At 47.4% G+C, this 113,440-nt stretch carries 114 protein-coding genes, 1 riboswitch and 2 other annotated features (2 of these 117 cut by a window edge); of the genes, 25 read left to right on the top strand and 89 right to left on the bottom strand.

Features of this window, described 5'->3' with window-relative positions; translation table 11 throughout:
• From ACR6HW_RS02485 to aspS, 3 genes are all read right to left on the bottom strand, one after another.
• Nucleotides 1-117, bottom strand: partial view of a lysoplasmalogenase family protein gene (locus ACR6HW_RS02485; RefSeq protein WP_455729592.1) — the start only. 594 nt of this gene lie to the left of the window's left edge; only the first 117 of its 711 coding nucleotides appear in the window; its start codon is at nucleotides 115-117; its stop codon lies beyond the left edge, outside the window.
• A 9-nt stretch (nucleotides 118-126) separates the two neighbouring features.
• Nucleotides 127-1,044, bottom strand: coding sequence for an NAD(P)-dependent oxidoreductase (locus ACR6HW_RS02490; protein ID WP_455729593.1), 918 nt, complete (start codon nucleotides 1,042-1,044; stop codon nucleotides 127-129).
• An 84-nt stretch (nucleotides 1,045-1,128) separates the two neighbouring features.
• Nucleotides 1,129-2,406, bottom strand: a complete 1,278-nt coding sequence (gene aspS, locus ACR6HW_RS02495) for an aspartate--tRNA(Asn) ligase (protein ID WP_455729594.1) — start codon at nucleotides 2,404-2,406, stop codon at nucleotides 1,129-1,131.
• 262 nt (nucleotides 2,407-2,668) lie between these two features.
• Nucleotides 2,669-2,881: a binding site (T-box leader), on the bottom strand.
• Between the two features lie 189 nt (nucleotides 2,882-3,070).
• Between aspS and ACR6HW_RS02500 the strand changes: the two genes are divergently transcribed.
• Both ACR6HW_RS02500 and ACR6HW_RS02505 read left to right on the top strand, forming a co-directional pair.
• Nucleotides 3,071-4,486, top strand: coding sequence for an ISNCY family transposase (locus ACR6HW_RS02500; RefSeq protein WP_455730851.1), 1,416 nt, complete (start codon nucleotides 3,071-3,073; stop codon nucleotides 4,484-4,486).
• Between the two features lie 194 nt (nucleotides 4,487-4,680).
• Nucleotides 4,681-5,880 (top strand): MFS transporter, encoded by a 1,200-nt coding sequence (locus tag ACR6HW_RS02505; RefSeq protein ID WP_455729595.1) that lies wholly within the window; start codon nucleotides 4,681-4,683, stop codon nucleotides 5,878-5,880.
• A 95-nt stretch (nucleotides 5,881-5,975) separates the two neighbouring features.
• Here ACR6HW_RS02505 and ACR6HW_RS02510 read toward each other — a convergent pair whose 3' ends face one another.
• A complete protein-coding gene (locus tag ACR6HW_RS02510; protein WP_455729596.1) occupies nucleotides 5,976-6,743 on the bottom strand; it encodes a formate/nitrite transporter family protein in 768 nt (255 codons plus the stop codon).
• Between the two features lie 167 nt (nucleotides 6,744-6,910).
• Here ACR6HW_RS02510 and ACR6HW_RS02515 point away from each other — a divergent pair, with 167 nt between their 5' ends.
• A complete protein-coding gene (locus ACR6HW_RS02515) occupies nucleotides 6,911-8,101 on the top strand; it encodes a hypothetical protein (protein ID WP_455729597.1) in 1,191 nt (396 codons plus the stop codon).
• 119 nt (nucleotides 8,102-8,220) lie between these two features.
• Here ACR6HW_RS02515 and ACR6HW_RS02520 read toward each other — a convergent pair whose 3' ends face one another.
• Together ACR6HW_RS02520 and ACR6HW_RS02525 are read right to left on the bottom strand one after the other, a co-directional pair.
• Complete coding sequence (locus ACR6HW_RS02520; RefSeq protein WP_455729598.1) at nucleotides 8,221-8,436, bottom strand: hypothetical protein; 216 nt, start codon at nucleotides 8,434-8,436, stop codon at nucleotides 8,221-8,223.
• 489 nt (nucleotides 8,437-8,925) lie between these two features.
• On the bottom strand, nucleotides 8,926-10,152 hold the full coding sequence (locus ACR6HW_RS02525) for a transposase (RefSeq protein ID WP_455727774.1): 1,227 nt from the start codon (nucleotides 10,150-10,152) through the stop codon (nucleotides 8,926-8,928).
• Between the two features lie 249 nt (nucleotides 10,153-10,401).
• Here ACR6HW_RS02525 and ACR6HW_RS02530 point away from each other — a divergent pair, with 249 nt between their 5' ends.
• Complete coding sequence (locus ACR6HW_RS02530; protein ID WP_455729599.1) at nucleotides 10,402-10,800, top strand: hypothetical protein; 399 nt, start codon at nucleotides 10,402-10,404, stop codon at nucleotides 10,798-10,800.
• A 772-nt stretch (nucleotides 10,801-11,572) separates the two neighbouring features.
• On the opposite strand, the gene ACR6HW_RS02535 is transcribed toward ACR6HW_RS02530, so the two are convergent.
• From ACR6HW_RS02535 to ACR6HW_RS02565, 7 genes are all read right to left on the bottom strand, one after another.
• Complete coding sequence (locus tag ACR6HW_RS02535; RefSeq protein WP_455729600.1) at nucleotides 11,573-12,784, bottom strand: mechanosensitive ion channel family protein; 1,212 nt, start codon at nucleotides 12,782-12,784, stop codon at nucleotides 11,573-11,575.
• A gap of 125 nt (nucleotides 12,785-12,909) precedes the next feature.
• Nucleotides 12,910-14,913 carry an alpha/beta hydrolase family protein gene (locus ACR6HW_RS02540; RefSeq protein WP_455729601.1) on the bottom strand — a complete coding sequence of 668 codons (2,004 nt, stop codon included), beginning with the start codon at nucleotides 14,911-14,913 and terminating at the stop codon, nucleotides 12,910-12,912.
• A 511-nt stretch (nucleotides 14,914-15,424) separates the two neighbouring features.
• Nucleotides 15,425-16,621: a sodium/glutamate symporter gene (gltS, locus tag ACR6HW_RS02545; RefSeq protein WP_455729602.1), complete on the bottom strand. Its 1,197-nt coding sequence runs from the start codon at nucleotides 16,619-16,621 to the stop codon at nucleotides 15,425-15,427.
• A 105-nt stretch (nucleotides 16,622-16,726) separates the two neighbouring features.
• On the bottom strand, nucleotides 16,727-17,602 hold the full coding sequence (locus ACR6HW_RS02550; protein WP_455729603.1) for a DNA-binding domain-containing protein: 876 nt from the start codon (nucleotides 17,600-17,602) through the stop codon (nucleotides 16,727-16,729).
• Nucleotides 17,592-18,854, bottom strand: coding sequence for an ATP-binding protein (locus ACR6HW_RS02555; RefSeq protein ID WP_455729604.1), 1,263 nt, complete (start codon nucleotides 18,852-18,854; stop codon nucleotides 17,592-17,594). Before ACR6HW_RS02555 ends, ACR6HW_RS02550 begins: the two co-directional genes overlap by 11 nt.
• Before the next feature lies 1 nt (nucleotide 18,855).
• Nucleotides 18,856-19,557: a 5'-methylthioadenosine/adenosylhomocysteine nucleosidase gene (locus ACR6HW_RS02560; RefSeq protein ID WP_455729605.1), complete on the bottom strand. Its 702-nt coding sequence runs from the start codon at nucleotides 19,555-19,557 to the stop codon at nucleotides 18,856-18,858.
• Between the two features lie 9 nt (nucleotides 19,558-19,566).
• A complete protein-coding gene (locus tag ACR6HW_RS02565) occupies nucleotides 19,567-20,040 on the bottom strand; it encodes an S-ribosylhomocysteine lyase (protein WP_455729606.1) in 474 nt (157 codons plus the stop codon).
• A 285-nt stretch (nucleotides 20,041-20,325) separates the two neighbouring features.
• Between ACR6HW_RS02565 and ACR6HW_RS02570 the strand changes: the two genes are divergently transcribed.
• On the top strand, nucleotides 20,326-20,913 hold the full coding sequence (locus tag ACR6HW_RS02570; protein WP_455729607.1) for a methyl-accepting chemotaxis protein: 588 nt from the start codon (nucleotides 20,326-20,328) through the stop codon (nucleotides 20,911-20,913).
• Between the two features lie 145 nt (nucleotides 20,914-21,058).
• Here the strand turns inward: ACR6HW_RS02570 and ACR6HW_RS02575 are convergent, their stop codons facing one another.
• From ACR6HW_RS02575 to ACR6HW_RS02615, 9 genes are all read right to left on the bottom strand, one after another.
• Nucleotides 21,059-21,463, bottom strand: a complete 405-nt coding sequence (locus ACR6HW_RS02575; protein ID WP_455729608.1) for a bacteriohemerythrin — start codon at nucleotides 21,461-21,463, stop codon at nucleotides 21,059-21,061.
• Between the two features lie 179 nt (nucleotides 21,464-21,642).
• On the bottom strand, nucleotides 21,643-22,425 hold the full coding sequence (locus ACR6HW_RS02580; RefSeq protein ID WP_455729609.1) for an ABC transporter permease: 783 nt from the start codon (nucleotides 22,423-22,425) through the stop codon (nucleotides 21,643-21,645).
• A gap of 1 nt (nucleotide 22,426) precedes the next feature.
• Nucleotides 22,427-23,230, bottom strand: a complete 804-nt coding sequence (locus tag ACR6HW_RS02585; protein ID WP_455729610.1) for an ABC transporter permease — start codon at nucleotides 23,228-23,230, stop codon at nucleotides 22,427-22,429.
• A complete protein-coding gene (locus ACR6HW_RS02590; RefSeq protein ID WP_455729611.1) occupies nucleotides 23,227-24,192 on the bottom strand; it encodes an ABC transporter ATP-binding protein in 966 nt (321 codons plus the stop codon). The genes ACR6HW_RS02585 and ACR6HW_RS02590 overlap by 4 nt, the downstream gene beginning before the upstream one ends.
• A gap of 63 nt (nucleotides 24,193-24,255) precedes the next feature.
• Entirely contained in the window at nucleotides 24,256-25,416 is a 1,161-nt protein-coding gene (locus tag ACR6HW_RS02595) for an MFS transporter (protein WP_455729612.1), read from the bottom strand.
• Between the two features lie 293 nt (nucleotides 25,417-25,709).
• Nucleotides 25,710-26,072 (bottom strand): Na-translocating system protein MpsC family protein, encoded by a 363-nt coding sequence (locus tag ACR6HW_RS02600; RefSeq protein WP_455729613.1) that lies wholly within the window; start codon nucleotides 26,070-26,072, stop codon nucleotides 25,710-25,712.
• A gap of 353 nt (nucleotides 26,073-26,425) precedes the next feature.
• Complete coding sequence (locus ACR6HW_RS02605) at nucleotides 26,426-27,583, bottom strand: iron-containing alcohol dehydrogenase (RefSeq protein ID WP_455729614.1); 1,158 nt, start codon at nucleotides 27,581-27,583, stop codon at nucleotides 26,426-26,428.
• A gap of 11 nt (nucleotides 27,584-27,594) precedes the next feature.
• Nucleotides 27,595-29,007, bottom strand: a complete 1,413-nt coding sequence (gltA, locus tag ACR6HW_RS02610; protein ID WP_455729615.1) for an NADPH-dependent glutamate synthase — start codon at nucleotides 29,005-29,007, stop codon at nucleotides 27,595-27,597.
• Nucleotides 29,004-29,834, bottom strand: a complete 831-nt coding sequence (locus ACR6HW_RS02615; protein ID WP_455729616.1) for a sulfide/dihydroorotate dehydrogenase-like FAD/NAD-binding protein — start codon at nucleotides 29,832-29,834, stop codon at nucleotides 29,004-29,006. Before ACR6HW_RS02615 ends, gltA begins: the two co-directional genes overlap by 4 nt.
• 215 nt (nucleotides 29,835-30,049) lie before the next feature.
• On the opposite strand from ACR6HW_RS02615, the gene ACR6HW_RS02620 reads away from it, so the two are divergent.
• Nucleotides 30,050-30,916: a helix-turn-helix domain-containing protein gene (locus tag ACR6HW_RS02620; protein WP_455729617.1), complete on the top strand. Its 867-nt coding sequence runs from the start codon at nucleotides 30,050-30,052 to the stop codon at nucleotides 30,914-30,916.
• 60 nt (nucleotides 30,917-30,976) lie between these two features.
• Here ACR6HW_RS02620 and ACR6HW_RS02625 read toward each other — a convergent pair whose 3' ends face one another.
• Nucleotides 30,977-31,738: a GNAT family N-acetyltransferase gene (locus tag ACR6HW_RS02625; protein ID WP_455729618.1), complete on the bottom strand. Its 762-nt coding sequence runs from the start codon at nucleotides 31,736-31,738 to the stop codon at nucleotides 30,977-30,979.
• A 500-nt stretch (nucleotides 31,739-32,238) separates the two neighbouring features.
• On the opposite strand from ACR6HW_RS02625, the gene ACR6HW_RS02630 reads away from it, so the two are divergent.
• From ACR6HW_RS02630 to ACR6HW_RS02640, 3 genes are read left to right on the top strand one after another with little or no spacing between them, the layout of a single operon-like run.
• Entirely contained in the window at nucleotides 32,239-33,045 is an 807-nt protein-coding gene (locus ACR6HW_RS02630) for an amino acid ABC transporter substrate-binding protein (RefSeq protein ID WP_455729619.1), read from the top strand.
• Nucleotides 33,045-33,719 (top strand): amino acid ABC transporter permease, encoded by a 675-nt coding sequence (locus ACR6HW_RS02635; RefSeq protein ID WP_455729620.1) that lies wholly within the window; start codon nucleotides 33,045-33,047, stop codon nucleotides 33,717-33,719. The genes ACR6HW_RS02630 and ACR6HW_RS02635 overlap by 1 nt, the downstream gene beginning before the upstream one ends.
• Nucleotides 33,712-34,452, top strand: coding sequence for an amino acid ABC transporter ATP-binding protein (locus ACR6HW_RS02640; RefSeq protein ID WP_455729621.1), 741 nt, complete (start codon nucleotides 33,712-33,714; stop codon nucleotides 34,450-34,452). Before ACR6HW_RS02635 ends, ACR6HW_RS02640 begins: the two co-directional genes overlap by 8 nt.
• A gap of 8 nt (nucleotides 34,453-34,460) precedes the next feature.
• Here ACR6HW_RS02640 and ACR6HW_RS02645 read toward each other — a convergent pair whose 3' ends face one another.
• From ACR6HW_RS02645 to ACR6HW_RS02660, 4 genes are read right to left on the bottom strand one after another with little or no spacing between them, the layout of a single operon-like run.
• Entirely contained in the window at nucleotides 34,461-37,469 is a 3,009-nt protein-coding gene (locus ACR6HW_RS02645; RefSeq protein ID WP_455729622.1) for an alpha-mannosidase, read from the bottom strand.
• Entirely contained in the window at nucleotides 37,463-38,401 is a 939-nt protein-coding gene (locus ACR6HW_RS02650; RefSeq protein WP_455729623.1) for a carbohydrate kinase family protein, read from the bottom strand. The genes ACR6HW_RS02645 and ACR6HW_RS02650 overlap by 7 nt, the downstream gene beginning before the upstream one ends.
• Complete coding sequence (locus ACR6HW_RS02655) at nucleotides 38,401-39,084, bottom strand: D-lyxose/D-mannose family sugar isomerase (RefSeq protein WP_455729624.1); 684 nt, start codon at nucleotides 39,082-39,084, stop codon at nucleotides 38,401-38,403. Before ACR6HW_RS02655 ends, ACR6HW_RS02650 begins: the two co-directional genes overlap by 1 nt.
• Nucleotides 39,084-39,617, bottom strand: a complete 534-nt coding sequence (locus tag ACR6HW_RS02660) for a hypothetical protein (protein ID WP_455729625.1) — start codon at nucleotides 39,615-39,617, stop codon at nucleotides 39,084-39,086. Before ACR6HW_RS02660 ends, ACR6HW_RS02655 begins: the two co-directional genes overlap by 1 nt.
• Nucleotides 39,618-39,771: 154 nt before the next feature.
• Here ACR6HW_RS02660 and ACR6HW_RS02665 point away from each other — a divergent pair, with 154 nt between their 5' ends.
• Together ACR6HW_RS02665 and ACR6HW_RS02670 are read left to right on the top strand one after the other, a co-directional pair.
• Nucleotides 39,772-40,338, top strand: a complete 567-nt coding sequence (locus tag ACR6HW_RS02665; protein WP_455729626.1) for an ABC transporter transmembrane domain-containing protein — start codon at nucleotides 39,772-39,774, stop codon at nucleotides 40,336-40,338.
• Nucleotides 40,331-41,086: an ATP-binding cassette domain-containing protein gene (locus tag ACR6HW_RS02670; RefSeq protein ID WP_455729627.1), complete on the top strand. Its 756-nt coding sequence runs from the start codon at nucleotides 40,331-40,333 to the stop codon at nucleotides 41,084-41,086. Before ACR6HW_RS02665 ends, ACR6HW_RS02670 begins: the two co-directional genes overlap by 8 nt.
• A gap of 204 nt (nucleotides 41,087-41,290) precedes the next feature.
• Here the strand turns inward: ACR6HW_RS02670 and ACR6HW_RS02675 are convergent, their stop codons facing one another.
• Both ACR6HW_RS02675 and ACR6HW_RS02680 read right to left on the bottom strand, forming a co-directional pair.
• On the bottom strand, nucleotides 41,291-41,683 hold the full coding sequence (locus ACR6HW_RS02675) for a hypothetical protein (protein ID WP_455729628.1): 393 nt from the start codon (nucleotides 41,681-41,683) through the stop codon (nucleotides 41,291-41,293).
• Nucleotides 41,684-41,940: 257 nt separating this feature from the next.
• Complete coding sequence (locus tag ACR6HW_RS02680) at nucleotides 41,941-43,110, bottom strand: ROK family protein (protein WP_455729629.1); 1,170 nt, start codon at nucleotides 43,108-43,110, stop codon at nucleotides 41,941-41,943.
• Nucleotides 43,111-43,210: 100 nt separating this feature from the next.
• Here ACR6HW_RS02680 and ACR6HW_RS02685 point away from each other — a divergent pair, with 100 nt between their 5' ends.
• Nucleotides 43,211-44,323, top strand: coding sequence for an SEC-C metal-binding domain-containing protein (locus ACR6HW_RS02685; RefSeq protein WP_455729630.1), 1,113 nt, complete (start codon nucleotides 43,211-43,213; stop codon nucleotides 44,321-44,323).
• A 293-nt stretch (nucleotides 44,324-44,616) separates the two neighbouring features.
• Here the strand turns inward: ACR6HW_RS02685 and ACR6HW_RS02690 are convergent, their stop codons facing one another.
• From ACR6HW_RS02690 to ACR6HW_RS02700, 3 genes are all read right to left on the bottom strand, one after another.
• Complete coding sequence (locus ACR6HW_RS02690; RefSeq protein ID WP_455729631.1) at nucleotides 44,617-45,660, bottom strand: DMT family transporter; 1,044 nt, start codon at nucleotides 45,658-45,660, stop codon at nucleotides 44,617-44,619.
• 13 nt (nucleotides 45,661-45,673) lie between these two features.
• Nucleotides 45,674-46,324, bottom strand: a complete 651-nt coding sequence (locus ACR6HW_RS02695; protein WP_455729632.1) for a pentapeptide repeat-containing protein — start codon at nucleotides 46,322-46,324, stop codon at nucleotides 45,674-45,676.
• Between the two features lie 489 nt (nucleotides 46,325-46,813).
• The gene (locus tag ACR6HW_RS02700; protein WP_455729633.1) at nucleotides 46,814-48,520 is read right to left on the bottom strand and encodes a methyl-accepting chemotaxis protein; all 1,707 of its coding nucleotides are present in this window, start codon (nucleotides 48,518-48,520) and stop codon (nucleotides 46,814-46,816) included.
• A gap of 148 nt (nucleotides 48,521-48,668) precedes the next feature.
• On the opposite strand from ACR6HW_RS02700, the gene ACR6HW_RS02705 reads away from it, so the two are divergent.
• The 3 genes from ACR6HW_RS02705 to ACR6HW_RS02715 all read left to right on the top strand — a co-directional run bounded on the left by ACR6HW_RS02705 (nucleotide 48,669) and on the right by ACR6HW_RS02715 (nucleotide 50,498).
• The gene (locus tag ACR6HW_RS02705) at nucleotides 48,669-48,992 is read left to right on the top strand and encodes a CGGC domain-containing protein (protein WP_455729634.1); all 324 of its coding nucleotides are present in this window, start codon (nucleotides 48,669-48,671) and stop codon (nucleotides 48,990-48,992) included.
• A 10-nt stretch (nucleotides 48,993-49,002) separates the two neighbouring features.
• A complete protein-coding gene (locus ACR6HW_RS02710; RefSeq protein WP_455729635.1) occupies nucleotides 49,003-49,758 on the top strand; it encodes an SDR family NAD(P)-dependent oxidoreductase in 756 nt (251 codons plus the stop codon).
• A gap of 119 nt (nucleotides 49,759-49,877) precedes the next feature.
• A complete protein-coding gene (locus tag ACR6HW_RS02715; protein WP_455729636.1) occupies nucleotides 49,878-50,498 on the top strand; it encodes an HD-GYP domain-containing protein in 621 nt (206 codons plus the stop codon).
• Nucleotides 50,499-50,511: 13 nt separating this feature from the next.
• Here ACR6HW_RS02715 and ACR6HW_RS02720 read toward each other — a convergent pair whose 3' ends face one another.
• From ACR6HW_RS02720 to ACR6HW_RS02750, 7 genes are all read right to left on the bottom strand, one after another.
• On the bottom strand, nucleotides 50,512-51,357 hold the full coding sequence (locus ACR6HW_RS02720) for a PhzF family phenazine biosynthesis protein (RefSeq protein ID WP_455729637.1): 846 nt from the start codon (nucleotides 51,355-51,357) through the stop codon (nucleotides 50,512-50,514).
• Nucleotides 51,350-51,937: a hypothetical protein gene (locus tag ACR6HW_RS02725; protein ID WP_455729638.1), complete on the bottom strand. Its 588-nt coding sequence runs from the start codon at nucleotides 51,935-51,937 to the stop codon at nucleotides 51,350-51,352. Before ACR6HW_RS02725 ends, ACR6HW_RS02720 begins: the two co-directional genes overlap by 8 nt.
• A 9-nt stretch (nucleotides 51,938-51,946) precedes the next feature.
• On the bottom strand, nucleotides 51,947-52,606 hold the full coding sequence (locus ACR6HW_RS02730) for an SDR family NAD(P)-dependent oxidoreductase (RefSeq protein WP_455729639.1): 660 nt from the start codon (nucleotides 52,604-52,606) through the stop codon (nucleotides 51,947-51,949).
• Nucleotides 52,596-53,162: an NUDIX hydrolase gene (locus ACR6HW_RS02735; protein WP_455729640.1), complete on the bottom strand. Its 567-nt coding sequence runs from the start codon at nucleotides 53,160-53,162 to the stop codon at nucleotides 52,596-52,598. Before ACR6HW_RS02735 ends, ACR6HW_RS02730 begins: the two co-directional genes overlap by 11 nt.
• Entirely contained in the window at nucleotides 53,162-53,725 is a 564-nt protein-coding gene (locus ACR6HW_RS02740; RefSeq protein WP_455729641.1) for a DUF6144 family protein, read from the bottom strand. Before ACR6HW_RS02740 ends, ACR6HW_RS02735 begins: the two co-directional genes overlap by 1 nt.
• Before the next feature lie 88 nt (nucleotides 53,726-53,813).
• Complete coding sequence (locus ACR6HW_RS02745) at nucleotides 53,814-55,796, bottom strand: class I tRNA ligase family protein (RefSeq protein WP_455729642.1); 1,983 nt, start codon at nucleotides 55,794-55,796, stop codon at nucleotides 53,814-53,816.
• A gap of 216 nt (nucleotides 55,797-56,012) precedes the next feature.
• Nucleotides 56,013-56,227, bottom strand: a binding site (T-box leader).
• A 40-nt stretch (nucleotides 56,228-56,267) separates the two neighbouring features.
• On the bottom strand, nucleotides 56,268-56,696 hold the full coding sequence (locus ACR6HW_RS02750) for a VOC family protein (protein WP_455729643.1): 429 nt from the start codon (nucleotides 56,694-56,696) through the stop codon (nucleotides 56,268-56,270).
• Nucleotides 56,697-56,795: 99 nt separating this feature from the next.
• Between ACR6HW_RS02750 and ACR6HW_RS02755 the strand changes: the two genes are divergently transcribed.
• The gene (locus tag ACR6HW_RS02755) at nucleotides 56,796-57,542 is read left to right on the top strand and encodes a hypothetical protein (protein ID WP_455729644.1); all 747 of its coding nucleotides are present in this window, start codon (nucleotides 56,796-56,798) and stop codon (nucleotides 57,540-57,542) included.
• Here the strand turns inward: ACR6HW_RS02755 and ACR6HW_RS02760 are convergent.
• Both ACR6HW_RS02760 and bioB read right to left on the bottom strand, forming a co-directional pair.
• On the bottom strand, nucleotides 57,502-58,173 hold the full coding sequence (locus ACR6HW_RS02760) for a Crp/Fnr family transcriptional regulator (protein ID WP_455729645.1): 672 nt from the start codon (nucleotides 58,171-58,173) through the stop codon (nucleotides 57,502-57,504). The two genes, ACR6HW_RS02755 and ACR6HW_RS02760, sit on opposite strands and share 41 nt — an antisense overlap.
• A gap of 13 nt (nucleotides 58,174-58,186) precedes the next feature.
• Nucleotides 58,187-59,128 carry a biotin synthase BioB gene (gene bioB / locus ACR6HW_RS02765; RefSeq protein WP_455729646.1) on the bottom strand — a complete coding sequence of 314 codons (942 nt, stop codon included), beginning with the start codon at nucleotides 59,126-59,128 and terminating at the stop codon, nucleotides 58,187-58,189.
• A 145-nt stretch (nucleotides 59,129-59,273) separates the two neighbouring features.
• Between bioB and ACR6HW_RS02770 the strand changes: the two genes are divergently transcribed.
• Nucleotides 59,274-59,681: a DUF2871 family protein gene (locus tag ACR6HW_RS02770; RefSeq protein WP_455729647.1), complete on the top strand. Its 408-nt coding sequence runs from the start codon at nucleotides 59,274-59,276 to the stop codon at nucleotides 59,679-59,681.
• Between the two features lie 89 nt (nucleotides 59,682-59,770).
• Here the strand turns inward: ACR6HW_RS02770 and ACR6HW_RS02775 are convergent, their stop codons facing one another.
• The 5 genes from ACR6HW_RS02775 to codB all read right to left on the bottom strand — a co-directional run bounded on the left by ACR6HW_RS02775 (nucleotide 59,771) and on the right by codB (nucleotide 65,764).
• Nucleotides 59,771-60,568: an MBL fold metallo-hydrolase gene (locus ACR6HW_RS02775; RefSeq protein ID WP_455729648.1), complete on the bottom strand. Its 798-nt coding sequence runs from the start codon at nucleotides 60,566-60,568 to the stop codon at nucleotides 59,771-59,773.
• A 13-nt stretch (nucleotides 60,569-60,581) separates the two neighbouring features.
• Entirely contained in the window at nucleotides 60,582-61,040 is a 459-nt protein-coding gene (locus ACR6HW_RS02780) for a GNAT family N-acetyltransferase (RefSeq protein ID WP_455729649.1), read from the bottom strand.
• A gap of 121 nt (nucleotides 61,041-61,161) precedes the next feature.
• Nucleotides 61,162-62,949 (bottom strand): DUF885 domain-containing protein, encoded by a 1,788-nt coding sequence (locus tag ACR6HW_RS02785; protein ID WP_455729650.1) that lies wholly within the window; start codon nucleotides 62,947-62,949, stop codon nucleotides 61,162-61,164.
• Between the two features lie 298 nt (nucleotides 62,950-63,247).
• A complete protein-coding gene (codA, locus tag ACR6HW_RS02790) occupies nucleotides 63,248-64,501 on the bottom strand; it encodes a cytosine deaminase (protein WP_455729651.1) in 1,254 nt (417 codons plus the stop codon).
• 9 nt (nucleotides 64,502-64,510) lie between these two features.
• Nucleotides 64,511-65,764 carry a cytosine permease gene (gene codB, locus ACR6HW_RS02795; protein WP_455729652.1) on the bottom strand — a complete coding sequence of 418 codons (1,254 nt, stop codon included), beginning with the start codon at nucleotides 65,762-65,764 and terminating at the stop codon, nucleotides 64,511-64,513.
• Nucleotides 65,765-66,114: 350 nt separating this feature from the next.
• Here codB and ACR6HW_RS02800 point away from each other — a divergent pair, with 350 nt between their 5' ends.
• The gene (locus ACR6HW_RS02800) at nucleotides 66,115-67,530 is read left to right on the top strand and encodes an ISNCY family transposase (RefSeq protein WP_455730852.1); all 1,416 of its coding nucleotides are present in this window, start codon (nucleotides 66,115-66,117) and stop codon (nucleotides 67,528-67,530) included.
• A 209-nt stretch (nucleotides 67,531-67,739) separates the two neighbouring features.
• On the opposite strand, the gene ACR6HW_RS02805 is transcribed toward ACR6HW_RS02800, so the two are convergent.
• The 5 genes from ACR6HW_RS02805 to ACR6HW_RS02825 all read right to left on the bottom strand — a co-directional run bounded on the left by ACR6HW_RS02805 (nucleotide 67,740) and on the right by ACR6HW_RS02825 (nucleotide 71,247).
• Entirely contained in the window at nucleotides 67,740-68,237 is a 498-nt protein-coding gene (locus tag ACR6HW_RS02805; protein WP_455729653.1) for a GNAT family N-acetyltransferase, read from the bottom strand.
• Nucleotides 68,234-69,571: a sensor histidine kinase gene (locus tag ACR6HW_RS02810; RefSeq protein WP_455729654.1), complete on the bottom strand. Its 1,338-nt coding sequence runs from the start codon at nucleotides 69,569-69,571 to the stop codon at nucleotides 68,234-68,236. Before ACR6HW_RS02810 ends, ACR6HW_RS02805 begins: the two co-directional genes overlap by 4 nt.
• Nucleotides 69,561-70,250 (bottom strand): response regulator transcription factor, encoded by a 690-nt coding sequence (locus ACR6HW_RS02815; RefSeq protein ID WP_455729655.1) that lies wholly within the window; start codon nucleotides 70,248-70,250, stop codon nucleotides 69,561-69,563. The genes ACR6HW_RS02810 and ACR6HW_RS02815 overlap by 11 nt, the downstream gene beginning before the upstream one ends.
• A 145-nt stretch (nucleotides 70,251-70,395) precedes the next feature.
• Entirely contained in the window at nucleotides 70,396-70,593 is a 198-nt protein-coding gene (locus ACR6HW_RS02820) for a YuzB family protein (RefSeq protein WP_455729656.1), read from the bottom strand.
• A gap of 102 nt (nucleotides 70,594-70,695) precedes the next feature.
• Nucleotides 70,696-71,247, bottom strand: a complete 552-nt coding sequence (locus ACR6HW_RS02825) for a TetR/AcrR family transcriptional regulator (RefSeq protein WP_455729657.1) — start codon at nucleotides 71,245-71,247, stop codon at nucleotides 70,696-70,698.
• Between the two features lie 105 nt (nucleotides 71,248-71,352).
• On the opposite strand from ACR6HW_RS02825, the gene ACR6HW_RS02830 reads away from it, so the two are divergent.
• Nucleotides 71,353-72,018 carry a hypothetical protein gene (locus tag ACR6HW_RS02830; RefSeq protein ID WP_455729658.1) on the top strand — a complete coding sequence of 222 codons (666 nt, stop codon included), beginning with the start codon at nucleotides 71,353-71,355 and terminating at the stop codon, nucleotides 72,016-72,018.
• Between the two features lie 62 nt (nucleotides 72,019-72,080).
• Nucleotides 72,081-72,650, top strand: coding sequence for a flavodoxin domain-containing protein (locus ACR6HW_RS02835; RefSeq protein WP_455729659.1), 570 nt, complete (start codon nucleotides 72,081-72,083; stop codon nucleotides 72,648-72,650).
• Nucleotides 72,651-72,748: 98 nt separating this feature from the next.
• Here the strand turns inward: ACR6HW_RS02835 and rbsK are convergent, their stop codons facing one another.
• The 7 genes from rbsK to ACR6HW_RS02870 all read right to left on the bottom strand — a co-directional run bounded on the left by rbsK (nucleotide 72,749) and on the right by ACR6HW_RS02870 (nucleotide 79,025).
• Nucleotides 72,749-73,669, bottom strand: coding sequence for a ribokinase (rbsK, locus tag ACR6HW_RS02840; protein ID WP_455729660.1), 921 nt, complete (start codon nucleotides 73,667-73,669; stop codon nucleotides 72,749-72,751).
• Nucleotides 73,666-74,265, bottom strand: coding sequence for a KpsF/GutQ family sugar-phosphate isomerase (locus ACR6HW_RS02845; protein WP_455729661.1), 600 nt, complete (start codon nucleotides 74,263-74,265; stop codon nucleotides 73,666-73,668). The genes rbsK and ACR6HW_RS02845 overlap by 4 nt, the downstream gene beginning before the upstream one ends.
• A 70-nt stretch (nucleotides 74,266-74,335) precedes the next feature.
• Complete coding sequence (locus ACR6HW_RS02850; protein WP_455729662.1) at nucleotides 74,336-75,253, bottom strand: dihydrodipicolinate synthase family protein; 918 nt, start codon at nucleotides 75,251-75,253, stop codon at nucleotides 74,336-74,338.
• Between the two features lie 15 nt (nucleotides 75,254-75,268).
• Complete coding sequence (locus ACR6HW_RS02855) at nucleotides 75,269-76,558, bottom strand: TRAP transporter large permease (RefSeq protein ID WP_455729663.1); 1,290 nt, start codon at nucleotides 76,556-76,558, stop codon at nucleotides 75,269-75,271.
• Nucleotides 76,555-77,052, bottom strand: a complete 498-nt coding sequence (locus tag ACR6HW_RS02860) for a TRAP transporter small permease (protein WP_455729664.1) — start codon at nucleotides 77,050-77,052, stop codon at nucleotides 76,555-76,557. Before ACR6HW_RS02860 ends, ACR6HW_RS02855 begins: the two co-directional genes overlap by 4 nt.
• 119 nt (nucleotides 77,053-77,171) lie before the next feature.
• Complete coding sequence (locus tag ACR6HW_RS02865) at nucleotides 77,172-78,209, bottom strand: sialic acid TRAP transporter substrate-binding protein SiaP (protein WP_455729665.1); 1,038 nt, start codon at nucleotides 78,207-78,209, stop codon at nucleotides 77,172-77,174.
• A 51-nt stretch (nucleotides 78,210-78,260) separates the two neighbouring features.
• Nucleotides 78,261-79,025: an IclR family transcriptional regulator gene (locus tag ACR6HW_RS02870; RefSeq protein WP_455729666.1), complete on the bottom strand. Its 765-nt coding sequence runs from the start codon at nucleotides 79,023-79,025 to the stop codon at nucleotides 78,261-78,263.
• A gap of 359 nt (nucleotides 79,026-79,384) precedes the next feature.
• Between ACR6HW_RS02870 and ACR6HW_RS02875 the strand changes: the two genes are divergently transcribed.
• The gene (locus tag ACR6HW_RS02875) at nucleotides 79,385-80,272 is read left to right on the top strand and encodes an NAD(P)H-hydrate dehydratase (RefSeq protein WP_455729667.1); all 888 of its coding nucleotides are present in this window, start codon (nucleotides 79,385-79,387) and stop codon (nucleotides 80,270-80,272) included.
• Here the strand turns inward: ACR6HW_RS02875 and ACR6HW_RS02880 are convergent.
• The 3 genes from ACR6HW_RS02880 to ACR6HW_RS02890 are packed head-to-tail and all read right to left on the bottom strand — an operon-like array spanning nucleotide 80,228 to nucleotide 83,462.
• Nucleotides 80,228-81,394 (bottom strand): MalY/PatB family protein, encoded by a 1,167-nt coding sequence (locus ACR6HW_RS02880; RefSeq protein WP_455729668.1) that lies wholly within the window; start codon nucleotides 81,392-81,394, stop codon nucleotides 80,228-80,230. The genes ACR6HW_RS02875 and ACR6HW_RS02880 overlap by 45 nt on opposite strands.
• Before the next feature lie 18 nt (nucleotides 81,395-81,412).
• Complete coding sequence (locus tag ACR6HW_RS02885; protein ID WP_455729669.1) at nucleotides 81,413-82,780, bottom strand: sensor histidine kinase; 1,368 nt, start codon at nucleotides 82,778-82,780, stop codon at nucleotides 81,413-81,415.
• Entirely contained in the window at nucleotides 82,758-83,462 is a 705-nt protein-coding gene (locus ACR6HW_RS02890; protein ID WP_455729670.1) for a response regulator transcription factor, read from the bottom strand. Before ACR6HW_RS02890 ends, ACR6HW_RS02885 begins: the two co-directional genes overlap by 23 nt.
• A 163-nt stretch (nucleotides 83,463-83,625) precedes the next feature.
• Here ACR6HW_RS02890 and ACR6HW_RS02895 point away from each other — a divergent pair, with 163 nt between their 5' ends.
• Nucleotides 83,626-84,177 carry a hypothetical protein gene (locus ACR6HW_RS02895; protein ID WP_455729671.1) on the top strand — a complete coding sequence of 184 codons (552 nt, stop codon included), beginning with the start codon at nucleotides 83,626-83,628 and terminating at the stop codon, nucleotides 84,175-84,177.
• A gap of 121 nt (nucleotides 84,178-84,298) precedes the next feature.
• Here ACR6HW_RS02895 and ACR6HW_RS02900 read toward each other — a convergent pair whose 3' ends face one another.
• The 11 genes from ACR6HW_RS02900 to ACR6HW_RS02950 all read right to left on the bottom strand — a co-directional run bounded on the left by ACR6HW_RS02900 (nucleotide 84,299) and on the right by ACR6HW_RS02950 (nucleotide 93,446).
• Nucleotides 84,299-85,147 (bottom strand): DMT family transporter, encoded by an 849-nt coding sequence (locus ACR6HW_RS02900; RefSeq protein ID WP_455729672.1) that lies wholly within the window; start codon nucleotides 85,145-85,147, stop codon nucleotides 84,299-84,301.
• Nucleotides 85,148-85,152: 5 nt separating this feature from the next.
• The gene (locus tag ACR6HW_RS02905) at nucleotides 85,153-85,818 is read right to left on the bottom strand and encodes an MBL fold metallo-hydrolase (RefSeq protein WP_455729673.1); all 666 of its coding nucleotides are present in this window, start codon (nucleotides 85,816-85,818) and stop codon (nucleotides 85,153-85,155) included.
• Nucleotides 85,819-85,974: 156 nt separating this feature from the next.
• The gene (locus ACR6HW_RS02910; RefSeq protein ID WP_455729674.1) at nucleotides 85,975-86,436 is read right to left on the bottom strand and encodes a hypothetical protein; all 462 of its coding nucleotides are present in this window, start codon (nucleotides 86,434-86,436) and stop codon (nucleotides 85,975-85,977) included.
• Between the two features lie 60 nt (nucleotides 86,437-86,496).
• Entirely contained in the window at nucleotides 86,497-86,874 is a 378-nt protein-coding gene (locus ACR6HW_RS02915; protein WP_455729675.1) for a NifB/NifX family molybdenum-iron cluster-binding protein, read from the bottom strand.
• Nucleotides 86,852-87,691 (bottom strand): 4Fe-4S binding protein, encoded by an 840-nt coding sequence (locus ACR6HW_RS02920; RefSeq protein ID WP_455729676.1) that lies wholly within the window; start codon nucleotides 87,689-87,691, stop codon nucleotides 86,852-86,854. Before ACR6HW_RS02920 ends, ACR6HW_RS02915 begins: the two co-directional genes overlap by 23 nt.
• On the bottom strand, nucleotides 87,663-88,505 hold the full coding sequence (locus ACR6HW_RS02925) for a nucleotide-binding protein (RefSeq protein ID WP_455729677.1): 843 nt from the start codon (nucleotides 88,503-88,505) through the stop codon (nucleotides 87,663-87,665). The genes ACR6HW_RS02920 and ACR6HW_RS02925 overlap by 29 nt, the downstream gene beginning before the upstream one ends.
• A gap of 1 nt (nucleotide 88,506) precedes the next feature.
• The gene (locus ACR6HW_RS02930; protein WP_455729678.1) at nucleotides 88,507-88,842 is read right to left on the bottom strand and encodes a NifB/NifX family molybdenum-iron cluster-binding protein; all 336 of its coding nucleotides are present in this window, start codon (nucleotides 88,840-88,842) and stop codon (nucleotides 88,507-88,509) included.
• A gap of 108 nt (nucleotides 88,843-88,950) precedes the next feature.
• A complete protein-coding gene (locus tag ACR6HW_RS02935) occupies nucleotides 88,951-89,637 on the bottom strand; it encodes a DUF1266 domain-containing protein (protein ID WP_455729679.1) in 687 nt (228 codons plus the stop codon).
• Entirely contained in the window at nucleotides 89,634-90,818 is a 1,185-nt protein-coding gene (locus ACR6HW_RS02940) for a J domain-containing protein (protein WP_455729680.1), read from the bottom strand. Before ACR6HW_RS02940 ends, ACR6HW_RS02935 begins: the two co-directional genes overlap by 4 nt.
• A gap of 30 nt (nucleotides 90,819-90,848) precedes the next feature.
• Nucleotides 90,849-91,703 carry an HD-GYP domain-containing protein gene (locus tag ACR6HW_RS02945; protein WP_455729681.1) on the bottom strand — a complete coding sequence of 285 codons (855 nt, stop codon included), beginning with the start codon at nucleotides 91,701-91,703 and terminating at the stop codon, nucleotides 90,849-90,851.
• A 66-nt stretch (nucleotides 91,704-91,769) separates the two neighbouring features.
• Nucleotides 91,770-93,446 carry an Hsp70 family protein gene (locus ACR6HW_RS02950; RefSeq protein WP_455729682.1) on the bottom strand — a complete coding sequence of 559 codons (1,677 nt, stop codon included), beginning with the start codon at nucleotides 93,444-93,446 and terminating at the stop codon, nucleotides 91,770-91,772.
• Nucleotides 93,447-93,562: 116 nt separating this feature from the next.
• Between ACR6HW_RS02950 and ACR6HW_RS02955 the strand changes: the two genes are divergently transcribed.
• Nucleotides 93,563-93,751 carry a hypothetical protein gene (locus ACR6HW_RS02955; RefSeq protein ID WP_455729683.1) on the top strand — a complete coding sequence of 63 codons (189 nt, stop codon included), beginning with the start codon at nucleotides 93,563-93,565 and terminating at the stop codon, nucleotides 93,749-93,751.
• A 91-nt stretch (nucleotides 93,752-93,842) separates the two neighbouring features.
• Here ACR6HW_RS02955 and ACR6HW_RS02960 read toward each other — a convergent pair whose 3' ends face one another.
• From ACR6HW_RS02960 to ACR6HW_RS02985, 6 genes are read right to left on the bottom strand one after another with little or no spacing between them, the layout of a single operon-like run.
• A complete protein-coding gene (locus ACR6HW_RS02960) occupies nucleotides 93,843-94,376 on the bottom strand; it encodes a hypothetical protein (protein WP_455729684.1) in 534 nt (177 codons plus the stop codon).
• Nucleotides 94,377-94,427: 51 nt separating this feature from the next.
• The gene (locus tag ACR6HW_RS02965) at nucleotides 94,428-96,137 is read right to left on the bottom strand and encodes a sensor histidine kinase (RefSeq protein WP_455729685.1); all 1,710 of its coding nucleotides are present in this window, start codon (nucleotides 96,135-96,137) and stop codon (nucleotides 94,428-94,430) included.
• The gene (locus tag ACR6HW_RS02970; RefSeq protein ID WP_455729686.1) at nucleotides 96,121-96,903 is read right to left on the bottom strand and encodes a response regulator transcription factor; all 783 of its coding nucleotides are present in this window, start codon (nucleotides 96,901-96,903) and stop codon (nucleotides 96,121-96,123) included. Before ACR6HW_RS02970 ends, ACR6HW_RS02965 begins: the two co-directional genes overlap by 17 nt.
• 11 nt (nucleotides 96,904-96,914) lie before the next feature.
• Nucleotides 96,915-97,979 (bottom strand): peptide-methionine (R)-S-oxide reductase MsrB, encoded by a 1,065-nt coding sequence (msrB, locus tag ACR6HW_RS02975; protein ID WP_455729687.1) that lies wholly within the window; start codon nucleotides 97,977-97,979, stop codon nucleotides 96,915-96,917.
• A gap of 15 nt (nucleotides 97,980-97,994) precedes the next feature.
• Nucleotides 97,995-98,696: a TlpA family protein disulfide reductase gene (locus ACR6HW_RS02980; RefSeq protein ID WP_455729688.1), complete on the bottom strand. Its 702-nt coding sequence runs from the start codon at nucleotides 98,694-98,696 to the stop codon at nucleotides 97,995-97,997.
• Nucleotides 98,697-98,709: 13 nt separating this feature from the next.
• Nucleotides 98,710-99,456 carry a cytochrome c biogenesis CcdA family protein gene (locus tag ACR6HW_RS02985; RefSeq protein WP_455729689.1) on the bottom strand — a complete coding sequence of 249 codons (747 nt, stop codon included), beginning with the start codon at nucleotides 99,454-99,456 and terminating at the stop codon, nucleotides 98,710-98,712.
• Between the two features lie 131 nt (nucleotides 99,457-99,587).
• Here ACR6HW_RS02985 and ACR6HW_RS02990 point away from each other — a divergent pair, with 131 nt between their 5' ends.
• Nucleotides 99,588-100,151 (top strand): PadR family transcriptional regulator, encoded by a 564-nt coding sequence (locus ACR6HW_RS02990; protein ID WP_455729690.1) that lies wholly within the window; start codon nucleotides 99,588-99,590, stop codon nucleotides 100,149-100,151.
• Nucleotides 100,152-100,264: 113 nt separating this feature from the next.
• Here ACR6HW_RS02990 and ACR6HW_RS02995 read toward each other — a convergent pair whose 3' ends face one another.
• Nucleotides 100,265-100,474: a hypothetical protein gene (locus ACR6HW_RS02995; protein ID WP_455729691.1), complete on the bottom strand. Its 210-nt coding sequence runs from the start codon at nucleotides 100,472-100,474 to the stop codon at nucleotides 100,265-100,267.
• A 175-nt stretch (nucleotides 100,475-100,649) separates the two neighbouring features.
• Between ACR6HW_RS02995 and ACR6HW_RS03000 the strand changes: the two genes are divergently transcribed.
• A complete protein-coding gene (locus ACR6HW_RS03000) occupies nucleotides 100,650-101,411 on the top strand; it encodes a flavodoxin family protein (RefSeq protein WP_455729692.1) in 762 nt (253 codons plus the stop codon).
• Here the strand turns inward: ACR6HW_RS03000 and ACR6HW_RS03005 are convergent.
• The 10 genes from ACR6HW_RS03005 to ACR6HW_RS03050 all read right to left on the bottom strand — a co-directional run.
• A complete protein-coding gene (locus ACR6HW_RS03005) occupies nucleotides 101,406-102,836 on the bottom strand; it encodes a sensor domain-containing diguanylate cyclase (protein ID WP_455729693.1) in 1,431 nt (476 codons plus the stop codon). The genes ACR6HW_RS03000 and ACR6HW_RS03005 overlap by 6 nt on opposite strands.
• 195 nt (nucleotides 102,837-103,031) lie before the next feature.
• The gene (locus ACR6HW_RS03010; protein ID WP_455729694.1) at nucleotides 103,032-103,616 is read right to left on the bottom strand and encodes a TetR/AcrR family transcriptional regulator; all 585 of its coding nucleotides are present in this window, start codon (nucleotides 103,614-103,616) and stop codon (nucleotides 103,032-103,034) included.
• Between the two features lie 28 nt (nucleotides 103,617-103,644).
• Complete coding sequence (locus ACR6HW_RS03015; RefSeq protein WP_455729695.1) at nucleotides 103,645-105,039, bottom strand: MATE family efflux transporter; 1,395 nt, start codon at nucleotides 105,037-105,039, stop codon at nucleotides 103,645-103,647.
• 116 nt (nucleotides 105,040-105,155) lie between these two features.
• Complete coding sequence (locus ACR6HW_RS03020) at nucleotides 105,156-106,316, bottom strand: ABC transporter ATP-binding protein (RefSeq protein WP_455729696.1); 1,161 nt, start codon at nucleotides 106,314-106,316, stop codon at nucleotides 105,156-105,158.
• A complete protein-coding gene (locus ACR6HW_RS03025; RefSeq protein WP_455729697.1) occupies nucleotides 106,317-107,345 on the bottom strand; it encodes a FecCD family ABC transporter permease in 1,029 nt (342 codons plus the stop codon).
• Nucleotides 107,346-107,429: 84 nt separating this feature from the next.
• The gene (locus ACR6HW_RS03030) at nucleotides 107,430-108,653 is read right to left on the bottom strand and encodes an ABC transporter substrate-binding protein (protein WP_455729698.1); all 1,224 of its coding nucleotides are present in this window, start codon (nucleotides 108,651-108,653) and stop codon (nucleotides 107,430-107,432) included.
• Between the two features lie 172 nt (nucleotides 108,654-108,825).
• A riboswitch (cobalamin riboswitch) is annotated at nucleotides 108,826-109,019 on the bottom strand.
• 34 nt (nucleotides 109,020-109,053) lie between these two features.
• Entirely contained in the window at nucleotides 109,054-110,199 is a 1,146-nt protein-coding gene (locus ACR6HW_RS03035; protein WP_455729699.1) for a diguanylate cyclase domain-containing protein, read from the bottom strand.
• Between the two features lie 239 nt (nucleotides 110,200-110,438).
• Nucleotides 110,439-111,563: a nitrogenase component 1 gene (locus ACR6HW_RS03040; protein ID WP_455729700.1), complete on the bottom strand. Its 1,125-nt coding sequence runs from the start codon at nucleotides 111,561-111,563 to the stop codon at nucleotides 110,439-110,441.
• A gap of 2 nt (nucleotides 111,564-111,565) precedes the next feature.
• Nucleotides 111,566-112,771, bottom strand: coding sequence for a nitrogenase component 1 (locus tag ACR6HW_RS03045; protein WP_455729701.1), 1,206 nt, complete (start codon nucleotides 112,769-112,771; stop codon nucleotides 111,566-111,568).
• Nucleotides 112,764-113,440 carry the 3' portion of a nucleotide-binding protein gene (locus ACR6HW_RS03050; RefSeq protein ID WP_455729702.1) on the bottom strand. Its footprint extends 76 nt past the window's final position, so the window shows 677 of its 753 coding nt (coding positions 77-753); the start codon falls outside the window, past its right edge; its stop codon occupies nucleotides 112,764-112,766. Before ACR6HW_RS03050 ends, ACR6HW_RS03045 begins: the two co-directional genes overlap by 8 nt.

Raw genomic sequence — 113,440 nt, forward strand, 5'->3', positions numbered from 1 at the left:
CATTAAAAGCCCCTTGCTAACGCGTCTCGCCATCACTTGCGCAGGGGTATTCTCACCTTGTGTGTACAAATTAACCGATGATACGGCGACGAACAGAAACGACATTAAATAGTGCATATCCAACTCCTATTGACTACAATCTACAGTTTTTATAACGTCTATAACTTCATTTGCTATACGCGCTTGTGCTTCTCTTGTGGACGCGCCGAGATGCGGCGTCAACAAAATCTTGGGATGGGTCAGTAAGCGTGTCTCTCTTGGGGGCTCTGTCGCATAAACATCCAGCGCAGCGCCATTCAACCGACCGGCATCTAAGGCACTTAACAGTGCCGCTTCATCGACTAGACCGCCACGTGCTATATTTAAAAGGTAAGCTGTCGGCTTCATGCGCCTCAACTGTGCTTCTGTCAAAATCGGTCCCACGGTGGGGTCAAAAGGCACGTGAATCGAAACCACATCAGATGCCTCCAGCAATGTTTCCAAAGAGGCATACGTGTAATTTGAAAGCGCCGGCTTTTCCCCACTCCGCGTGTAATAGAGAATTCGCATCCCAAAGGCGCTGGCTCTAAGGGCCACTTCCCGTGCAATGCGTCCCATCCCCACGAGACCGAGGGTTTTACCATAGAGCTCTAAGCCCTTCAAAGCTTTCTTTTCCCACTTGCCACCGGCCATAGAACGGTGCGCTTCAACACAACGCCTATGCAAATTTAACATCTGTGCCATGGTGAGCTCCGCTACGGCCACACTGCTGGCCCGCGGTGTATTTCTCACGTCGATGCCCACAGCATCGGCAGCTTTTAAATCGATGTTGTCGAGTCCTACTCCGGCGCGCACGATACATTTGAGACGACTGCCCGCCAGCGCATCGACAACCGTTTTCGACAACTTAGTCGCAGAGCGAACGACGAGAACGTCTGCTGCTCGAGCTGCAGCAACCAGTTGATCGCCTTCGAGATGTTCCACTTGAACTGTATAGCCATCTTGCTCCAACCGATTGACGGCCTCTGAATCAAAGCCGTCATTAATGTGTATTTTACAAAACATAACCGCTCCTTTCATCGTTGTAAAAGTAAAGGGCTTCTATTATGAAATATAACCTTTTTAACGACTTTGAATCAGAAGTTTTTCCTAAGGCACCAAACGCGTCGCATCTCTCGGAAACAGCGTCGTTCTTCGGACGTTTTCCAGCCCGAGTAACAGCGCTGTCAACCGCTCAAGTCCAATGGCAAAGCCACCGTGCGGCGGCGCGCCAATTTTAAACGCTTCTAAATAACTCGTATACGCTTCCGGCACCAAGCCCTTGAGACGCATGCTCTCCACCAGCGCTTCATATTGATGAATGCGAAGGCCGCCAGTTGTAATCTCCATCCCTCTAAACAGCAAATCGTACCCTTCAGTCTCCTGTTCCCCTGAGGGCATGGTGTACATCGGACGCTTGCTCCTAGGGTAGTGCGTCAAAGCGAGAAATTCTGAGCCGGTTTTTTCGTAAACATGACGGCAAATCTGTCTTTCGCCCTCGGGGTCTAAGTCCCCTTCCAAATGGGTCATACCATAAGTGTTTTTTAAAAGTTCAATCGCCTCACTTAATCGCATCTCCGGCAAAGTCTCCGGCACGTCGGGCAGCACAACATCTAGAAGCGCCAGTGCTTCACTGCAGTGCGCTTTCAGTTGCGTCACAATAAAATCGAGCAAGGCTGTTTCTAAGGCGATCAGCTCGTGAAAGTCCTCGATAAACCCCATTTCGATGTCGAGACTCGTATACTCGTTTAGGTGACGTCTGGTGCTGTGTTGTTCCGCTCTAAAGACGGGACCGACTTCAAACACCCTTTCAAACCCCGCAATCACCATCATTTGCTTATAAAATTGTGGGCTTTGTGCCAAAAAAGCCTCTTGATCAAAGTAATCCAATTTAAAGACATTGGCACCGCCTTCAGCGCCCTCTTTTACGAGTTTTGGGGTGTGCATTTCGTAAAAGCCCTCGCGCTTTAAAAAGTGGCGAAAAGCTGCTAGCAACACTTCTTGTACTTTAAAAACAGCTTGTTCACGCGCATGTCTCAACGTCAAAACACGGTGGTTTAGAAGTGTGTCCAGTTGAACCTCTAAAGTGGCGCTATTGATTTGAACCGGTAATGTGCCCACAGGTTCCGAATACACCTGAATAGTCTCGACAACGACTTCGCAGGGCATCAAATCATTCTTCCCCGACACGACATCTCCAGTAAAGGCGACAACAGTTTCCGGTGGCAGTTCTGTTCCCTTCGGCAAGACGCACTGGACATAGCCCGTTCTATCGCGCAACACCACAAAGGTGATGTTCTTAAGCGCACGTACTCGATGCACCCACCCTTTGACCACAACACGTTCTCCCACTTGAAGTGGCAACTTCTCAATCATTGTTCGTTTCATCGCTTCCTCCTCCATCATCTTGCCGAGGGGCTTTTTAACGAGCGCTTCGCCGTTTACGACATTTGAGTATCAAAACGTTTTTTGCTGACGCCTTTTCCGCGCTGAACATTCGCGGGAAAGGCTTTTGGCTCAAAACTTGTCGTATACGACATTCGACCATCAAAACGTTTTTCGCTGACGCCTTTTCCGCGTCGAACATTCGCGGCAAAGGCTTTTGGCTCAAAACTTGTCGTATAAAAAACGCCCCTCGAGCGCTTTCTGCTCAAGGGGCGTATACAAACGCGGTGCCACCCTTATTTCAATTTGCACATTGGCAAATCCTCATTTAACCGGTAACGGCGGTAACCGTTCCACCCTACTGACTTTCAGGCAGACACTTCGTGGACGTCTTTCAAAATAGCGTTGCACAAGTTTCCACCAAACACTTGCTCTCTTTAGCAAACACACTTTCTACTCTTCCAGTCTTCAGTATTTTAATGTATGTTAGCATATCTTGTTTTATCCGTCAACAGGTGATACCTACGATTTTGCTACAAATATGATTCACATGTGATAATGTCTTAAGTAATCAAACGTGATTTTGTCCCAAAAGATATAATGCTATAATAATACCTCAATGAATGAAAGCATCGAGGTAAATTAAATGACAAAGGTAGAATTACGTATGAATGAAAATCTAAAATATGAAATCATTAAAAAGCTCGTCGATACGAATGGCAATAAAAAAACAGCTTCACTTAAGCTAGGCTGTAGTATTAGAACGGTTAATCGATTAATCCAGGGCTATCGGTCAGAAGGGAAAGACTTCTTTGTCCATGGAAACCGTGGAAAGAAACCCGTTCACGCCCTGTCTAGCGAAACTAAAACGTTGATTTTAGGACTTTACAGGACCAAGTATCCCGATGCGAATTTCGCTCATTTTACTGAAATCCTAGCAGAGCAAGAACACCTTTTTCTTTCTCCAACTACTGTAAAAAATATCCTTATGGAACAAGATGTTTTATCTCCCAAGGCTCACAGGTCAACAAAGAAAGCCCTTCGTAAAAAATTAGAAGCCCAAAAGAAAAAGGCTACTTCTAAAAGGGACATGGCGATTATTCAGCACAAGATCGTTGAACTCGATGAAAGCCACCCTAGAAGACCTAGATCCGCCTACTTTGGAGAAATGCTTCAGATGGACGCTTCGGTTCACATCTGGTTTGGTGGCGTCAAAACCCACTTACACGCTGCTATAGACGATGCCACAGGGCGAATCGTGGGGGCTTACTTCGACCACCAAGAAACACTTAAAGGCTATTACAATGTCTTTCATCAAATTTTAACAACCTATGGTATCCCACACATGTTTTACACAGACAGAAGGACTGTTTTTGAATACAAACAAAAAAAGGCCCCTTCACTTGAAAAGGATACCTTCACTCAGTTTTCTTACGCTTGCCATCAACTAGGGGTAGATATAAAAGTAACAAGCGTTCCACAGGCCAAAGGACGCGTAGAACGCTTATTCCAAACACTACAATCACGACTGCCGATCGACTTAAGAAACGCAGGCGTATCAAGCGTAGAGCATGCCAACGAATTTCTGAACTCCTACATAAAGAAATTCAATGACAAGTTTGCTCTGCCTTTTGATAATAACAAATCTGTGTTTGAAACGCAACCGTCTGATGAAAAAATCAATCTAACGCTTGCGGTAATTGCTGAGCGCAAAATTGATACAGGCCATTGCATTAAATTTGAAAATCAATATTTTAAACTCATGGACGACAGAGGCCTCCCTATTTATTACCACAAAGGCACTCCGGCTGTCATTATTAAGGCTTTTAACGGCTGTTTGATGGCCTCTGTAAACGAGAACGTTTATGAACTCGAACTTATCCCTTCTCATCTAAGGAAATCTAAGAACTTTGATTTTCAGGACGAATTCGAGGCTCTGCCTAAAAAACGCAATATCCCTTCCATGATACATCCATGGCGGAAGAGCGCCATCAAGAAATTTATCAAAACACACTATGCTCAACACAATTATACTTTTGAGGACATCATTAACACTCAAGAAAACTTTTTCTCCGCTAATTAACAAAGCACCAGCTTTTTACTGGTGCTCATGTTTCATTTATTTTGGGACATTTTCAAAAGTGATTGACACAGGTGATACCTACGATTTTGCTACAAATTTCAAAAATCGCCGTCCCATAGCGCTCTAAAGAAAACCTTTTTCGTGTCACGAAATTATGGTAAAATACAAATGAATCCATACTTAAGGAGACGTTTATGTCCAACAACACAAAAAAACTCTACCGCATCTTTATTGCCATTGTCGCACTTAGCACACTGGGGTTATCACTGACCAGCGGCGTCTTATCTAACTATTTTAATGAAGTCTACCACGTGACGCCTGCACAACGCGGTTTCATTGAATTTCCAAGGGAATTGCCAGGGGTTCTCACCATATTTCTCATCGCCCTGCTTTCGAGATTTTCCGATGTCAAATTGCTTATTGTCGCACAAATATTGAGCATCGCCGGTATTTTAACCCTTGGCTTGTGGACCCCGACCTACGGTATCATGCTGCTCTTTATTTTCATCAATTCGCTGGGGCAGCACCTCAACATGCCGCTGCAAGACGCCATTGGCATGTCGCTCATCGACCCGTCGAACATGGGACGACAAATGGGCCGCTACAAAGGGGTGCACTCGGCATTTATGATGCTTGCAAGCCTTATTGTCTTTCTAGGCTTCCGATACAATTTTTTCAGCTTTAACACCCCGATTAAATGGATTTTCGTTTTGTCTGCAAGTATCTGCGCCCTAACTGTATTTTTCGTCGTGTACCTCGATCGACAAATGGCGAAACCCGTCGTCACCGAAAAACGTGTACGCTTTGTCTTTAGAAAGTCCTACAAATACTATTACACCCTCGTCGTCATGTACGGTGTCCAAAAGCAAATTATGCTCGTGTACGGGCCATGGGTCTTAATTACACTGTTGTCAAAACGCGCTGACACCATTGCACTCCTCGGCATCATCGGTTCTTTTGCAGGTATTTTCTTCATACCGTTTTTAGGACGAATGCTGGACAAGTTCGGCATTAAAAAACTCTTGTTCGTCGACGCCCTGTCGTTTATCGGCGTCTATATCGTCTACGGCGTACTTGCCGCCGGTTTCTCACATGGCACTTTGCTAAAGACCGGGCTCCCCGTGCTCATCGCTTACACCATCTTTGTACTGGACCGCATGAGTAACCAAATGGGTATGATTCGAACGCTCTATTTAAAAAAAATCGCCATCAGCCCCAAAGATATTACCCCGACACTTTCACTGGGGCTCTCACTGGACCACATTGTATCCATCACATGTGCAATGATTAGCGGTATTGTATGGCAGGCCTTTGGACCGGAGTATATTTTCTTTGGTACAGCGGTACTCTCTCTAGTGAACTTATACGTCGCCATGCGCGTTAAAATCGATTGATTTCTTCGTGAATACATCAAAAAGCTGCCTTCTTCTGAAGACAGCTTTTTTTAACAGCAGACACGCGTCATTTATCACTGCCGTCGTTTCAAGCGCTATTGCGTTTTCTTTCTAATTTTGTTTTTAAAAACACCGTAATAAGCCAGCGGCAATAAAACACCACCGCCGATGATGTTGCCCAGTGTTACCGGCACCATATTCCCCATCATTTCGCCAAATGTAAACGAGACACCGGCAAACTGTGCCAAACTGAAGTACAACATATTGGCAATACTGTGTTCAAATCCGGAATAGACAAAGAGCGCAATAGGCATCCATATGAGTACGGCTTTACCACTGGCCGTTTCACTGCCGTACGAAATCCAAACGGCAATAGCCACGAGAACGTTACATAAAATACCACGCGCCAGTGCAACAGAAAAGCTTAAAGAGACTTTAGCGTGAATGACTTTTTCAAGCATTTCTAAGAAAGCGCCTTTGTCAAAAGCACCCATGTGCACAAGCAGTGCGATAAACGCCGCCCCTAGTGCATTGTAAACGTAAATTTTAAGCCAGTTTAAGAGGACGTCCCCCCATTTCGTATCACCGTGTAGTGCCGAGACACTGAGCAAATGGTTGCCTGTAAACAGTTCTGCTCCTGTGAGCAAAATCAGCAATAGCCCCACTGGAAACAAAAGAGAACCGACGAGTTTCCCAACGCCAAGTGGCGCGATCAACGCCGCAGCCGTTAAGTAGCCGACACTGCCTAGCGCAATATATGCGCCGCCTAAAACGCCGGAGGATAGGGTTTCAAGATGAGACTTCTTCGTCTTTTTAATTCCCACATTGATGACATCTACATAGATATCGACATCTTTTTTCATAGACAGTATGCTCCTTAATGATAAGTCTTTTAAAATAACTTTCAACGCGTCCATTATAACAAAAGTAATGGCACTTGTGCAACTCTTTAAACACGCGGCAATTTTTACGCAATTCTAATCATTGTAAGGCATAATAAAAGTGACACTCATTCTAACAAGGGGGATTTATGATCGGCGAATATACAGAGCAATGGAACACGCCCCTGCCGCCTAACCGTGGGCAAAGGGCATCGGGGCTTATTAAACAACTGCGCACTTACTTAAGACTCAGACGACAAGTCGGCGCCTTTGCCGCTTCCTGTCAAACGACACCGCTTCCCATTGACACATTAAAAGAACAGGTCTATGTTATGCTCGAACAGACTTTTAACTTAGATGGTAGGGCTATTGAATCAGAAGTAAAAGGGGACTACATCGCCTGTACGAAAGCGTTTATCCAGCAGGCGAAGAGCGTCTGTCCCGAACTGGATGACGCCTCTGTCTTTCAGGCGTTGAGAAACATATGGGTGATGAATCTCATACAAATTATGCACAGGCATCCCGTGACCTTGACGCCGGCGATGTTTGGCTACAGCATGCTCTACCCGCTTACAGACAATTTTATCGACGACCCCGCGGTATCGTCTGCAGATAAAAAAATGTTTATGAAACGGTTTAAAAAAAGGCTAGACGGCGAAGACGTTCTACCGGAAACGCCACACGAAAGTGCTGTTTGGACGATGGTGGCACAAATTGAATCCCAGTACACACGCGCTGAACACCCTGAAGTCTTCAACAGCTTGCTCGCTATTTTCAGCGCACAATCCAATAGCTTATCACAGCAAGCAGATGCCTCTGACGCCCCTCTCCTCACGCGCTTAACTTTTGAAAAAGGGGCGACGTCTGTGTTGGCAGACGCCTACTTAATCCTCGGAACCCTAGACACTTTACAACTGCGTTTTTTTACGGGGTACGGAATTTTACTGCAACTGGCTGACGACTTGCAAGACCTCGAAACGGATGAACACAACGGACACCTCACCCTTTTAAGCACTTACAAAACACCAACTGCGCGCTCGACGTACATCGCCAAGCTCCTTCGGCTCTCTGATTCTTTAATGGCGCAATACGAAAATAACTTTCCAACAAATAGCCGCGATCTCGGGCTGCTCATTGAAAAGAGTTTTTCTCATCTGGTTACAGATGCCGTCTTTCAACAAAAGAATCGTTTTTCAAAAGGCGACGTTCGTCAACTGAGTCGCCGACATTTTATCTCCTACCGTCAGCACCTCAAGTTGCATCGATATCTCGGTACTTTTTCTGAAACGTTGTTGCCACTCATAGGTTCTGCTGCAATGTCTCGGCCGATGGGACACTGAAACTTTCGTTCGTTGTACACGACATATGTTGAATTTACTGGTTTTTATATCTCTAGTCTCAGCGAAACCAATCGTTTTTTCGCACTTCAATACGTCTATGTATCATTTTTTGACTTATTTCAAAAGCCCCCTACACTTTTTGCCTGTAGGGGGTAATTCAATTCATAGCTTTGACACTCTTCTGATAAAGCGTCTCTGCGTACGCGTGTTTGGCAAGAAGCTCTCAAACGCCCTCTGAATGATATCTTTGACATTTCTATTTCGAATTTTTCATTAATAGAGTTATCCATAAACCCACTTTCTTTTAGAATCGCTAGCATGTTGGTGTACTTCAAAACGTAAAAATACCCTTCTTTTGACCCTAGATTGATATAAACCGTATGCTGTTCTGGGACATAGCAATCGAACTTACTGTTATAAGTATCGCAAAAGGTCTACTCTCGCTCTGTTTGACATGACCACACTCTTGAAGGTGATTTCTTTGATAAAAGCCCCGCCTAGGACTTTTATCGGCGGGTACGTTTTCCCAGTGTCTTCAAGCCGCGATTGTCGTCAAGTACAATTTTCTTTTCTTTTTGATGCACCCTTCCCTTCAATGTAAATTTCCTTTCAAATTAAATATTAATTTTTTTTAATACATGTAAGATATCCACCCTTCTGTTCGTTCTATATATAGAGGTTGCACAGATTAACTTCAATGTTTTTTGTACTGTGTCCCTTTTTAGGTGAGACTCTTGCATAATTAACTCGATAATTTGAGAAAAAGGCTTAATCCTAAGTAACAGCCCCTGCCATGCTTTCAAATTTCAATCTTTTGTTGTTCATTATGCTACTAAGAGTTCCTCATTTCTGTTTACTTTAACTTTTGAAGCGATGGTTCCTGCAACCAACGCAATGCAATTTAACAACGCATGAACAGTTGCTTTCTTGATACCTTTAGACCGGATTGAATTCAAATTTAAAATCGTCTTTAGTCGACCGTTGCAACGTTCAACAGAAGTTCGCTTGTTGTATAGAGTCTTCCATTGATCAGATGATCTTAACGGATATCCGATTTGTCTTGGATTTTCTTTACGATTTATCTTGAGCGTATAACCATAATTGCTTGATGAACACCATGCACTCCCATGTGGACAGTTACATTTCCCCAGTACTTGTGGACATCTAAATTTCATGTAATCGCCGTCAATCCCCCAATAAACGAGTTTGTAACCACCAGAACAGACTGGATGAAACTCATCATCTAACCCTTCTGGGGCGGCGTGACTGCCTCTTGGGTTGTAGGCTATGATTGGAGTAGCTTCAAAGTGATTTATTACTGCATCATAGACAGAATTATAATCATATCCAGAGTCCATCGCATAGAACAATGGTCTAAACAGATCTCTATACTGCTTTAGAAACTCTTCAATCAGTGGAACTGCAATTGTTCCATCATGAACATTCGCTGGTGTTACCATAACTGAAAGTGGTAATTCACTGTATGAATCGCTCAGGATATGAAGTTTCCATCCAAACCAACGAATGTTATTACCGTGAGTATCGCGCTTCATTCCCCAGTTTGGGTTGGTGCCGTCATCTACAATATCTTTCTTTGGTTTTGAGGCTTCGAAAGCATCTACCTTAGTAGAGTCTATTGAAATATGACTACCATCAACAATTCCTAATTCTTTAGCATGAACAACTAAATCACCGAATAGTTTCAGCAACGCATCTGATTCTGACAGCTTATCTGCGAATCTGCTGAAAGTGGCTTCTGATGGTACTTTGGATAACACCTCAAAACCACAGTTATAACGTAACACTGGGTTCTCTTTCAACTGTCTCACCAACTCGCTGGTGGTCGAAATTCTCAGAATTTGCTTAGCAATTAATGCGTAAATCATCGGTGCGACTCTGTAACCTTTTGGACCTCTCAAATGACTCTGTTTAGATAATGCCGCAACCAAAGGTGAGATGTTGATCTGAGCAAGAATTAATTCCAATTTCGTTTCTTGCTGAAAGTTCATAATTTCTTCAAAGGAAAATAGACATGTTTGTCGAATATACATAAGTGGAAACTTCCTCCTTCGTTTGGATTGTGTTTGCTGCCACTTATATAATTCGACGTTTGGGGTGAAGTTTCCTTTTTGTTTCTTTAAAAACTTGTTAAATCAACGGTTATAAATTATGCAATTTTCTCAGGTCTTTGGTGACATGTTGTTAGTGAAGGGGGGGATTGTTATGTTTTCTTGCCTAAATCTCGTTTAAAGTGTAAGGTTTTAGCGAGCTATTCGTTCTTATTGTGAAAGGAGGATTTAGTGATTTCATTAACTGAGTTTGCACCGAATAAAACAATTGCTGTAGCAAAGAAGTTGTCTTTTGTTTTTATTTTGACCTTACTAGTTTGTTTTGATGCGCCCCCTGAAGTAGCTCATGCAATTCGTGTTAAAGAAGTTCTTATTTTTCTTGGTGGGAGCGTCGTAGGTGGAGCTGTTTGCGATGGTTTGAAATGGACAGTTAGAATTTACGTTGCATCTGCTGGAACAGCTGTTGCAGCAGCAAGTGGCGCTGTTCTTGCTGCTGTTGGAGTAATGGGCTTATCTCTTTACGGAATTTACATCAATAATAAAGGTTACGTTGAGCACTATAAATCTGAAGCTGGTTGCGTAATGTATCCTGGTGATGATAAATGGGTCTGCCCTAAAACAATCCGATAACGTATGATTATTTAAGCTTATGATAATTAATATAGTAACGCTTTTACTCGGATTTTTATTGATTGGTGTTCTACATTGGATTTTTAAATTGTCCGACATATTGATTCGGGGGCTTTTGACAGGACTGTGTATCAGATTTCTATGGATTACCATTTCACTTATCAAAAAATCAAAAAAGAAAGTTTAAGCATATCCAATAGTTAGAACTATGAAAGAAAGGGTATTGTTTAGTGATTCAATAATGGAACTAACACTACTCTGTTTAGGTATTAAATATAGCACTTGCACACTGTACTTTATGATTTGTAGAAGTCTCATAATTTGAAAGTGCTTCAATCTTTGTATAACAAAATATAAAGAGTTTTCAAAAGGGCTACACCTGCCCTTTTGATTTTATACCCTACCAATAGATGGGCACTCTGTTACAACAATTGTAAAACCCTAACCCCAAAGCCGAAAGGAATAGGATACACGATGGAAAGAAAAAACTTTCGTTCAAAAGATTTAATGCGAATACCTATATTTATGGTAATTGCCTCTATACTATTTGATGATATTACTTGGCTACCGACGGTTTCTGGGCTGTTAATTATCATTTGTGCAATTTTAGAAATTGTCGACACTTATAAACAACGTTTGCATTTTATCAATTACTTGATTAATGTATCACTCATTATTCTTAGCATCTATATGATTATATCCTAAATACTAAAGGTCATCTAAAAAAATCCGCGTAAATGCCATACTAAATAGCAATTACACGGACTATTTTTTACTCCAAACCGTTGCTGTCACCCATAGGTGCCGTGGCAATATCCCGGCCAGTGGGGTATTGAAAAACTTTTAAATCAAACGCGTCGACCACAGATAGCAAATGGTCGAAAATATCCGCCTGAACCCCTTCGTAGACTGCCCATGCAGTCTCAGTCGAAAAGGCGTACACTTCAATTGGAAGTCCTTTTTCGTTCACTGGCAAGTGTCGCGCCATAATCGGCATTTGCTTGTGGATCTTAGGATGGGCTTCGAGATACTTTTGAATATAGAGCCTAAAACTTCCGACATTCGTAATCGACTCTTCTCGTCCCTCTAAATCGGTAATTCGCTGACGGATTTCATCCCGTATCAGTGAAATGCCCTCAAATCGATGCAAAAGTGCTTCATCGCATGTGCGAATGCTGTTGACATCGATATAGAGCGCCCGTTTTATTCGACGAGCACCGGCTTCTTGAACCCCACGCCAGTTTTTAACAGAGTCAGAAATCAGCGTGTACGTCGGTATTGTTGTCACCGTTTTATCGAAGTTCTCGACTTTAACCGTGTTGAGACTCATGTCGATGACATCGCCGTCTGCACCGTACTTGGGCATTTCTATCCAGTCGCCGATGCGCACCATTTCATTGGCCGCCAGCTGAATGCTCGCCACAAGTCCCAATATAGAGTCCTTGAAAATGAGCATAATTACCGCCGTCATAGCGCCGATACTGCTCAGCAGAATTACCGGACTCTTCCCCATCAAATCGGCAATGAGGCCGATGATGACAATGGCGTAGACGAAGATTTTAACAACCTGCAAATACCCTTTAATCGGGCGCGCTTTTGAAACCTCGTACCGATTGTAAATCCGGTTAACCGCATTTAACAGCGCATCAAATGAGAGGATAATAATCATCGTCAAGTAGATGCTTAAACTCTTGTCAAGTACGCCTCTAAACACACCTGTAGACGGCTCAAAGAGATAGAGCACGACAACCGGAATAAAGTGAGAGAGACGCTCGAAAAACTTGCTTTCGAGTAATATGTCGTCAAATTGGTACTTGTTCCGCCGGATAAACTTCTCTAAGATGCCCAGCACCACTTTTTTGGTAATATAATAGGAAATAACCGCCACTAGGAAACCCATAATCAAAAAGAGGGGACCGCCCCACTTGTCCACAAATGTCTTGCTGAGGCCTAGCCTTTCCAATACAATGATGTTTTCTATCATGTCTACAACTCCTTTATGTCTTCTAACATGTAGTTTAACAAACACCTCTTCAATTTGCAACAAGTGACGCGGTTGTTCCAGTCATATCGTGTTACGACGCTTTTTATCTGAAGCGCAACAAAGTGCTACCCTCTATACTGGTCAAACCACTCTGTAATTTCTCGAATCCGTCTCAAGCGGTGTTTCGGTTTGCCACTGCGGCTGAGCTCGTGATTTTCCCCTTTAAAGACACAGAGTTTTGATGGCACACCGTGGTCTTTAAGCGCTGTGAACATTTGATACGCCTCTGGTATCCAGCATCTGTAATCTTGATCTGAGTGAATAAAGAGCGTAGGTGTTTTAACGCGATCGGCGTACTTGAGCGGTGATTGCGCCCAAAGCGCTTCGAAATTTTTCCACGGCGTCGCCTGTGTTTGGTCGGGCACAAAGTAATAGCCGATATCGGTTACACCGTATTCGGTCAACCAGTTGGCAATACTTCTTTGTGAAGCTGCCGCTTTAAACCGGTCTGTATGGCCGATAATCCAGTTGGTCATAAACCCACCGTAAGACCCGCCGGTGACAAAGAGTTGGGCTTCATCGATTTCCGGATGGTCTTCCAGCACTTGATCGGTAAATGCCATTAAGTCGCTGTAGTCAATGGAACCGTACTGTCCCCTAATATCTGAAAAACCATTGCCTTTTCCGTCTGACCCTCTAGGATTTGCAAAGAAGACAAAATACCCTTGATTCGCCCAGTACTGCATCTCATTGTAAAAAACATCGCTGTAAACTGTTTTAGGCCCACCGTGGATATCTAAAATGGCGGGGTAGCGTTTGCCTTTTTCGTAACCAATCGGTTTCATTACCCAGCCGTCTACAGTGACGTCTTCTGCCGTAGCGACGGTCATGTGTTCAGGCGTCGATAAAGAGTACGCACTCAACCAAGTGTTGTAAGAAGTACATGCCTTCTCTTCCCCAGCGTTGACCTGAAAAATCTCGGCGAGGGCGTTGCCTCTCATCGCCGTTATCAAAAGCTGGTCACCGGACAAGTCAAAATCATCAACCGTACCTGCCTTTTCAACTACGCGTTCAAATTGACCGTTCACATGCAAGCGGTTTAAATACGCGTGGTACCTTTCTGTGGAAATAAAATACAGCCATTCTCCACTGCGCTTCACCGACCGTTTCCCACCATATCGCACGTCGGCGCCAACTGTGTTCCCAAAAGTCATCTCTTCAATATCGAGCAACGGCTCAATAACACCACTTTTGACATTTAATGTGTAAAAAATAGCATTTTGATTTAAACCGTGCTTTTGACCGTCATGACCGACAAAGACTACCGTCTCCGAAGTCATAGCGAACCCACAGTAAATCGCATAGGTCTCATCTGTAATCGGCTTTAAACAGTCATCTGTCAACGACCCCATAAAAAGTCGACTCTTTATAGGCATCTTCTCTGTATACGTTCTACCCACGGCAAGCACAGTCCCCGTATCCTCGTTGTAGTCGTACTGAGACACCGCTGTGTTCGCGTCTGTTAAGTAGCGTAAAGTCCCGGTTGCCTTGTTAAAATGACAGAGCCGCGTACGTGCGCCCCTCGTGTACGTTCCGCCGTTGGACCAGAATGGGATTTCCTCGATCACTTCGTAGTCTTCTTCTTCTTTCCAACTCTCTAGAACTTTCTGACGCTCTGCTTCATCCGCTTCCGTATACGCGTCGTAAAGTGGTCTGTAGCTGACGAGCATTAAGAAAGCGTCATCCCCCAAAGCTTTTACGTCGACAACTTTCGCCGGCACCGTCATATATGGGTAGCTCTCGCCCCCTTCTGCTGAAATGGCGTAGAAAAATGTCTCCGGTGCGCCGGCTTGCTGTTGCTTCTTTTCTGCGTCTGTCCCCGCCATAGCGTATATCAACGTACGGTCGTCCTTAAGCCAGTGCGCCTTTCCGACTTTGCCGGAATGCGTCAATGTTTGCGTCTCCGGTGCGCCGTTTTTAAAAGAAAGCAGCACCGCGTCACTCTTATAAGCATTTTCTTTAACGTCTGCTACATGCTTGTGAAACAACGCGTACGAGCCGCTTTCATTAAAGTTTAGGCCCGATAAATAAGTAAAATCATAAAAAGTATCCAGTTCTAATGGTTTCATAATGCACCTCCAATTTTAAGTTTGCCACGTCTCTATTATACGCTTTTATTTCGGTTTTCGAAATACATTCGCTCAAAAAACTGATTTTTCTTTCAAAAAACTGGCTTTCCGCGTTGAACAGTCGCGGTAAGCCTTTCGGCTCAAATCTTGTTGTCAAACAACATGAGTAATGCCTCCGGCATCCCTAACCTTTTTTCGCTGACAGCTTTCCGCGTTGAACAGTCGCGGTAAGCTTTTCGGCTCAAATCTTGTTGTCAAACAACATGAGTAATGCCTCCGGCATCCCTAACCGCTTTTCGCTGACAGCTTTCCGCGTTGAACAGTCGCGGTAAGCTTTTCGGCTCAAATCTTGTTGTCAAAAAAACAGGATTTGACCTCGTAAGAGTTCAAATCCTGCTAGAAACGCCGATTAATAAGACTGTGGTAAACATACAGGTAGGTGCGTATGCTACTGCATGGGGAAGTTATTTGACTGCGTCTTATGTCGGCAGTTATCTAAACCCGTTAACCATTAAAACAAATTGACGAAAAATGTAATGACACTGACGTTGATAAAGTCGATAAACAAACTCCCTACCAACGGCAAAATAAACAACGCTTTGTAACTGAAACCATGTTTTGAAGAGACCACTTCCATGTTGGCGATGGCATTAGGCGTCGCACCCATGCCGAAGCCGCAGTGTCCGGCCGCCATAACAGCGGCGTCATAATCCCTGCCCATAACATTAAAGGTTATAAAGTAGGCAAAAGCGCCCATGAGAATCGACTGACCGACGAGCATTACCACAAAAGGAAGCGCTAGATCCGCAAGTTCCCATAGCTTCAGTCCCATCAAAGCCATAGATAGGAACAACGAGAGCGACACATTGCCGAAGATTTCAATCTCGTAGTGTTTCAGTTCAATACCGCGTACAGCATCTGTAACATTTCTCAAAATTGCCGCCGCTGCCATTGCCCCAATATAAGGCGGAAAACTCATCCCCGTTTTTTGAAGAAGCGCAGAGAGTACGGTACCGAGACCCATGGCAATTAATATGGCCGACATACCGGATAAAAGGCTCTGTGCCGTCACAGCTAAGGCCGCTTTGTCTTCAACGACTTCTAATTCGGTATCCCCGGGCATGATTTCCGACTGCCGCTTTAAATCGTGCTTGCGAATCAATCTAGAAGCCAATGGGCCGCCCATAGCGCTACCGGCAATCAACCCAAAAGTTGCTGCTGCCATTGCTATCGTAGCTGCACTTGCCGCACCGTGTGCTTCAAACACCTTGGCCATTGAAGCAGAAGTGCCATGTCCGCCTGTCATCGGAATAGACCCTGTCGCCAATCCCATCATGGGACTCAAATCGAAGACGCGAGCGAGAAAGATGCCGATTAAATCCTGAAAGACGATGAGTACCGTTGCGATGATTAAAAATAGAACCACTTCCTTACCACCGCTTTTAAGCATTTTAAATGAAGCCGTGTACCCCACTGTTGTAAAAAACACAATCATAAAAAAGTCTTGTAAGGTTGTATCCATTGAAAATTCCAAGATGCCAAAACTTTTCAATGTCAATGTCGTCAACGCAAAGATAAGTCCCCCGATAACCGGTGCCGGTATGCAATACGTGTCGAAAAACGTTACTTTACTTCTGATCCACTTGCCTAAATACAGAACTATTACAGAAACTGCCGCCATTTGTATCATGTTTAATTGAATTAGCATATGAACCCCCTCGTTAATTTGTACGTCAATTGCAATTTGCTTAAATTTAAATTGCATCTAACAATAGTTTAACAAGGTGCTACGCCATGCTACAGTTTTCGACAATTAATCATTAGAAATGTCCCGCTCTATTTTAGCCATTAATCCATCGACAAACTTGCGCGTGTTGATTTTTCCTTTGACAACACTCTCACCGCCTATACGACGCATTTCCATCTTAATCTGCCTAAAATCAAAGAGGAGCGTTGCATATTCTTGAAATACGGGATGGTAATAGTCGTCGTACCCAATTTCCGCTATGTTGTAAAAAGCCTTTAAAATAATCCGCCGAATGCGCTGCTCAACTGTTCGTGCGGGCATTTGTGGTGAAATTGCCCGATACACATCTTGCAACTGATACCCATGTGATCGGTGCTTTAATTTACTCCGCCAAATGTAAAGTAAGGTGTCGCGGAGATGATCTATGCCGGTTTCGGATCCAATGCCGAGCTCAGAGAATGCCTTTTGCATGGCTTGTTCAACAGTGTCTACAGACGCCACCTTGCTCGGCGCTTCTGATGGCGCCCCTGGCATAATGGCCGACCGTATAATAGAAACCGATGCTTCCAGTGCCGATACTCTTAACGCTTCTTTTACAACACTCACCACCTCGTCGGCATTGAGGGGCTTTGATATGAAAAACATCACCCCTTCGCGATAAGCCATAGAAATCATCTGCTGATCCTGTACTTGGGAAATCATCACACATTTTCCCTTGTACCCGCATGTTTTCAGTTGCCTTACAATTTGAATGCCGTCCGTATGCGGTAAGAGCAAATCGATGAGAACGATATCGGGGCGCAAAAACTCAATTTCTTCAGAAGCACCGTCTCCAGTGCGCAAGCAACCGACGACCTCTCCTAAGGCTTCGCGTTCAATAATCATCGATAACATTTTCACAATTGCCGGATCGTCGTCTACAATCATTATCTTATTGGCCATGTCCGCGTTCTCCTCTCTGAACAAAATTAGGGATTTGAATTTCAAAAATTGTTTTGGTTGGTCGACTGTCGACTTTTATGGTTCCGGTAAAGCGTTCGACGATACTCTTGACGTGTGACAGCCCCATTCCAGACGAAGTACCCTCTTCAAACTTTGTTGTAAAACCTGGCGTGTAAATAAGTGGAAGAATATCGGCATCGATGCCGTCTCCGGTGTCTGCAATGTAAATTTTTAAACCAGTGCCGTGCACTGAAACCACGACATCGATGACCACAGGGCGTCGCGCCGCTTCTATTGCGTTGATAATGAGGTTGTTGACCACTGTGAAAAAAGCGTAGGGTTCACTCAAAGTGCCCCTGCCGTTCCGATGGTATCGAACGTCAATCGTATGTGGCAAATCGAGGTGTTCCAACAGTGCGTCTGTGTTGGCACGCACTATAGACAGCGCGTCTTTGAGCGGCATAACCTGCTGTGTCTGATGGTTCTCTGAAAACTTGGTAAGACCGGACAGCACCCTCAAATAGTCTTTTTTAACTTCGTGCACCCCCCGGGAAATGTCCAGTGCCATCCCCGCGTATTCAGAGGAACCACTCAGCGCATTGTAAAGTGCATAGCTCTCTTTCATTAACCGCTCAATATCGTGGGCGGATTTCTCTAAGTAAAACGCTTCCGCTTGAATATTTGAAAATATGATGTTCATTTCGTTGTACCGCTTCTGATGGGCCTGCGTGTTGAGAAGCGCCGATTGACGCGCGACAAAATAAACGATTAAGTGCGCCGCAAAAGTCCGAAGAACAGCTGTTAGGACGACGAACTGAAAGAGTTTAAAATCCAGTGTGCCCCTTACAAAAGCTTCCGTCATATTGCTTATTGCGTCAATGGCGACAAATGCCACACCGGTTGCCAGCCACTTTCTCCGCCGCTGTAAACTGTGCAAACCGCCGAAGACCCCGTAGTAAATTAGCGATGGGAGGAAGACGACGGGGTATGCCATCCCCGCCCACAACCCGCCGATGACGAGACGCCCCAAGAGAATCGCAAGCCCTGCACCAATAGCCAACACGTGGGGTTTGAGTTTATCGAACATCAGAAGCAATACATTGAGAACAATAATCGACGCCGAAAACCTAAAAGGGGATTCAAAAGGATAGAAGTAGAGCTCATTAAAAAAAGCCACAACGAGTGTGGCTTTGACGTAGGACATGGCGCGCGCTCGATACTCACCGCCACTGTCCTTAAGCAGGCGCTTCATCTTAGCCCACCAGTTGTTCGAGCATTGTCAATACAATTTTAACGGAGTTCTTTGCGGCTTGTTGAGCAAAGGTATCAAAGTTCACATGCGCTGAACCGTCCGCTTTGTCCGACATCGAGCGAATAATGACAAACGGTACGCTGTTGACATCGCAGGTGTGTGCAATAGAAGCCCCTTCCATCTCCGTTGTATAGGCGCTAAAAGTCTCTTCTATAAAGGTTTTACGCGCCATAGAGGAAACGAATTGATCGCCACTGACAATGCGCCCTTTATAAACTTTAAACGAATCAGCTGTTTTTAAACCCGCTTCATACGCAAGCGTCATCAGCTGTTCGTCAGCCTTAAACACGGAATGGGGCATACGCGGGATAATGCCGTGTTCATAGCCGAATCCCGTACAGTCGAAGTCGTGGTGCATGCAGTCCGTCGAAACGACGATGTCGCCCACTTCCAGCGTACTGAGGATTGCACCGGAAACACCGGTGTTCACCACATGGGTAACATCGTAAGTCGAAATGAGAATTTGCGTACAGAGTGCCGCATTCGTCTTTCCTATGCCACAGGTTACTACGACGACGTCACAGCCCTTAATCACACCGCTGCAAAATTCAAGGCCCGCTACAGTCGTCTCTATTTTATCTGCTATCATGGCTTTTAAAAGCTCTGTTTCGAGCTCCATAGCCCCTATAATTCCAATTTTCATATGGTCCCCCTACTCAGGATAATTTAAACAACTGTCATCAGCGTTTTTCAGCACGTCGAGATACGCTTTGGCTTCCGCCTTCGCCCCTTCTAAATCGTGCAACTTATAAGTACCGCATTCGATTTCGGAAACGCCTGGGATCGCCCCTTCAAAGCCTACGACGAATTCAAACGCCCGTATGAGAAGCGGCAAAATTTCTTTTGATGTGTACGCGCCGTGAACGATGAGGTACATGCCGGTTAAACATCCCATTGGGCCAAAGTAAACGACCTTTTGAGAAAAAGTCTCGTCGTTGCGCACGTAAGTGGCAATCAGATGCTCCAATGTATGAATTGCGCCGTTCTCCAATGTCTTGCGATTGGGCTTTTTCATTCTAATGTCAAATGTGGTTAATATCTCACTGCCTATATGGTCGATTCTAGAAACATAAACGCCTTTTTTCAAACGAATGTGGTCCACTGTAAAGCTGTCAATTTTATTCATCGTTTATCACCTCTCAAATCATTCTGTTAAGCGGTTCTGTTACCTTTTCTACGAACCGCTGTCTACGTCAACTCATTATATAAAGATTGCCAGTTAAAGTCAACCAAATCGTGAATATTACAATCAATTGGGTATAATAACATTGGATGTGCTTTAAGCGCGCCAAACCGTATTTTGTCGATGCCTTCTCGCGTTAAGCACTCTCGAGAAGACTTTCGGCTCAATGCTTGTTGTCAAAGTCAAAATGGTTCACGATAACTGTCAGATCATTCAGGAGGATTTCCAATGAAAGTACACACATTAGAAGCAATAGAACAAATGACCGGTGCCATCGAGTTGGTGTCTCATTTGCTCGACGTCGACCTCGCCTACTACAGGAGCGATTTATCGCATATTCAGGCCTATAGTCCCAGCAAGGCGCTAAAACTTTCTATAAAAGCCGGCGACGCCATTCCGGTAGCCGACCCGATTAGAGCCTGCCTCGACACTGGTGAGATACAACGTGTAACAGTGCCTAAGTCTCTTTACGGTACTGAATTCACTGCGCTCTGTGCCCCTTTTGAAGTAGATGGCAGTATAGCAGGTGCACTGGTAATTGCCACTGCTACCAATGAAAAAGACCATATTGTAAAAGCCTTAATCAGCGCTTATGACGAGTTCAAAAGCAACATTTCAGGTCTGTCGAGCATTGCCTCTCAAACGAAGATGCTCGCACTTAACGCAAGCATAGAAGCTGCTCGCGCCGGAGAAGCCGGACGCGGTTTCGCCGTAGTGGCACAGGAAGTCGGTAAGCTCGCCGAGAGCTCCAATGTCTTGCTCAAGCGCACCAACGACAACCTCAACGATTTTGATAAAATTATGCAAGAACTTTAGAGCTTTGTCTCTTTGGCTATTCTAATTAACATAGATACCATTATGGGACTTAGATAAAAACGGAGACTGTGCAAAAATGCACAGTCTCTACTTTTGTTGGGTCGCCGGCAAGTCAGTTCATCGACCTCGCGCTGCAACAGAGTCTCTAGCGATTGGCTAAATAATAACGAGCGATTTTTCTATCGTCCACACCAATGTGGTTTTGGAGCCAACGAATGGTCAAGGTATTGATATCTATTTTCATTTTAACCGTTAAGCCGTTCTCTTCCACTTCTTTAAGCATGTCTCTAACCGTCTTTTTAAACTCTTCATGTATTACATGGTGTGCCTTTAAATCCGGGTACTGTATTTTCTTCTGAAACCGTTCTTCGTGGTCAAAGTGCTCCGTGGTGTAACGCGCTAAGAACTTGAGCAAGTCGATGATTTCGCCGTCGCTGCCTTTGTTTTTTATCGCTTCAAAGAGCTTGTTCGCATGTGCCACCAACTTTTTATGTTCTCTATCCATTTCAGGCACACCCAGTTCCAAACTCTGTTCCCATGTCATAAGCATATGGTCACCTCCAACTGTTATTTACCCTTGTTAAACACTTATAAACACTTAGGTAGAGGCTTGTTCACCAGAGTGATTATTTGTTTTAAAACAATCAACGTGCCTAGGGGGACGGTTCTTTTGTGCCATAAAAAACAGGATTCTTCCATTTTTTCCATCTGGAAGAACCCTGTTGTCCATTAAGACCCTGTTGACTTGTAATGTCTGACGCCAAATGCCCAAATGGCTCTACACGGGAGTAGAAACAAGAGCCCGACAAGTGGCAATACGGCATAGAATACGCTGTTGTAGCCTTCAGAGCCTAAAATAAAGCCCAATGGCAAGTAGTTCACCGCGGCAAACGGAATAACAAAAGTAAAGAAGCGCTGAATGCCCTTGCCGTAAATCGACAGCGGGTATTGCGACATCTCTCTGCCGCCGTCTGTGAATATATTGGCGATTTCAAGCCCTTCTATTGTCCAAAAGCAGAATGCCGCGAAAACCATCATAATGCCGCTGTAAATAGCGATTCCCCCTACCACCATAAAAAGCATCGCCATCATTTTCAGGGGTGTCCAAGCGATCTCTGCGCGTCTGAGAACGATGCCGAGGACGATAAGACTTTGCACCAACCTGCCGATACGCGTAAACTCAAACCGCGATCCCAGCACCTGTGTCACCGTCGATACAGGTCTGAGCAAAACCCTGTCGAAATCGCCACTGGTGACCAGTCTGGAAAAACTGTCGAAGCCCCTGGCAAAACACTCGCTAATGGCGAAAGCCATATGCGTCGTACCGTAGAGAAGGCCCACTTCTTCAAACGAAAACCCTTGTATCGTATCGAAACGTTGAAACAACAAGACAATACCTATAAAGACAAAAAACGGCACAAAGAACTGCCCAATGCACAGTAGGATAAAGGACTTCTTATAGACCATCTGGGACTTCAACCACATTTTTGCGTACAAACTATAGAGCTTCATATCAACCTCCTTGAACCACTAGGCGCTTCATGGCGCGCCGCATTAGCCATTCGCCGCTCGTCCATAGGAGCATCAGCCAGAAACATTGTAGGCCGATGCCCACCAACGCTTCGTCCATTGTCAAGTGACCGCTGTACACGCGAAATGGAAAATCCGCCATATAGCGAAAAGGCAAAAAGTAAAGGAAGTTCTGAAGCCCCTCGGGCATTAGAGGGATCGGTAGGATAAGCCCCGAAAAAAACTCGCCGATTGTACCGAAAATTAAGAGCGATCCCATTGGCGACAATGTGACGAAAACCGAAATGTAGACGTACATCGAAATCGCCACCGTAATCAGCAATCCCAGCCCCATTGCCACAACAAAAGCCGCCAAGTGCCCCACCGAATACGCCCCTTTTAAGGCATACGGCGCGTTTAAAAAGGACGCAATCACTAAAATCGGTAAAGACCTGAGCACCCCCTTGGACACGCGGTCTGCAAGGAGCCTGACGTACCAAAAACGGTAAATAGAAATCGGCCGACACAGCGTGTAGGCGATATTGCCCGACCGTATGGATTCAAAGAGCTCGTTGTCCCGTATCCAAAGCATGACAAAGACTAAAAACGCCTGTTGAAGCCATAGGTATGTGGCAAGTTGTCCCTTGCTGAACCCGCCCACAGTTTCTTTAGCACCGTAAAACGCCATAAACACCATGAGCGTTATCAGCCCCCAAAAGAATTGTGTGGCAATCCCCGCAAGGGCGGCGACGCGGTACTGGAGGCTATGGTAAAAACGCAGCTTGAAAATCTTGCCATAGGTGTTCATGACAGCACCTCGTACTGTTTGTATAGGTTTAAAACAATCTCTTCAATCGGTTGGCTGTCCACGGACAAGTCCACAATTTTCCGGCAGCGGCTCACTGCCTGTATAACCTCGGGCATTTTGATTTTGCGAACGTCAACTGTAAGCGTCACTTGATAAGGCGTCGCGCGGTCAACAGTGCACCCTTCGATGTCAATAGGCGCGTCGCAATAGTCGTGGTCGACGACAAGCACCTTGTAGTGCATGTGTTTAGCACGCATCTGCCCCATGCTGCCGTCGTACAACTTCTGACCTTTTCCAATTAAAATCAGCCGATCTGTCAGCGCTTCAATGTCGTTCATATCGTGCGTAGTGAGCACCACCGTAGTGCCCTTTTCCTTATTGAGTTTTTGAACAAACTGTCTTACGGCAACCTTCGCACCTGCATCGAGGCCAATGGTCGGTTCGTCTAAAAACAGAATTTTAGGGCTGTGGATTAAAGAGGCTGCAATTTCACAGCGCATCCGTTGCCCGAGGCTCAGTTGTCTTACAGGGGTATTTAATAGAGAAGATAGATTTAAGGTGGAAATGAGTTCATCGAATGTACGGCGGTAATCCGCATCGTCTATTCGATAGATGTCTTTTAAGAGTGAAAAAGAGTCGATAACCGGTACGTCCCACCAAAGCTGTGTCTTTTGTCCGAACACGACCCCGATGTTCCCGACGTGTTCCATCCGGGATTCCCAGGGAATGCGTCCGCAAATGTGACAGCTTCCAGACGTCGGCAACAAAATACCGCTCATCATCTTAATGGTGGTGGATTTGCCGGCGCCGTTAGGGCCGATATACCCCACCATTTCGCCTTGGTCGACGCGAAAAGAGATCTCTTTTACGGCTTCAACAGTCTGATAGTCTCGCCGAAAGAGAGACCCCTTTCGTCTTTTGGCAACTCGAAATGCTTTTGAAAGATTTTCAACTTCAATCATTGTGCCCTCCTTATGAATTTTTGAGAAGGGCTTTATCATATCAAAATAAGATCTGTCTGTCAATTAAGAAAACGGCGTTTCAGTGCCGTAGACCTTTGAAAACTGCCTTGTGAGAAACAGGCCTGCTACCGACAGTATCAGAATCAGTACGAACACGCTGTCAAAAGACCCAAATCGGTCGTACAGCACCCCTGAAAGTGTAACCCCTGCCAGTGCGCCGACGCCGTACCCCGTAAATATTAGGCCGTAGAAAGTGGCGTAATAAGTCTCTCCAAAAGCCTTCACAGTAGCCATGGGCGCTATGGCCAACCACGCTCCCAGATTCAGCCAGTACAAGCTAAAAGCGACGATATACTGCGCTTTATGATGAATTGGCAACACCATTAAGACCGTGGCGAAGGCAATCAGTCCCAGCGACAAGCGCATGGCGCGAACCACCCCCAGTCGGTCGCAAATAGCGCCGAAAAGCGGTCGGCCAAAGCCGTTAAACACCGCAAACAGACTCATAAGTAGCGTCAAAATGTACCCTTCAGAAAAATAAGTCTCTCCGACCTGCGTGGTCAAACCGACGACGAGAAGGCCGATCATCGTCGCAATGGTAAAACAACAGTATAGGTTTTTAAATGTCCGCTGTTTTACCAGCGCGCTGAGCGGCGCACGCTTTCGAGTCCGCTTCTCTTTGTAGACAAAGAAGAGCGCGCCGGCCACAAGAATCACCGAAAACCCAACGCCCAACATAAAGAAAGTGTCGTGGAGACCATACACCGTGAGCAGCGCCTTCGCCACCGGTGCCGTCAACAACGGCGACAAGCCGAAACCGCCCAGCACAATCCCCGTAGCAAGACCTTTTTTCTCACCGAACCACTGCCCCATAACCATAATCGGCACCCCGTACACAACGCCCACCCCTGCGCCTAAAACGACGCCATAGGTCACCGTTAACTGCACAATCGTCTGCGCTTGACTCGACAAAAGCCATCCGGCACCCACCATCACACTTCCAGCCACCATCACCGAGCGCGCACTGAACCGATGTCCCCATAGACCCGTTAAAAACATAAAGAGCGCGTAACTTGCCAGCGCCGTCATATACGGCACACCGCTCCAGGTGCTGTTCACACCGTAAAAAGCCGCCACCTCAGGTCTGAAAACACTGTAACTGTACACCGTCCCCAAACACAGCATCATCAAGGCGCCCACGCCAACCATTAACCATTTTCTCAAATCGCATATCCTTTCTAAACACTCTAATCCAAACAAACACCACCCCATCAAAACCTCATCTGCACAACAGACCCATTCGGAGAACTGCGCCGACCCCTCATCGCATCATAGACAAGAATTTTTTCCCAACTCTATTGCCCAAAGGCAAAGCCCCGTCCACAAAACCCATAAATGGTAAAATATATAGGATTCTGGCACAAAAGAACCGTCCCCAAAAGAAAAACCGGTAAAATTAAAAATTTTACCGGTCTGCTCTGCAACTGGCCGAAGCCCTTTCCACAGTCTACTGATTGTTATGCGTCGATGAAGTTTTCAACTGAAGTCGCACAGACAAAGACGATAATCTTCTCGCCGGTACGTGTGCTGACATCAGAAAACGTCGATACAATCTCGACGTCAATAACGCCTCTAAGCGTTGCTTCTAGGCGCGTTATAGCACTTTCAAACAAAGCGGTTCGATGCTTCTTAATCAGCTCTACCCCTTCCTTCGTCTGTGCCAGATTTTTTTCAGCAGTGCTGAGAAACCCCTTTAACCTCACGACAATTAAATCCCCTTGGATCACCGTCTTGATTTTTTCAGGGCCCCTCCCCATTTGTTCAATTTCAAACTTACTCATCGCCTCGCTAATCTTCGATTCAACTTGTCCTTTTGTCACTGAACCCTCCATAGTTTCTTTATATTAAAACATATAATTTTAGGTGCTGTCAAGACATTGTTGACGCCAACTGGACTTACACACTGTAAGCCTGCGCTCAAAAAACAAAAACACCCGACGAATCGGGCGTTTTTGTATCACAGAGTAAAGGTTTGTGTTGTACATTGAGAGTTCGGTCATACGTGGACTATGCCGTCTCTCATATATAATAACTTACCGGCCTCAGGGCGCATCGTTAAAAAGTTAACTTTAAATTGCAGCAGTACATGCCGAAATTCGGTGCGTAAAGTGGTTTCTACAACCGACGCGCCATTAGCGGGGAGACCGTTAAGGTATTATCCAATCGCTTGGATTTAGATCTCTAATGCCGACTTGCCGTAGAACGCACATTCGTAAATCTTGCGCACATCTTCTGGAGATGATTTTCTAGGGTTTGTCAACGTACATGGGTCTTCAAAAGCGTTTTTGCTCATTCTTTCGAGGACTTCGTTAAACTTCTCTTCAGTGATTTCAACTTCTGTTACTTCACGAAGGGTTAACGGAATGTTCACTTGTTTGTTCAGTGCTTGTAAAGCCTCTGTTAAACAGTCAATACCAAGTTGTTTTTCGAGCTTTTCAACTTTGTCAGTGCCTTTTCTGTTGTAATCGACAATGTAAGGCATTAAGATGGCGTTGGCAAGACCGTGTGTGATGCCGAATTCGCCGCCGATTTTATGCGCCAAACTGTGTACGAGACCAAGAGACGCATTTGTAAATGCCATCCCTGCAAGTGCAGACGCGTTGTGCATGTCTTCACGTGCTTTGATGTTTGTCGGCTCCTCATACGCCACTGGCAATTGTTCGAAAACAAGTCGAATAGCTTCGTATGCCAATGGGTCTGTAAAGCTCGTTGCAGCTGATGACACCCACGCCTCAACGGCATGTGCCATAACGTCCATACCGGTGTTTGCCGTAATGTGTGCAGGCATTTTAGCCGGAATATTTGCATCGAGTAACGCGATGTCCGGTGTCATTTCGTAAGACACCAACGGGTACTTGATGTGGTTTTCAGTATCCGTGATAACGGAGAACGCTGTAATTTCAGAAGCAGTACCACTTGTAGAAGGTACGGCGATAAATTTCGCTTTTGTTCTGAGTTTAGGGAATTTACCCGCAACCAAATCTTCAAACTTTGTCTCTGGGTACTCGTAGTACACCCACATGATTTTGGCTGCGTCTAGTGCCGAACCGCCGCCGATTGCAATAATCCAATCCGGACCGAATTCTGCCATTTCCTTGCCGCCGCGTACAACAGTTTCAATAGAAGGGTTTGGCTCTACGCCGTCTACAATTGAAACTTCCATGCCCGCTTTTTCAAGTTGCGTTTTGGCTTCGTCTAAAAAGCCGTTGCGCTTCATAGAGCTTCCCCCAGTTACGAGGGTCGCTCTTTTGCCTTCTAAGCCTGCTAAATAAGATAATGCACCTTCACCAAATACGATGTCTTTTGGAACTCTAAACCAGTTTAAACCCATAGTCATCCTCCTTAATTGTAATGCTCTACAATACTTTTTTGGTATTCTTCAATCATGCTTTCTGCAGCTTGTTTACCGGCGCCCATTGCTTTAATCACCGTCGCGGCACCTGTAACAGCATCGCCGCCTGCATAGACATGCTCTACTGTCGTTTCCATAGTTGTCTCATCTGCCTGAATACAGCCCCATTTGTTGGTTTCAATATCCGGCATAGTCATCGGAATCAAAGGATTCGGCGATTGTCCGATAGCGATAATCACTGTATCGCAATCGATGGTCACGAAGTCGTTTTCAATAGGTATCGGTCTTTGTCTGCCGGACTCGTCTTTTTCGGAAAGTGTCATGCGCTGACATTTTAATCCGACGACTTTTCCGCCATCGCCTTCTATTGCAATCGGTCCGTGAAGCGTTTTGAAAATGATTTCTTCTTCTTCTGCGTGATGGACTTCTTCAAGTCGTGCAGGAAGTTCATTTTTTCCACGTCTGTATACAATCATAACCTCTTCAGCACCGAGGCGTTTAGCAGTACGCGCTGCGTCCATTGCCACGTTGCCGCCGCCGATAACGGCTACACGCTTGCCCTTTTGAATTGGCGTAACGGCGTCTTCTTTAAAGGCACCCATGAGATTGACACGGGTGAGGTACTCGTTGGCCGAGTAAACGCCCATGTTGTTTTCGCCTTCAATGCCTAAGAACTTCGGCAATCCGGCACCACTGCCGATAAAGAATCTATTAAAGCCTTGCGCCTTTAATTGCTCAAGGGTGTAGCTCTTGCCAATCAATGTGTTGGTTTCAACTTTAACATTGTACGCTTCGAGTTTGTCCTGCTCTCTTTTGACAATGGCCTTAGGCAGTCTAAACTCCGGAATGCCGTATGTCAAAACACCGCCCACTTTGTGGAGGGCTTCAAAAATGGTGACGTCTGCACCTGCTTTTGCCAGTGTCATCGCACAACTGAGCCCTGCTGGCCCCGATCCGATAACCGCCACTTTAAGGCCGATTGGCTTCGGCATTTCAACTGCTTCTGTCTTAAAATCTTTGTCTTTTTCTATATAATCGGCTACAAACCCTTCTAATCTACCGATGGCGACGGGTTCGCCTTTTTTACCGCGGATACATTGGCCTTCGCATTGGTTTTCCTGTGGGCAGACTCTGCCGCACACTGCAGGCAGTGCGTTGTCCCCAGAGAGTACTTCGTAGGCCGCTTCGATGTCACCCTCCTTTACGTGGTGGATAAAGCCCGGGATGTCGACGCCTACCGGACAGCCTTTGACACAGAATTTCTGCTTGCACTCTAAACAGCGCTGGCTCTCCTGGATGGCTTCTTCAAGTGTGTACCCCAGTACGACTTCTTTAAAATGTTTGTTACGCACCTTTGCAGGCAATTCTGCAACGGGTGTTTTCTTTAATATATCAGGCTTCATGAGCTCTTAACCTCCAATACTCGACACATATGATTTTCAGCTTCTCTGTACATGTTTTGACGCGAAATCAAGTCGTCAAAGTCGACGTCGTGGCCGTTGAAGTCCGGTCCGTCTACACAGGCGAACTTCGTTTCACCGCCGACGCGAACACGGCAACCGCCGCACATCCCCGTACCGTCGATCATAATTGGATTTAAAGACACGTTGGTTTTTAAATCGTACTGTTTGGTTACCGCTACAACCGCCTGCATCATGCGCAGTGGTCCGATTGCGATAACGAGATCATAATTCTCACCTGCCATTAATTTCTCTTTTAGGACATCGGTTACAAGACCTTTTTTACCGGCCGAGCCGTCGTCAGTTGCAAACGTGATGTCGTGAGAGTACGCGCCACATTCCTCTTTTAAGATAATGAGTTCTGCATTTCGACCACCCAAAATTGTGTGAACTACAGCACCGCTCTCGTGAAGTGTCTTAATTTGCGGATACAGTGGTGCGATACCAACGCCGCCGCCGATTAACATGACTTTTTTGTACCCTTCTATAGGTGCCGCCTCGCCAAGGGGTCCTAAGATACCGAAGAGCGCATCGCCTTCTTCAAGTTGTGCCATTTTCTTTGTTGAATACCCTATTGCTTGAAAAATTAATGTCAAGTGGCCAAGCGCTTTGTCGGAATCAGCAATGGTTAACGGTATGCGCTCACCCTCCTCATCGACGATGACAATGACAAACTGTCCCGCCTTTGCATTCGTCGCCACATGTGGTGCGTCTATAGTCATGCTGTAGACTTCGCCACCGAGCCATTTCTTCGCTTTAATTGCGTACATAAACGTAGCCCCTTTCATTACATTTTATTAAAAGAATTCTAATACCCCTGTCATTGACAGTGTATTGCCTTTCCTATATCATCAACTACAAAGCCATGATAACGAAAAACAGTTTATAAAACTAACACGTTTTTAAAAAAATATGCAAAATCTAAAAAATCGCTGTTTTATTTTTAACAGAGTGATAGACAGCGTCTATAGGATGTGGAGACATTATGATACAATCGCTAGAAAGTGGACTAGAGAAGATCGATGGGTTTGAAACCGATCTCGTTAAAATTCTTTACTACGATATTCCGGCCAACTATATCGGTCAATATCGGTCGCATAGTTATCCAAGATTATGCACGATTTTAGAGGGTGAAAAGCACTTGACCGTCGACCATAAACGGTACACCTATGACAGCAGCAAATCGCTGATACTGCCGGCGCATTCGAAGGTCATCATGGAGATTGATAAACCGACGAAGGCGCTTGTTTTTGAGTTGAGCGACGTCCTCATCGACCACGTTTTGAAACAGGCTCAAATTGAAATCGATCCCAATGAGGACACTCAAAACAACGAGTTGATTCTCAACAACCAGCAGAGCAACCTTATGGAAGACTTGACGGCGCTCATGTCCGTGGGTTTAGACGAACGGCACCGCGACAAATTTCTCATAGATTTATACGCTCAGAAATTGGTGTACGGACTCTTAAAACACGGACCGTCTTCTCATAGACTGTTAAAGCAAAAACAACATCCCATGGCTCAGGCTATTGAGATGATGTCCGGTTCTCTGGACGAACGCATCAACATTTCGTCCATTGCCAGCGAGTTGCAGATGAGCGAATCCAATTTTTCGCAACAATTTAAAAAGCACCTTGGGGTATCCCCTCAAAAGTTCTTTACTCGGTTGAAACTGGAAAAGGCCTTAACGCTTCTTAAGAGAAACACAGTGACCGATGTGGCTTTTGAACTCGGCTTTGAAAGTCCTTCCCACTTTATCCGACTGTTTAAGGAGAATTACCAGACCACGCCAAAGCAATACCAACTGCGAGGCTTACCGGCTAAAGCGACGGCAGGTGCAACCGCATTATAGCGCACTAAAAAAAGCAGCAGTCCCTCTACTCAAAACGGAAGGACTGCTGCTCTTTTAAAATTAAAATGTGATTTTCATCAGACGCGTATGGGTGTAACCGCCGATTTTCTCAATGGTCTTTTTGGAATAATGGTTGTAGTACCAACAGCCCGAGCGCACAGTTTGCCCTGTGCGATGCTCTTTTTCCCAAAGTGTTTTCATGAGACGTGTGGCGTACCCCTTTCGCCGGTGTTCCGGACAGATGAACATGCCTATGCTCGAAAGGCCGTCGATAACAGTGTTCTTTTCAATCACACCCGCGCCTACAAAGGCGTCGCCGTCGTAGGCCGCATATGTACCAATTGTCGGATCCCCTTCAATAATACGATCGCGCTCTTCGTGCATAAAGTTGCCCGCTGCATCGAGCAGCTCAATGTTGCTTCCGTCAATCGGCACCAGTGTCAGAACATCGATATCTGTCGGCACCTCGCCATACTCGAAAAAGTACGCTTGTTTTTCTATTTTACTGAAGTTGTCTAAGCAAAGTGCAAGAAAGCACTCGTCTCCTGTAGGCACATAAGCTTCCACCACTTGTTCCATGGTTCGCGCTTCCGCAAACAACCTCTGCGCCTTGTTCAAATGCGCTTCATCAACATGGAAATAACAGAGCGTATACTGCTTGTAAATCGCAAACTGTCCGATAGTTTCCCCATCGTGCACCAGCAAGTAATGGTTGCTGTCTTTGACATGTTGCTCCCAAAATGAATCCATAACAAACGGCTGGGCTTCAAATCGCTTGTTAATACGGGCTCTTGCCTCTTCAAAAGTACATGGTAAAATCATGCTAATTCCCCCTTCTTATAAGTCTTTACAGCACTATCAGTATACCATATAGACAGTGCCTTCAATAAAAATAAATAACTATTTTTCAATTCCTACTTGACAAGTCGGGTTAAATCTTTTACTCTATTAAAAAACACGCGAGGTAAAGAAGATGAACGTATTTACATTTAACAAACAATTTGACATGACAGTATGTTGCTGTTGTTCTGTTCTATTTAGGGGAACTGAATAACGGCTGTTTGTAGTGCTTAAATACGCTTTCCAAATAATAAATTGAGATGAAACAGGAAGGGTTGGCCCTACCTGTTTTTTTATATTCAAAAAACGGCAACCGCGTTCTCTATGACGTAACCCTATGCCTTTAGGTTCATCCCGTGTTGAATGTGGCCTCGATGCCACTTCACTATAGAGTAGCTTTCTAACTTTCGGTGAAACGACACCGCAATCATCGACGTTTTGCAGCTATGTCAACCCATTTTTATCTATATTAGGAGGATTTTATGAGAAACAAAAAAACGATTGCAGGGCTTATCGCCCTAGCGAGTATTGTCCTGTTGGCTGTATTTTTTTTAAGACCTGAAACAGCACCGTCTTCAGCAGAGGATACGGTTATCAAAGTGGGGATGAGTGGCGGCTACCAGCCGTATACGTACCTAGATGAAAACGGAGAGCTCACCGGATTTGACGTCGACGTGTGGAAAGCCATCGGGGAACAGCTCGATATGGAAATCGAATTCGTCACCAGCAACTTCAGCGGCCTCTTCGGCATGTTGGACACAGGGAAAATCGATACCATCGCCAACCAAATCACCATTACGCCTGAGCGCGAAGAAAAGTACCTGTTCACAAGCCCCTACGTCTACTATGGCGCACAGCTCATCACCAAAGACGACCGAGACGACATCTACGACCTCGCCTCGTTAAAAGGCAAAAAAGTGGCCGTCGGCCTCGGCACCAATTACGAAACAATGCTCAGAGAGTTCGACACCGAGGGCAGCATTGAGATCATCACTTACGACAGCGGCAGCGGCTCGTATCAGGATGTGGCCATCGGAAGAGTCGATGCAGCCATGAACGATCGCCTTGCCCTTCAATCGGTTATTAAGACTTCCGGTTTGCCCCTAAAGCTCGCCGGCGACCCTATCAACGAATTACACAACGCCTTCCCATTTGTCGTAAACGATAAAAACCGGGCACTTATTGCAAAAATTGACGCCGCTATAGAAACGCTCTACACCGACGGAACCATGGCTGAACTCTCGCAAAGATACTTCGACATCAACATCACAGAAAGGTTTGATCACTAATGATTTTTAAAGCAGATGTTTTTTTCAAGGCCCTTTTAGAACTGACACGCGCCCTGCCCTTGACGCTTGCCGTCGGGGTCGGCGCCTTTGTTCTCGGCCTGTTAATCGGCAGTGTCATCGGCGTACTGCGCACGTTTAAAGTACCCGTTCTCGACGACTTCCTTAAATTTTATACGTCTTTTTTCAGAGGCACCCCGCTGATGATTCAACTGTTTATCTTTTTCTTCGGCTTGCCTCAACTCTTTCCGCATCTGGGAACAATGAGCGCTTTTACCGCTTCAATTATCGTCATGTCGATTAATGCAGGGGCCTATATTTCTGAAACCATGCGTGCCTCCCTAACAGCTGTAGACGATCTCCAGCAGAAAGCGGGACTTGCCGTCGGGCTAACGCGCCTGCAAACACTTTTTTACATCGAACTTCCCCAAGCGGTCAAAGTGGCCATCCCACCTCTGGGCAATACCTTTATCGGCGTCATACAAGGCACCTCCCTGACGTTTATGCTGGGCTTAAACGACCTGATGGGCATGGCGAAAATGCGTGCCGCTTCCAACTACAGATTTCTCGAGGTTTACCTCGCCACCGGTATTTTGTACTGGGTGATTACTTTAATTATCGGCAAACTCAACAACCGCATCGAGATGCGATTCAGCAAAGGATTGGAACATGATTGATTTAAAGCAAGTTCACAAAGCGTACGGGGATTTTCAAGTGCTCAAGTCCGCCGGCTTAAAACTGGAAAAGGGCGAAGTCGTCGCCATTATCGGCCCGTCTGGGTCGGGGAAGAGCACTTTGCTTAAAACCATCAACCAACTGGTGGACGCCGACAGCGGCACACTGGCCTTCGACGGCAAAAAATACGATTTGGCATCTGTGCGCAAACGAGACGTTCACGCCATCAGACGCCAAATTGGCATGGTGTTTCAAAATTTCGGACTGTTTAAACATTTGACAGTAGAGAGGAACATCACCTTGGGCCTCGAAAAAGTACACGGCCTAACGCGGGAAGCTGCTTCTGCCATCGCCTCCGAAGTCTTAGAACAAGTTGGTCTCAGCGATAAGAGAAGCGCTTATCCAAACACGCTTTCCGGCGGCCAACAACAACGCGTCGGCATTGCGAGGGCTATAGCGCCGTCGCCAAAACTGCTGCTCTTAGACGAACCGACTTCTGCGCTGGATCCCGAACTGGTGAGCGAAGTGCTCAAAGTCATCAAGCGCCTCTCTCAAGCCGGCAACACCATGATAATCGTCACACATGAAATGCAGTTTGCTAGACAAATTGCCGACCGTATCGTCTTTATGGACGCCGGTGAAATCGTCGCCGATGCGGCGCCGGAAGTCCTCTTTTCAACCGACGCCCCGCCGCGTATCAAGCGCTTCCTATCCCATCTTTCCGACGCCGTGTAACCCGCCGATTAAAAAGTCACGCGCAGTGTTATCACTTCGAAAGGCCTGTAGACGATAACGACTTCCCTTGAATTTTCAGCGAGTAGTGCCTGTTCGGTACCGGCTAAGTCCGTTTGCACCACCGATTGAAACGGTCTGTTAAATCGAACGCTCTCTGAACCTTTCGCCGTCGTCCGAGCGGTGAGCCTGAGTTCGAACACACCGTCCCCCAACGGACGAAACGCTTCTACTGAGAAGATATCTGCCACCTCAGGCCCTTCCATAGCTACCGCCGTTCCCGGTACACAAAGCGGCGGGTTGAAGCATGTTGCGACGCACCGAGCGCTGTCGCAAGCGTTCATCGGTGCCGCCTGTGTCATGAGGCTGTAACTGTATCGGTGCTGCCCTTGATCTGATACGGGATTCGGCCAAGTGGGCGATTTAATCAGCGATAGCCCCAAGGTCCCGCCGTCACAACTGTAGCCGAACTTGTCATCGGATAAAAGCATCACCGCATGTGCATCATCAGCGAGTTTCCCGTAGTGCATCGCACAGACTTCAAACATCGCTGCGTTAAAGCTGTTGTTTTGGTCAACTGGGCGTTTCACTTCGCCGAACTGTATATCGTAGTGCGCTTCTGTGGCCAAAATATCGCAATCGAAGGTCGTGCGCATTAAGACATGGGTCTCGCGCCAATCTACCGTATGGTCAAATGTCACCAAAGGCCGATCGTGATGAAAGACGAGGTGCTGAGTAATCGACGAGTTGCCAATACGCTTTTCAACAGCAACAACAGTTACGAGTTCACCGGTGGACAACGCTTCGATTTTCGTAAACGTGTCAAATGCCAACGCGTACTTCGGATAGTCTTCGTTGATGTCCCAAGCGTCCCACTGCTTCGGTCGGTCTTCATAGGCTTTCAGTGCGTTAAAGCGACCGCCTGGTGCGATGAGTTCGCGGTTGAGCGTCTTGTCGTAGAGTGAAAGTAACGTACCGTCCGCGTCTATCTCCACGCGATGCATCGGCGTCTCAAAACAGCAAGGATCAAAGGCCTTATGTGTCACAACGGCGCGCAAGCTTCCGGTTTGAACGCCGCCGGGCCGAAACGACTGGGGCTTTAGGTACAGGGTTTCTCCGACACTTTGCGCGGCAATCTCGCCGTCTTCACCGATTTCACCAATTGATGTCGGTACCGAAAAAGTCCCGTCAAAAGTATGCCCAGACACATTGATAAAACTGACGCCTCTGCCTCCTTGAGCTACAGTCTCCACAAGCGTTTCCGCCACCCAATTGTCGACAAACGCCTTTGCCGCATCCAGCTGCGCATAAGCGTCTGTATAGACTTTCTCAATAGAGGTGCCCGGCAGTATGTCGTGGAACTGGTTGACCATAAGCGCGCGCCACTGGGCTTCAAACCGTTCACAGGTGAGGGCTTTACCGTTTATGTTTAAAAGTGACTGTAGCATTTCCGCCTGAATCAACGCATTTTCAAGCTGTCGGTGTTTTTGTTTTATGAGGCCGTTGGTTGTATAAGTCCCCCTGTGGTACTCGAGGTAGAGTTCCCCTGACCACTTGGGCAGTTCCGAAGACAGCGTCTCTTGGAACGCCTTTACAAACTGTTCCAGATTGGACGGGACGACTTTAGGCATCCCCACAATGCCTTTTTCTAGGCGCTTTGATGTCTCCAGCATTTTTTCTGTTGCGCCGCCACCGCCGTCACCATACCCAAACGGCATGAGCACATGCGGCTGAACTGCGCGCTGTTGATGTCGCTTAACCGCTCCCAGCGCCTCGCTTGGCGTCATATTGCCCTCGTATATAGACTTAAACGAGCCCTGTCTCAAGTTTTCCATAGACATCGTCGTAATAAATTGACTTGGAATACACGTGCCGTCGATACCCACCCACAAAAAGCTGTCGTAAGGCATCTGATTGGTTTCATTCCACGAAATTTTTGATGTGACAAACAGCTCGATGCCAAACCCCTTTAGAATTTGCGGCAACGCGGCACTGTAACCAAAGACATCCGGTAACCAAAGGACTTTCGATTCGACGCCCATCACTTCTCTGAGATACTTTTTCCCCAGCTCTATTTGACGCACCATAGACTCACCGCTAATTAAGTTGCAGTCCGCCTCTAAGTACATCGCCCCCTCCGAAGTCCAGCTGCCCGCCTTATGTTTTTCAACGATGGTTTCAAAAAGTTTGGGGTGAGACGCTGCCACCATCTCGTACAAAATCGGCTGAGACGCCATAAATCGGTAGTTGTCGTAACGCGACATCAAATCCAGCGCCGTTGCGTAACTGCGCGATGCCTTTTCTGCAGTCTGTCTCAAATCCCACAACCACGCCACATCGATATGGGTATGGCCTACTGCGTGTACAGTGTATTGCGCCTCCAGTGACGTCTTCCCGTAGACTTTTGTCGCCATCCAGTTAGAAAAGGCCTGAACATCGTTCCCTTTAACGAGATAGGCGCCCTCTAATAAAGCGTTGTAGAGCGTCTCATGTGCCGTGCTGTCAGGTGCCAGCGCTTTAAGTGCTTCCTGTGCCACTGCGAGGTCGTAATAAGCACTTCTCACCGCGAGGTCATCGCATTTGAGCTGTAACCGCACAACACAGTCCCCTGGTTGCATACCGGTGTACAAATGCAGCCCCACCATGACGCGCCTACCGATGTCTCCCTTGCGAAAAACTATTTTCCTGTGGTTGACGTCGAGACCACAGATTACTTCGCCGTCAATAAAAGCTAAAAGTTGGGGATTTACGGCATCCCACTGCCCTTCTCGCCCCGTACTCACTTCTATATACAGCTCTTTCCCCTCTGAAACACACGGTACATCGCATTCAAAATGTAAAAAATAGCGGGCGTCGCCATCGTTTAAATAATAAGGCAGTGACACCGTTTCACAAGGTGCCGCAATCCCAGCTTCGAAGGCCTTGTAGTCCCCCTTTGCAAGGGATACGGTCTCTATTGCCTCTAAGGTCTCTGTTATTTGAGCCGCTAGCGTTTGCCGCGCTCTGTCGATTCTCAACACGTCATAGCCTCCTCGATTTCAGTCTGTGTAGGGTAAGACGGCAATGCCCCATGCCGCGTAACACAGAGTCCTGCTGCGACGACCCCATAGTGCACAGCGCGCTTGACCACTGCCGTTTCAAGGGACAGCCCCTCTCGGATGAGAGCGCCTATTGTGGCACCGAAAAATGCGTCGCCGGCACCGGTTGTATCTCGTGTCTCACCGCCTTTATATGCCGGAACATGCCAATGTGCCTCTGCTGTGTAAACGTTGACACCGTCGGCACCCTTTGTGACGAACACACAGCGTACCCCTCTGCTTAAAAACCATTGAGCCGATTCTGAATCGGTGCGCCCACCTGTTATGAGAGCCGCTTCTTCTTCAGAAACTTTCACGACATCGGCAAAGTGCGCAGCCCTTTGCATTTGCTCGACGGCTTCGCATTTATCCACCCAAAGCAACGGCCTGTAGTTGGGATCGTAAAACACCAGGGCGCCCATTTCTTTGGCCGCTTTGATACGGCGATAAACCGCCTCTCTAATAGGCGACTGCGTCAAGGCCACCGAGCCGAAACACACCGCGCGGTACGGCGCTTTCATCTCGGCGTCGTCCTCTGGCGTAAGCGCCACATCGGCGCTGGCTTCTCTGTAAAAGGAGAACGACCGCTCACCACTTTTGTCTAAATGGACAAAAGCCAGTGTCGTCGGCTTCGTCTCATCTATGGACACATACCGGGCATCGATGCCACAAGCCACCACCGTGTCCCGTATGGCCTTGCCAAATTGATCCGCGCCTACTTTGCCGATAAACGCCGTCTTTACACCGAGTGCTGAAGCCATTGCAAGCACATTTAGTGGTGCGCCGCCCACATGGGGGACAAAAGCCGTCGTCTCTCCGACGGCAATAGGCGTCATATCGACAAGCATTTCGCCGATGGCGATGAGATCGTACATTAGAGCACCTCCTCGTACTCATTGCACAGTGGCGTCGTCAGCGGCACATCTTCTTCAATGGTTGTAAATCGGCTGACAGGTTCTGCGTTGTAGTTGTCTGTGCGGTCATCGTTTACCGAACTCACTTCTCCGCAGATAAGCGGCCCCGCACCGGCTTTGGCCCAAAAGAGATGGTACTGGTTCGGCTTTAGTGTAATCGACGCCCCCTTTGGAATATAAACTGTTTCTCCAGCTTCTACGGTGTGTACCACGCCGTCCATTAATACTTCCACAGGCGTTTCTCGATCCACGTCGCCATTGGACTTCGAGTTGTAAAGTTGAATGGCCAGGATACCGCCCCCTCGGTTGATAATGTCTTCAGTTTTGCTCTTGTGACAGTGCAGCGGCAACCGTTGACCATCTTTTAACAAAATCAACTTTTCTGCGTAGGGCGTCCCTATTGCATCAGTGTCTAAAAGACCGTTTCTCAACGTAAAGAGCACAGCGCCGAAATGCTCAAAATCACCGCCGCCAAAATCGGTAATATCCCAGCCCAGCATGGTCTTCCGAACAGCGTCGATCGACGGTCCCTTTGAACGCCAATCGTCCAGTGTCCAGTAGCCGAACGGCGGTAGAAAAAAGTTGTGTTCTTCGAGCAGCGCCTTCGCCCACTCGATGCTCGCATTTACCTCAGATCGTTTCATTAAAACGCCTCCTTTACACACAATGTCACGCCCTTAAAAGGCGTTATAATTTCAGGTAGTTCGGCAGACTCTGCCACGTAAAAAAAAGGGTTGTCGGCACCGTCTTCAGCGGTTAGCTCATTGTGCAGCGTTCCGGCATTCATGGTAAAAAAGCTCAACCGCGGGTCGTTGAAGCGACAGTGCAGTAAGACAAAGTCCGTCGATTTTAGCGCTTTTCCCGCCATCTTTTCTTTAAAGCGTTCGGCACCGTCCTTTGCAATCAGCAAATACAGCGGATTTTGTCGAACGGTCTGTATCAACATAAAGACTTCCGGCTCTGGATGGTGAATCAAGCACCTCACATCTTTTCTGCCGATTTCCACACCGATGAGCTTGTGCCCCCCATGAGTACCGCAGTTGCTGTGCAAGGTGTGAACATTTGTTGCTTCGCCGCCACCTGTTAAAGGCGGTGCCAATCGTTTAAGCAATCCCAACGTTTCCAGTTCTTCAAAAACGCGCTCAGAAGCACAAACCGGTTTTAAATGTATTGTCATAAGACCTCCACTTTGTTACATCGTGTTACTAAGTGTATTGTACCACAAATCACATACAATTCAAATAAGTTTTCACGGTGTTCTATCTCCTACACATAAAATACCGAAGACCCTAGGGTAGAGTTGTATTTGACAAAACACCTACACACAACAATTGATCGTCTGGAAACTGTCGCTGGCAATCGACTACAAGGTGTTTGTCAACGCGGTTGAGCGCCCTAAACGAGCGGCTCAAGGGGTTGGCGCACTTCTCGTGCTGTGCAGTCTGTATCTGTTAAGCCCTATCCTTGCTCTGATACAAATAGGGTTAATTCCTCTGATTCTATTTCCGACTCGAGCCATATTCAAACGTGTCAGCAACCTGTCACGCGATATCTTTAAAAACAACGGCCGGCGCATGGGACTCGTCTCCGAGTGCTTGCGAAATATTAAATCGGTTAAAGTGAACCTCTTTGCTTCTTTTTATACACATAGACTCCAGTCGCTACACGAGGAGCTTGTCGCCGTTTGGAAAAAAGTTTTTACATACGATATTTTAACTTCAGCTTGGGGAAGCTCGTTAATTGGCCCTCTTTCACTGGCCATTTCATTTAGCTACTCAGCGTACGCCATCATGGAAAATCGCATGACCATAGGTGCCCTGATTCTCGTCATCTCTTACACACCTATTTTTTTGCAACTTTTTGGTCAGCTACGCCTCGACCCATGTGCGATTGGCTAATATAAATGAAGCGTTTACACGCGTCATTCAATTGTCAAATGACGAAAAAACGCCTGATTTAAAACCTAAGATGAACATCACCTCTATTGAGCAACTCGACTTTCAAAACGTCAGTTTTCCCTATGGTGAAAAGCCCTTGTTCAAGGCACTTAGTTTTTCTTTACAAAAGGGCGATGTGCTCAATATAAGAGGGGCCAACGGCGCTGGAAAATCAACGGTTCTCGATCTTTCAATCGGTCTTCGCCCCCCTACGGACGGCTGTATTTCTGTCAATGGGTCCCCTATAGATGAAATCGACCTCGAGTCGTATTACCGTCGGGCAGCGTATATGTTGCAAGACGTTGAATTGCCGACACTTTCACTTCACGCCTACTTTAAGTTACACAACCCCAAAGTGGACGATGACGCTATTTTAGATGCTTTAACAAAGGTAAACATCGACGTCGATGCCCTTTTTCTGAAACAAGGGTTGGATACCACCATTCAGACAACTGTGAGCAACTTCTCCGGTGGAGAAAAGCGCAAACTGCTTTTGGCAGCCCTATTGCTCAAAGATGCCGACATGTTGCTGCTGGATGAGTTCACAGCCAACGCCGACCAACTTTCAGTAGAGACGATAAAAGTGTTTTTAAAGGCGCTTGTGGCTAAAAAAGAAAAAATACTTGTACTCGTCTCACACGATACAGATTTTAGCGATATCGCCGACATGACTATCGATTGGGTTGCGCCTGATAAAGGCGCGCAGTAGCACTGGTGTCCTTCCATGACAAGTAAAACCCCCATACAGTTTTTTCAAAGCTGTATGGGGGTTGCTGTTATTTCTATAACACTTCTTATAGCTTCTATGCACCGAAACAGCACTCTTGATGATTGAAGAGAAGACGCTTTCTACAGTCCTGCTAAGGCGCTATTTCCAGCCTAAAACTCATACTTTAAAGCCTGTTGCTTCGCCTCATTCGCGCTCTACTCTTTTAAGCAAAAGATTATAGATTACCATCCCTATAGGCCACAGTACAATGGTAGAGACCGGGTAGTAAGCCCACTGTAAGGTGGCGTTAAGCGATAAGTCACATAGGATTAAAAGTACGGATACACCCAATGAAATCAACAAGCTCAATTTTACAGGTGCATACAAAGCACGGTTAGTTGACGACGTACCTTCCACACGCATCTTATACACAACAACCGAACTCATCGGCCACAAAAAAACACTTCCTGAAACAACTAGGAAAACCTTCACATCGATGACACGCAAAACCAAATATACAAACATGAGCAGTGTAATCATACACGACATGATAACGCCAAAAACAATGTTGAGTTTATCGTATGGTTTATTTTTCACTACGCTACCTCCAGTTTAAACTACGGATACTTCATTAATTTCCAAATTTAAAACAGGTATCCTCCTGTTAATACTGTTTAAATCTTCTGATAGTTTATATTTTATTTTTATTAGCGTCAAGGTGGTTATGCTAAAACACCCCTCTCTCAATAAGCAGCCACAAACGTAACCGATTGTTTCAAACCATCAATTCTATCGAGTGAAGACACAAAAAATAAGCCCCATACAGGGCTCACTTTTGAAAATTCCTGCTCAATTCAACTAAAAAGTCTATCGAAATAACGGTGAATAACTAGGGCGATACTGCCGAGACAGTAGCGTTCGTTTTCAAGCGATGTCGTCAGAATCGGCGTCTTTAAAGCGCGGTTGTTGAAGATATAGTGTTCCACATGCATTTCTACAAGCGGCTTGAGGCCTTTAAGTTTTTCGGGGACACTGCCGCCCAGAACAATCACCGGCGGGTTGTACAGATTGATGAGGTTGGCCAAACCGTACGCAATATAATCTGCCGTTTGGTCAAAGAACGGTACCAGCACGGGGTCGTCTTCATGTGCAAGCAACCATTCAAAAGGATGGGCATCCAGTTCTTTACCCACATACGGTTCTATGGCATTGGACAAAGCACCGGCTGAAATGTACATCTCGATACAGCCTTTTTTCCCGCAATAACAGGTCTTGCCGTTGTAGACGATGCCCGTGTGCCCAAACTCCCCTGCCACGCCATTGTGACCTTCGACGATTTCGCCGCCACTGACAATGCCGGTACCGACACCTTGATCGATAAACGCGTATAAGAAATCGTCGTAGACCTTCCCGAGGCCGAACCAGAGCTCACTCAATGTCCGCGTTCTACAAACGTTGTCAATGTAGACGGGAACCGCCAAGCGTTCTTCAAACCACTGTTTGACATCAATTTTATCCCAACCTTTTAAAATAGCCCGCTTTTGCGTGCGTTTGTACTTAAAGCCGCTCCCCGGCGTCCCAATGCCCAACCCTGCAACTTGTGAAGGCCCCAAGTCGTGCTTGTCGAAAAAAATCCAAATGGTCTCTAGAAGTTTCTTTAGGACATCTTTAGGGGTATCAAACGCGCGGGTATCCAAAGTCATATGGTCGATGGGCGTTCCACTGAAATCCGCCAATGTTATATTGGAAACATGAGCGATTTCAATCCCGATAATGTATTTGTGTGCCGCATTAATTTTTAAAAGCTGGGGTTTTCTGCCGCCGGTGGACTTGCCTTCTCCGCTTTCGACAATAAGGGCTTTTTCAATCAGCTCATCGGCGATCCGCATAATACTCGGAAGAGCCAGTCCCGTCGCTCGAGACAACTCCGAGCGCGATATGACGCCGGCCTTTACAATATGCTTTATCATTAAATTTCGATTCATGCGTTTCATTAATTCAGAATTGCCTTTAACGGTTTTCATCTAATACTCCTACATTTTTTTAAAGTTTAAAGCCTTCAAGTAGACGTGTTATTAATTACATGATACTATATATAGATATAAAAGTGAAAAGGATTTATTTATGAGCAATTTAAATTTACAATGGGCTGAAAACTGGCTCATCAAATCAAAACCTAGCAAAAACTTAAACACCTGTATTAAAAAACTCAATAAAAAACAAACGATCCAACGATTGACCATTTTAGGCATCTCCTTTGACGAGTCGTCAAAAAAAGAGCCTTTAACCGAAGCGTTGCTCGAAGAAGCTTCAGATTCAGAAAACCTAAAAGACCTCATCACATGGGCGGACAGCGACCAACGCAACATTCTTACAGCACTATGCGACAGTTACTACATGGAATTTGTCGACTTGTCACTCATTCCCAAATTCAAATACCTCATTGAAACAGGGCTCGTTCACCTGTTCAAAAACGATGAGCGCCTTTACATTGGGATTCAAAATCAAACCATTGACGCTTTAAATGCGCTGGACGACAACGCGCGCATCGTCATGTCCAGATTAAAGACCGACATCATCGCCTATTTGCGGGCCGCTGGCAACCTCTACGGTGCTATCCAACTGGATAATTTATACAGTCTGTATAAGCGCCATCACGCCGCTTGTGAGACCGTCATTTCAAAAGAGGTTTTTTTCGACCTCGCCTACGCGTCACAAGTGCGCCATGAAAATTACTGGCTGTATGAAGACGTTTTGTACTCGACATTTTTTGAAGACGCTTTAACGTTAAAAGACCTCATTAAAGAGATTCTTAACCCGGCAAAGCCATACTACCTGCCGGGACTCGACGATTTTCTGCACTACACGTCGCACGAACTCAACGCGACACTACCGGCGAGTGACGCTTTAGTCGACCGCATTCAAAAAAATATCCCTGGCAACTTGGTCGATTTTAAAACCGATCTCAAATACGTTCTGGAGTTCCTAAACCTCGAAGGGTTTTTCAACTACCTCAACCAAATTGGGTACATTGCGCCGAGTAATGAAGAACTCAACGTTCTCAAAGACTTGTTTATCGTCGCTCAAGGTCAAACCAGAAGCTGGGTGAATCACGGCTTCACCTTTGATGAGCTCAGTGCCATAAAACCACAGACGGCCAAAGTAACTAAAATTGGCCGAAATGAAAAGTGCCCGTGTCAAAGCGGGAAAAAATACAAGCATTGTTGCGGCAAATAACAACATTCGTAATGCCTTCGGCATAACGAACCGCTTTTCGCTGACAGCTTTCCGCGTTGAATAGTCGCGATAAGCCTTTTGGCTCAAATCTTGTTGTTAAAACAAAGAGGCTGTCCTTCTTGGGTACAGCCTCTTTTTCCGTCGCTCTCCCGCCGAAAGTGTTAACCGGTTTCGCATCTGCCCCTTCGCAAGGCAAACTATCGACGACAATGCGGAATCGTGTCGAGAGCGTTTAACGCCGCAATGATGCAGAGTAAATGAGCCGTTTTTTTAATGGTGAACGCTACAGGACATTAGTGTTCATGGGTGTGGTGTAAATCTGGGTAATGCTTGTGGCGGTGCGTCATCCCCTCATGCTTGTGTTCATGTGTATGTTCTCCTTTAAAACCATCGTCGTGCGCGTGCGTATGGTGTCCGTCATCGTGTCTATGGCTATGCGCGTGTGTCATGGACACATGTCGGTGTTTGTGGTCGTGTCGCTCTGTCACTGCGAGGTAAGTCCCCAGCAGCATGACCCCAGCAGCAAGCATAAAAGTGCTGTTAATCGGCTCTTTTAATACGAGGAAAGAAGCGAGGACGCCGATGAAAGGGGCCGCTGCGTAGAAGGCGCTGGTTCTCGAGGCACCGAGATGCCGTTGCGCCAAAATATAAAAGTAAATACTCATACCGAAGGCGAAGAACCCCAGCACCATGGCCCATAAAAACCACTGTACCTCAAAAGGTCCCCAATCCCACAACAGGGCAATCCCCAGAGCGCCTAGACCGGATCCCAAGCCCTTAATCACCACGATTTCCAAAGGACTCTTCAGAGACAACATACGCGTACAATTGTTCTCAAGTCCCCAACAAAGCGAGGCCATTAAGACGAACACAGCGCCTACATCCATTTGAAACGCCGTGATATCGCCTACGGAGAGCAGTATACTCGATACTGTAATAAAGCCGATGGCCCACCACATACGCCTGCCCACCGCTTCCTTAAAAATCACCAGTGCAATAAGCGACGTGGCCACAATTTCAAAATTGTTTAACAGAGATGCCGTGGAAGACGCCGTCAACGTGAGCCCAATCATAAGAAAAATCGGCGCCGCAATATCCAATAAAACCATGCCGACGACATAGGGTAAATCCCCTCGGGATAGGCTCGCTTCTTTTGACGGGTTTTTTCTGCCCCGCTGAAAGAGCACCGACGCCCCCATTCCCACACCTGCACCTAAATAAAGTGCCGCGGCCATTTGAGTCGGTGTCAAATACCCCAACAGCACTTTAGAGAGTGGTGCGCTTAACCCGTAGAGCAAAGCTGCCAACACCGCGTACCCAATCGCTTTAACTTGCATATTTCCCCTCCTATTAAAACTTAATCTTGACGTCCATCAGCCTTAACAGTTCCACCGCTTGCCCCTCGTCGATAACGGCACCTTTGATTTCCTGCATTCCCACTCCAATGGCCTCAATATCACAGGTCGATAAATCCACGCCTTTTAACAGACAGCCGGAAAATTGCGCCCCCCTCAGTTGCGATGCCTCGAGAGTCAAAAACTTGTGCCGCATTTCTATAAACTCAGCACCTTCTAATTTACAATCTGAAAACACCACTGTATCGCATTTGGAAAATCTAAAGTTCACATAGGACGCGTACGCTTTATCAAAGGTTACATTGTAAAAATTGCCGCCTGAAAAATTGGCGCCCACAAATTTACAGTTGATAAAGGCACACATGTGAAAGATGCTGTCGCTAAAATCCGAATTGGAAAAATCGCAATTCTCAAATACCACGTGGTTGGCATCGACGTGTTCAAATGAGCTGTCTCTAAAAATACACCCTAAAAAACGCGTGGATCGCCACATCACATGGCGTGCGCGGCACCTTGTAAAATCGCAGCCCTCGTAAAACCGTTCGGAAACATACGCTTCATCTTCATAACAAACCTGTTCATCTTCTTGCTTTGCTGTAAATGTTTTTGGTAACTCTGGTGCAATCGGCACCTTTTTCTTATTCATTATCTCATCTTCTCCTCACTTTAGACACCATTTGATACGCTTCCTGCGCATCAAAACGCCTTTCGCTGATGCCTTCTCGCGCTGAACACCCGCGAGAAGTCTTTCGGCTCAACGCTTGCCTGCTGACAACATTTGATACGCTTTCAGCGCGTCAAAACGCCTTTCGCTGATGCCTTCTCGCATTGAACACCCGCGAGAAGTCTTTCGGCTCAACACTTGCCTGCTGACAACATTTGATACGCTTTCAGCGCGTCAAAACGCCTTTCGCTGATGCCTTCTCGCGTTGAACACCCGCGAGAAGTCTTTCGGCTCAACGCTTGTTGTCTAAATCAAAAAGAGTGTCTCGGTTGAGACACTCTGTAACTTTGTAATACGACCGAGGTCTTTAATCGATTGGCTCTACGAGTAGGGTAACCTTCGACACTCTTATCATACCGTATTGTCAGACCACTGAAAACCTTTTTTGACTAATTTCAAAGCAAAAGTCCCCTATACGATAAACTGCTGCACCGTTTTGTCGAGGTCGCTGGCGTGTTCTTCATTGCTCTGCGCCTTGTTCTTGACTTCAGTAGATTGATTCAACAAAGCACTGGCGCGTTCAGCAATATCTATAGTGCCCACAGATGCCTCGTCAGCCGCCCTAGAAATCTCACTAATAGCTTGAACTGTAACCGTTAGTAAGTTCAGCAACTCTTCAGAAGATTTGTTGAGGTCATCTGACATCCCCGATACATATTCTGCGTCGTTTAGATACTGTTTGCCGATTTCAACAAGTTTTTCGTAGTCTTTTACAACAGTGTCGTCGATAAACTGCATAATCGACTGTGACGCCTCGGAAAGGCTTGCCACCGAATCCTTCACCACAGCGGCAACCTCTTGAATTTGATTGACACTGTTTTTTGAGCTCTCAGCCAGCTTGCGGATTTCTTCTGCGACCACGGCAAACCCTCGACCGGATTCCCCGGCGCGTGCCGCTTCAATTGCGGCGTTTAGAGCGAGGAGATTCGTCTCATCGGCGATGCTCAAAATCGTATCTGCCAAAATATTAACTTGCTGAACCGATTCCGACTTTTTAAGCGCCTCTTTGAGTACCAATGTGTTTTCTTCGTAGATGGTGTAGGCTTTTTGCCTAGAAGCAGCTGCTAAAGCGTCGACGTCTAGCGCTCGTGTTTTGATTTCAGTAGCGTTGCTCTTACCAGTTGCCGCCTTATTGGTAATATCTTTGGCAATATCCTCAACCTCTTGAGACACCGAGTTGATTTCTTCAGCTGAAGCATTGGTTTCTTGCATACTTGCCGCGAGCTCTTGAGTGGTGGCACTGATTTCTTCAATCTCTTCATTTATACGCGTTGCGTCATCTAACATCGCCACAGAAGCCCCCTCAATAGAGGTTGAGTTCATTTTGACTTTAGAGATAATTTGACGCATATTCTCGAGGAAATGGTTGACCGCTTGCGCCATCTGTCCCACTTCATCTTTGGACTTCACTTCAATGGTTTGCGTTAAATCCCCGCCTGATTTGGAAAGTGCTTCGAGCAAGTCTCGGAGATAAGTGACACTGCGCACAATTTGAAGCCCTACTACGACCAACAGTGCAATAGCAACAGAAATCCCGACGACAGACAGGAAGAGGGAAACCATGACCTGTCTAAACTCTTTCTCACTTTCCAGGAACGAGGCCTCAGCTACCCGAAGCTGAATTGTAATTAAGTCGCCAATTTTCTCAGTGAGCGGATCGATGCTCGGGTACAAGGTCTCTATGGTATAGTTTTCGATGCCGCGGGCATCTTCATTTGCAACGAGATTGAGAAAAGTCTCGACGGCTTGGTTTGCCGGCGCAAAGAGCGCTTCCACTTCGGCAGCTATAGAAGCTTCTTCTTCTGTGAGTTGCGTTGCCATATAAGCCGCCCAAGTTTCGTCTATAACGACTTTGGCCTCGCGTGTCATGTCATCTGCCATTTCATACGTTATGTTGCCGTTTCTCAGTTTATGTGCTACGTCCACAATGTTGATGGCGTAAAGGTCAGAAATGGCCTTCAACTGTTCTAACGGAATGACGCGGTCCTTATAGACCGATTCCAGCGCGGTATTGGTTTGTTTCAACCCGCTATAAGCCGTAATGGATGAAATCACCGTCGCCAGCACCAGCAACAGTACCACACTTCCAATTTTAACGCGTATCGATAGTTTTTTCATATAAGCCTCCGTGTAATCCCCCTGTTAAATTTTGAATTTAAGATATGTATACCTTTTTTTTCATGACAAAAACAACTTTCTTGCATTTTACTTCCATCATTTATTCCGCTATACTGTTATTAGTTTATGATTTAAAAGGAGTTTTGTTATGAAAATAGCCGTAATGGCCTGTCGAAAATTGGTCAACAAGTGTACCGGAATCGGGTGTTACAACGCCTTTCATAAAAAGGCGCACGCTTTTGCACCTTATGTGAATGAAGACGTTGAAATGAGTTGCCTCTTCTACTGTGCCGGTTGTGCCGAAACCGTATACGACGGTGAAGACTGGTCTCATAAAGTAGAGCAACTTAAACGCAACGGTGTCGAAACGGTTCATCTCGCCCGTTGTATTGAAGTCGAATGCGCACAGTACCATGCGCACATCAACCGCTTAGAACCGCATTTTAAAGTGGTCTGCGGTTCCCACGCATAGGAGGTATTATATGAAATACACGATGATTACAGGGGCTTCCAAAGGCCTCGGTTTGGAAACTGTAAAATTGTTGTCAAGACAAGACGACTGCCAAGTTGTGGCGTTGTCCCGTCACCTTTCTGAAGCGTTAAAAGCCGTTATCGACGCCTCAGAAGGGCGCGTGTGCCACCAGTCGATTGATCTCTCTGAGCCAGACAATGCCCTATTGGTCTTTCAAACGCTTTTAAACGGACTCGATCTGTCCTGTGAAGATGCCGTAACCCTTGTCAACAACGCCGGGACTATCGGTCCCATTGCCCCCCTTCAGGCGGTGGATACCGCTGAATTTATTCAAAACATCAATGTCAATCTCCTCTCCACGAGCCTGTTGACGGTAGCATTTCTAAGGGTTTTTAAAGACCACGAAGGTCCCGTTCGACTGGCCAACGTCTCTTCTGGTGCAGGAAAACGTCCTATTGCGGGCTGGTCGCCCTATTGTATCTCAAAAGCCGGCGTGGATATGCTCACGCGCACCGCAGCGGAGGACAACCCACAAGACAACTTTAAATGCTTCTCTTTCGGTCCTGGGGTTATGGATACCGACATGCAGGCTACCATTAGAAGTTCGGCGTTTGAAACCCTCGAAAAGTTCAAGGCGTTAAAGGCTGACGGCAAGTTGCTCCCCCCTGTCGTCGTTGCTCAAGTGCTCGTCGACCTTATTGATGACTGCCTAGACTACGACAGCGGTGCGTTGCTCAACGTCGGCGATTTTTTAACAGAATTGTAACGCCAATCGGTCCTTTTTGTAATCCCTACAAAATCTCTCGGGATTTAGTTGACGCGCGAACAGGTGCTTGATATAATCTTCTATGTAGAAATGATAGTCATTTACAATAAGGAGTGCTCATGAAGTGTTGCATCAATCCCGACGGTTTCTGCTCAATCCACGAACTCATCGACGTTCTCATCTCGGCCATTGAAGCAAAAGATGAATACACCAGAGGTCACTCCGATCGAGTGGCCGATTTTACCTCGCTGCTGTGCCAATCGCGTCTCATGACCCGTGAGGCCGTTGCAGAAATACACATGGCCGCTCACTTGCACGATATCGGTAAAATTTACGTCCCAGACGCCGTGCTCAACAAAACTGGACGGTTGACGGAAAGTGACTGGGAAAAAATTAAAAAGCACCCCGTTGTAGGGGCGCAGATATTAAGCAACATTAAAGGGTTTGACGCCATCGTTCAAATGGTGCGCTCACACCATGAGCGTTGGGACGGCTCAGGTTATCCCGATGGGTTAAGAGGGAAAGACATACCACTCGGCGCGCGTATTATAGCCGTTTCTGATGCTGTCGACGCCATGCTAACCGATCGACCTTATCGATCCGCACGCTCTAAATCAACGTGCGTCAAAGAACTCAAACGCTGTTCCGGGATTCATTTCGATCCCGAAATCGTCGAACTGGCTGTCGCTCTCCTGTCTGAAGACGCAATGTTTGACAACAGCTCCCATAAAACCGCATAGGCTAAAGTCGCCGTTAGAGGCGCTCGATATTGGCAACTTCTCCCCCAATATAGACACCAGTGAGTCGACCTCCGTTGCAATCGAGTCGACCGACGATTTTAGACGGGCGCTTCATCTCCATTCCTTGGATGAAACAGCCCCCATCGTCAAAGGTTCCCCTAAGGCAACCGTGACGGTGTAGATAGCCTAAAAGCGCACCGTTTGACGTACCTGTCGCCGCCTCTTCCGGTATCCCAAAAAGCGGCGCAAAGTTACGGCATTGTGCCAAAACCCGATCTTTTAAAACGCGTGAAAACACGTGATAACCCGTTACCTTGTATCGGCGGCTCACGTCCTCAATCGCTTTGAAATCGGGTTTTATTTTGTTTAACGGCACTGCAACGGGCACCAAGATATCCTTCACACCGGTAGAGACGATCTCGCAGGGCAAATCCGGCGAAAGATCGTCAGCACTCAGTCCCAATGATTCGGCGATGAGCGCTTTAGGAACGGTTTCGTAAAAACGCGGTGCGTTCTGACGCATCATCACCTGCCCGGATGGGGCGATCTCTACGGGCAACTCTCCGGCACGTGTAAGCGCCACATAGTGTCCGGCCTCTAAAAGGCCCAACGCTTTCATGACACCAAATGCCCCTACAGTGGCGTGGCCGCACAAGTCGATTTCATCCGTCGGCGTGTAAAACGCGAGACTAAAACGGCGTTCGGAAAGTTTTTCGACAAACACCGTTTCACTAAAACCCAGTTCAGATGCCAGCGCTTGGCGCTGGGAAGGCGATACTTTTTCCCCATCCAGTACCACACCGGCGGGGTTGCCCCCTTCTCCCTCTTTTGTAAAAGCATCGACACGGTATTTAAGCATAGGAACCTCCTTTAAACGGCATGTACAGCACGAGGCCGTTGGGCAGTGTCACCGGCTTCCTAAAGCCGTTTTGCGCACGACTGTTTTCGTACACATACCCCTTTTGGGAAAATCCCCAGCCCTCTGTTGACAACATCTCTAAGCATTGTCGCATGGCGTCCATCAACTGAATGGTATTGCTTCCGACGTCCAATTGCCCCGACTGCGCTTCAACCCCTTCTAAAAACTGAGTCTTTTCTTCGGCATCAAATGTCCCTTGTAACAAACACGCTTGTTTAAAGAGCTCAAAACTGATGACGGCGTTTTGACGGGACTTGATTTTAGAGAACGCACGCATATCCGCCGGTTTAAACGGCACCAGGCGACCGCTTTCCACATGGGTAAGTTCGGTTTTAGACGTTAAACTAAAAGTGCCAAATGGCGTTTTAAAGAGCTCGTTTTTTACTTTTCCCATCACCACGGGCTTTTTTGACCACGTGCCCTCAACAACAGAGTACACGACAACTGAACGGCCTCTATAGACCCAGATTTGACTGAGCGCCTCCGTGTAGTACACTTCTTTTTTACTCAATGCGTTCACAACTCGCTCCTATTCTACATACAACTCCGGTTGCCCGGTATTGGTGGCTACGATATACGCCGCAACGGCTTCCGGCGCTTTTAAACGGGAGGGGTCGGCAATGTGGGTGCTCTTCGCCCAAAACGGTGTCGCCATGCCCCCCATGTATACCGCCGTTACGGCGATGTCCGTCCACTCTTTCTGAAGGCTTTCTACAAAACCGCGCACGGCAAATTTACTCGCACAATAAACGCTTTCATTGACTTTCCCCCGACGTCCCGCCGTGGATATTATAAAGAGCATTTGCTCCCGCACAATGGGTTTGAACACCCGTGTCATTGTAATGGTACCGAGAACATTTACCGAAAGCATGGCGTGAATAGATGCCGGTTCCAATGATTCCAGCGGGCCGAATGCGCCTATCCCCGCATTGTTAACCAGCAAATCCACGGCCTTATACGTCGACTTGATGCGTTTGTAAACTTTTATGACCTCTTCTTCATTTTGAATGTCACAGGCAAACGCCTCGGCTCTACCGCCCACAGCGCGAATGCGATCGCAGGCTGTTGTCAACTTATCTAGATGGCGTCCGAGCAAAAGTACCTGCGCGCCCTTCTCGGCGTATTGCCGCGCCAACTCAAATCCTAAACCGCTTCCACCACCTGTAATCACAACAATTTTATCGCACATAGTCTCGCCTCACTTTGTCATTTAACTTCCGATAAATCCCCTTCATATACGGTTCCGTACACTTTTCCACCGCTTCGTCCAGTTCGAACCAACTCACCGCGCTGTTTTCATCGGCTTTAATCGCCAGTGCACTCGACTCATCAGCTTCTAAAAGATACGTGACATTAAAGTGCAGATGAGGCGATACAAAAGCGCCGTTCTTCACATGCCCCTCAACAGTGAGCACTTCTACAGAAAAGGGCGCCGTATTCACCGGCCGCACTTCGGTGACGCCGGTTTCTTCTAGCGCCTCTTTAATCGCCACTTCCAGAAGCGCCGGATTTCCGTCGGCGTGTCCGCCGGTCCAAGCCCATGACTTATAAAGGTTGTGATGAATCATCAAGACCTTTGACCGCGCAGGATTGACAATCCACGCCGAAGCCGTAACATGTCCCACGACATTTCGACGGGTTAACACGTCTTGATGAACCGCCAAAAAAGACAACATCGACGCCTTGTCCCGCTCCTCCTGCTCGTTTACGGGGGTATAGTTAAACACGGTTTTAACCAATTCCACTAATGAACCGCCTTTCTATTGAAATTAAGGGTAAACTGGCAAATTGCATCGCCGGCAACCACTGATTTGTCTAAGGTGAGGTCGAACGGTTTGTCGAAAACCATTTCGTACAGCCAGCGCACATGACCTTTGCAACAATGGCACCACTCAATGGGCATCGTACCGTCTGAGTGTGCAACCATGCCACAATAGCATTTGCCTTCGTCAAAGGTGATGACTGCCGTATCGCCGTCTTGCCAATCGATAAACCCTGCAAATCCCGTTCGCTGAAGTTTGTCGAGCATCTCTTCCTCGCCGAGTGTCTCCGCTTTAATCTGCTTGACCACCGCTTTAAATTTTGCCGGCCGACAAGCCGTCATTTCTCGTATGCGTTCAACTTTTTCAGGCGTTACCACATGGTTCAGTCGCGTCATCACTTTTTTCATAGCGATAAACCGTTGCTTCTTCGGCGCTTTTGCCGTCAGTGTCTCGCATTCTTTGAGGACAAAAGCTGCGGTGCCCTTGTCACAAACGGTTTCAATCGCTTTTGCCATCTGATTGACATAGTGCATTTTGTATCGCATTGCCGACCTCCTTATAAACCTTTTCTTTTTATGATACCAAAAAAAATGCACTTAAACGATGTTTAAATGCATTTCTTTCCTCATCTATTTATCGAAGTTGCGACGGGTGCTTTTCAAAGAAGTCGAACTTCGGCTCGATGAACTCAATTTTATGCGTGGCCGGATTGTCCATATGCGCTGTAATGCCATCGAATATATGTGCCCACGACCAAAGGCTCTCATTTAAGTTCAAGTACGTTCTCGCAAACTCCGTACTAGACGGTACAATAGGATGCAGCAGCGTCAAGGCCACTTTGACGCCGTAAAAAGCATCGGCTAAAACGCGATTGCGCGCCTCTTCCGACATGCTGTCAACGGCCTTCATTTCCCGAGACCAGTACTTACTTAGCCCCCTAATTAAGCTGTCTAGGGTGTAGATGACGCGGTGGAACTCCTGACGGTACATGTTTTGCTCGTAATCCAGTATGGCCTTCTCTGTCAACGCTTTGACTTCTTCGCCGATTTCTCCCACCGGCACGACACTGTCGGTGTACTTTTGGGCGGTGTAGAAACACGAGCGCAAGAGGCGGTTGAGGACGTTGGTGAGTAGGTTGCCGTCTTTGAGGACCACATCAGCTTCATCCTCAGGGGCTTCCGGATTAAACGGCTTCGGATTGAAGCTCACACTCTTTTTTGATAACCCTAGACTGAGAAAATGCATTCTCAACTGATCTTTGGTGTAGTAGTTGAGCAATTCATCTGCCATAGGCGGTTTTATTGCCCCTGAGCTGCTCGCCTTTGAATCTAAGAACAGCACGTGACAGTTGGCGACCAGTTGTGGGAAGTTCACGTCTTCTACGCTCTCTGTCCCATCCGGACGATGCCCTAAATAGGCCAACAGCATCCCCATTTCAGCGACGCCGTAAAAATAGATGTTGTCTTCACCGATAAACTGGTAAACTTGAGCGTCTTTGTCCAACCACCAAGACTTCCAAGAATCCCTCGGTGCGCCGATGGACTCGAGATACGTTTGTGTAAAGGAAACCGGCGCCCAGAGCGACTCCGGCCATACCCAAAATGTCAAGTCTTCTAGACCGTCTTTTGCCGGGACCGGCACCCCCCAATCGATGTTGCCCGAAAGCCTAAACGGCACCAGTGTCTTACCGGTTCTGTAGCGGATGCCCTCGCCCTCTAGGACGGCGCGCGCCGCATCGCGCTCTTTTAATGTCTTAAACTCATAAGTGACAGAAGGTTTTTTCGGCTCGTCGATAAGGCTGCCTTCAATACGGGCACCTGAGTCTTGAAACTTTTCGTACTCTTTTCGCGTTATGTGTAAGGCAGGCGCTTTTAAAAACTCATCGGTGATATTCAGCACCAGCGGTCTGACCCGCTTCTCTTTTCTTTGAACGGCGACCATATCCGAAAGCTTCTCCGTATAGTCGTCCAATACAAAATACCAGTTTTCAACATCTTTGAGTTCGGGTTTCTCGCTGGAAAGTGTGCTGACGGGGTCGACCAACTCGTTGGGCATGTACTGGTGCCCAAGTGCGCATTCGTCGGCATAAGCCTTCTCCGATTTACAGCCTTCAAAAGGACACTTACCAACGACTTGACGGCCATTTAAGAAGACGCCTTCTTTGGCATCGTAAAATTGCTGTGTGGTCAAGCGCTTCAAGTAGCCGCCTTCGTGAAGTTTTTCAAACAAACTCGCAGAAACCTCTTTGTGTACTTCGCCGCTTCGGCCAAAGGCAGAAGAAGCGTAGAGACTCGGCTCGACATCATAAGCGCCCAATACGTTCTTTTGCAGGTCGTAGAATTGGCGGACATACGCCTCCATGGAAAGCGCTTCGTCAGTCCCTTCCAAATACTGTTTGTAGCTCGCCAATATCGGGGAGCCGTAGCAATCCGTTCCCGATACAAAGATGACGTTTTCAGGACCGATGCGATCCTTTAAAAAACGGGCGTACGTATCCGCCTGTACAAAGACACCTCCGATGTGTCCAAAATGCAGGGACTTGTTGCCGTAAGGCATACCTGCAGTAATCACGGCTTTTTTCGGAAAAACAGGTCTCGGCCTTTTAAAATTTTTCATCGTCGTCCTCCTTTATTTTTGCGGCGCATATGCGCATCGACTGATTTATCATGCCTACATAAAAGCTTACGGGAACGCTTGTTGTTTTAAAACAACATTCGTAATGCCTTCGGCATCACGAACCGCTTTTCGCTGACAGCTTTCCGCGTTGAATAGTCGCGGTAAGCCTTTCGGCTCAAATCTTGTTGTTAAAAAAAACGCCCCTACGGTCTCTGCCGTAGGGGCGATGGTTATCGCGGTGCCACCCTAATTGATACTCGTCGGATACTTGACATATCCCGGTTCTGTAACGTGAACACACGTCGCCACATCGTCGAAAGTCCGCAGCGCAACTCCAAGCCTTGTTTCATCGGAAGCCTGTTATCCCCTCTCACCAACGAGGACTCTCTGAAAACGCACACACCGACTACTCTTCTCTTCACCGTCTTTATTGCTATAATTATAAGTGCTCGCAAACGGCTTGTCAAGCGGTTATTCCATCTCACAATTGCAGTTGAGTTGCCACCCTATGCCGAACTTGTCCACGACATAGCCGTAACCGGAACTCCAAAATGTTTTACCAAATGGCATCATGATTTGGCCGCCTTCGCAGAACGCATCGTAAATGCCTTTCAAGTGGTCGTAATCCTCGCTGTCGTACATCAGCGTCACATTGTTCCCCACTACGAGTGGCTGCCCCATGCCCTCCGGCACATCGGAAAACATCATCATTTCATCGCCAAAGGTAAGTAAGCCGTGCATCACCCCTTCTTTTATTGCCTCGGGCACTTTAAAATCAGGATCCGGTGGCATGTCTTTAAAACGCGTAATCTCAATTGTTGCGTTGCCGAACACTTTCGCATAAAAGTTCATAACGTCTTCAGAATTGTCTTTAAAATTCAAATAAGCACAAATCCCCATTATTACACCTCCTATCGTCCCTATGGGTATTCCCTACATACCCCTTGTGAATCGATTTAATTTTTTAATTTTGGGTATGCCTTTTATAGGAGGTCTTATATGAAAAAATACACCTATATGAATGCGGCGTCGCTCTTAGTGGCGCTCTTTGTAAACTACTTGGCCAATGCGGTGCCGCTAAACGGCAAAACCACCGGCGAACTGTCCGATGCATTGCCCAATCTGTTTGTGCCCACGGGCTTGACATTTGCCATCTGGGGGCTTATCTACACCTTGCTCATTGCCGCTGTTGTGAAACAATTCATCGATTCTCGAAACAACCGCGCACAGTACGTCGAAATATACGGCAGTACCATCGCCGTCAGCAACCTCTTAAACGCGCTGTGGATTTTTGCATGGCACTATCAGCTCCTCATCGCATCGCTTCTCATTATGCTCGCGCTACTTGTGACACTTATTATGTTGTACCTCCGAATAGAAGCCGCCGACCTATCGGGGTTCCGAAAGTTGCCTTACAGCGTCTATCTCGGTTGGATTAGTGTCGCCACCATCGCCAATGTCACGGCGGTTTTGGTTTATTATGGCATCACCGGCTACGAGGTTTTTTGGACCTTAGTCACCATCTCCGCCGCTACGGGGCTGGCTGTGGTCATGTGCCTGCGTCATCGAGATTACGCCTATGCTCTCGTCGTGGTTTGGGCGCTAATCGGCATCTTTATTAAACGCCTAAACAGCACACCGGTGTACATGCCGATTGTCTACGGCAGTGCCCTGTGCACAGGTCTCATCCTCGCCTGTATCATTTTTAAAATGACAGGTCGTAATGGTCGACGGCAAGTGCTTTAAGCGCCTCTTTGTCGCAAATACAAAGCCGTTTGCCGGATTTGGTCAATACCCGCTCCTGCTCCAGTGTTTCAAAGACGCGTAACAGGTGCCTGTAAGTCGTCGAAAGTAGCGCCGCCAGCTCTGTGTACTTTATAGGCAGAACTACCACATCATCATCCCCTAGAAACGCACACAGAAAAGACGCCAAACGATTGGGGAGCGGGTAGGCGGCATTAAAGGCGCTGTTCTGAATAACGGTATGAAGTTTAATGGCCAAATGCCGCGTAACAAACTCGTAGAAGCTTTGACGCGCTTCAATCGCCGACATGGGAATCGCCGCACAAGTCACTTTTGTGATGGCGGTAACTTGGTTGTCTATCGTAAACCTGTTCATGGCCCATTCGAGGTCCCCTATAAAATTATAGGGGCTGTAAAGCTTCAACAAAACCTCTTTGCCGTTTTCATAGAGTCGATCGACACGCAATCGCCCCTCTACTAAGATATAGAAGTAAATCGCCTCATCCCCTCGGCTGTAAATCGTCTCGCCGGTGTCGAAATCACACATAAAAACAGCTGTGGCGTCAATACTCTCTTCTATGCCCAGTTCTTCAAGGAGGCATTTAACGCCCCCTTCATCTGCTCTTCTCTTCAACAGTCACCTCTCTTTAAAACGAATAATCAAGCCCTTTCACACAGGCGAAATCGTCAGCCACCGTAATGCCCGCTGTCGTCAACATATCCCCTGTTATGGCGGCATTTGCACCGCTTTTAAAACACGCTCTGCCCCTGTCAGCCATTAAGATGCGCCCACCTGCAAGCCGTATGGGCAGCGTCGGTAAAATAAGTCTGTAAAGGGCTACTGTTCTCAAAATAGCCTCTGTTCCCAGCGGCTTCACTTGCTCAAAAGGCGTTCCGGGAATGGGGTTGAGCACATTGATGGGAACGCTGTCTACGCGAAGCTTTTTGAGATCAAAGGCGACATCTATTCGGTCTTCTTCAGTTTCCCCCATACCGATTAATATACCGCTACAGACTTCCAGCCCTGCACTTTTTGCCGCTTCTATGGCCTTTATTTTATCACAGTACCCATGCGTACTGCATATCTTATTAAAAAAACGCGCACTGGTTTCGAGGTTGTTGTGTACCCGCTTTAGGCCCGCTTCTTTGAGGCGCTCGTATTCAGAGGTGCTCAACAGACCGAAAGATGCACATAGCGTCAAGTCCGTCTCTCGACTTAGTCGCTCAATAGTCCTGCACATGGTCGATACTTCATCCGGCGAGAGCTTCTTTCCAGACGCCACGAGAGAGTAACGTCTAATCCCCTTTAATGCAACGCGCTTGGCGTCTTCAATTATCTCTGTTTCCGACAGTTTTTGTGCCGCTGTGCCAGATTTTGACGACTGTGCACAAAACTTGCAGTCTTCTGAACACCCACCGTTCTTTACATTGACAATGGTACAAAAATCAAACCGATTCCCTAGAAAGTGACTCCGTACGGCATCTGCCGCACTGCAAAGTGTCTCTAACGGCTGTTCCAACGCCTCTAAAACCTCTGACTTTGTCAACGCCCCCCCTGAAAGAATCTTTTCAACACACGCTTTTAACATGACGACTACCCCTTTTTTATATAAGAATACACGAAACACTTTGTATTTGTCAACTTTGTATGTTTTTAAGTTGACATTATAGGTGGTTTTAAAACAACTGGTTGGGTATGAATGCAAAGAAACATTCATTATACAAGGAGGCTTTATGATTAAAAAACTGTATTACAGCGCATTTTTCTACACACTCGTCGGACTGACTTCCGGCGTCTTCTATAGGGCGTTTACAAAGATTCATGCTTTTACGGAAAAGACACCCCTCAGCTATTTACACGTCCACGCGCTGGTCCTTGGCACAGTGGTCTTTTTAATCGCTTTGATATTGGACAAACAATTTAATATGAGCAGTCTTAAAGGGGTTAGATTTTGGTTTTATTTGTACCACATAGCGCTTTTAGGCCTGCTCGGTACATTGGCTGCACGTGGCGTTTTAACCGTCACTGGGGGGACTTTTAACGGCTTGAGCCACATTGCTGGTCTTTTTCACGCACTACTAGGTGGCGCGTTAATCTACTGGCTTATCCTTTTGGGCAAAAAGATACGCATTTCTCAGTAAGCGCTCGTTTACAACAGCCCATACGACAAAACGCACTTCTGCAATCCATAGAAGTGCGTTTCTGTGTTGGTCACTGTAAGCGTCTATCGCTAGGACAGTTCCACGATATGCCCACAAGACAGATAAGTGAGATTCGACATCTGTTGAGACAGGGTTTCAAAGGCTTTAATCCCAGTACAATGACAGGTGTAAAACTGTACATGACTATAGGGCTCAAGCGCCTTGGCTATCGCTTCCAGTTGAGCTTTTTCAACAGTTTTTCGAATCGCCGGATTGTACAGGTGGAAGCCGCCCACGCAAACTGCTGGCGCGTATTTTTGTGCACGTTCCATAATAGAGACGACGCCAGTGTGCCCACAGCCCATCATCAGCACATTTTTGTCGCCTAGAATTATTAAATTCTGCTCGTGTGCAAAGACATCCCGCCCCGCATCGTCGTATAGTGTATCGTTGGCGCTTGAATAACGGTGCCCCATCTGTGTCACGGTAAACAGCTTTAACGAGGCATCTATTTCATAATCGCCATCACATAGCACAACTTGCGGGTGGTACATCCATTGCCGATCTAGGCCAATGGGGACTTTAACAAAGGCGACTTTGCTGTAGTGCGGTTCAAAGGCACTTTTTTGAACATAAACTTTTGCCTTCTTATTCACCTCTAAGAAGCGCCCCAACGCGCCGCCGTGATCCCGATGTCCGTGAGAAATCACCACGATGTCTACGTGTGCCAAATCAATAGCGCACAGACGCGCATTTTCAAAAAGGGTGTCATCCGGCCCCAAATCAAACAAGATTTTGTGTGTACCAGTCTCAATGTAAAGTGACAGACCGTGTTTGGCTTTTAAAGGGCCACTGCTCTTATTTTCAACTAAAACGGTGAGTTTCAACGTCAGTCTCCTTTCAAATCAAAGGCGCTCTAAATCGTTTTATGTACAAGAGCGGGAACGGTCGCCCCTGTTCGTCGGTTTCTGTTCTCTTGTAAACTTTAAACCCCATGCGCTCGTAAAAGCCCTTTGCTTGCGGGTTTTGTTCGTTGACCGTCAGTTGATTAACGGCGTACGTTTCAATCCCGTAATCAACCAACTTTCTTCCTATCCCTTGGCCACGCCTTTCAGGAGAAACGAACAGCATCTCGAGTTTTTTATTGTTTATCCCCATAAAAGCAACTGGGGTTTCTCCACTGTTCTCTACGACAATCAAATGTGAAACAGTTGCTATAGCCGTCGGAACACAGCGCTGAATATCAGCTATTGACGCATCTGATAAAAACAAATGCGTGGCCTGAACGGCATCTTTCCACACCATAGTCAGCTGCTCAATTAGCCATTCGCTTCTATCTCTAACTTCTACAAGATTCAAAAGACACCTCTTTTCACTCTGTGGCAGCGCACAGCAATAAATTTCATCGACTTTATAAAAAACGCCATCGGTTCCTGTTGTAGAGGCATCGACGGCGTCTTTGGGTTTACACGTTACTTCTTTACTTATCCATTGACGCCTCAATATAACGGTCGACGGCGTTTTCGAGCACTTCCATCGGCAGACTGCCGTATTTTAGCACCACATGGTGAAAATCTTTTAAATCAAAATCGTCGCCCAGTGCATCTTTGGCACGCTCTCGTAAGTTCAGGATGACCTGTTCCCCGACCTTGTAACCACACGCCTGTCCCGGCATGGTCATGTAGCGGTTGACTTCCGCTTCCGGATAGGTGAAAAACGTGTTGGCCTCTAAGTAGTCGACAGTCTCTTCAGCAGTCCAGCCGAAATAATTGATGCCGACATCTCCAACGAGTCGTCCCGCTCTCAAGAGTTCTGAAAGCAAGTACCCCACGCGACCTTCTTCAGTTTCAATCAAGCCTTCTTCAAGAGCCAAGCGCTCTGCATAAAGGGCCCAGCCTTCTCCGTAGCTGACATTAGTCATCAGTTGTCTCACAGTGGGGCGTCCCTCTAAGTTGCGATACGCTTTGAGGACTTGCAAGTTGTGACCGATAACCGTTTCATGTGCCGTTAAACTCTCTGTTTGATAAGCCGGCTGCTTCTGACTGCTGAGGAGAAACGTGCCTTTCGCAGCTTCCTCGCGCGGGCTAAATGAGTGGAAAGAGTAAGGGGAGTCAATCATTTGAATATTTGGGACTGTAGTCATGTAATCGCCTTCGTGGAAATATGCCGGCAATTTGGCGTGCATGCGTCGCATAACCGATTCATGCACCTTGCGACTTTCATCCCCTTCAACGTAGACCGTATCCGCTTTAAACGCCTCCACTTGCTCGCCAAGGGTTCCGAAATAGCCGAGGCGCTTTAACGCGGTGCGAAGTTCCCCTTGAATTCGTCGAACCTCACGTGCACCAAGGGCCATCACTTCTTCTGGGGTTACAGATTTTTGAAGCGACTTAGGCAGTATAAAAGCGCTGTATACGTTAGAATCCATCGGCACAATCCCTTCCGGATAATTGGCCCTCTGTTCGCGTATAAGTGCGTGTAAAGCCGATTGCTGTTTTTCGATTTTAGGCAACTCCGCTTCAAGGATACCCAACAGCACGTTTTTATCCGACGCAGCACCTGCCATATTGACTATAGCCGACTCATACCCCTCCACAAATGTCTTATACCGGGTTTCGACGCCTTCTATGTCTCCCAGCAAATGGTCGAGGTTACGTTGGTAGTCGAGATAAAGCCAATACGGCAGTTGACCATTTGCCTCTATTTCACTTTCAACGGCATTTTTAAGCCCTTCGAGATAGGAGGCATACTGTGTGACTTCGTGCACCAAATCGCCTTTTAGCACTTCGATGTCCTCGGCATTTAAAACGGCATTTTGCCACAGTCCCGACCGGAAGTAATAAGTCAATACGCCGCCGAGACGCGTTGGCCAGTTTTCTAAAAAGTGACTCTTTTCCGCCAACACATAGCGCAACAATTCGAGTTCCGTCTGCGCGTCATCGTCAGAAACCTTAAAAGTCGCTACTTTGTCGTAAAGCGCCGTATGTAAATCGACGTAGTGTTTATAAGCGCTTTCGCTTAAATCCGGATAGTACATGAAGCTGCTTTTATCAGCACCTTCCGGCGCCGTGTAAAACGTCCCGTAGAGGTACGTGTACTCCACAGCTTCTAGCCAATTGTAAGCGTCGTCTACTGTCGATACACTTTCGAGATCAAATGGGATGTTCTCGTAAAGCTGTACGCCATCCGTCGATGCAAACAGCGGTTGCACAAAAGTTAACACCATGACGAGTGCCAGCAATACCGCTGACTTCTGCTTGAATTTCATAAAACACACTCCTTTGTAAGAATTTTCAGATAGATTATGCTGCTATTATAATCTTTTTTTATAGAGATATCAATGCTGTAGTAAAAGTGTGTTGTTTTCTTAATACTTGAGTCCAGTAATGCGACGTTTAGCGCTCTCGACAGAGGTTGTATTGCGTTTTAATCAAGTTGATTAACTCTTTGGCATCATAATCCGCCAACAGCAACGCCTATAAGCGCACTGTTCATTACCTAAAAAAACCTTCAAAAGGCCGCAAAATACGCTCAGCCGTTTGAAGGTTTCTGTATGAATTTCTTGCCTATTTTTTAAAACGCACAGAGGTCTTACCCGCGTAGTACACATGGGTCTCCGCCGGCACCGTCGTGGCGATAAGACGCCCCTCACGCACTGAATAGAGCACCGGCACTTGGCGTCTTACAGCGTCGTAACCACTGTCGGCGCCAAGCACAATACAATTGGCTGGATTGCCGATTTCAATACCGTAGCCCTTTATATTTAATGCCTTGGCGCTGTTGTACGATATAAAGTCCAGCGACGCTTCAATTTCAGGAACACCCATCATTTGAGCAATGTGCAAGCCCATATGAAGCACTTGCAGCATGTTGCCGGTGCCTAGCGGGTACCAGGGGTCGAAAATATCGTCGTGACCGAAACAGACGTTGATTCCCGCTGCATTGAGCTCTTTTACCCGCGTCATGCCACGACGCTTCGGGTAATCGTCAAATCGTCCCTGCAAGTGTGTGTTCACCAGCGGGTTGGCGACAAAGTGAATGCCGGACATCTTAAGGAGCCTAAACAGTTTCGATGTGTAGGCGCCGTTGTAACTGTGCATCGCCGTCGTGTGAGAAGCCGTGACCTTGTCTCCAATCCCCGCCTCCAGGGCTTTGGCCGCAAGCACTTCCACAAAGCGCGACTGCTCGTCGTCGATTTCATCACAGTGCACGTCGATCAGCTTGTTGTAGCGCTTTGCCAGTTCCACACAATAGACAATGGACTCGACGCCGTACTCCCGAGTAAACTCAAAATGCGGAATGGCTCCAATGACGTCAGCCCCTAGTTCAAGGGCTCTTTCCATAAGCGCCTTGCCGTTTGGAAACGAGAGAATGCCCTCCTGCGGAAAGGCCACAATTTGTAGCGTCACCACATCCTTCAGGGCTTCGCGCACCTCAACCATCGCCTTTAGCGCCGTGAGCTCAGGATCTGTAATGTCCACATGCGTTCGGATGATTTGAATCCCGTTGGCCACTTGCCACTGAATGGCGCGCATAGCACGCGTCTTAACGTCTTCAGCTGTGAGCATCGCCTTGCGCTCCGACCAACAGGCGATGCCTTCAAAGAGCGTTCCGCTCTCGTTCCACCTAGGTTCACCCGCCGTCAGCGTCGTATCTAAGTGGACATGCGGCTCGACAAAAGGTGGCATCACCCATTGGCCTTTGGCATCAATCGTCGCATCGCCTTCAATAGCGGGCTCAATGCGCGTAAAAACGCCGTCTTTAATTTCTATATCCATCAGTTGTGCACAACCGCGCAACTTCGCATTTTTAATCAGCATAACCGTCTCCTATGCAGTGGTTTTTACCACATCTTCACTTGTATTGGCGACAAATTTCATCACGAGCGTGTACGTCAGCGCCGACGCCACCACACCGTTAATCGGCGGAATACCCGGCACATAATGTGCACAGAGGACACCGATGACCCAAGCGCCAATCGCTACAGGGTTGATTTTAGCAAACGTCGTCTTTTCATACGGGGCGTATGTTTTCTTTTTCACCAAGAAGTAATCGGAGATTAAGATGCCGCCGATAGCCGGAATAAGTGAGCTGAGCACCGTCAAATAGCCGACGAAATTGTTGTAGAGGAACATGGCGCCCACCGTTCCCAAAAGGCCGTTGAAAATAACAACTTTATTTTTAGGAAGTTTCGTAATGTTGGAAAAACCTAAACTCGAAGCGTACAATGCGTTGTCGTTGGTCGTCCAAATATTGAACCCGAGGACGATAATGGCCGGAAGGATAATCCCCTGTTTAAACATGACCTCTGAAATATCGGCCTCGCCCATTACCGCGGCACCCACAGCACCGAAAATAAACATTAGGGAGTTGCCGATAAAAAATGCAATCATCGTCGTACTGACGCCGACGCTTTTAGATTTTGAGAAGCGAGTAAAATCAGGTGTCAGCGTTCCACCGCTGATAAACGAACCGACGCAGAGTGTTAAAGCTGTTGTAAAACCAAGGGCTTCAGCAGGTTCCAGCGCAAACAGTGCCGATAGGCCACCCACGCTGTCCACTGCACTGGATACTGAAAAAGAACCTAAAATGGCAATGCTCGGCACGGCGATGATGCTCAAGACCGTCAAGGATTTCATCCCGAAATACGCCGTTGCTGTCATCAAAATACCGGCGATGCCGATAAGTGCGTAAAGCGGTAGCCCTGTTACTTTTTGAACCGGCAGTGCAAACATGGCGACCCCTACGCCAAACCAACCGACCTGTGTAATCCCCAGTATAAAGGAAACGAGGTAAGACCCCTTTTCACCAAAGGCGTACTTAGCGAGCAAATGCGTTGAAAGCCCTGTATCTGAAGCCATGTAGGCCAGTAGGCACGTGTAGACGCCCAAAATCAAGTTGCCGCCTAACACCGCCAGCAAAAACGTCTGTGCCGACAGGCCGGTCCCCAAAGTCCCCCCTGTCCACATGCTTGCTGAAAAGAAAGTGAAGCCCAGCATCACCGGAAACAAACTGAAAAAACCTTTCTTGCTCTCAGGCGCAACCGCCGCTAAAGCGTAATCGCCATCCCCTTTTTTTGACATAAAAAAATCCTCCTCTATTTTCTCTGGGTCAATAGAGCAAGACTAATAGCGCGTATGCAAAGTACTTGTGCTCATCACAAGTTACACCACCGGCGACACCGCCGAGGCTACGAGCGTTCTTATTAGTCTCACTGTACTAATTTAAAGATACGTCTTATCTTTTTTCAATTGTGCCACACTTTGTTGCACCGGTCAACGATTATTGATAAAAATTAAAACTTTTTATGATTCACATGTGATAATGTCTTAAGTAATCAAACGTGATTTTGTCCCAAAAGATATAATGCTATAATAATACCTCAATGAATGAAAGCATCGAGGTAAATTAAATGACAAAGGTAGAATTACGTATGAATGAAAATCTAAAATATGAAATCATTAAAAAGCTCGTCGATACGAATGGCAATAAAAAAACAGCTTCACTTAAGCTAGGCTGTAGTATTAGAACGGTTAATCGATTAATCCAGGGCTATCGGTCAGAAGGGAAAGACTTCTTTGTCCATGGAAACCGTGGAAAGAAACCCGTTCACGCCCTGTCTAGCGAAACTAAAACGTTGATTTTAGGACTTTACAGGACCAAGTATCCCGATGCGAATTTCGCTCATTTTACTGAAATCCTAGCAGAGCAAGAACACCTTTTTCTTTCTCCAACTACTGTAAAAAATATCCTTATGGAACAAGATGTTTTATCTCCCAAGGCTCACAGGTCAACAAAGAGAGCCCTTCGTAAAAAATTAGAAGCCCAAAAGAAAAAGGCTACTTCTAAAAGGGACATGGCGATTATTCAGCACAAGATCGTTGAACTCGATGAAAGCCACCCTAGAAGACCTAGATCCGCCTACTTTGGAGAAATGCTTCAGATGGACGCTTCGGTTCACATCTGGTTTGGTGGCGTCAAAACCCACTTACACGCTGCTATAGACGATGCCACAGGGCGAATCGTGGGGGCTTACTTCGACCACCAAGAAACACTTAAAGGCTATTACAATGTCTTTCATCAAATTTTAACAACCTATGGTATCCCACACATGTTTTACACAGACAGAAGGACTGTTTTTGAATACAAACAAAAAAAGGCCCCTTCACTTGAAAAGGATACCTTCACTCAGTTTTCTTACGCTTGCCATCAACTAGGGGTAGATATAAAAGTAACAAGCGTTCCACAGGCCAAAGGACGCGTAGAACGCTTATTCCAAACACTACAATCACGACTGCCGATCGACTTAAGAAACGCAGGCGTATCAAGCGTAGAGCATGCCAACGAATTTCTGAACTCCTACATAAAGAAATTCAATGACAAGTTTGCTCTGCCTTTTGATAATAACAAATCTGTGTTTGAAACGCAACCGTCTGATGAAAAAATCAATCTAACGCTTGCGGTAATTGCTGAGCGCAAAATTGATACAGGCCATTGCATTAAATTTGAAAATCAATATTTTAAACTCATGGACGACAGAGGCCTCCCTATTTATTACCACAAAGGCACTCCGGCTGTCATTATTAAGGCTTTTAACGGCTGTTTGATGGCCTCTGTAAACGAGAACGTTTATGAACTCGAACTTATCCCTTCTCATCTAAGGAAATCTAAGAACTTTGATTTTCAGGACGAGTTCGAGGCTCTGCCTAAAAAACGCAATATCCCTTCTATGATACATCCATGGCGGAAGAGCGCCATCAAGAAATTTATCAAAACACACTATGCTCAACACAATTATACTTTTGAGGACATCATTAACACTCAAGAAAACTTTTTCTCCGCTAATTAACAAAGCACCAGCTTTTTACTGGTGCTCATGTTTCATTTATTTTGGGACATTTTCAAAAGTGATTGACACGATTATTGATAAAAATTAAAACTTTTTAATTTATAACTTATAGTGGTGCGCTGAAAAACAACGGGAGAATAAACGATACAGCCACCGGTTGTAGCCATGCCTACAACTGGCCCGAACTCCGGATACAGAATTATACACGTCTATTTCAACAACAGTTTGTGATAGATCAAATCGTCGACAAACTGACCGCTGTCGGCGTCAAAGTGATGCATTTTTACCTCGCCGCTGCGAACAAAGCCCAGTTTTTCGACAGCCATTACAGAAGCCGCATTGTCGCTATACACATAAATTCGCGCTATCTTGATACCACGGCCTTTTAAATCCTCCAGCGCATAGTCGGTGAGTGCCGGTGCAATACGCTGTCCTCTGTGCTGTGCCGATACCGCCGCAGTCAAATAAACAGCATGACTCTTTTGGGGGCTATCGCCTTGAAGGGCCCTTACAACCCCCAGCACCTCACCGCTGTCGCCACATTCGGCCACATAGTAGTGTTGATGTACCTCTGCCGTCCACGCCGCCAACATCGCCTTATCGACACACGATTTAAACGTCAAATCGTGTCCTTCAGTGTTCACCGATTGGAACAACTGCCAGAGGGCGTCTAAATTGGTGGCGTCATAACGCTTGTACTGAATCATCTATCATCCTCACTTAAATCTGTAAAAGTCAATGTAACGCGCGTTCCCTTGCCCATTTCTGAGTCGACGCGCACATCGCCCCCTAATGTTACCATATTTTCTTTCACCACGTAAAGACCAATCCCTTCTCCGGTAATGGCCTGAGCATTTTCCGCTCTAAAATAAGGCGTGAAGATATTGGGGAGCGCCGTCTCTGGAATACCGACACCGGTGTCCGAAATTTCTACCACCGCGCCACCTGAAAGCCCCTTACAACTCACCGTCACGCGCCCACCGGCCGGCGTGTACTTGTAGGCGTTATTGAGCAGGTTGTACAGCGTCTCTTTAATTAAGTGCTCGTCACTTGCCACAACAGATTTTTCGCCACAGTTGCAAAGCAACTCCAAGTTCTTTTGAGAAAATTGAAGTGCGATACTTCGGCACATTTGTCTCAGGACTTTGGAGACATCTACTGGGGCGCTTTCTACTGAATCGGGACTTTTCTCCGCATCGATGAAATCCGGCAAATCTGCTAAAAGCGTCTCCAAGTAATCGATTTGCTGTTTAAACACGTCGATTTCCTCGGGATTCATCTCTAGAAGGCCGTCTTCTACCCCTTCAATATGGGTTTTTAAGATGGTCAGCGGCGTACGGGTCTGGTGAATCACTTGATCCACATAGGCTTTTCGCTTCACTTGACGAATGTTGAGACGCGTTTTCAGATGGTAGAGAGCGCTGCGAATCGCCGCGACTTCCGCAATGGCCGTCGGCTGTACCTCTGTGACCTCGCCATCTCGTATGGCATCTGCCAGTCCCACTGTCTCGCTTAAATCCCGCGTCATCCGGCCACTCATCCAAATGCCGATGACAACGGCCACTGCCAAGACGACGCCAAAAGCGATTAAACTCGTCTTCACCAACTGTGTTTTAAAAGCTTGTGCAGCTAATGAATCGTCTAGCGCACCGCTCCGACTCACATGCAAAAACGCCACCGTCTCACGGCCTTGTAAGATCGCGTATCGATCTACGACCTCATCGTCTCGCATATGGCGGTGCATCCGGCTGTTGCTGACACTTAACAGTAGGCGCCCCTCTGTGCTGTAGATGGCTATGCCCTCAATAGGGTCGATTAAGTGGGTCTCTAGCTCCGCCTCCATTTGACTCAATGAAACGGTATCCGACGCGAGCACGTTTTCGAGGTACTGCGTCACATCGCCTAAATGTTTGTCGTAACTCTCTTTTAAATACCCTTTAAAATAGCGGTCAGTGGTCTGCGTCAGAATAACCGTGTTCAATCCGATGGCCACAACCACAATACCGATTAAAACACCGAGCCAAAGCCTTCTAACAGTCATCCTTTCCACCTCCCAGCACATAGCCGACACCGTATTTGGTCCTCAAATACTTCGGATGTTTAGGCGTTTCCTCTACCTTTTGGCGAATATTTTTAATGTAGCTGTCGATGTTTCGGTCAAATCCTTCGTAGTCGAAGCCAAAGGCGCGTTCAATCATCTGTTCACGCGTCAGTACGCGCTCCGCATTTTCCACCAGCGCCGCGAAAAGTTTAAATTCTGTCGCCGTCAGAGACACCGATTCACCGTCTTTAAAACACACCATGCGGTCGATGTCCAGCTTAAAGGGCCCATAGGACAAAACAGTGCCTTCAACCGTCTTGTAGACCCGCTTTAGAAGCACCGAAATGCGTTTCATCAACTCTCTGGGACTAAACGGCTTGGTAACGTAATCGTCAGCACCGTAGTCGAACCCCTTAATGCGGTCGGCTTCAAGCACTTTTGCCGTCAACAGAATAACGGGAACATCTGAGACACTACGCACTTTTTCAAGAACTTCAAAGCCATCGACCCCGGGCATCATCACGTCGAGTACCAACAAATGGTAGGCGTGTTCAGAAAAAGCCTCCAGCGCCTCGACCCCAGTGGTGGCCACATCGCAGGTATACCCTTCATTCTCTATGTATTTTTTTATAATACCACTGATTTGCGGTTCATCTTCTGCGATAAGCAATCGAAACATCCGGAGCACCTCACTTCTTTTTTTAATACATTACCACAGCACTGTGATGATAATATGATGATACTTCATAAAAAGCCGTTTAACAGCCCTCTCCATTAGCGCTATAAATTGAGAAGCCGCTGATAAATCAGCGGCTTGCATTGAGCTAAATCTTACTTTGAACCACTTTTAACAGTGCCGTTTCGTCTTCGGCTACAAACAGTTCATCATCGATGAGTACGCTGGCTTCATCCATGTGCATGCCACATTGTCCCATACAGCCGACTTCGATTTCTACACCTTTAGCTACTGCTTTTAATTGCTCTAACTCTACATTTGAGCAATTGTCACACATTCTTATCATAGTCGTATTACTCCTCTTTAATTAATCTCATCTGTAAAATGCCAACGCATTTAACTTATCTATACCCCGTTCACCGCATAAAAACATTAACTTTTTGTAACTTCATTGCAGCGCCCCTTCAATCAGCCCCCTAAGGGCATTTTCAAACAATAATGGGCTGTCCGGTCGATTCTTAACCACTTCTAGCAGTGGCAAAAAGAGCTTAAAAACCATGTAGGCCAGTTCTCTTTGCGACAACTTTCGCCTTTTAAAAACCTCGACTTTAGAAAACAACTCAATAAAGGTTTGCGTATACGCGCGATGCAGTTTAAAGGCCTCTCCGAGCTCTTCTATGGGCACTTGGTAGATGACGACGAGATCGTCGCCAAAGACGTCGTACAGCGCGTAACAAAAAGCGGCAATTTCCTTAAACTCAACGGTATCTTGAGCTACGATTTTCTCCGCTTCAGTCAAACAATACGTCAAAATTGGCGTCACCACCTCTTCTAAAAGCGCCTCTTTGTTTTCAAAGTGGTTGTAAACAGTCTTTCTTGTGACGCCTGCAGTTTTTGCCACTTCTTCGAGGGATAAGTCCCGCGCGTGTTTTCTCTTGAGACAGGTCACTGTCGCTTGGATAATTCGCTTGTAATTTTTTGATTGTCTATTCGTTGTCATTGAATCGCCCCATTCTATTTTAGCTTTACAAGCCATTACTTTTACTCTATAATGAGTGTATAGTTTTACACACCGTTGTGTAATTTTATCATTTAGGAGGTCGTTATGCAAGCTGTCTTTGAAAGTCTCTTCAATATTTTTTATCTGGTCGCCGTTTTGACCCTTGGCATCTATATGTATCGAAATGCCAAAGGCGATGTCTTTGTACGCCGTTATGGCCTTATGGCCATCGTTTTGGGTGCCGGCGACGCGTTTCACCTCGTCCCCCGCATCTACGCGCATTTCACCACGGGGTTTGAAGCCAATGCCGCGGCACTTGGTATCGGCAAATTGATCACCTCTATCACCATGACACTCTTTTACCTGTTGCTTTATGCGCTATATAAAATGCGCTATCGTGTCAAGAAGCCAAAGCTCGACGTCCTTATGGGACTTTTGGCACTGGCCAGAATCGGATTGTGCCTTGCACCTCAAAACCGGTGGACGCTATACAATGCGCCTGTGAGTTGGGGCATCTACCGCAATATCCCCTTTTTATTTATGGGGCTTATTGTGCTGTACCTCTTCTACACCACCGCCAAGCAACGACAGGACACTGCGTTTTCAAAGATGTGGCTCGCCGTCGCCCTATCGTTTGGGTTCTACATTCCCGTAGTGCTTTGGGCGCGTACCTACCCACTTGTGGGCATGCTGATGATTCCCAAAACCGTCGCTTACCTCTGGATTGTCTACATGGGGTATCGCTACAGCCGAAACAAAGCCTCTGCATAAGCTAAAGATTCGTGTTTACCGCCTTTCTTTTTGTGGTACTTATGGTTTTAAAGGGGGTTGCCATGAATCGATGTATCATCTTATACAAATCCAAGTACGGCGCTACAAAAAAGTATGCCCATTGGCTCTCTGAAGCCCTTGAAGTCCCCTATCGCTCTCTCGATGCGGTGACAGCAGTCGAATTAGAAAGCTATGACACCGTCGTTATCGGCGGGGGCATCTACGCCACACAGTACAGCCCGCTGTCTTTTGTCAAGGCCTATTACAAATATCTCAAGCACAAACAACTGGTGTTTTTTGCCGTTGGTGCGGCGGCAGCTTCAGAAGCTTATGCCGATTTTCTCTTCAACCAAAACATCAGAAACTTCTTCGAAGATGTGCCTTTTGTATACATGAGAGGCGCTTTCGTTCGAGCGCGTCTCACGCAGAAAGACAAAATCCTTAGCGCCTTAATTAGCAAAGGGGCTCTAAAAAAACCCTTGGCTTTTCAATCGTCTTGGGAGCGTGCACTTATTGAAGCGGCTACTAAAGACGGCGACTGGACAGACAAATCGGCGTTGACGCCCCTCATTGAATGTATAATCGGCGCGCGTACAGAGACGCCCCACATACAATACAGCGGTTCTATATGAATGACCCATAAAAAAATCAGTGCGTCTGTAAGTGACACCACTCACTTATACGCACTGATTTTCTTTTGTCGAAACGGCGACGCTATTAATTTTAAACCTTAAAGCGCCTTTTCAATAAATTCAAGCACTTCTCTTTTGTAAGGCAGAGAAGGAATGGCACCGTGCTTTGTAACGGCGAGGGCACCGACGGCGTTGGCAAACCCCACTGCCGTCTTCATAGACATGCCCTCGGTCACGCCATACGCCAAAGCGCCGTTAAACGCGTCGCCTGCGGCAACGGTGTCCACGGCCTCGACTGTATAAGCGCCGACGGTCTCCAGTCCTGCACGCGTGCCGATTACCGCACCGCGCTTGCCCATAGTGGCAACCACAGTTTGAACGCCCATATCGAGCAATTTCGCCACTGCAGCGGCGACTTGATCGCGGGTGTCAACCGGTAATCCTGTTAATATGCCGAGTTCTGTTTCATTAGGCGTCAAGTAAGTCACCTTACTCAAAACCGAAACCGGCAATTTGACGGCAGGTGCCGGGTTTAAAATCACCGGTACCCCCGCTTTATCACACGCTTCGATTAACGCATAGGTGACCTCGTGTCGCAGTTCCAATTGGGCGATGACCAAATCGCAATTGAGAACTGCTTCTAAATCTTTCTCTAAGTCGTCGCAACTGTAGGCGTAGTTGGCCCCTGGGACGACGACGATCTTATTTTCCGCACAGCGGTTGATTTGAATCAACCCCAGCGCCGTGGGCGCTTTCACGTCAACAGACACACCTGCGGCATCAATCCCCTCACCTTTGAGAACTTCTAAAAAAGTCTTGCCGTAATCGTCGGCGCCAACTTTTCCATACATTTTAACCTGAGCGCCAAGCCTCGCGGCGGAAACCGCTTGATTGGCGCCCTTTCCCCCTGGGTGACTGCTGAAGTCCCCGCCGATAATCGTCTGCCCTTCTAAAGGAAATTCATCGACTTGAGCCACCAAATCCATAACCAAAGAACCGACGACCGCTATCGTCTTCATGCGTCGCCCTCCTCTTTTAATTTGGCCCCCAGTGCACCTGCGGGATGGTACAAGTGAAAATCTTCTTTTTTAAACCCTTTCGCCTGCGACAGGGCACAGGCGATGGCATCGCCGAGCACCAGTGTCATCGTCGACGACGCTGTTGGCGCGAGGTTAAGGTGATCCGCCTCTTCTAATTTTGGGTAGACGAGTTTGTAATCACAGCCCTCAGCCAGTGGCGATGCCTTTCCGGCCGTTAAGGCGATGGTGGTACAGCCAATAGCTCTTAAAGTTGGCAACGTGCTTAAAATCTCCGCCGTCTTACCGCTGTTGGAGATCAGTATCACCGCGTCGGCTTTGGTAATCATGCCGAGGTCGCCGTGAACCGCTTCTGTCGCGTGGACGAAAAAGCTCGGCGTCCCCGTACTCGAAAACGTCGCCGCCAATTTTTTGCCGATGTGACCGGATTTGCCGACGCCCATAAACACGACTTTACCGTCGCAGGCCATCAACGCGGCACACACTTTTTCATAATCGCCACCGTCGTTGTCGAGCATTTCGCTAATGGCGTCTCGCTCGATGCGCATCGACGCTTTGATTCTTTCCGTATAAGTCATAAACAGCCCTCTTCTACTACAATCACTCGGTGTCTAAAGGCGTGCTCATCAGGCCTTTAGACACAAAGTTCTAAAGTCCTAGTGTTTGTCGCGTCTCCTGCTCCCAAGCCATCAAATCGCCCACGCGTTGCTTAGCAGCATCGTCCAAAACTTCCGGCGCGTATTTTCTGCCGACAGTGGTCATGGAAACGCCGTCTTGCACCATGTGGTACTTGGCATTTGCAGGGTAAGCAAATTTTTCAATGGCGCTTTCGCGCGTTAGTGCCGCCTGTAGCGCCTCTGCTTTCAGCGGGTCGGCACAGTGGTTTGTAAAGAGCCATTTGTAAAGGTCGATATGGAAGTTCCCCATAACGCCGTTGTAGCCGTGGTAGCCGTTTCTCAACGAAGTGAGCAACGTCTCCGTGTTGGCATTAAACAGTTTCAGCGGCGATCCCTTGACAATTTCAGCACGTCTCTTTTGAATAGACGCGTCGCAGCTCACATCTTTTAAGAAAATAATGCGACCTGAATCGGCACACCATTTGAGTTCTCTATCGGTTAGCAGACGTCTGTACGGGTAGGGACATTCGTAAATGCCAAAAGTCACTTCTGGCAGCGCGTTCATAATCGCCTCGAGGCGCTCGAGAAAAACGGCGCTGTCTTCTGTCTCAGTTGCCAGCCTGTTGCTGACGAGAACTACGGCGTCGACACCTGTCGCCGCCACAGCGCGCAATTCTTCAATTTGTGCTTCGAGGGTATCCGACGTATGTCCAGACGCAATCACCGGTACGCGACCGGCTGCAGTTTCCACAACGGTCTTCGCCAGCGCAACTTTTTCAGCTGTGCTGAGAAAAAACATCTCACTGGATTGACAGACGGCGAAAAGACCGTCCGCCCCTTTCTGAATTAAATATTCTGTCAACTGTGCGTTGGCCTCGAGGTCGACAGCTGCCGTTTCATCAAAAGCAGCCACCATCGTCGGCCAAACACCTGTGTATCTTTCTAACATCTATAGCCTCGTTTCTTACATCAGTCCAAAGGTCTTCGGTAAGAACAGTACAATTTCAGGTACAAATGTAATCAACAACAAGACGACAATCATCGCCCCAATTGGCCACATAATTTCTTTCATAACGGCCTTCAACGACGTGTCGGATATCCCCGCTGTAATAAAGAGGAGCATCCCAAACGGCGGTGTCGAAAGGCCGATCATCATATTGAGCGTTACCACCAAGCCAAAGTGAACGAGGTCGATGCCGAAGGCTTTTGCCACCGGTATCATAATCGGAACGAAAACCAATTGGATTGTCGACGTATCGATAAACATGCCCAAGATTAATATGATGATGTTGACCAAAATTAAAAAGACGTATTTGCTGTCTGTAAAGCCGAGCACCACATTGCCCAGATCTGTTGCAATTTGTTCCCTTGCGACAATGTATGAAATTACTGCCGCAGCACCGATCATCAAGCTTACCGAGCCCGTATCTTTAATAGTGTCTTTAACAATTCTCAAAAGCCCTTTTAGGCTCAATGCCTTGTAGGCGAGTATCGCCACTAAAATGGCGTAAATCGCAGCAACGGCACCTGCTTCTGTCGGCGTCATAATGCCCGTGTAAATGCCCATTAGCAAAATAACCGGCGTTAAAAGCGCAGGTAGTGCGCGGAGTGTGAAGAGTAAAAAGGCTTTTAAAGGCAAACGCTCTTCCTTCGGGTAATTGCGAATTCTCGAAATCGCCGAAACATAGACCATCAACCCGACGCAAATGAGGAGCGCCGGCACCATACCGCCTAAAAACAACGCGCCGACAGAGGCCCCTGAGAGCATGGCGTACATAACCAGCGGAATACTCGGTGGAAAAATCGGTCCCACCGTAGAAGAAGCCGCTGTAATGGCACATGAAAACGCGTCGTCATACCCCGCTTTTTTCATGGCGTCAATTTCCATTTTGCCCAGCCCCGATGCGTCTGCAATCGCCGATCCCGTCATTCCCGAAAAAATAAGCGACGCCATGACGTTCACATGTCCTAAGGCACCGCGTCTTCCACCGGCGAGACCACTGGCGAACTTAAAAACCATCTCCGTTACTTTACCTGAGTTCATAACATTGGCAGTGAATATAAACAGCGGAACGGCGATAATCACATAGTTGGAGTAATACGTGTTCATAATGTGATTGGCCACTGCACTGACATCTGAACCGCCGACAACAAAATAAAAAGTACCTGCGGCAATCATGCCCAGTGAAATCGGCATGCGCAGCAAAAAAATCAGTATAAAAACCACTAGGGTTACCATTACGGCTAAACTCATTGACGGCCACCTTTCCCACTCAATCTTCGAACATCTGTATAAATTTCCGCACCTGTGTAGGCAATCATCGAAATGACAAAATAGACGAACACTGAAAAAATCCAACTCAAGTGGATTTTAAACACCGACGTCGATTGGAAATCCATAAATTTGACGTACTCAATAGAGGGTTTTACAAGGCAGACAAAGGCAACGAGTATAATGACATTGCCGAGCAGGCGCGTCAACGCCGCCCACTTTTCCGGCAACGCATCGTAAATCAGTGTGAACTTGACGTGTGAACGCGAACGCATCGCGTAACACGCGCCTAAGATGACAGTCCACGAAAAACCAATGACGGTTACTTCGTAGGCCCAAGTCAACGGGTATTTGAAAACGTACCGAGCAATAATCTGTACGATAAAAGTCAAAAACATCACTGAAAACGCGCATATTGGAATGTAGATCTCAAAAATATCTCTCGCAATGCATAAACTTTTCTTAATACGGTTCACAATTTGCCTCCAAATGCTGTATAATTAAGGTTCAGGTGGGACAATAGGTCCCGGACCGGCTTATAAAGTCTATTGGGGAATAGTCAGCCAGTCGGGCCCTTTTGTCTCGCTTTGAAAGTTTATTTTCCCAGTGCCTGCACTTTATCAAACAGTGTCATATCCCAGTCTTTTGTCAAAGTCTCATCTTCTAAATACTTACCGAGAACTTCCGCACTAAACGCATCGATATCTGCTTCGTAGATGCTTAAACCTTCATCTTTAAAGAATTGAATCAATTCTGTTTCTCTCGCAAGATTCAGCTTGTCGCAAACGTCTCTCGCTTCTTCCATCGCTTCGTTCACAATTGCTTTTTGCTCATCTGTTAAAGACGCCCATTTGGCTTCGTTGATAACCGGCCAAACGCTGTCCACGAGGTGATTGGTAATCGTAATCGATTTGGTTACTTCGTAAAACTTAGCATTTTGAACAGTTGGAAGCGGGTTGTCCTGACCGTCCACAGTGCCCGTTTGAAGTGCCATGTAGAGCTCTGAAAACGCAATCGGCGTCGGGTTTGCCCCTAGTGCCTTGCCTAAGAACAACCACGCTTCTGAGTTCGGCATTCTGAGGTTGACGCCGTTTAAATCAGAAGGCACTTCAATAGCTTTGTCTTCCACGAGGTTCACTTGACGCGTACCGAGGTAGAACGCTTTTAGCGGACGAATCCCCTGTTCTTCGACAATTTTCTCAAACACTTCTGCACCGACTTCGCCATTGAGCACAGCTGTCATATGATCGTAGCTTTTAAACATGTACCCTGCGCTGAACATTGAAAGCCAAGGCGAGTTTTCAGCAAGCCACGGTGCCGAAAGGTAGACGATGTCCGCCTGTCCCGTTTTAACTGCTGAAAGTTCTTGATCCTGTTTGAAAAGCGATCCCGAGTGGAATGTGTCCACTTCAATCGTACCGCCGGACTTCTCCTCTACGGCTTCTTCAAACTTCATCATGGCTTCATAATGTGCGTCTCCCGGTACCGCGTTTACCGAAAACACCAATGAAACTTTTTCCGCTTCTTGCGCAGCATCACCCGTCGTTTGCGCGCCTTCCGCTGTGTCACCCTTGCATGCTGTAACCGTTAGTGCAACAGTTAAAATCATCAGCAATGCCAACCATTTTTTCATTGTTACCTCCCTAAATATTCATTTATGTTGACTGGTCTTGCCAGTTTCAACCTACAATCGCCTCTTGATTTCATAGGCGGCATCCATTAAGAGATGCGCGTAGCGCTCGACTTTTTCGTCGTCAAAATTTCGAGAAGCGCCTGAGATACTCAGCGCCCCAATCAGTTCTTGGTTGCGTCCCAATATCGGTACCCCCACACAGCGCACATCGAGTTCGTGTTCGATGTTGTCCATAGCGTAGCCGCGTTCTTTTGCGACATTAATCGCCTCCAGTATGGCGTCGTCGTCTGTTAGCGTGTACGGTGTAAACTTTTCTTTCGCCATATCGATGCGCCATCGAATGGCGTCTTCTTCCATCGTACTCAACATCGCCTTGCCCAGTGAAGTGCAGTACATCGGCGCCTTTTCCCCCATAATTGAACGTATTGGATAATTGTGGTCATAAACTTTGGGATAGGCGTTAAACATGTAGAGCACGTATTTGCCGTGTGGGACGCCAAAGTACATCATTTCGCCTATTTCGTCAGTAAGCCGCTTCATCACTTGGTAGATAACGTCTTGATAATTCAGCTGACTGGTAACGACATAGGAAAACTCCAACATTTTATTGGTGAGATGGTACTTGGCATTCTGCGGGTTCTTCGCCACATAACCTGCGGCCTCTAGCGTCGATATCAGGTTATGTACATTGCTTTTGTAGAGCCCTAGAGCTTTGCCAATTTCCGTAATCCCCAGTTCGGGGGTTTCAGGTGTAAAGCACTCCAGTATTTTCAGTGATTTATAAAGCGATTTAACTTTAATGTCGTCTTGATTCATAAGGCCTCCTAATCTAACCGTTCTATAATACAGAACATCGTTCTCTATTCAGAAGATTTAATTTTATTATAGAGTACAGATATATTTAAGTCAACGAGTAAAGCGTTTATTTCTATAACATTATAGTATGCGGGATAAAAAAAAGCCAGCATTAATGCTGACAAAGACATTTTTGTTATATTTGATTAAGTAATGTGATTGGAATGCTTTTTTTCTTCTAGCCAAAAGGCACTCTACAAGCGCCCTATGGCCCATGGGAGATAAATTCATTATTCTGACCCTTTGGTTTTCAATTTACAAAAGTCTTTTAAATGTGCTATCCTATAAAAAAACTCAGAATCACATTTTAGGAGTACAGCATGAACCCTATTCATATCGATCGTACTTTCGATCATACGTTGACCAAGCGCGCGCAATCCACACACAAGGGAGATTACGGGCGCGTTCTCGTGATAGCGGGCTCGAAAACCATGATGGGTGCCGCCGTCCTCAGCGCAAAAGCCGCTTACAAATCAGGTGCCGGTATTGTAAAAGTCGTAACAGAAAAAGACTACGCCGGCAGTATATTCGCCAACCTGCCCGAGGCCATTGTCGGCACTTATGAACGCTATTCCTATGCCATAGATGAAACACGAGACATCTCCGGCGACATCGCCTGGGCCGACGCCATCCTCTTCGGTCCCGGTATGGGGCAAGACGCCTATACCAAAAAACTGCTGAAGACCGTTATTGAACAAGGGCGCGTCCCTCTGGTCGTGGATGCAGATGGTCTCAATGTCCTCAGCGACGCCCCGCAGTTGCTCGACAACTACAAAGGCCCACTTGTGATTACACCACATGTAGGCGAGATGGCGCGCTTGCTTCACTGCGAAGCCGAAAGGGTCTTACACAATCGAAAAACGTTGGCGCAGCAATTCAGCATCGATCACGACGTCACGGTGTGCCTCAAAAGCCACGAGACGATTGTTGCACATGCAGACACCCTCTACATCAACCATTACGGCAATCCCGGCATGGCCACTGCAGGTAGCGGCGACGTTTTAGCAGGTATCGTCGTCTCTTTGCTGGGACAAGGGTATTCAGAAGAAATAGCAACGGCAAAAGCCGTCGCCATTCACAGTCTTGCTGGAGACGCTGCTAAGTGTGCCGTCGGCGAACACAGTCTCATGGCCAGCGACATCATCCACTTTATTCCCAAGGCGCTAGCCCTCAAAGAAGTGCCAGATACGTCTAAACCCTTCTTCTAAAGTCGCTCTGGGACACGCGAAGTTTACACGAAGGTGCCCAGCGCCACCGACCCCGAACATCGCGCCGTCGTTTAATGCGACGCCGGCTTCTTTTGCAAGGTCTACAGCGGTCCATTTGCCGTAAGCTGAAAAATCAATCCACCCCAGATAAGTTGCCTCAGGTTTTTGCCATCGCGCAAGGGGCAGCTTTTCTTTTATAAAGCAGTCCATCCACTGGACCTGATTGTTTAAATAATCCAGTAGGGCATCGAGCCAAGGCCCTCCCTTTAAATAGGCGGCTTCCACTGCGGCGATACACACCGGACTTTGGTGGCGCACATAGTGCTTGACGTCATGCTCTAACAACGCCGCCTGAATTTTAGGATTTGAAATAATCAGATGAGAGGCCATGAGTCCGGCGAGGTTAAATGTCTTGCTAGGCGCAGTGGCGGTCACCGTTATAGCGGCAAAGCGCTCGTCCAACGCGGCAAAAGGCGTGTGCACATGGGGCTTCAGTACCAAATCGTGGTGGATTTCGTCTGCAAACACCATAACGCCGTGTTTAACACAGATGTCACCTAGCGTTTTCAGCGTTTCTTTATCCCAAACCTTGCCCACTGGGTTGTGTGGATTGCATAGGACAAACAACTTGGTTTCCGGCAGACGGCAAAGTCTCTCAAAGGCCTCACAGTCTATTCGGTAATCGGTACCCGTCTTGACCAAAGGGTTGTTCAACACTTTCATCCCATTGGTTTCTATGGCGCTTCGAAAAGGAAAATACACCGGTTCTTGTATGATGACCCCATCGCCTTCGGCTAAAAAAGTATTCAGCACCATCTTCAGTCCGGTCATCACCCCGGGGACGTAAAAGAGCATCGGCGCTTCAATCGACCAGTTAAAGCGCGTTTCGTACCAGTTCACGATTGCTTGACTATAGTCGGCATCGGTTTCCGAGTAGCCAAAGACCCCGTGTTCTACCGCTCGTGTCATTGCTTCAATGACTTCGGGAACTGTCTTAAAATCCATATCTGCCACCCAGAGCGGTAAAGCATCGGGATTGTCGTACCCCGTTTTAAGCACCTCTCGAGACCACTTGACACTTCTCGTGTGCCGTCTGTCGATTACGTCGTCAAAATGATACATATTGCCCTCCTGTTGTCTTTATTTTACCGGAAAACGCACGCTGAAACACGTGCCTTCCGGCGTGTTGGTTAACGATACCGTCGCACCGAGCCTATCGGCCGACGTCTTTACAATGGCGAGCCCAAGACCAAAAGCGCCGTCGTCACCACTTTGAAAGCGTTCAAAAAAATCATTGACTTTTTCCTCGTCCACACCGGCGCCGTCGTCGAGAACTTTGAGCACAGTCGTCTCGCCCTCGCGGTACATGCACACTTCTATCCGCGTCTTGCAATAGCGCAAGGCATTGCTCATCGCGTTAGAGACAATGGACTCAAAAAGCACCGAATCGGTGTAGAGTATGCCGTCATCAGAAACGGTTGAGACGAGTTCCGCCCCCCGTTCTTCCGCCAATATCCTGTACCGATTGAAAATCGGCGTCATAAGCGTTTCCCAATCCAATGCCTCGATGTTAAGGCGCGCCATATTGCTCTCGAGGCGCGAAAGTGCAAGCATCTTTTCAATATAGTGCTTCAGTCTGAGACTTTCCTCGGCGATAATCGACGCCGCAGATACGTAATCTTCAAACACACCGGTCTTTATACCCTCTGCATACCCTTGAATGGACATGAGCGGCGTCCTTAAATCGTGTGAAATGTTTTGAATATACGTTGTTTGCGCCTGTTCGTTTTTTTCAAGAGTGGCGCTCATCTGATTCAGTGCCGTAAACAGCCGCTCAGTTTCTAAACTGTCTGCCTCTTCCTCTATCTTTTGGAATACGCCGTTTTCCGCCGCCTTAGCGTGATTAGAAGCCAGTTCCATCGGCTTGACGACAGCTCTGGACAGCCGCGTCGAAGCGCCGATCCCAGCCAGAACAAACAGCGCGCTGAGCCCCACAATCAATCGATTCATCTTGACAATCATGGCGTCGCGCTCTGCGAGAGAGGCCAGCAATACGATGTTGACCCGCTCACGCGCCTCCCCTATTGTGAAGAAGGTGCCGATATAAGGCACGCCTTCTATGACATAATTTGAAAGATGGCCCGGCGTACTGCTCTGTAAAAGATTTGCAATTTCTACAGGCGGCGCCCCTGTTTTCGGAAACATCAACTCACCGTTGGCGTAAAAGGCGTACAGTTCGGTGTCCGCTGTTCTTCTTGCAACGCGAAGCGCTGAGTTCAACGGCTCGTAAACCACTGGTCGCTCACCTGGTCGCTCGTGATGACTCCGCGCTATATTTTCTTTTACAATGATTTTAATCGTTTCAAAAGTTTCTACAATGGCTTCTTTGGCATCGCTCTCAATGGCCCGCCGCATGGTCACATTAAACACAGTTAATAGAATCAGCGGTACAACAATACAAAAGGCCGTAAAAATGACGCGCATCTTAAACCGTATGGTCGTTTTCATCTTCCTCACACTCCAGTTTAAACCCGTAGCCCCATACCGCACCAATTCCGATGCCGGTGCCCTTGAGTTTCTTTCTCAACCGCTTGACGGTATCGTCTGTAGCACGCGTATCGACGTGGTAATCGTATTGCCAAATATTTTTCAGAAGTTCTTCTCTGGAAACCGCCTTCTCTCTGTGTTTCATCATGTAAGTCAAAAAATTAAACTCCGTTGGCGAAAGTTCCAATGTGGCGCCCTGACAATAGGCGACCCGCTTTTTTTCATTTATTGTAAGAGGGCCGTAGACCAACGGCGCGTTTTCTTCGCCGGCACCGCTCATCTCTATGCGCCGAAACAGCGCTTTGACACGCACGACAAGCTCTGTAGGTGAAAAGGGCTTCACCAAATAATCGTCACTGCCCACTGTAATTCCCGTAATGCGGTCCAGCTCAGAATCTCTAGCGGAAACGATAATAATCGGTACATTAGAGTGTGCGCGAATCTCTTCGCATAGCGTCATGCCGTCGGTCCCCGGCATGGTGACATCTAAAATAACCATATCGCAGGGCGCTGTTTTAAACGTTTCGTAGAGTGCGTCGCCGGTGGCAAACATTTCTACAGTGTAGTCGGCGTTCTCGAGAAAGCGCCGCATCAACTCTCTTATGTTCTTTTCATCGTCTGCAATGTAAATCGTCTTGCCCATGGCGGCCTCCTTTTCTTTTATCTTATCATACCACATCTATGAAAAAAGCTCTCTACTGTCCTATACTTTGCCACACTTTCACCGTTGTATCGCCTACAGGTTGTCCCGTATACTTTAACTACCTCAACACGAGGCCTCAATCACACGGTGAAAGGAGAGTTAAATGAAAAAAATGCTTATTCTGGCGCTTGTAGGTGCCATGGTATTACCTGGAATGGCTTTTGCCGATGCACCTGAACACGGAGAAGCGCGACACAAAGCTGGACGGCACGGCGATGAGCGCCGCGTTGAGAAAGCGCATGTCAGACACGAAACGCTACTCGACGCCATCGAAACGTATGCGCCTGAACGCGCAGACGCATTTGATGCACTCTTTGAAGAAGAGCAGGCGTTAAAATTGGAACTAAGAGACCACAGAGACGAGAAGCGCGAGGAAATGAAAACTTTTTTTGAAGAACTCAAGGCAAAGCTCGACGCCGGTGAACTCACACGAGAAGAGATGAAAGCACAGCTCGATGCACGAAGAGATGCCGATAGAGCGGAAAGAGAAGCACTCATGGCTTCGTACGGTCTCGACAGAGAAAGTGGTAAGGCTTTGAAAGACGCCTTAAGAGACGCCATCGATTCTGAAGATGCCGCCGCTTTTAACGCTTTGCTCGACGACCTCTACACACAAGTTGAAAACCGCATTAACTTTTTAGAAAGCACCAAGTAACTTCCCCCTTTTTAAGCTAAAACCCCCCAGAGCGTCCTCAGTTGAGGACGCTTCTTTTGTACTTCAAGACATAAAAAAACCGTCTTAAACGGTAGCAGAATGCCGTCAGACGGTAGTCGTGTTAAACTTTTTTTACAATGGCGACACATAGGGAAAGCAACAAAAGCGCACCTCCGAGCAACCCCAACGTCGTCACTTTTTCACCGAGAATCGTCAAAGCCATCACGAGGGTAAACAACGGTTCTCCCAGCAGTATAATACCGACGCTCTCAGGCGATGCCACTTGTTGCGCTTTCGTTTGGAAATACGTTGAAAGCGCTGTCCCAAACACGCCGATAACGGCAATCGGTACCCAATTGTCCAACAGAATTTTGCCTGAAAACCCTTCTACAGATACCGCCATAATGACAGAAACAATTGTGACGACGAGCAAAATACTCAGCGTCATCTGATCTTCATCCATTTCCTTGGCATAGGCATCTATCGCTAAAATATAAAGCGTATAAGCCACAGAACACCCCACTGCTAACGCGTCACCGTAGTTAAAGCCGATGCCGTCTAAACCGCTGATCCAGTAAAGCCCCAGTAAAGACGTCACCACGCAAAGTGCCACCCAACGATTGGGGCGCTTTCGGCGTATAATCAGCTGCACAATCGGTACCCACAGCACAGAAAGCGCTACGAGAAACCCCGACTTTGAAGCCGTGGTGTACTCGAGAGAAGCAATGGCCAAATAATAGGCAAAAAACAAGAAGATGCCGAGATAACTTCCGTGAAACAGCGCCTTGCCACTGAGCTTTACCGTTCGGCCCTTGAACACATAAAAAAGCACCAACGCCAACCCAAAACGCCCTGTCATCAGGTGAAACGCCGGAACGGCTTCTGTAGTCGCCTTTATAATAATCGTACTGAGCGCCCAGCCAAAAGCCGTCAGTAAGAGCATCATATAAGCCTGTCTGGTTTTTGTCATGGCGTTTAAACCTCTATAACTTGGCCGTTTTTATACACAGTGACAAAGCGTTCGTCAGCGCCGTTGTCCGTTAAGAATCGGTTACAACTCTCAAAATGGCCCCAAAGGTGTATTGGAATTAAGTGTTTTACGTTTTTCGTCTCTAAGACATAATTAACCGACCAGTCGTAAGCGGTTTCAAGTCTGTAGTCCAATGGGACAAAGGCCACGTCGTACACGCCTTTAGGCATGGCGTCGACAATGGTCTTGAATTCTTTTTCGTTTGCGGCTTGTGATTCCGGTGTACTGCTCTGCCAATGCCACCAATTGAGATCGCCCATGTGCAGAACACACCTGCCTTCGACCTCGACCACAAAGGCCACGCCTTCATCTGTGGAACCGTAGGTAGCCACTGTCAATGCGCCGATTTTGTAGGTTTCGTCTCGCTTAACCAAAGTTAAATGCGTCGACGGCAGCACTTCCACATCATCGGAGATCACATAATGTAAATCGCGCACACTGTAATCGTAGATAGAAGATGAAAAGTGATCGCCGTGGTGGTGGCTGACAAAAAAACAAACCGTCTTAGAATGGTCCAAAAGCTCGCGAACATCAGTGGTCACATCAAAAAACAATTGATGCGTACGCGTCTCCACCAGTACGCTGCTGTGATTTAAATGTACGATTTTCATACGGCCTCCCTCTAATCAATAGGATGTTTCATCATATTATACCACAGCTTAAGCAGATGTGCCGACTATCTTCCCCACCTTAATCTTATAAAAAAGTTTCCGATTAAATGCCACACGCTAAAAAAGCCGCAAGCAAAGGGCTTGCGGCCAAAGCTGTCAATACGACAGTTTATTATTGAGAACTGTATCAAGGTGTTCCAACACCCCTTTGGAACGGCTTACACCTTCTGCGATGCAAACGAGTTTATCGCCGCTGTAAAACAGCATTCGATCGTCATACGGCGCGGAGAGCGGGAAGACGATTCGATCGTACTCAAATGGGCGCCCCTCAAATTCCAGCGCCTGTTTACCGCTGTAAAAATACGTCATATGAACTTGAATCAAGGGAACTCTGATCCACGCTTTCGATGCTCTGACACTATCGTACCGCATTCTATTCTCGTTAAAGAGAATCCAATAGCCGTCGTGTCCATACTCGTAAACGGTCTGTCCCATAGTCGATACAACGACGATACTGTTGGGGTAGGCGATGCGTTTGTCGGGCATGCAGACCAACACTAAGATGCCCATGCCGATAACGACACTAAAAATGAGAATTTTCTTATCGCTCTCTTTCATAACGGCACCCCCTCCCCCTATATTATATACTGTATATACCATTTGTAAAGTGTTATTCAGTTATATATTTCTTTTAGATGCCTTATGCTCGCCACAGTGATGTCGATGTTGATGGGCGTTACAAATCGTATTTGTAGAGGTCAATGTCCCCTCAACGTAAGCCTGTACCACGGCATCTATCGGGCCTGTTGCCCCTGTAATCACTTGAATGCCCTTTTCTTTAAAAATCTCTACCGCACCGGCACCCATACCGCCTGAAATAATGACCTTTACACCTAAGTCGTTTAGAAAGTTCGGTAAAAAACCGGGCTTGTGGCCGGGGTTGTCCAGACGTTCAACTGAACGATTGGCGCCATCGATTGTATAAACTGTAAACGCTTCACAATGTCCGAAATGACCTGCAGTCTGTGTACCTTTAGTTGCAATTGCTATTTTCATAAGAAACCCCTTTCTCTTTGGAAACCAAATGTTTGTACACCTCAGCGGCAGCCCGTTCAAAAGCCTCTTCCGATTGAACGTAAGGGATTTTCCCCGCAACATCCAAGGTGTTTGAATGACAAAATGCTTCAATTGTGCGACTCAGTTCCGGATTGATGTCCCACTTGTTGATACACACTGAAATCTCCGGCCGGAACGTTTCAGCCACTTTCAAAACTCTTTGCAAATCGGCGATCCCCGATAGGCTGGGTTCAGCCACGAGAAGCAATCGGTCGATACCGCTAAGCGATGCGATAACAGGACAACCAATACCGGGGGAACCGTCGTAAACTGAAAACGGCGCAGCGCATGAGACGCCTTCTATGGCCGCTTTTACGGCAGTGACCAGCTTACCCGAGTTGCCGCGTCCGGGCGCCAACCGCGCGGTGGAAAAATGATGTGCCAGCATCTGGGTACCTGCACAATACGGTACTTCTTCTACGGCGCCCGCGTCACAGACAATTGAACAAGCACCGCACCCCTCGCATCGGCCGCTGTCGATGGTGTACTGACCGTCTATTGCAGTTACAGCGTTAAAGGTGCACGCCTCGACGCAACGGCCGCAGTTCACACAGCTGTCGGCGTCTATGCGAAAGCGCGGCATGCCGTAAAATTCAAAAGTCTCTGTCGGTTTAAAGTCCCGTTGCGTCAAATGTAAATTGGGCGCGTCTATGTCACAATCTGCAAAAACCTCTGTCTTACTAAATTTTATAATAGCAGCACTTATACGCGTTTTTCCCGTCCCGCCTTTACCGCTGAGTACCAACAACTTCCGCATGACACCTCACCCTTTCATATAATCTCTCGAATTCAGAGCACCAATTGGGCGCCGACGCCACTGCGAGTTCCCCTTCAGAGAGCGCCTTTGCCAATGCCATATCGTAGGGCAATACCCCCAATACTTTTGAGCGCATCGACGGCGGTATCTCGCCATCCCCCTCGCCAGCTTTGTTGACGACTATACCGTAGGGTTTACCGATGGCCTCAACCAATGCCACAGCCATTTTCATGTTGTCGAAGCCAAAGGCCGTCGGTTCGCCGACGACGACACAATAATCGCTTTCACGCACAGCCGACGCAACTAGGCATGCGGTTCCCGGCGCACAGTCGATTACCGCCGTCTCATGACCAGAAGCGGCTTCCAGAACTGCTTCTACCACTTTTTCACCACTGGGCTCACCGGCGTCGAGAACCCCTGTACACACCTTTATCGTCCCAGAAACGCCTTCAAACACCTGCCCCACACGGCGCTGTTCAAAATGTACGGCATTTGACGGACACACCAAACCACAAACTTTACAACTGTGACACAGCTTTTCAAAGACAGTAACTCGGTTGCCTACAAAAGCCAGCGCGTTAAACCGACAGGCTGTGACGCACTTCTGACAGCCGGTACACTGTTCAGTGTCAACTGTCGGGACGAGCTTGTACACGTTTTTTTCACAAACGGGTTCAGGTCGTAGGAACAAATGGCCGTTCGGCGCTTCGACGTCACCGTCGACATAGGCTGCCGAGGGGATGACATGGGCTAAGTTCACTGCTGTAAACGTCTTACCGACACCGCCTTTACCGCTTAAAACAGCGATTTTCATGTCAACCCCCTACGCGTGTGAGCGCCTGATTGGCCAAAGCCTTTAAAGTTTCTTCCACACCACTGTCTTTTGAGTGGTATAGTGCCACACTTGAACCGTTAAAGACCGCTTGCGCATGCCGGCCGTATTGCGGCGCGACAACGGCTTCCGGCCTCATATCGACGACGCACTGTGCCGCTTGGACGCCGGCGCCACCTTCAGAATTCTGCGCCGGATTGACGACGCACTGTCTTTCGGATGTCACCGTGTCAACGATTAAAAAATACGGAGCACGACCGAAAACTTTAGCAATAGGCGCCTCGTGCGCCTCCCCTTCAACAGGTAAAACAACTCTCATTCAAAACCTCCTTAATGAACATATGTCCATTACCAAGATACACCCTTTTTGAACATATGTCAATAAAAAAAGCCACCGCCTTTTTACAGGCGACAGCTCATTTGCTTTTTAGTTGTCATTTCCGCCCCAAGGGATTGCTTGCCACAACGTGTACTTGAAGATTGCGGGTTTAAGCACCTCTTTGTTCATGCCCGCGGCACAAGACGAAAATGCAGGCGCCACCTGTGTATAGCGATGAGACAGGGCGCAGAGTCGTGAGAAACTCTCATAGTCCCGGTACGACGTCTCGATAAGCGTTCCAATTCTGTCCAAGTAGGTGAGGACTTCCTCCCGTGTAAAGGTTCCGCCGGCGCCAGCCAGTCGCACCGCTACAATGGCGTTGGAAAGCTCGTAGGCGCGGTAACCGTTACGGCGCCAAAAGAGATGGTTGGCGGCGACGAACTTCTCTAAATCCGAATTGCCTCCTTGGCCAAGCGCCGCATTTATAAAGTCCGCGTTCACGCGTCTATTGAGCGCTGTATCCCCTGTCATCAGTTGCTCTATGACATTGTAATAGGACTCTGAATTCCTCAACTTTAAAAAATGCTGAACATAGGCGTCACATTGCTTTGGACACAGTACGGCCATATCAAGAGCATCTAGTGCGTGCGCCTCCTCGTAGAGAGAAGCGTATTGATCGACCACTTCGAGGTCATAGGCATGACTGAGTGCCGACAAATGGCTTAAAGACAATACCCAAACTATTTTTTGCGGCGACAGCTTACCTGCGTTCATGGTTATAGTGTTGTCGTTCATATCTGTCGCTCCTTTCCAAGAGCGCGCACTCTCAACCCAATGTAAACAACAGCTAATGAAATTAACGCGACAAAGGCGATAAAAGCATAGAAAAATAATCCCACAAGTATTAAAATTAATACACTAAAGATGACGCAACTGCTCAAACGGTCGCTACGTTGTGATGCTTTTACAAATGACCTTATTCCCTTAGATTGAAGTTGCAAGCGCTTGTTATCATTAATGGCGTATAAGTCAAAACAACAGGAGTTGCCGCACCTCGGTCCTGAAGCCTCTTGCCCCTCTTCTTTCAAGCGCTTTTTAAACCAATAGGCCGCCATCTCATTGGCGTCATTTTTAACGGTGCGCAGTTGCACCTTTAAAAGATCATACGCGCGATTGGGTTTGTTTAATTCGTACGCCAGCTGACTTTCAATACCGAGCATATTGTGTCGGCATTTGGTCGCTTTATCACCCAAACCTTCGAGGAGCGACGCGCAGCGCTTCTCTATGCAGTAAGAAGCCGCCAAGTAGTGAAATGCAGGGCTGGTGGTGACAACGTCCTCAAGCGCTGTAAGACGCGAAAAATCGATGTCAACTTCAAAGCCGAGCGCCGACAAGTACAAATCGACAAAGAGGGTAAAGGTCACTTCCCCAGAACTAGCAAAAGTATCTAAGACTTCCGGCGCACTCTCAAGGTAATGAAGTTTTTCCATCGTTTCTCCACCGAATGTCTCAAAGCGGTTGAGAAAAAAAGAGGCAATTTCTCGCGTATACGCGTGGTGTGACTGTATAAAACTGTCGAACACCTCTGGAAAAAAAGCGTAGGTTTCAAAAGTAAGGGTTGTGAAAAAGCGCTGCCAACTGGCGATGTCGAGGCGCGCTTCATAAGTGTTGTAATGCGCTTCCAACTGCTGAAATAAAGTGTTTTTTTGCGGAGCCAAGTTTTCTTCTGGCGGCTTCCAAGCGTTTTTAGCGCTGTCGGTTTCGGGAACTGGCGTCATCGGTGGCGTCGCCACTGCGACAGTGTCAGATGTGGGCGAGGCTAAATAGCGACAGCCCGCTTCGTACATCTCCCGAGTTGTCATAAACAAGTCCGGGTCTTCTTCAGGTCTACAGGTCTTGATTTTTTTAGCGTACGCACGTCTTAAATCTTTAAGCGTCGCATCGGGGTCTAAGTTAAAAAATTCGTAAAAGCGCATACGGCTCCCTCTCTCGTTAAAATCTTGCGGCTATCGTCGACGTTTGATGGCTTTCGGACGTACCTTTACAAGGTAATTGATGGCGTCCACGTCGGGTTTGGGTTCGTGGGTATGAATACGGCGTTCTGTAAACATCAATTCAAATGTCTCGCCGTGCTTGTGTATTTGAAATTCTCCGGCGCATGCGGGACAGACGAGGTGGTCGCCGTCTGCGTGTTCTGAAGTAGGCGCGATTATCGGACCGCAAGCCGGACAGTCGAGCATACGCCTGCCGAACCCAGCGTGATTTAATATCCCCTCCAAGGCACCTAAAGCGTACAGTTTTTCCATGCGCGCCACGAGATCGGCATCGAACTGCGTGCCGATATTTTCCCTCAGCACTTTTAACGCAACCTCTGGCGGCATCCCCTTGCGGTAGGGGCGCTCAGACGTCATCGCATCAAAGGCGTCTGCAACGGCCATTATCTTAGCGTTCTCCGTTAAAAGGTGTGCGGACTTGGCGTCGGGATACCCCTTTCCGTCCAACCGTTCGTGATGATCGCCTACCATATCGATGACGAGATGTTCCAGCGGATGGTCCTGAATCAATGTCCGTCCCAGTGAGGCGTGCTTTTTCATAAGCGCGTATTCCACGTCTGTCAACTTGTCTTTTTTGTTGAGGACACTGTCTGGCGTTCCCACTTTGCCGATGTCGTGAATCAATCCACCGAGTTCCAGTAGAAAAATCTCGTCGTCGCCAAGGTGCATGTGCTTGCCAAGTGCAGCGGCATACTGCCCCACACGATAGACGTGGCCGCCGGTGTACTTGTCCCTCGCTTCAATAACCGATCCCATAGTTACCAGCGATTTTAAAAGGAAGGGCTCTATTGTGATTTTGTTAAACATGGCTGACCTCCATTTTTCTTTTTATCATACCCAGAACGCAGGGCAAAGAGACTCTAAAAAGCCTTTTCAACTCTCCAAATACGCTAAAAAAAGTTGCACCCGTTCCACAGCTTCCTCAATAAGATGGTCTTCTTGTGTGTCGAGCGCTTCTGAAAAACGCAACAGTTCAAGTGCAATTTCTTGACGCACCTCACCGAGATTCAGTTCATAGTGCTGTTCCAGTTTAGCGACGAGCTGTTTGTTAATTTCGTTGTCCCGCGGATGAATCTTCAGATGCGCTATTGCCGCCATGCGCTCGGCGATGGCCTCTTCTTCCATTTCGTTGGCGTTGATAACCACGCGCTTTTCTGTGGTTCCGGTTTCTAAAACTGTGGCTTCGACTTCAAGTATGCCGTTGATGTCATAAGTAAAGCGCACGTCTATACTAACCATTCCGGCTTTTTTCCGTGGAATGCTCAAATGAAAGGCATCCAGCTTAAGATTGTCTTCAATTCTAAAAGCGTCGCCTTGATAGACGTCAATAGTGACGAGACGCTGGTAATCCTCAGCATTTGAGTAACGTCGTACTCGGCTCACTGGGACGGTCATATTGCGTTCAATAATCGGATCGTATACCAGTTGTTTGCCGCGTCCCTCTTGCTTAATAACAGTTGTACCCAGCGTAAACGGACAGACATCAGTTAGGACAGTATCTTTAAAATCGCGATGTCTCATATGCATCTCAGCGGCAATACAGGCGCCGACGGCCACCACTTCGTCCGGGTTAATGTGGGCCAAAGGGAAGGCGCCGAACAGTTTGGCGACGTGCTTTTTAACCACTGGCATACGCGTACTGCCGCCGACGAGAATCACGTCGTCGATGTCCGTCAACTTAAAGCGAGAGTCCTTTAGCGCTTTTTGAAGGGGTAAGCGCAGTTTGTCAATAAGCGGCAACATCATGGCTTCATACTGATCCTCAGTAAGTGTGTAGGCATGGGGCACGTCGTCTTCGACGTAAATCACCTCTGTTGACCGGCTACCGGTCAACTCAATTTTAGCCTTTTCAGCCAAGTGTTTCAGCTGTCGTGCCTTAACCGGCGAAAGGCTGTCGAGCTCAATACCATACGCTTCTGCGAGGTGTGTCACCAACAAGTTGTCAAAGTCTTCCCCACCAAAGTAGTTGTCACCGGCAACTGCGCGGACTTCTATAATGTCGTCAAACACGTCCAAGATGGATACATCAAATGTACCGCCGCCTAAATCCACCACGGCGATTACGGTGGCTTCACTCTCTTCGTGACGACAGTACGCAAGGGCGGCAGCAGTGGGCTCGTTAATAAGGCGCTCCACGGTAAGACCGGCCATACGCGCCGCTTCAAGCGTGGCACGTTTTTGTTTGTCGTTGAAATAGGCCGGTACGCTAATAACCGCTTTTTCTACCGGCTCCCCCAAGTAAAGTGTCGCGTCTTCAACAAGGGCTTTTAAGACGAGGGAAGACAACGCCTGTGCATCCAGCAAGTTTCGGCCAAGTTGAAACTGCTTGTCGGTTCCCATGTAGCGCTTAAAAGCCGATACACATTTCTCAGGGTGCTGGGTTTGAAGAGACTTTGCCGTTTCGCCGACGACGATACCGTCTTCCGTCTCTGCGACGACACTCGGCGTCAAGACGCCTCCAAATCGATTGGGAACGAGCTTGACTGCACCGTCTTCATACACGCCTATTAAGCTGTTCGTCGTCCCTAAGTCAATACCTACTATTGCCATTGTCTCACCTCTAAATTTATTGGATTAATTGATCTGTTTTGTGATACACTATAATGAGTCAACTGCATCGCGTACCCAACTGGTGCAGGCATTCATTATGTAAAGGAGCTTGTCCTATGAAAGATCATTTGAGACCTGAACTGAGAATCAGTTTAATACTGTTCTTTATTCTGGTCGTCGTTAACGTTCTCTTTAAACTGCCCGAATTTTTTATGGGGGTTATCGCCGCCGTGGCTTTTCTCTACGCAATCATCGGTATTTTGCCTGAAAAAACGTATACGGCCATTAAACAATGGAAAAAATAACGTCATTAAAAAGCCAGCACGTACACGTATCATACCATACGCCGTCATTGCTGGCTCTTTTTATAGTCACTCACCCATAGGTTTGCTCAGTTTAGAAGTCCAAGATCACTTCATCTGTTGCACTGTACAGCGTCCCTTGTGCCATGGCACTTGCTGTATTTTGCATGATGTAAATATCCACAAGTGTCTCGCCTAAATTACCGCGCGTATAAAACCGACCGTTGCTTTGAAGTGTGTACGACGTCCCTTGCAGTTCAGTGTTGTCGCCGTAGACGACGATTAAAGACCAACTGCCCGATTCATTGTACTGAAAGGTCCCAATGTCTGTGGAACACTTCCCGTGCCCGAAATAACGGTATCGGTTGGTCCTAGACATAACGGCCTTCATCAAAAAAAGCGCTTCTCCTGCGGTCGATTGGTAGTAAATGCCACAAAAGTCATCTTTGTAGCTGATTTTCAGTACCTTAACCGACGCTTCCCCCATTTCATTTTCGATATACTGTTCCAGCGCTTTTGCATCACTGACATCGACGCTGGTCTGGTACAAATAGTAACTGTATGCCCCCACCAAGATGAGAAAAATTCCGATGACGACTATAAAATGCCTTTTTCGATTCCCCAACATGTCGGCCACCCCTTTATAAACTGTTGTCCCTTTATTATAACGCTAAAACGACTATGTGTTCAATACAGTTTTGGGAATTTTAACTGTTACCCTGGTCCCATTTTTAGGGGCAGAATCGATTTCCAACCCATAGGCGTCGCCGTAGTAGAGTTTTAAACGCCTATCGACATTATACAACCCCACGCCGCCCAACTGGCAGCCCTTTTGTGGTGTCTCCGCCGGATCAAACCCGACGCCGTCGTCTTCTATGACAATGAGAACAAACTCGATTTCGTCTGTGACGCGGATGGCGATGGTTCCGGCGCCGTCCTTTTCTTTAATGCCGTGGTAAATGGCGTTCTCCACCACCGGCTGCAAGATGATTTTCGGCACTTTTACCGACAGTGCCGTCTCATCTATCTCATACCGATCGTTTAATGTGTCTTCGTAACGCTGCTTTTGAATAAAGAGGTACTGGCGGACGTGTTCCAGTTCATCTTCCAGTGAAATCGTCTGTTCCCCCTGACTGAGGGAAATCCTAAAAAACTGTGCCAGAGACTTCGTCACGGCGATGACTTTTTCTGAATCGCCAAACGACGCCATCCACACGATGGTGTCGAGAGTATTGTAGAGAAAGTGCGGGTTAATCTGACTGTGCAGTGCGTTGATTTCATACTGTCTCAAATAAGATTCGTTTTCTTTTATAGTGGCCATCAGCGCTTTGATGGTCTCAATCATCTTGTTGTACTGGGCACTAAGTGTCAGCACCTCTGTACTCCACCCCTCCTCAGTTACAATAGGCGCCATGGTGGCCTCAAACTGGGACATCGCCCGTTCCAGCTTCTTAATCGGACTAGAGATGACACGCGAAATATAATAGGCCACCCCCACCATCATCAAGGCGCCGATTAAGCCTGCCAACAGCAAAATCTCATATAGATGCCGCCGCATGGCAAACAAGTTGTCCAGCGATGAAACGCCTACCAGTGTCCAATCGGAATGGGCAATAGGCGTCAGGTGGATAAACTGCTGGGAATCCTCGTGAAAACAAGACCCCATGTCGTAAAGCGACACCAGCGCCTGTCGATTGTCCTCGTCTTCAAAATACCGGGTATCCGGATGGTACACGACTTTTTTAGCGTCGTTGAGGATATAGGCGTAGCCCGAAGCGCCTAAATTCATCTGTCCAAGATAGTTCTCCAGGACATTGTAGGGAATGTCCATAAGGAGAACGCCTAAGTTGTTGCCGACAGAATCGTCAATTTCCGTACTGATGGAGATAACCCAGTTGGACTTGTCCATAGTGAGCTGTTGACGTCTGGCGGAAGTCAGCACGGGCATGTCACTTGCAAGGGCGTCTACATACCACCGTTCTTTCATCATATCGTCTGAAAGGGACATGGCCATATCGCTGTTTGTGGACAAAACGGCACCGTTTTTCCCCACGACAGTGACAGCACTCAACGCCTCGTCTGATGCCAAGTACCGTTCGACAAGGCCATAGGCTTTCTGCTTGGTCTCGTCATCGCCTTCGGTTAAATACGCTATCAGGCTTTCATCTGTCGATAAGAGCGTCGACAGTCCCCTGAGCCGTTCTAAAAAAACTTCAATATAAATGCCGCCTTGCTCTACTGTTCCCCGCGTGTACGCCAGCTGGTTTTCTTTAATTTTCCCAGCGGTACTCATATAAAAAACGGTGCCTACCAAACCGATTAACAGCCAACAGGTCAGGAGAAAGTAAAGCGCGATTTTAAATTGTATGGTTTTAAAAAGTCGTTTCACTTTTTTCTTTCACCCTTTCGCGGTACTGTCTAGGCGTTGTACCGGTGTATTTTTTGAAACGCGTACTAAAGTAGTTGACATCTCGTATCCCCACTGCCTCAGCTATTTCATAGTGTTTTTTAGCCGTGGTAAGCAAAAGCAACTTTGCGCGTTCCATGCGCTCTGCTAGCAAATAATCTTGAAAGGTTTTCCCAAAGTGTTTTTTAAACAAACCGCTGAGGTACCCGCTGCTGTATCCCAGCGCTTCCCCCAGTGCCTTAAGGGAAAAGTCGGGATCGCTTAAGCCGCTGTCCATCAGCGCTTGTATGCGCTGTCTGACAGCGTCTTCCCGATTGCCATGCGACTGAACATAGGCGGCCAAAGTCTCTTCAACCGCCTCTTGCCTTTCCTCTTCTTCAATCTTGTTTACGAGTTTTTGGAGTATTGCCGCGACATCCTCTTTGGTCACGGGCTTTAGAACGTAGTCGTCGATGCCGATTTTTATAGCGGTTAAGGCGTAGTCGAAATAGTCGTAACCGGTGATTAAGGCGATTTTAACTTGTGGCGACTTGCTTTTAATCCGTTCAGAAAATCGGAGACCGTCCATCTTGGGCATATTGATGTCTGCGAGAACAATGTCCGGCGCTTCCTTTTCAAAGAGCGCCAACGCCTGTACGCCGTCTGCTGCTTCAAGTACGCGATCGATCTTCAGAGCCTCAAAGTCGACGAGGGTTTTAATCCCCCGTCTCACCAAAGGCTCGTCATCTACTATTAATACGGTGTACATAATGCCCCCCTTCACTTAACAAATGATTTTAAATCGCCGTAGCCCTCCGCGTCCATATCTTCATATGGGACAAACCTCAGAGATGCCGAATTAACGCAGTACCTCAAACCGCCGGTTGCCTCTGGGCCGTCGTCAAAGACGTGTCCGAGGTGACTGTCGCCCGCCCGGGAGCGGATCTCTGTACGGTTCATACCGTGGCTTTCATCTGAATTGTACGCGAGTACTTCGTCGGCAATGGATTTGGTAAAACTCGGCCACCCCGTGCCGGAATCGTACTTGTCTCTCGACGAGAAAAGCGGTTCGCCGGTGACCACATCGACGTAAATGCCCGCTTCTTTGTGATCCCAATACGCGTTGTCAAAAGGCTTTTCGGTACCGTTTTCCTGTGTGACGCGGTACTGCGTAGCGTCTAGCGCCGCCTTAATAGACGCCTCATCGGGCTTTCGGTAGATGTCTTCGACAACAGGTGCATACGCTTCGTCGAGATCGATGTGACAATAGCCGTTCGGGTTCTTTTCGAGGTAATCCTGATGATACGCCTCTGCCAGATAATAGTGATCGAGCGGTGCCACTTCCACAACAATGGGCTGTTCGTATTTTTCTTGTTCTAATTCTATCATGTTTAACGCAATTGCTCTATCGCTTTCGTCTACATAGTAGATACCCGTTCTGTACTGAGACCCGACATCGTTGCCCTGTTTGTTAACACTGGTTGGGTCAACTACTTTAAAATAATAGTACAAAAGGGTTTGTAAATCGGTTTTGGCACTGTCGTAGACCACGTGTACGGTCTCTGCGTGTCCGGTGTTCTCGTAAACCACCTGTTCGTAAGTGGGGTTTTCAGTGTTTCCGTTGGCATAGCCGGATGTTACGTCGCGGACACCTTCAAGACGCGCCATATAGGCTTCCACGCCCCAGAAACAGCCACCTGCGAGGTAGATGTCTTTTAAGGTGCCGACGGACTCCGATTGGGGCTTCGACTGAGCCGGTACCGGCTCAGTACTTTTGCGCGTGCCCCAAAGATACCCGCCGCCAATTACCAGTACTGCCAAGCCGAGTATCATTGCTTTTTTCATAGTATCCCTTCTTCCTTATTGAACCTCGTTTTGCATAAACTCGATGATTTTCTCGTTGGAAACATGGCCCGGGTAAGTCCCGATTAAAACGCCGTCACTGCCGATAAACGCCGACGTCGGATAGGCTCGAATGCCATAGGACTGAACAAGCTCGCCCTCTGTGTCGACAAGGACGACGAGGTTGTCGTGCCCTTGTTTCTCAAACCACGCTTTAAAGTCGGCTTCACTTTGCTCGCCGTTGACTTCCGGTGCGATAACGGTGTAAACTTTAAAGCCGTTGTCTTCTGCGCTGAGGGCATCGACTTCATCGAGACCCGCCAGACAAATGGAACACCATGAAGCCCAGAATTTGAGGTAGACTTTTTCACCTTCAAGCATCTCTGACGATACGGTTTCGCCCTCTAAGGTCATCAATTCAAATGTCGGTGCCATAGGCCCTTCGTTCTCTTGCATAGCAGTGTCGTCATCTTTCATGTCATCGTCTTTCATGTCATCGTCTTTCATGTCATCGTCTTTCATGTCGTCGTCTTTCATATCGTCGTCTTTCATGTCGTCGTCTTTCATGTCATCGTCTTTCATGTCGTCGTCTTTCATCGGCTCTGTTTCACTTTTGGGCATAGTATCCTCTGTTGCCGGCGCCTGCGCCTTATTTGTACACCCTGCGATAATCAACATTACCACCAAACTCATAACCGCCAATGTACTTCTCTTTTTCATTGCTTTCGCCTCCTTAATTTCCAGATAGTAATCGTTCAAAAAACTGTGTAAACACCATTGTATTTTGTGTCAAAAGTAGAATGCCCATAAGTACAATCAAACCTCCACCGACTTTTTTAATCGTCGGAGCGTAGCGCTCGATTTTCTCAAACCGCTCAATTAAAACGCCGGACAAAAGTGCCATCACCAAGAACGGCACCGCCAATCCTAAAGTGTAAACCAACATCATCCAAACGCCATACAGCGGTTGATTGCCGCTTGATGACACGACCAACACCGCCCCTAAAACCGGCCCCACACAAGGCGTCCAACCGAAGCTAAAGGTAATCCCCAGTAGGTAAGCGCTGAGGTTGCCTTTGGTCGGTCCCTTCTTAAGCCGCAGCACTTTGTACGTCTCAAGTGCCTTGATTCTAAAGGCGCCCATTTGATGCAGACCGAGCAAAATAACGATGATGCCGGCAACAGTCATAAAAGCGCGCCCACTGATAAAGCGGCTCAACGCACTGGTTCCAAATCCCAAAAGTACAAAACTGGTAGATAAGCCCAATACAAACAACAAGGTTTTAAAAACAGCAGTCAATCGTCCCTTACCTTCTTTATCCGTTAAAATGCCAATGTACACCGGTATCAACGGAAACGTACACGGTGCGAAAAAAGATAAAAATCCGGCTGCAAATACCGTACTGATAAACAGTTCCTCTCCAAACATAATCTCACATCCTTTTATTGAAATCACAGATTCGGCTATTTCTTTCGTCATCTGTCTTTTATAGTTTTATTATAGACCCCTGGCTAAGACACCGGAATAGACGCACATCACACAAACCTTTAATTTTATCACCTTGACAATATCCAACGTTGGGTATATACTTCTTGATAAGGAGGGCGCTTATGGTACAACTGCTTATTTTGTATTACCTGAACATCAAACCCACACATGGCTACGAAATTCAGAAGTTTGTCATGCTTAATGAAATGGAACAATGGACAACCATACGTTCTGGGTCCATTTATTACGCAATGACACAACTGGAGAAAAAGGGTGCCATTGAGCTACAAGCCCTCTGCGGGGATAAAGAAAAGTCGAAACGCGTGTACAGCATTACCGAAAAGGGACGCGAGCTCATGTTTCACTTAGCACTGGAAGCACTGAAAAGACCGCTTTCAGACGAGAAATTTGTCCTCTACCCTATCCTCGGTGTACTCGATAAAGAAATGGTCAGCCAAACGCTTGCCGACCACATCGAAACTCTCAAGGCAAAGCTCAGTACTTTTTCAAGTTGGCTGGAGACCAAATCGAACACAGGCATCGCCATGGAACGCGCTTCGGTCACCTATATGATTCGTAGAGTAGAAGATCAAATACATTGGCACCGGTTGCTGTTGACCCACTACGATGAAACCCAATCCGCCGTCGATGCTGTTCGTAAGCACATCCTACAGTTTAACTGTTGACCTTTTGGCCACTGCATACCAGTGGCCGTAGAAAAACATCTGTATCCAAGCTTGGATACTAAAGTGTTTTTAATTTGTGCCCTCCTTTTGTCATTGAGTGATTGTACACTTTCTTATTTGACCGCATGCGCTTTCGATTTCTTGTAGCGCCTAAACAACAGAATGCTCACTAACAGCCACACCAGGACGTTTAAGCCACGCAAAGCAACGCCCCAGATCGATATGGAACTGTAGGCGAGATAAGTAATTAAGTTCAATGTCCATAACACCGCCGCCACAAAACATAAAACGGGCCCCCACAAAGATGTTTTCTCTCTTTTCACCAAAGGTCTCCTTTCTAAACGCTCATCCGCTAGTTGTAAAAAAGTGCGCATTGTCAATAAGTTAAATAAGTCGGTCTATATTTTTAAGCAGTTTACCAAAAAAACAACGCTGTAGCAACCCACGCCGTTACTTTATTTTGTCCCAACATCCAACGTTGGGTACTAGGAGGTTTCTATGAATGTACTCGTTTTATCGGGAAGTCCAAGAAAAAAGCACAGTTACACCATTGTAAAAGCCATTGAGACAGAAACCGGGCCCACAGTCACTTTCGACTGGGTCTTCTTAAAAGAAGAGGCCATTGCCCCGTGCTGCGGTTGTATGAACTGTTTTAGGCGCAGCGAACACCACTGTCCACACGCTGGGGATGCTGTTGAAAGCATCGTCGATAAAATGGTTGCGGCGGACAAAGTCATTATCGCTTCCCCTGTGTATGCGTATCAAGTACCGGGACCTTTAAAAAACTTTATCGACCGAACCGCCTATCTCTGCCACCGGCCTAAGTTTCTGTGCAAACCCACTTTTACAGTGGTTACAACCGACGGCGGCGGTGCCGGCGCGGTCAGCCGGTATCTAAAGATGATGGGTATGGCGCTGGGGCTGGACATTCGCCAACAACTCGACGTCATCTCCCCTTTTTACTTCGACACCTCTCGAGAAAAAATTCAACTCAAAACCAATCGAGCCATCTCCAAGCTTTCGGAAGCCCTAAAGACGCCGACAAAAAAAGAGTTGCCTTCATACAGACAACTCTTTATGTTTCAGTGTTTAAAAAGTAAAACCTATACTTCCAGTGCCGATGCCGACTACTGGAGAGAAAAAGGCTGGCTTGATGCCGACTACTTTACGCCGGAGGCGCTGCCCTTTCTGAAAAAATGTTTCTCGCGCCTGCTGGGCCAAGCCATTGGCGTTATGGGAAGGCGCTATAAGCCGCTATAAATCCGTCGATGCCGTAACCCGATTGCGACCGCTTTTTTTAGACGTATAGAGCGCATCATCTGCTCGGCTCAGCGCTTTGTCAAACCAATCGGGCTCTTTGGCATTTACACGAGAAACACCGATGCTTATGGTAAAGCGAATTGCGTAGTCATCGCATTTAAACATAGTGGATGCCACATCGCCGCGCAACCGTTCTGCACTGGCCGTACCTTCTTTGAGTCCGACGCTACTAAAATACAAGATAAACTCTTCACCGCCCCATCGCGCCACGAGGTCGCCACTGTCAAGGGCTCCCATGAGCTGTTCGGCGAGTTTTTTTAAAATGGCATCGCCAATTTGATGCCCATAGGTGTCGTTGTATGTTTTAAAGTGGTCGATATCAATAAGTGCTAGACAGCCTCTGTCAAAGCTGGCCACAGCTGCCTCCACCTTGGTTTCAAACATGCGGCGGTTATACACACCGGTAAGCGGGTCCGTCATGGCGAGTTTGTTAAGTGCCTTTGTACGCTTTTTCACCTCGCGTTCTAATGTCACAGCGTGAGAAGCCAAAGCCTCTGCCGTAAGGGCCACATAGAGCAGCGTCATGGCAAAAGACAGTATAAACAGCAAAATGCTGAAATACACTTCTCCTTCATTCGTCGCATAGGGGATGCCGAGGCCAATCCGCGCCCCTAAAAAAATAAGTCCCGAGGTCGACAAAACCGATACCAGTACCCCCTGGCTCTTGTAGCGAATCGTGTACAGAATCCCAATGGGAAAAGTGATAAAAATAACACTCGGCAACCACCGCCACGAGACGAATATCACAGCGCCAATGGTCAACGCCACTGTCGCCGCGTTTCGAAACCCAATGCGCCTATCTTGCCGTTCTAAAAGCAAGGCAAATGAGAACACGAGAAAAATACCGGAGGTATCTGAGATGAGCAAATAGCTCAATTGAGCAGGTAACGCCGATTGCGTCACCAACCCGAAAGCGTACTGATTGCCCACTAAAATAACCGCTAGCAGTGCCGACGGTATGAGGCAAATCAACAGAAAAAAATACGATATATCTAGAGGCTTTGACAAGATTTGTCGCCCATGTCGCCCCTCAAATTGGTTTAAAAAATAATAGCTGACCAATGGCTGAATGGTGTCTGCCGTCGCAGAAATCGCCGACGCCACTAAAACAGCGTATAGGGGTTGCTCGCGCATCGCAGAGAAAATAAACGACGTATTGACCCACCAACTGGAAAGCCATATAAAAGGGAGAAACGCCTTGCCAAATGCACGCAACCCTAAAAGCGCAATCCCGGCAGGTAGCCAAAGCAAAGTGATGTTCCCCGGAGGAACCCTCATGAGTGCGATGCCGAGACGCCCGGCGACGACATACACCGCACACGCCAAAAGCACTTGAATCGACCACGACCATTTTTTTCTCTTCATGAGCACATCCACCTTCCACCCTAAACTTTATTGACCTTAATACCCGATACACCTAAGCACTAACAGGCGAAAGCGCGGTGAAGCCACGGGGACAGCCCCCTTAAAATTCAAATGTCATTTTTGGTAATTACTAGTGTTTTCGAGCACAAAAGAACCGTCCCCAAAAGAAAAATGCCACTTTAAAGTGGCATTTTTTTAGCAATTCTCTTCCAAAATATCGTGCATAACACTATAAAACATATCGTACAAATACGCCCTTTCCTTTAGAAGAATTTCTTTATCTGTAAAAAAAGTTTGTGCCATTAAGATGCCGCTGAGTAAGCGGCTGAAAAACAGCTTCTTTTGGTGGCATCCCTTTCGGTACTTCGCCGGCAACTTGTCGTAAATACATCGTATCGCCTCTTGCTCGAGCTCCAGATAAAGCGTCTCCAGCTCCGGATTGTACAACCCTTCGAGCAAAAACATCAAAAAGAGCTTTTTATGCGGGCGATCGTCTAAGACTTTTTTAAGCGCCGCTTCCGTCAACCAGTGACAATAGTCCTCTCGCGTCCCAGACGGATCAAACGTCATGTGCGCGTCGATAAAATTAAAATTGCCCCGTCTCATAATCTCCATGAGTACGGTCAGCTTATCGCTGTAATAATGATAGAAGCCGCCTTTTGATAACGTGGTGCGCTCAATAATGTCCTCCATCGTCGTATGGGCGTAGCCCTTTTCCAAAAAAACCGCCGCCGCACAGCGGTGAATCTCCTCCAGCCGTTCTTCTCTCGTCTTTCTCAAAGTGACCCCCTGCTTAATTTCAGTGACTTTAATTATAGTCCACCTCAGGGTCTAACGCAAGCGTCGGCGCCTGTGCACGCATCTTTTTAAACGCGCCGCCAACCATAATAAAACACCACAGGCTGACGACGATATCGATGAGCGTCGAGCCGATGTACACCCATTCCACGCCAAAAAGCCTAGGCAATAGAAGCATTACGGGGATATAGAAGAAAAATTGTCTGCCAATGCCGAGAAGCGCCGCAGGTTTGCCGTCGCCAATAGCGGGGAAAAATGTCATGGCCATAAAAATCACCGGTAGAATCGGCAACAAGCACATAAATATGCGCGCGTTCGTCAGAAGTGCAGGCGTCAACAACGCCGTATCAAACATTGTCGCCAATGCCCAATCAGGTCTCAACATCATCACAGACCAGAACGGTAAAGTCAGCAAAGTACTCGCACCTGCAAAGACTTTAAAAGACTTGATAACGCGCTCGTAGTCCCCTGCACCGTAGTTGATACCCACCACTGGTTGCAGTGCCCGCATCAGTCCGAAAATCGGCGTTAACAAGAACGTAAAGAGTCTAAACAACGCCCCGTAGAAAGCGAGATCCAGCGTCGTACCATAGCGCGATACCGCATTGAGCACCACAATGCCCTGAATCAACGTCATCACCGTCATAATAAAAGATGACATCCCCAGCCCTGTAATCGTCTTAACCAGAGCCCCGTTCCAATTAAAATGCCAAGGCTTTGCCTCAAAAGAAGCGCGTCCTGCTGTAAAGTATGCGAGACTGCAAATGCCGTATACCAGCATGCCGATGTTCGTCCCCCAAGCGGCCCCTTTTACGCCAAAGTCCATTACCACAATCAGCAAATAGTTTGCCGCGATGTTCACCAAAAGACCGCTGCCCATCATAACTGCAGCTGTTTTCATACGTCCTTCAGCTCTGACAATCATATTGGTGGCGAGCCCATAAATCCAGAAAAAGGCACCGATAACCGTCACTCTAAAATAAGAGGCGCCAATATCGAGAATCTCGCCCTTGCCACCCATCATTTTCACCAAAGGTTCTGTAAGCACCAAGCCCAATACCATAAAGACAACCGTAAACAGCAAACACAGTGCGTTTACACTGCCGAGCAACTGTCTTTGCGTCTCACCGTCTTTTTTCCCTATGGCAATACTCAATGCAGACCCCGCGCCGACCCCAATAAGCGACCCGATACCCAGCGTCACCTGTGTCAACGGATAGACCAGCGACACCCCTGCCAAAGCATTCTTGCCGACAAAAGAGCCTACAAAAATAGCGTCGAAAACTGTATTGAGACCGTAGAGCACCATGGCCACAACAGCAGGCCACGAGAGCCTGAACATAACGCGCCATAAATTATCCTTTAAAATAAACTGTCTTTCACTTTGATGTTTCGCTTGTTCCACTGTGACCTCCTCCTTACCGACGTTATCGTCGGTATCATGTCGAAATTAACGAGATTGATTATCAATCCCATTTGTCATAATTATAACGAAAATCAAAAGCGTTGGCAACTGTTTCTTTAAAATTGATGCGCACCTTCACGACACGATAGCACCCAGTGGTCTTTGTAGGCTTGAACGGCATCGAGTCCCGTGAGCACCACTTTGCCATTTGAAGACGCCCACTCGACTAACTCGCGATTTTTGCTGTTCATTTCGCCAATAGGAGCACCGGTGTCCACGACGTAGCGACAGTTCGCCAAATGTTTTTTAGCCGCTTCAAAAGACGTTGTCGAAATCTTTTCAAAAGCCTTCTCCACAAAAGTCTGACGCGCGAGCCGTACTGCCACCTGACAGTCCACATCGTTTTCATGTAACACCCCTGCGTAAAAAGGAATGCCCTGTTTTTGCAAAGCGCGAAAACACGGAATACCCGTTCCGTTTCCGGAAATCACAAAGACTTCAGGCGTTCCGTTTGGCGGCGCGAGTTCTAAACTGCCGAAACAGACATTGTAACTGCCTTGCGCCATCTCGTAGAGCTCTTGGATAATAGCCTCTTGAAACACAGTCTCCGGCGTTCCGTATCTGTAAATCCGCGTCCCTTTAACACAGAGCACTTTGTCTGCAATTTTTTGAGCCAAATCGATTTCGTGTAGGGACATCAACACTGTGATGCCTTCTTTATGTGCCATATCCTTTAGAATCTTAAGCAACTCCAGCTTGTGTTTCACATCTAAAAAGGACGTCGGCTCGTCTAAAACGATTACCTCAGGTGCCTGACAAATAGCACGTGCCAGTAAAATACGCTGTTTTTGACCATCGCTCAACGTATTGAAGTCCCTATGCGCCAAAGCCAATGCATCGACCTTTAAAAGCGCGGTCTCGACTTGCGCCACATCTTCGGCCTTTAAAAACCCAAGCTGTCCCGTATACGGGTAGCGCCCTGTAGACACGAGTTCCCAACAAGTCATCATCTCCAGTTTGAGCTTTTCTGTCAGCACCACCGCTTGTCGCTTTGAAAGTTCTTTTAAGGAAAGAGATTCCACGCCACACCCCTCAATGGTTACAGTGCCTTTTATCGGTGACAAATGTTTGGTCAAACTCTTGAGAATCGTCGATTTTCCCGCGCCATTAGGCCCGATAAGCGTCAAAATCTCGCCGCGTTTTAAATCGAAAGCAATGTCTTCAATTAACGCCTCGCCATCGTAGCCGACGGCTAATCCCGCTACTTCGTAAAACATCTAAACGCCTCCCCTCTGTTGCCGTTTTAACATCAGTGAAATTACCACCGGTGCCCCAAAAATCGCCGTAACTGTACTGATACTCAGCTCTGTCGGCGAAAACGCCGTCCTAGCAATGAGATCGCAAATCATCGTAAACGTCGCCCCACCTAAAAAACACACGGGGATTACCACGAGGGGCTTCGTCGTTTTCAGAAGCATTTTCACCATATGGGGCACGGCAATGCCCACAAAAGAAATAGGCCCGGCAAAGGCCGTCACCGTTGCAGACAATAGACTCGACAGCACCACTAGTACCACCCTAAACCGCTTGATGTCCACCCCCATACTCAATGCATACGCCTCGCCCAATTGATAGGCGCCGATGGGTTTCGACAGTAGGAAAACCACGGCGAAAACGGCAAACACAATGAGTGACGCCAATTTGAGCTCAGGCCATGAAGCCCCTGAAAAACTCCCCATAGACCATGTGTACAAATTGGTAATCTGATACTCGTTTGCAAAGGCCACCACAAAGTTCGTCACCGCAGAACAGATATAGCCCACCATTATCCCCGCCACCAACAACATGGCAATTTGCTTAATCTTCTTCGACATTAAAAGGACAAAGGCCGTGGCGAGCAAAGCGCCTGCAAACGCTGCAGCCACCATTAGAAAAAGACCTACTGAGCCGAAATATCGAATCCAGACAATCATCATCAGTGCCACCATCATCTTCGCACCGGAAGAGATGCCGAGCACAAATGGCCCTGCAATAGGGTTTCTGAAAAAAGTTTGCAGTAAAAAACCCGACAGCGACAGGGCGCCGCCTAAAACCGCCGCCATCAGAACCCGTGGCAGACGAATCTTCCACACGATGTTATACGACACATCGTCCATCATCGACCGTTGCATCGTCAATGTTCTCAGAATTTCAACTGGGGATAAATCGACGCTTCCCCAATTGATATTGGCAACCACAGCCAACAGCAGCAACAGCATAATACCGCCGACAACCACTGCATACCGCGTATAAGTGCCTGTTTTCATACGATCCCCCTAACTCTACGTCGCTGTTATCAACACTTGCTGTACAAAAAGTTAAAGTGCGGTGGAACACCGCACTTTTTCACCTTACTTGAGCTTAAACACGTAGTCCAGTCGGTCCGGGGTCGATTCATCAGAAGTCAGCATCGTATGCAAATCGCCAATCATGTTGCCCAATCTGTCGTTGATTTGGAAGAATTCCGGACATGTCGCCCACACGTTACCACTTTTTACAGCGGCAAAATCTTCAATGAGCGCATTTTTTTCAACGAGGTCTGCAAGCATTTCCGGCTTGCCCCCTGTGCTGTACATATACAAAATGTAATCGGCGTCTTTTGCAGCTGCATAAAACGCTTCCATTTCCATAGTTGTCGAGTTGGTTCCCGAGTTTTCCAGTGCGTCAAAAATGTACGTGCCCCCTGCGAGTTCTACCATCTTTGTTACATAATCGTCGTCGTTTCGCACATAGAGTTTCCCCTTAGAAGTGATAAAGAAGATGGCGACGGACTTATCGATTTTTTCACCTGCAGAAAGGGTCTCTACAACCTCTTTTTGAGCATCGAACAGTGCGTTTGCCACAGACATGTCGGTATCAGTCAACGCCGCATAAAACTTAACCCATTCGACTTTTCCAAGTGGATGCGATTCTTCACTGCCCCTGTCAATAAGCACCGGTATCCCGAGCTCATCGAACTTGTTGACGACCTCCGGCACACTCTCAATCATTGCCGACTGAATGGCGAGGTTGGTTCCCGCTGCTACGAGCATCTCGTAGTCCGGCTCTTTGTATTTGCCGGCGTACTGTATGGAACCAGCCGCCACGGCTTCACGAATGGCCTTTATGGACCATTTGTCCGCCTCTGTCCCGCAAAATGAAACTGCGTCAAGGCGTCCCAAAGCATTTACGAGCGACATCGCCGGCGTTGTTGCAATATAAAAGCCCTTGAGCGGTTTTTGAATAACCGCTATGTCGGCATCGAGCCCCGCCGGTGCCGTCTGCCCTTCGGGAACCAGCAAGTATCGATCTCTCCCCCCTATAGTGGCGAGGCCGTACCCCCCTTTAAAATAATCCAGTGTAAACGACTGAGCGTACTCGAGATCCAAACTTTTTTCATATTCGAGCCCGTCAACCGTCGGCGGCGCTTCCAGAATCACTTCTCCTGCTGACAGCTCCACCGCCTCGTCTTCCGGTATGTCTTTTTCTACCACCGGCCCACTGAGTTCTTCATTCTCTGCAACTTCTGTGCTACAGCCCGTTATGCCCAATAGGCAAAGAACTGTAACACCTGTCAATAGCCATTGTTTCTTCATCTTAATCTTCTCCTTTAAAATAATCTATATAAAGCGTTTGGCTCTATAGTCCCATTAAAAAGGTCGTTCCGCAAAAGGGGCGAGGTATGACAACTACCGATTGTAAACACACAAAAACCGCCAATGCCAAAAAAGCATTGACGGTTATCAACAAAGCCAATTTGTCTTACACGGAGACGACACCGTCGAAATAAGTATCCTGACTCAGCTTCATCATCTATCTTCCCCTTCCCAGTTTCCCAGTGGTGAACGCCTATTTATGCGCGAAGAAAGACTCTGCTTTACAGTGGCCGTACCGCTCATGGATTTCACATGATTCCAATATTTCGACTGACGATTCAGTTCATGCTGATTGTACGCTTTTGTTTATCTTTTGTCAACCGTTCCCCAATTATTTTTATTAAATCACTTCTGACAAAAGGCGTTCTGGCGTCTTAAGCACATACATCGATTGATCTGCCGCGGCGATGAGCTTGTCGACGTCGACAGCGCCTCCGTTATAAACCGCCGATCCGATGCTGACGCGCAACTGTACGCATCTCGCTTGGAGCTCATAAGGCGTTTCGGCCGCCTTTCGAACAGCTTGTGCCATCGCCTCTGCACCAGTCGCCCTCTTCGTCAAATCGACAAAGAGCAAAAACTCATCGCCTCCCAAACGTATGGCCAACTCGCTTTCGTTTACAAAAGCCTTTAACACCTCGGCAATCCGAACCAAAACGGCGTCGCCAAAGGCGTGTCCAAAAGTATCGTTCAGCTGCTTAAAGCCATTGATATCCAGCAAAAACACCCCTAACTGCGCGCCCCTCGCATCTGCTTCAGACAGCTTATCGCCAATTTGTTCATACAGCCGCGTCCTATTCATTAAACCCGTTAACGCATCTGTCGTCGCCATTTTTTCAATTCGCCTTTTGGCGTCGTAATTCACGACTACAATCAGGCCATAGGTCCATCCGACAATCCAAAAGATAATCATCATAAATACGATACCCATGTAGGGATGCCCCTCACGCCTCTCGAATACCCCTCTGAAAGCCAGCACCCATCGAATGACAAACCCCGCCGTTATAAACGCAAAAGAAACAATTGAGAGCGCGTAGACTTTGAGGTGTTCGCGGCCCGTCTTGAACAGCAAAGCCACAATAGACGTTGTAAATATACCGATGGCAAGGGCATCGTGCATTAAGAATCGTCGCGTTGCGTTGTCGCGATTAAAATAGGCGATACAGACAATTACAACGGTGACAACGGCAAAAAACCAACGCCGCCTGCGCCTGTTGCCCACGTCTTTGTACTGCAAAACGCCTTCCAAAATCAGCAGAGGCGATAGCAGCGATGCCACATTGTTCAAAAACACCGCGTAACTTCCCAGTACGGGCTTGAAGTACAGTATAAAAAAGCCAATGGCCCCGACAATAGCTCCCAGTGCCCACATGCCCAGGCCGCTTTGTTCCCTATTGATGCGCCATGTAATCAACATGACAACAGCGGCAATTGTCCCCACTAAAGAAATCACCACACCTAAAGTTAAATAATCCAGTTTTACCATCCGACCACCTTTTTTGAATTCAATGTCATTATCCCACCTCTTTATTAAAAACGACAGAGCGGCATTCGTCAATAGCGTCTCTCAAATTAGGACAAAGAATGACGCGACTTCGTTATAAGCGCGCTTTTCCTTGAAACACTCTCAAACGGAAATCGGCAATCTGACACCTAGAATCTTTTAACGTGCAAAACCCCCGCGGCGGGCCTATTCGTCGCGAGGGTTCTCTTTCAATCTGAGGGCTACGCCCCCACCAATTGGTCTATTAAAAAATGTGCACCGCGTATGCCTACATAGGGCGGGGTGTAGCGGTTGATGGTTTCAGAGTGCGTATCCCGAGTCAGGGGCAAAAAAGTCTTAGCGGTTATACGCCCCCTAAAGGTGTTCTCACACAACGCCATATCGTAAGTCTCACCCCGTTCAACTGCCGCAACGACACCGCCGACTTCGCCTTCGACAAATGCGCGTAACGGTTCGACAAAACTCGCTTCACCGGAAATACCCACCTTCAACTGGGATGCGTCGAAATAAGACAACCGCTTATAGAGATGGTCAGATGCCCGCTTTTCCCTGTCGATAAATGCCGTATTGACAGAGACGCCCATGGCCTCGCCAACGCATTTGAGCCACTGAAAAGTGCCTTGTATCCCGTACGGTCTGCCGTAAACATATGGGGTGCCCCACTTGGACTCCAGCCATTTCGCCGCTTTCAGCCCCTCTTCTCGAATGACCAAATTCACTGCGACATCACCGGCGCGCTTTAAATCACAAAGGTGCATTTCAGATGTCATCACACAGCGACAAGTCACGCTCAACCCTTCTGTTACCAGTCGTTTGAGTTCTTCCACGTCGGCGTAATAGTTGGCGTGGTCAATCTGAGAGCCAATGATATTAAACGTCCGCTCTTTTTTTCCGGCGCTTTCCGTCCACTTGGCGAGCTGATAGAGCGCTTCTTCAACGCCGTCTTTAAGCCTTTGCTTCATCCCGCCTTTTTCAAGGGCGGTCACCCTTAACGGCGCGTAGGTCTCCGCCATAGCTTCCGCTTCATAACCGATATCCGTCCCGGTGGTTTCCGGTATCGCCGAAGGCAATAAGAAAACGCCTTCACAGGGCTTTTCTTCAACCAGCCACTCACCGAGGGCATCCGTGAGGGCAGAAGCGTCGCCAAGGGCAATGCGCTGTTCCGTTATGTGCGTGCTACAGAGGCGCGCACGTGTCAAAGCAGCCGATTTTTCAAGCCATTTGTAGCCGTACACCATGTGCCCCATGGCGCCGTATTCCAGTATAAGTGCCCCTTCCACCGTCCCCAGTGTCCAAAGCATCCCCATGCGTCCGGATTGTGGCGGGGTGTGTTTGTTTAGTCCCATTATCATTCACCTCTTTGTTCTTTAATAACGGCCTCAAGTGCCGCGCCAAGTGCTGTCAGCCGCTCGTATCCAATTAATGTGTGTAGCCGTGCTACAGCGGCATCAGAAACCGCCGCAGCGGTTAAACCGTTGCCGATACCAATCGTCTGTGCGTAACGCTTTTTTTGAGAAACACTGTCTCGATTCGCCAAGTAACCGATGGTGGGCGATTGATTCTGTTTTCGCAGATACGCCTTGGCATAGGTGTCAAAGGCGTGCCAGTGTTCCACGTGAACAAAAGCAATATCACCACCGGCTTCCGCCAAAGCTTTCGCCAGTTGTACACCGTCCACAGCTTTAGAGGGAAGTGTAAAAGACAAACCCGTTAAATCCGGAAGCGCCTGAGAAAGCGTCGGCTCAAAACGAGGGATCCCCAGCGCCGCACTTATAGCCGTGTAAGCCGCCTCGACCTCATGTGCCAAATACGCCGTCCACAGGTGAACCACCGGGGTTCCGAACCGTTCGGACAACAGCTCGGCAAAATGCGAAAACCGACTGTCCAAAACGATTAAAACCCGTGCGTCGCCACAGCGTTGATAAGCTTCTAGAGGCGCTCCAATCGATACGCGGTGCACCTCGTGCGTCGCCGACAGGTGCGCACCCAGTTCAGTGAGCTCGCAACCTGTACCGGCTCCCAGCAGTGCCACCAATGCGTGTCCCGTATTAGATGGTGGCGACACAAGAGAGGCCAGAGCGCCGATACCGTCTCTAAACCCGCCCATATAGCCATTGGTTTTGTAGTGCGCTACGTCGATATACAGCGTACGTATCCCCAACCGAGCTTCTGCTTCTTCGCCGATTGCCGCAATATCTTCTCCAATTATTCCAGGAATACACGTGCCGATAAGTGCAATACATTGCGCCCCTTCCTGCGCCATTTCGTCCAAAGCTTCTTTTAAACCTTTGGCAAAACTGAACACCACTTCTTTATCGTCTAACGTGTAAGTATAATGCAAATCGTCAGAACTGCCATCGGCTATAAACCGACTGTAATAACAACATTCCGGCATCCCGATAACCAGTGTTGAAATCCCTTTGGTACGGTGTAAGACCGCCATACTCGTATGCATGGGACAGTGGTGACCGTTCTCCATGTAATGTGACGTAAAGTTAACCCCTTTGTTGCTGTGTACATCGGTCAATACTTTTAGTGAAGGCGCTCTATACATGGTCGCCTCCCAAAAGTTTCTGTGCAAGTTCTAAATACTGCTGTGTCATGGCACTCTTCGGGAATGCACTGACCACGGTCTTCCCCTGATGTTCCGCTTCTTGAATCATCTTATCCCTCGGCACGACGTGTATAATAGACGTCTCGATTTCATCAGCTGCCTTGGCTACCAGTTCTTCTTCATCCACAATATTTTTCTTGTTTAAAATCAAGCCTTTAAGTGAAGCGTATCCACGCTTTCCAAAAGATTTCACCGCGTGTGCAATGTTGGTCGCCGCAAAAAGCGACATCATTTCACCAGACGTGACGATGCAGACCTCATCGGCATAGCCCCCTCTAATCGGCATCGAAAAGCCGCCGCAAACGACATCCCCCAAGACGTCGTATAAGACGATATCCGGCTTGTACACCTCGTACGCATTTAAGTTGCTCAAAGTCTCAAACGCAGTAATAATACCGCGTCCAGCACAACCTACTCCCGGCAATGGCCCACCGGACTCGACACACAGTACCCCTAAATCGCCTTCTACCACGATGTCCTCCAATGTGGCATCGTCGCTTTCTCTCAATGTATCCAGTACTGTTTGAATCGACTGGCCGCCGGTGAGGTTGCGCGTTGAATCCGCCTTTGGATCGCAACCGATTTGCATGACTTTATAGCCTAATGTCG

The organism is Fusibacter sp. JL298sf-3 (assembly GCF_053842995.1).

Excerpts from the sequence above, each read along its gene's own strand:
- ACR6HW_RS02490 (WP_455729593.1), bottom strand. The coding sequence starts at position 1,044 with ATGTTTTGTAAAATACACATTAATGACGGCTTTGATTCAGAGGCCGTC.
- aspS (WP_455729594.1), bottom strand. The coding sequence starts at position 2,406 with ATGAAACGAACAATGATTGAGAAGTTGCCACTTCAAGTGGGAGAACGT.
- ACR6HW_RS02500 (WP_455730851.1), top strand. The coding sequence starts at position 3,071 with ATGAATGAAAATCTAAAATATGAAATCATTAAAAAGCTCGTCGATACG.
- ACR6HW_RS02505 (WP_455729595.1), top strand. The coding sequence starts at position 4,681 with ATGTCCAACAACACAAAAAAACTCTACCGCATCTTTATTGCCATTGTC.
- ACR6HW_RS02510 (WP_455729596.1), bottom strand. The coding sequence starts at position 6,743 with ATGAAAAAAGATGTCGATATCTATGTAGATGTCATCAATGTGGGAATT.
- ACR6HW_RS02515 (WP_455729597.1), top strand. The coding sequence starts at position 6,911 with ATGATCGGCGAATATACAGAGCAATGGAACACGCCCCTGCCGCCTAAC.
- ACR6HW_RS02525 (WP_455727774.1), bottom strand. The coding sequence starts at position 10,152 with ATGTATATTCGACAAACATGTCTATTTTCCTTTGAAGAAATTATGAAC.
- ACR6HW_RS02535 (WP_455729600.1), bottom strand. The coding sequence starts at position 12,784 with ATGATAGAAAACATCATTGTATTGGAAAGGCTAGGCCTCAGCAAGACA.
- ACR6HW_RS02540 (WP_455729601.1), bottom strand. The coding sequence starts at position 14,913 with ATGAAACCATTAGAACTGGATACTTTTTATGATTTTACTTATTTATCG.
- gltS (WP_455729602.1), bottom strand. The coding sequence starts at position 16,621 with ATGCTAATTCAATTAAACATGATACAAATGGCGGCAGTTTCTGTAATA.
- ACR6HW_RS02550 (WP_455729603.1), bottom strand. The coding sequence starts at position 17,602 with ATGGCCAATAAGATAATGATTGTAGACGACGATCCGGCAATTGTGAAA.
- ACR6HW_RS02555 (WP_455729604.1), bottom strand. The coding sequence starts at position 18,854 with ATGAAGCGCCTGCTTAAGGACAGTGGCGGTGAGTATCGAGCGCGCGCC.
- ACR6HW_RS02560 (WP_455729605.1), bottom strand. The coding sequence starts at position 19,557 with ATGAAAATTGGAATTATAGGGGCTATGGAGCTCGAAACAGAGCTTTTA.
- ACR6HW_RS02565 (WP_455729606.1), bottom strand. The coding sequence starts at position 20,040 with ATGAATAAAATTGACAGCTTTACAGTGGACCACATTCGTTTGAAAAAA.
- ACR6HW_RS02570 (WP_455729607.1), top strand. The coding sequence starts at position 20,326 with ATGAAAGTACACACATTAGAAGCAATAGAACAAATGACCGGTGCCATC.
- ACR6HW_RS02575 (WP_455729608.1), bottom strand. The coding sequence starts at position 21,463 with ATGCTTATGACATGGGAACAGAGTTTGGAACTGGGTGTGCCTGAAATG.
- ACR6HW_RS02580 (WP_455729609.1), bottom strand. The coding sequence starts at position 22,425 with ATGAAGCTCTATAGTTTGTACGCAAAAATGTGGTTGAAGTCCCAGATG.
- ACR6HW_RS02585 (WP_455729610.1), bottom strand. The coding sequence starts at position 23,230 with ATGAACACCTATGGCAAGATTTTCAAGCTGCGTTTTTACCATAGCCTC.
- ACR6HW_RS02590 (WP_455729611.1), bottom strand. The coding sequence starts at position 24,192 with ATGATTGAAGTTGAAAATCTTTCAAAAGCATTTCGAGTTGCCAAAAGA.
- ACR6HW_RS02605 (WP_455729614.1), bottom strand. The coding sequence starts at position 27,583 with ATGGGTTTAAACTGGTTTAGAGTTCCAAAAGACATCGTATTTGGTGAA.
- gltA (WP_455729615.1), bottom strand. The coding sequence starts at position 29,007 with ATGAAGCCTGATATATTAAAGAAAACACCCGTTGCAGAATTGCCTGCA.
- ACR6HW_RS02615 (WP_455729616.1), bottom strand. The coding sequence starts at position 29,834 with ATGTACGCAATTAAAGCGAAGAAATGGCTCGGTGGCGAAGTCTACAGC.
- ACR6HW_RS02620 (WP_455729617.1), top strand. The coding sequence starts at position 30,050 with ATGATACAATCGCTAGAAAGTGGACTAGAGAAGATCGATGGGTTTGAA.
- ACR6HW_RS02625 (WP_455729618.1), bottom strand. The coding sequence starts at position 31,738 with ATGATTTTACCATGTACTTTTGAAGAGGCAAGAGCCCGTATTAACAAG.
- ACR6HW_RS02630 (WP_455729619.1), top strand. The coding sequence starts at position 32,239 with ATGAGAAACAAAAAAACGATTGCAGGGCTTATCGCCCTAGCGAGTATT.
- ACR6HW_RS02635 (WP_455729620.1), top strand. The coding sequence starts at position 33,045 with ATGATTTTTAAAGCAGATGTTTTTTTCAAGGCCCTTTTAGAACTGACA.
- ACR6HW_RS02640 (WP_455729621.1), top strand. The coding sequence starts at position 33,712 with ATGATTGATTTAAAGCAAGTTCACAAAGCGTACGGGGATTTTCAAGTG.
- ACR6HW_RS02650 (WP_455729623.1), bottom strand. The coding sequence starts at position 38,401 with ATGTACGATCTCATCGCCATCGGCGAAATGCTTGTCGATATGACGCCT.
- ACR6HW_RS02655 (WP_455729624.1), bottom strand. The coding sequence starts at position 39,084 with ATGAAACGATCTGAGGTAAATGCGAGCATCGAGTGGGCGAAGGCGCTG.
- ACR6HW_RS02660 (WP_455729625.1), bottom strand. The coding sequence starts at position 39,617 with ATGACAATACATTTAAAACCGGTTTGTGCTTCTGAGCGCGTTTTTGAA.
- ACR6HW_RS02680 (WP_455729629.1), bottom strand. The coding sequence starts at position 43,110 with ATGAAAACCGTTAAAGGCAATTCTGAATTAATGAAACGCATGAATCGA.
- ACR6HW_RS02685 (WP_455729630.1), top strand. The coding sequence starts at position 43,211 with ATGAGCAATTTAAATTTACAATGGGCTGAAAACTGGCTCATCAAATCA.
- ACR6HW_RS02690 (WP_455729631.1), bottom strand. The coding sequence starts at position 45,660 with ATGCAAGTTAAAGCGATTGGGTACGCGGTGTTGGCAGCTTTGCTCTAC.
- ACR6HW_RS02695 (WP_455729632.1), bottom strand. The coding sequence starts at position 46,324 with ATGAATAAGAAAAAGGTGCCGATTGCACCAGAGTTACCAAAAACATTT.
- ACR6HW_RS02700 (WP_455729633.1), bottom strand. The coding sequence starts at position 48,520 with ATGAAAAAACTATCGATACGCGTTAAAATTGGAAGTGTGGTACTGTTG.
- ACR6HW_RS02705 (WP_455729634.1), top strand. The coding sequence starts at position 48,669 with ATGAAAATAGCCGTAATGGCCTGTCGAAAATTGGTCAACAAGTGTACC.
- ACR6HW_RS02710 (WP_455729635.1), top strand. The coding sequence starts at position 49,003 with ATGAAATACACGATGATTACAGGGGCTTCCAAAGGCCTCGGTTTGGAA.
- ACR6HW_RS02715 (WP_455729636.1), top strand. The coding sequence starts at position 49,878 with ATGAAGTGTTGCATCAATCCCGACGGTTTCTGCTCAATCCACGAACTC.
- ACR6HW_RS02720 (WP_455729637.1), bottom strand. The coding sequence starts at position 51,357 with ATGCTTAAATACCGTGTCGATGCTTTTACAAAAGAGGGAGAAGGGGGC.
- ACR6HW_RS02730 (WP_455729639.1), bottom strand. The coding sequence starts at position 52,606 with ATGTGCGATAAAATTGTTGTGATTACAGGTGGTGGAAGCGGTTTAGGA.
- ACR6HW_RS02740 (WP_455729641.1), bottom strand. The coding sequence starts at position 53,725 with ATGCGATACAAAATGCACTATGTCAATCAGATGGCAAAAGCGATTGAA.
- ACR6HW_RS02745 (WP_455729642.1), bottom strand. The coding sequence starts at position 55,796 with ATGAAAAATTTTAAAAGGCCGAGACCTGTTTTTCCGAAAAAAGCCGTG.
- ACR6HW_RS02750 (WP_455729643.1), bottom strand. The coding sequence starts at position 56,696 with ATGGGGATTTGTGCTTATTTGAATTTTAAAGACAATTCTGAAGACGTT.
- ACR6HW_RS02755 (WP_455729644.1), top strand. The coding sequence starts at position 56,796 with ATGAAAAAATACACCTATATGAATGCGGCGTCGCTCTTAGTGGCGCTC.
- bioB (WP_455729646.1), bottom strand. The coding sequence starts at position 59,128 with ATGTTAAAAGCGTGTGTTGAAAAGATTCTTTCAGGGGGGGCGTTGACA.
- ACR6HW_RS02770 (WP_455729647.1), top strand. The coding sequence starts at position 59,274 with ATGATTAAAAAACTGTATTACAGCGCATTTTTCTACACACTCGTCGGA.
- ACR6HW_RS02785 (WP_455729650.1), bottom strand. The coding sequence starts at position 62,949 with ATGAAATTCAAGCAGAAGTCAGCGGTATTGCTGGCACTCGTCATGGTG.
- codA (WP_455729651.1), bottom strand. The coding sequence starts at position 64,501 with ATGCTGATTAAAAATGCGAAGTTGCGCGGTTGTGCACAACTGATGGAT.
- codB (WP_455729652.1), bottom strand. The coding sequence starts at position 65,764 with ATGTCAAAAAAAGGGGATGGCGATTACGCTTTAGCGGCGGTTGCGCCT.
- ACR6HW_RS02800 (WP_455730852.1), top strand. The coding sequence starts at position 66,115 with ATGAATGAAAATCTAAAATATGAAATCATTAAAAAGCTCGTCGATACG.
- ACR6HW_RS02805 (WP_455729653.1), bottom strand. The coding sequence starts at position 68,237 with ATGATTCAGTACAAGCGTTATGACGCCACCAATTTAGACGCCCTCTGG.
- ACR6HW_RS02810 (WP_455729654.1), bottom strand. The coding sequence starts at position 69,571 with ATGACTGTTAGAAGGCTTTGGCTCGGTGTTTTAATCGGTATTGTGGTT.
- ACR6HW_RS02815 (WP_455729655.1), bottom strand. The coding sequence starts at position 70,250 with ATGTTTCGATTGCTTATCGCAGAAGATGAACCGCAAATCAGTGGTATT.
- ACR6HW_RS02820 (WP_455729656.1), bottom strand. The coding sequence starts at position 70,593 with ATGATAAGAATGTGTGACAATTGCTCAAATGTAGAGTTAGAGCAATTA.
- ACR6HW_RS02825 (WP_455729657.1), bottom strand. The coding sequence starts at position 71,247 with ATGACAACGAATAGACAATCAAAAAATTACAAGCGAATTATCCAAGCG.
- ACR6HW_RS02830 (WP_455729658.1), top strand. The coding sequence starts at position 71,353 with ATGCAAGCTGTCTTTGAAAGTCTCTTCAATATTTTTTATCTGGTCGCC.
- ACR6HW_RS02835 (WP_455729659.1), top strand. The coding sequence starts at position 72,081 with ATGAATCGATGTATCATCTTATACAAATCCAAGTACGGCGCTACAAAA.
- rbsK (WP_455729660.1), bottom strand. The coding sequence starts at position 73,669 with ATGAAGACGATAGCGGTCGTCGGTTCTTTGGTTATGGATTTGGTGGCT.
- ACR6HW_RS02845 (WP_455729661.1), bottom strand. The coding sequence starts at position 74,265 with ATGACTTATACGGAAAGAATCAAAGCGTCGATGCGCATCGAGCGAGAC.
- ACR6HW_RS02850 (WP_455729662.1), bottom strand. The coding sequence starts at position 75,253 with ATGTTAGAAAGATACACAGGTGTTTGGCCGACGATGGTGGCTGCTTTT.
- ACR6HW_RS02855 (WP_455729663.1), bottom strand. The coding sequence starts at position 76,558 with ATGAGTTTAGCCGTAATGGTAACCCTAGTGGTTTTTATACTGATTTTT.
- ACR6HW_RS02865 (WP_455729665.1), bottom strand. The coding sequence starts at position 78,209 with ATGAAAAAATGGTTGGCATTGCTGATGATTTTAACTGTTGCACTAACG.
- ACR6HW_RS02870 (WP_455729666.1), bottom strand. The coding sequence starts at position 79,025 with ATGAATCAAGACGACATTAAAGTTAAATCGCTTTATAAATCACTGAAA.
- ACR6HW_RS02875 (WP_455729667.1), top strand. The coding sequence starts at position 79,385 with ATGAACCCTATTCATATCGATCGTACTTTCGATCATACGTTGACCAAG.
- ACR6HW_RS02880 (WP_455729668.1), bottom strand. The coding sequence starts at position 81,394 with ATGTATCATTTTGACGACGTAATCGACAGACGGCACACGAGAAGTGTC.
- ACR6HW_RS02885 (WP_455729669.1), bottom strand. The coding sequence starts at position 82,780 with ATGAAAACGACCATACGGTTTAAGATGCGCGTCATTTTTACGGCCTTT.
- ACR6HW_RS02890 (WP_455729670.1), bottom strand. The coding sequence starts at position 83,462 with ATGGGCAAGACGATTTACATTGCAGACGATGAAAAGAACATAAGAGAG.
- ACR6HW_RS02895 (WP_455729671.1), top strand. The coding sequence starts at position 83,626 with ATGAAAAAAATGCTTATTCTGGCGCTTGTAGGTGCCATGGTATTACCT.
- ACR6HW_RS02900 (WP_455729672.1), bottom strand. The coding sequence starts at position 85,147 with ATGACAAAAACCAGACAGGCTTATATGATGCTCTTACTGACGGCTTTT.
- ACR6HW_RS02905 (WP_455729673.1), bottom strand. The coding sequence starts at position 85,818 with ATGAAAATCGTACATTTAAATCACAGCAGCGTACTGGTGGAGACGCGT.
- ACR6HW_RS02910 (WP_455729674.1), bottom strand. The coding sequence starts at position 86,436 with ATGAAAGAGAGCGATAAGAAAATTCTCATTTTTAGTGTCGTTATCGGC.
- ACR6HW_RS02915 (WP_455729675.1), bottom strand. The coding sequence starts at position 86,874 with ATGAAAATAGCAATTGCAACTAAAGGTACACAGACTGCAGGTCATTTC.
- ACR6HW_RS02920 (WP_455729676.1), bottom strand. The coding sequence starts at position 87,691 with ATGCGGAAGTTGTTGGTACTCAGCGGTAAAGGCGGGACGGGAAAAACG.
- ACR6HW_RS02925 (WP_455729677.1), bottom strand. The coding sequence starts at position 88,505 with ATGAAAATCGCTGTTTTAAGCGGTAAAGGCGGTGTCGGTAAGACGTTT.
- ACR6HW_RS02930 (WP_455729678.1), bottom strand. The coding sequence starts at position 88,842 with ATGAGAGTTGTTTTACCTGTTGAAGGGGAGGCGCACGAGGCGCCTATT.
- ACR6HW_RS02935 (WP_455729679.1), bottom strand. The coding sequence starts at position 89,637 with ATGAACGACAACACTATAACCATGAACGCAGGTAAGCTGTCGCCGCAA.
- ACR6HW_RS02940 (WP_455729680.1), bottom strand. The coding sequence starts at position 90,818 with ATGCGCTTTTACGAATTTTTTAACTTAGACCCCGATGCGACGCTTAAA.
- ACR6HW_RS02945 (WP_455729681.1), bottom strand. The coding sequence starts at position 91,703 with ATGTTTAACAAAATCACAATAGAGCCCTTCCTTTTAAAATCGCTGGTA.
- ACR6HW_RS02950 (WP_455729682.1), bottom strand. The coding sequence starts at position 93,446 with ATGGCAATAGTAGGTATTGACTTAGGGACGACGAACAGCTTAATAGGC.
- ACR6HW_RS02955 (WP_455729683.1), top strand. The coding sequence starts at position 93,563 with ATGAAAGATCATTTGAGACCTGAACTGAGAATCAGTTTAATACTGTTC.
- ACR6HW_RS02960 (WP_455729684.1), bottom strand. The coding sequence starts at position 94,376 with ATGTTGGGGAATCGAAAAAGGCATTTTATAGTCGTCATCGGAATTTTT.
- ACR6HW_RS02970 (WP_455729686.1), bottom strand. The coding sequence starts at position 96,903 with ATGTACACCGTATTAATAGTAGATGACGAGCCTTTGGTGAGACGGGGG.
- msrB (WP_455729687.1), bottom strand. The coding sequence starts at position 97,979 with ATGAAAAAAGCAATGATACTCGGCTTGGCAGTACTGGTAATTGGCGGC.
- ACR6HW_RS02980 (WP_455729688.1), bottom strand. The coding sequence starts at position 98,696 with ATGAAAAAGAGAAGTACATTGGCGGTTATGAGTTTGGTGGTAATGTTG.
- ACR6HW_RS02985 (WP_455729689.1), bottom strand. The coding sequence starts at position 99,456 with ATGACGAAAGAAATAGCCGAATCTGTGATTTCAATAAAAGGATGTGAG.
- ACR6HW_RS02990 (WP_455729690.1), top strand. The coding sequence starts at position 99,588 with ATGGTACAACTGCTTATTTTGTATTACCTGAACATCAAACCCACACAT.
- ACR6HW_RS03000 (WP_455729692.1), top strand. The coding sequence starts at position 100,650 with ATGAATGTACTCGTTTTATCGGGAAGTCCAAGAAAAAAGCACAGTTAC.
- ACR6HW_RS03005 (WP_455729693.1), bottom strand. The coding sequence starts at position 102,836 with ATGAAGAGAAAAAAATGGTCGTGGTCGATTCAAGTGCTTTTGGCGTGT.
- ACR6HW_RS03020 (WP_455729696.1), bottom strand. The coding sequence starts at position 106,316 with ATGTTTTACGAAGTAGCGGGATTAGCCGTCGGCTACGATGGCGAGGCG.
- ACR6HW_RS03025 (WP_455729697.1), bottom strand. The coding sequence starts at position 107,345 with ATGAAAACAGGCACTTATACGCGGTATGCAGTGGTTGTCGGCGGTATT.
- ACR6HW_RS03030 (WP_455729698.1), bottom strand. The coding sequence starts at position 108,653 with ATGAAGAAACAATGGCTATTGACAGGTGTTACAGTTCTTTGCCTATTG.
- ACR6HW_RS03035 (WP_455729699.1), bottom strand. The coding sequence starts at position 110,199 with ATGGTAAAACTGGATTATTTAACTTTAGGTGTGGTGATTTCTTTAGTG.
- ACR6HW_RS03040 (WP_455729700.1), bottom strand. The coding sequence starts at position 111,563 with ATGGGACTAAACAAACACACCCCGCCACAATCCGGACGCATGGGGATG.
- ACR6HW_RS03045 (WP_455729701.1), bottom strand. The coding sequence starts at position 112,771 with ATGTATAGAGCGCCTTCACTAAAAGTATTGACCGATGTACACAGCAAC.